The organism is Myxococcus sp. CA056 (assembly GCF_013336715.1).
Lineage (GTDB): Bacteria > Myxococcota > Myxococcia > Myxococcales > Myxococcaceae > Myxococcus > Myxococcus llanfairpwllgwyngyllgogerychwyrndrobwllllantysiliogogogochensis.
The window spans coordinates 1-115,343 of record NZ_JABUMT010000019.1; the positions used below are offsets into that span (position 1 = coordinate 1).

The 115,343-nt window shown below is 68.9% G+C and carries 66 protein-coding genes and 1 pseudogene (1 of these 67 running past the window's edge); 32 read left to right on the forward strand and 35 right to left on the reverse strand.

Going from position 1 to position 115,343, the window contains the following annotated elements; all coding sequences use genetic code 11:
* Nucleotides 1-34,971, forward strand: a 34,971-nt coding sequence (locus HUA76_RS40275) for a non-ribosomal peptide synthase/polyketide synthase (protein WP_174463885.1), incomplete at its 5' end; no start/stop codon positions are given.
* A 59-nt stretch (nt 34,972-35,030) separates the two neighbouring features.
* Here the strand turns inward: HUA76_RS40275 and HUA76_RS40280 are convergent.
* Entirely contained in the window at nt 35,031-36,257 is a 1,227-nt protein-coding gene (locus tag HUA76_RS40280; protein ID WP_174456263.1) for a M56 family metallopeptidase, read from the reverse strand.
* A 629-nt stretch (nt 36,258-36,886) separates the two neighbouring features.
* On the opposite strand from HUA76_RS40280, the gene HUA76_RS40285 reads away from it, so the two are divergent.
* The 4 genes from HUA76_RS40285 (at nt 36,887) to HUA76_RS40300 (ending at nt 40,540) form a co-directional block, all read left to right on the forward strand.
* Nucleotides 36,887-38,485 (forward strand): PKD domain-containing protein, encoded by a 1,599-nt coding sequence (locus HUA76_RS40285; RefSeq protein WP_141640286.1) that lies wholly within the window; start codon nt 36,887-36,889, stop codon nt 38,483-38,485.
* A gap of 94 nt (nt 38,486-38,579) precedes the next feature.
* Nucleotides 38,580-38,936 carry a MerR family transcriptional regulator gene (locus HUA76_RS40290; RefSeq protein WP_141640287.1) on the forward strand — a complete coding sequence of 119 codons (357 nt, stop codon included), beginning with the start codon at nt 38,580-38,582 and terminating at the stop codon, nt 38,934-38,936.
* Nucleotides 38,937-38,943: 7 nt separating this feature from the next.
* Nucleotides 38,944-39,879: an alpha/beta fold hydrolase gene (locus tag HUA76_RS40295; RefSeq protein ID WP_174463886.1), complete on the forward strand. Its 936-nt coding sequence runs from the start codon at nt 38,944-38,946 to the stop codon at nt 39,877-39,879.
* 106 nt (nt 39,880-39,985) lie between these two features.
* Entirely contained in the window at nt 39,986-40,540 is a 555-nt protein-coding gene (locus HUA76_RS40300; RefSeq protein ID WP_141640289.1) for a DUF1801 domain-containing protein, read from the forward strand.
* 291 nt (nt 40,541-40,831) lie between these two features.
* Here the strand turns inward: HUA76_RS40300 and HUA76_RS40305 are convergent.
* The 4 genes and pseudogenes from HUA76_RS40305 to HUA76_RS40320 all read right to left on the reverse strand — a co-directional run.
* Nucleotides 40,832-41,242: pseudogene (locus tag HUA76_RS40305) on the reverse strand (DUF1801 domain-containing protein); the annotation flags it as partial.
* Nucleotides 41,243-41,267: 25 nt separating this feature from the next.
* Nucleotides 41,268-41,666 (reverse strand): DoxX family protein, encoded by a 399-nt coding sequence (locus tag HUA76_RS40310; RefSeq protein WP_141640291.1) that lies wholly within the window; start codon nt 41,664-41,666, stop codon nt 41,268-41,270.
* Nucleotides 41,667-41,684: 18 nt separating this feature from the next.
* Nucleotides 41,685-42,230: an SRPBCC family protein gene (locus HUA76_RS40315; protein ID WP_174463887.1), complete on the reverse strand. Its 546-nt coding sequence runs from the start codon at nt 42,228-42,230 to the stop codon at nt 41,685-41,687.
* Entirely contained in the window at nt 42,217-42,564 is a 348-nt protein-coding gene (locus tag HUA76_RS40320; protein WP_141640293.1) for a helix-turn-helix transcriptional regulator, read from the reverse strand. The genes HUA76_RS40315 and HUA76_RS40320 overlap by 14 nt, the downstream gene beginning before the upstream one ends.
* Before the next feature lie 144 nt (nt 42,565-42,708).
* Here HUA76_RS40320 and HUA76_RS40325 point away from each other — a divergent pair, with 144 nt between their 5' ends.
* On the forward strand, nt 42,709-45,081 hold the full coding sequence (locus tag HUA76_RS40325) for an excinuclease ABC subunit UvrA (protein WP_174463888.1): 2,373 nt from the start codon (nt 42,709-42,711) through the stop codon (nt 45,079-45,081).
* 77 nt (nt 45,082-45,158) lie between these two features.
* On the opposite strand, the gene HUA76_RS40330 is transcribed toward HUA76_RS40325, so the two are convergent.
* The 3 genes from HUA76_RS40330 to HUA76_RS40340 form a co-directional block, all read right to left on the reverse strand.
* A complete protein-coding gene (locus HUA76_RS40330) occupies nt 45,159-48,224 on the reverse strand; it encodes a serine/threonine-protein kinase (RefSeq protein WP_174463889.1) in 3,066 nt (1,021 codons plus the stop codon).
* Entirely contained in the window at nt 48,221-49,117 is an 897-nt protein-coding gene (locus HUA76_RS40335) for a transcriptional regulator (protein ID WP_174463890.1), read from the reverse strand. The genes HUA76_RS40330 and HUA76_RS40335 overlap by 4 nt, the downstream gene beginning before the upstream one ends.
* Before the next feature lie 117 nt (nt 49,118-49,234).
* On the reverse strand, nt 49,235-50,935 hold the full coding sequence (locus tag HUA76_RS40340) for a hypothetical protein (RefSeq protein WP_174463891.1): 1,701 nt from the start codon (nt 50,933-50,935) through the stop codon (nt 49,235-49,237).
* A 213-nt stretch (nt 50,936-51,148) separates the two neighbouring features.
* On the opposite strand from HUA76_RS40340, the gene HUA76_RS40345 reads away from it, so the two are divergent.
* Nucleotides 51,149-51,832: a hypothetical protein gene (locus HUA76_RS40345; RefSeq protein WP_174463892.1), complete on the forward strand. Its 684-nt coding sequence runs from the start codon at nt 51,149-51,151 to the stop codon at nt 51,830-51,832.
* Nucleotides 51,833-52,222: 390 nt separating this feature from the next.
* On the opposite strand, the gene HUA76_RS40350 is transcribed toward HUA76_RS40345, so the two are convergent.
* Nucleotides 52,223-52,633 (reverse strand): VOC family protein, encoded by a 411-nt coding sequence (locus HUA76_RS40350; RefSeq protein ID WP_174456274.1) that lies wholly within the window; start codon nt 52,631-52,633, stop codon nt 52,223-52,225.
* Between the two features lie 76 nt (nt 52,634-52,709).
* Between HUA76_RS40350 and HUA76_RS40355 the strand changes: the two genes are divergently transcribed.
* Complete coding sequence (locus HUA76_RS40355) at nt 52,710-53,228, forward strand: MarR family winged helix-turn-helix transcriptional regulator (RefSeq protein ID WP_174463893.1); 519 nt, start codon at nt 52,710-52,712, stop codon at nt 53,226-53,228.
* A 79-nt stretch (nt 53,229-53,307) separates the two neighbouring features.
* Here HUA76_RS40355 and HUA76_RS40360 read toward each other — a convergent pair whose 3' ends face one another.
* Nucleotides 53,308-55,107 (reverse strand): invertase recombinase-like protein, encoded by a 1,800-nt coding sequence (locus HUA76_RS40360; protein ID WP_371823589.1) that lies wholly within the window; start codon nt 55,105-55,107, stop codon nt 53,308-53,310.
* Between the two features lie 385 nt (nt 55,108-55,492).
* Here HUA76_RS40360 and HUA76_RS40365 point away from each other — a divergent pair, with 385 nt between their 5' ends.
* The 3 genes from HUA76_RS40365 to HUA76_RS40375 all read left to right on the forward strand — a co-directional run bounded on the left by HUA76_RS40365 (nt 55,493) and on the right by HUA76_RS40375 (nt 60,325).
* On the forward strand, nt 55,493-57,991 hold the full coding sequence (locus HUA76_RS40365) for an ABC transporter permease (protein ID WP_371823590.1): 2,499 nt from the start codon (nt 55,493-55,495) through the stop codon (nt 57,989-57,991).
* A gap of 76 nt (nt 57,992-58,067) precedes the next feature.
* Nucleotides 58,068-59,351 (forward strand): radical SAM protein, encoded by a 1,284-nt coding sequence (locus HUA76_RS40370; protein WP_174463894.1) that lies wholly within the window; start codon nt 58,068-58,070, stop codon nt 59,349-59,351.
* Nucleotides 59,348-60,325: a hypothetical protein gene (locus HUA76_RS40375; protein WP_174463895.1), complete on the forward strand. Its 978-nt coding sequence runs from the start codon at nt 59,348-59,350 to the stop codon at nt 60,323-60,325. The genes HUA76_RS40370 and HUA76_RS40375 overlap by 4 nt, the downstream gene beginning before the upstream one ends.
* Before the next feature lie 57 nt (nt 60,326-60,382).
* Here HUA76_RS40375 and HUA76_RS40380 read toward each other — a convergent pair whose 3' ends face one another.
* Entirely contained in the window at nt 60,383-61,021 is a 639-nt protein-coding gene (locus HUA76_RS40380; RefSeq protein WP_174463896.1) for a TetR/AcrR family transcriptional regulator, read from the reverse strand.
* Nucleotides 61,022-61,106: 85 nt separating this feature from the next.
* Between HUA76_RS40380 and HUA76_RS40385 the strand changes: the two genes are divergently transcribed.
* Nucleotides 61,107-61,886 carry an acyl-CoA desaturase gene (locus tag HUA76_RS40385; RefSeq protein WP_174456280.1) on the forward strand — a complete coding sequence of 260 codons (780 nt, stop codon included), beginning with the start codon at nt 61,107-61,109 and terminating at the stop codon, nt 61,884-61,886.
* Nucleotides 61,887-62,018: 132 nt separating this feature from the next.
* Here the strand turns inward: HUA76_RS40385 and HUA76_RS40390 are convergent, their stop codons facing one another.
* Both HUA76_RS40390 and HUA76_RS40395 read right to left on the reverse strand, forming a co-directional pair.
* Nucleotides 62,019-64,082, reverse strand: coding sequence for a hypothetical protein (locus HUA76_RS40390; RefSeq protein ID WP_174463897.1), 2,064 nt, complete (start codon nt 64,080-64,082; stop codon nt 62,019-62,021).
* Between the two features lie 348 nt (nt 64,083-64,430).
* Nucleotides 64,431-65,444: an MBL fold metallo-hydrolase gene (locus HUA76_RS40395; RefSeq protein ID WP_174463898.1), complete on the reverse strand. Its 1,014-nt coding sequence runs from the start codon at nt 65,442-65,444 to the stop codon at nt 64,431-64,433.
* A 132-nt stretch (nt 65,445-65,576) separates the two neighbouring features.
* Here HUA76_RS40395 and HUA76_RS40400 point away from each other — a divergent pair, with 132 nt between their 5' ends.
* Complete coding sequence (locus HUA76_RS40400; RefSeq protein WP_141640308.1) at nt 65,577-66,500, forward strand: LysR family transcriptional regulator; 924 nt, start codon at nt 65,577-65,579, stop codon at nt 66,498-66,500.
* 18 nt (nt 66,501-66,518) lie between these two features.
* Here the strand turns inward: HUA76_RS40400 and HUA76_RS40405 are convergent, their stop codons facing one another.
* The gene (locus HUA76_RS40405; protein WP_254614796.1) at nt 66,519-67,586 is read right to left on the reverse strand and encodes a hypothetical protein; all 1,068 of its coding nucleotides are present in this window, start codon (nt 67,584-67,586) and stop codon (nt 66,519-66,521) included.
* A gap of 308 nt (nt 67,587-67,894) precedes the next feature.
* Here HUA76_RS40405 and HUA76_RS40410 point away from each other — a divergent pair, with 308 nt between their 5' ends.
* Nucleotides 67,895-68,467, forward strand: coding sequence for a DUF1801 domain-containing protein (locus tag HUA76_RS40410; protein ID WP_174463899.1), 573 nt, complete (start codon nt 67,895-67,897; stop codon nt 68,465-68,467).
* 111 nt (nt 68,468-68,578) lie between these two features.
* Here the strand turns inward: HUA76_RS40410 and HUA76_RS40415 are convergent, their stop codons facing one another.
* Nucleotides 68,579-69,520, reverse strand: coding sequence for a DUF808 domain-containing protein (locus tag HUA76_RS40415; protein WP_174456285.1), 942 nt, complete (start codon nt 69,518-69,520; stop codon nt 68,579-68,581).
* A gap of 179 nt (nt 69,521-69,699) precedes the next feature.
* Here HUA76_RS40415 and HUA76_RS40420 point away from each other — a divergent pair, with 179 nt between their 5' ends.
* Entirely contained in the window at nt 69,700-70,533 is an 834-nt protein-coding gene (locus HUA76_RS40420) for a TrmB family transcriptional regulator (RefSeq protein WP_141640312.1), read from the forward strand.
* Nucleotides 70,530-72,359 carry a retropepsin-like aspartic protease gene (locus HUA76_RS40425; protein WP_174463900.1) on the forward strand — a complete coding sequence of 610 codons (1,830 nt, stop codon included), beginning with the start codon at nt 70,530-70,532 and terminating at the stop codon, nt 72,357-72,359. Before HUA76_RS40420 ends, HUA76_RS40425 begins: the two co-directional genes overlap by 4 nt.
* Here HUA76_RS40425 and HUA76_RS40430 read toward each other — a convergent pair.
* The gene (locus HUA76_RS40430; RefSeq protein WP_141640314.1) at nt 72,356-72,751 is read right to left on the reverse strand and encodes a heme-binding protein; all 396 of its coding nucleotides are present in this window, start codon (nt 72,749-72,751) and stop codon (nt 72,356-72,358) included. The genes HUA76_RS40425 and HUA76_RS40430 overlap by 4 nt on opposite strands.
* 237 nt (nt 72,752-72,988) lie before the next feature.
* On the opposite strand from HUA76_RS40430, the gene HUA76_RS40435 reads away from it, so the two are divergent.
* The 5 genes from HUA76_RS40435 (at nt 72,989) to cml (ending at nt 80,490) form a co-directional block, all read left to right on the forward strand.
* Complete coding sequence (locus HUA76_RS40435; RefSeq protein ID WP_174456287.1) at nt 72,989-73,993, forward strand: serine/threonine-protein kinase; 1,005 nt, start codon at nt 72,989-72,991, stop codon at nt 73,991-73,993.
* A gap of 61 nt (nt 73,994-74,054) precedes the next feature.
* Nucleotides 74,055-75,395 carry a sigma 54-interacting transcriptional regulator gene (locus tag HUA76_RS40440; protein WP_174463901.1) on the forward strand — a complete coding sequence of 447 codons (1,341 nt, stop codon included), beginning with the start codon at nt 74,055-74,057 and terminating at the stop codon, nt 75,393-75,395.
* A gap of 124 nt (nt 75,396-75,519) precedes the next feature.
* Nucleotides 75,520-76,884, forward strand: coding sequence for a serine/threonine-protein kinase (locus tag HUA76_RS40445; RefSeq protein ID WP_217440863.1), 1,365 nt, complete (start codon nt 75,520-75,522; stop codon nt 76,882-76,884).
* Nucleotides 76,885-76,888: 4 nt separating this feature from the next.
* On the forward strand, nt 76,889-77,776 hold the full coding sequence (locus HUA76_RS40450; protein ID WP_174463903.1) for a tetratricopeptide repeat protein: 888 nt from the start codon (nt 76,889-76,891) through the stop codon (nt 77,774-77,776).
* Between the two features lie 1,451 nt (nt 77,777-79,227).
* Nucleotides 79,228-80,490, forward strand: coding sequence for a CmlA/FloR family chloramphenicol efflux MFS transporter (cml, locus tag HUA76_RS40455; RefSeq protein WP_174463904.1), 1,263 nt, complete (start codon nt 79,228-79,230; stop codon nt 80,488-80,490).
* Nucleotides 80,491-80,737: 247 nt separating this feature from the next.
* Here the strand turns inward: cml and HUA76_RS40460 are convergent, their stop codons facing one another.
* Together HUA76_RS40460 and HUA76_RS40465 are read right to left on the reverse strand one after the other, a co-directional pair.
* Entirely contained in the window at nt 80,738-81,466 is a 729-nt protein-coding gene (locus HUA76_RS40460; RefSeq protein ID WP_174463905.1) for a glutathione S-transferase family protein, read from the reverse strand.
* Between the two features lie 42 nt (nt 81,467-81,508).
* Nucleotides 81,509-82,297 carry an AraC family transcriptional regulator gene (locus HUA76_RS40465; RefSeq protein ID WP_174463906.1) on the reverse strand — a complete coding sequence of 263 codons (789 nt, stop codon included), beginning with the start codon at nt 82,295-82,297 and terminating at the stop codon, nt 81,509-81,511.
* A 77-nt stretch (nt 82,298-82,374) separates the two neighbouring features.
* On the opposite strand from HUA76_RS40465, the gene HUA76_RS40470 reads away from it, so the two are divergent.
* From HUA76_RS40470 to HUA76_RS40480, 3 genes are all read left to right on the forward strand, one after another.
* Nucleotides 82,375-82,866, forward strand: a complete 492-nt coding sequence (locus tag HUA76_RS40470) for a DUF1772 domain-containing protein (protein ID WP_174463907.1) — start codon at nt 82,375-82,377, stop codon at nt 82,864-82,866.
* 255 nt (nt 82,867-83,121) lie between these two features.
* Nucleotides 83,122-83,586 (forward strand): GNAT family N-acetyltransferase, encoded by a 465-nt coding sequence (locus HUA76_RS40475; protein WP_174463908.1) that lies wholly within the window; start codon nt 83,122-83,124, stop codon nt 83,584-83,586.
* Nucleotides 83,577-85,871, forward strand: coding sequence for a hypothetical protein (locus HUA76_RS40480; RefSeq protein WP_174463909.1), 2,295 nt, complete (start codon nt 83,577-83,579; stop codon nt 85,869-85,871). Before HUA76_RS40475 ends, HUA76_RS40480 begins: the two co-directional genes overlap by 10 nt.
* Before the next feature lie 30 nt (nt 85,872-85,901).
* On the opposite strand, the gene HUA76_RS40485 is transcribed toward HUA76_RS40480, so the two are convergent.
* The 3 genes from HUA76_RS40485 to HUA76_RS40495 are packed head-to-tail and all read right to left on the reverse strand — an operon-like array spanning nt 85,902 to nt 88,632.
* Nucleotides 85,902-87,494, reverse strand: coding sequence for a caspase family protein (locus HUA76_RS40485; protein ID WP_174463910.1), 1,593 nt, complete (start codon nt 87,492-87,494; stop codon nt 85,902-85,904).
* Nucleotides 87,491-88,156 carry a hypothetical protein gene (locus HUA76_RS40490; RefSeq protein ID WP_174463911.1) on the reverse strand — a complete coding sequence of 222 codons (666 nt, stop codon included), beginning with the start codon at nt 88,154-88,156 and terminating at the stop codon, nt 87,491-87,493. Before HUA76_RS40490 ends, HUA76_RS40485 begins: the two co-directional genes overlap by 4 nt.
* A complete protein-coding gene (locus HUA76_RS40495) occupies nt 88,153-88,632 on the reverse strand; it encodes an RNA polymerase sigma factor (protein WP_174463912.1) in 480 nt (159 codons plus the stop codon). Before HUA76_RS40495 ends, HUA76_RS40490 begins: the two co-directional genes overlap by 4 nt.
* 145 nt (nt 88,633-88,777) lie before the next feature.
* Between HUA76_RS40495 and HUA76_RS40500 the strand changes: the two genes are divergently transcribed.
* The 3 genes from HUA76_RS40500 (at nt 88,778) to HUA76_RS40510 (ending at nt 94,368) form a co-directional block, all read left to right on the forward strand.
* Nucleotides 88,778-91,180 (forward strand): TonB-dependent receptor, encoded by a 2,403-nt coding sequence (locus HUA76_RS40500; protein WP_254614797.1) that lies wholly within the window; start codon nt 88,778-88,780, stop codon nt 91,178-91,180.
* A gap of 1 nt (nt 91,181) precedes the next feature.
* Nucleotides 91,182-92,474, forward strand: coding sequence for a hypothetical protein (locus HUA76_RS40505; RefSeq protein WP_174463914.1), 1,293 nt, complete (start codon nt 91,182-91,184; stop codon nt 92,472-92,474).
* Between the two features lie 364 nt (nt 92,475-92,838).
* Nucleotides 92,839-94,368, forward strand: a complete 1,530-nt coding sequence (locus tag HUA76_RS40510) for a putative metal-binding motif-containing protein (RefSeq protein ID WP_371823595.1) — start codon at nt 92,839-92,841, stop codon at nt 94,366-94,368.
* A gap of 97 nt (nt 94,369-94,465) precedes the next feature.
* Here the strand turns inward: HUA76_RS40510 and HUA76_RS40515 are convergent, their stop codons facing one another.
* On the reverse strand, nt 94,466-95,359 hold the full coding sequence (locus HUA76_RS40515; RefSeq protein ID WP_174463916.1) for an SGNH/GDSL hydrolase family protein: 894 nt from the start codon (nt 95,357-95,359) through the stop codon (nt 94,466-94,468).
* 243 nt (nt 95,360-95,602) lie between these two features.
* Between HUA76_RS40515 and HUA76_RS40520 the strand changes: the two genes are divergently transcribed.
* Nucleotides 95,603-96,013 (forward strand): VOC family protein, encoded by a 411-nt coding sequence (locus tag HUA76_RS40520; RefSeq protein WP_174463917.1) that lies wholly within the window; start codon nt 95,603-95,605, stop codon nt 96,011-96,013.
* A 67-nt stretch (nt 96,014-96,080) separates the two neighbouring features.
* Here the strand turns inward: HUA76_RS40520 and HUA76_RS40525 are convergent, their stop codons facing one another.
* From HUA76_RS40525 to HUA76_RS40550, 6 genes are all read right to left on the reverse strand, one after another.
* Complete coding sequence (locus tag HUA76_RS40525; RefSeq protein WP_141640333.1) at nt 96,081-97,700, reverse strand: ATP-binding protein; 1,620 nt, start codon at nt 97,698-97,700, stop codon at nt 96,081-96,083.
* Nucleotides 97,697-99,166 (reverse strand): ATPase domain-containing protein, encoded by a 1,470-nt coding sequence (locus HUA76_RS40530; protein ID WP_141640334.1) that lies wholly within the window; start codon nt 99,164-99,166, stop codon nt 97,697-97,699. The genes HUA76_RS40525 and HUA76_RS40530 overlap by 4 nt, the downstream gene beginning before the upstream one ends.
* Nucleotides 99,163-99,558, reverse strand: coding sequence for a hypothetical protein (locus tag HUA76_RS40535; RefSeq protein ID WP_141640335.1), 396 nt, complete (start codon nt 99,556-99,558; stop codon nt 99,163-99,165). The genes HUA76_RS40530 and HUA76_RS40535 overlap by 4 nt, the downstream gene beginning before the upstream one ends.
* A 104-nt stretch (nt 99,559-99,662) precedes the next feature.
* On the reverse strand, nt 99,663-99,881 hold the full coding sequence (locus HUA76_RS40540) for a helix-turn-helix domain-containing protein (protein WP_217440864.1): 219 nt from the start codon (nt 99,879-99,881) through the stop codon (nt 99,663-99,665).
* A gap of 126 nt (nt 99,882-100,007) precedes the next feature.
* The gene (locus HUA76_RS40545; protein ID WP_174463918.1) at nt 100,008-101,141 is read right to left on the reverse strand and encodes an FAD-dependent monooxygenase; all 1,134 of its coding nucleotides are present in this window, start codon (nt 101,139-101,141) and stop codon (nt 100,008-100,010) included.
* Entirely contained in the window at nt 101,138-101,749 is a 612-nt protein-coding gene (locus HUA76_RS40550; RefSeq protein ID WP_217440865.1) for a TetR/AcrR family transcriptional regulator, read from the reverse strand. The genes HUA76_RS40545 and HUA76_RS40550 overlap by 4 nt, the downstream gene beginning before the upstream one ends.
* A 229-nt stretch (nt 101,750-101,978) precedes the next feature.
* Between HUA76_RS40550 and HUA76_RS40555 the strand changes: the two genes are divergently transcribed.
* Nucleotides 101,979-103,025 carry a hypothetical protein gene (locus HUA76_RS40555; RefSeq protein ID WP_174456309.1) on the forward strand — a complete coding sequence of 349 codons (1,047 nt, stop codon included), beginning with the start codon at nt 101,979-101,981 and terminating at the stop codon, nt 103,023-103,025.
* Between the two features lie 124 nt (nt 103,026-103,149).
* The gene (locus tag HUA76_RS40560; protein WP_371823591.1) at nt 103,150-104,235 is read left to right on the forward strand and encodes a peptidylprolyl isomerase; all 1,086 of its coding nucleotides are present in this window, start codon (nt 103,150-103,152) and stop codon (nt 104,233-104,235) included.
* Nucleotides 104,236-104,251: 16 nt separating this feature from the next.
* Here the strand turns inward: HUA76_RS40560 and HUA76_RS40565 are convergent, their stop codons facing one another.
* From HUA76_RS40565 to HUA76_RS46625, 7 genes are all read right to left on the reverse strand, one after another.
* On the reverse strand, nt 104,252-104,626 hold the full coding sequence (locus HUA76_RS40565) for a hypothetical protein (RefSeq protein ID WP_371746166.1): 375 nt from the start codon (nt 104,624-104,626) through the stop codon (nt 104,252-104,254).
* Nucleotides 104,627-104,706: 80 nt separating this feature from the next.
* Nucleotides 104,707-107,868 (reverse strand): efflux RND transporter permease subunit, encoded by a 3,162-nt coding sequence (locus tag HUA76_RS40570; protein ID WP_174463920.1) that lies wholly within the window; start codon nt 107,866-107,868, stop codon nt 104,707-104,709.
* 21 nt (nt 107,869-107,889) lie between these two features.
* Nucleotides 107,890-109,038: an efflux RND transporter periplasmic adaptor subunit gene (locus tag HUA76_RS40575; RefSeq protein WP_174463962.1), complete on the reverse strand. Its 1,149-nt coding sequence runs from the start codon at nt 109,036-109,038 to the stop codon at nt 107,890-107,892.
* Nucleotides 109,035-110,402 carry a TolC family protein gene (locus HUA76_RS40580; RefSeq protein WP_174463921.1) on the reverse strand — a complete coding sequence of 456 codons (1,368 nt, stop codon included), beginning with the start codon at nt 110,400-110,402 and terminating at the stop codon, nt 109,035-109,037. Before HUA76_RS40580 ends, HUA76_RS40575 begins: the two co-directional genes overlap by 4 nt.
* 92 nt (nt 110,403-110,494) lie before the next feature.
* A complete protein-coding gene (locus tag HUA76_RS40585) occupies nt 110,495-111,247 on the reverse strand; it encodes a hypothetical protein (protein WP_174463922.1) in 753 nt (250 codons plus the stop codon).
* A gap of 369 nt (nt 111,248-111,616) precedes the next feature.
* Nucleotides 111,617-112,423, reverse strand: coding sequence for a LytTR family DNA-binding domain-containing protein (locus HUA76_RS40590; protein ID WP_174463923.1), 807 nt, complete (start codon nt 112,421-112,423; stop codon nt 111,617-111,619).
* Nucleotides 112,420-113,610, reverse strand: a complete 1,191-nt coding sequence (locus HUA76_RS46625; RefSeq protein ID WP_174463924.1) for a histidine kinase — start codon at nt 113,608-113,610, stop codon at nt 112,420-112,422. The genes HUA76_RS40590 and HUA76_RS46625 overlap by 4 nt, the downstream gene beginning before the upstream one ends.
* A gap of 170 nt (nt 113,611-113,780) precedes the next feature.
* On the opposite strand from HUA76_RS46625, the gene HUA76_RS40600 reads away from it, so the two are divergent.
* Both HUA76_RS40600 and HUA76_RS40605 read left to right on the forward strand, forming a co-directional pair.
* Nucleotides 113,781-114,539, forward strand: a complete 759-nt coding sequence (locus HUA76_RS40600; protein WP_141640345.1) for a 2OG-Fe(II) oxygenase — start codon at nt 113,781-113,783, stop codon at nt 114,537-114,539.
* A 44-nt stretch (nt 114,540-114,583) separates the two neighbouring features.
* Nucleotides 114,584-115,343 carry the 5' portion of a nucleotidyltransferase domain-containing protein gene (locus HUA76_RS40605; protein ID WP_174463925.1) on the forward strand. It continues 95 nt past the right edge of the window, so the window shows 760 of its 855 coding nt (coding positions 1-760); its start codon is at nt 114,584-114,586; its stop codon lies off the right edge, out of view.

Consider the following 115,343-nt stretch of genomic DNA (forward strand, 5'->3'; position numbering starts at 1 on the left):
CTCGAACCGCACCACTTCGCCCAGGCCTTCATGCTCGCGTCGAGCGAGCCGGTGGACGTCCCGTGCCTGGAAGCGGCGCTGCGCGCGGTCGTCACCCACCACGACACGCTGCGGCTGCGCTTCACGCACCAGCAAGACGGCACCTGGCACCAGGAGTTCACCGGCCTGGAGTCCCTGGTCCGCCTGGAGCAGGTGGACCTCTCCTCCGTGCCCGAGGCGGAACTGCCTGCGGCCCTGGCGTCCGAAGCCTCCCGCATCCACGCCAGCCACAGGCTGGATGAGGGGCTGCTCCTGCGCGCCGCCCTCTTCCACCTCGGAGCCGAGCGAGGCTCACGTCTCCTGCTGTCGGTGCACCACCTGGGCGTGGATGGCGTCTCCTGGCGCACGCTGCTGGAGGACCTCGGCGCGGGTTATGTGCAATCGAGACAGGGCCGCCCGGTGGCGCTGTCGCCCAGGTCCACGTCCTTCAAGGCCTGGGCCTCGAAGCTGAGTGACTTCGCGCGCTCCGAGGAGGTCGTGCGTGAGCAGACGTACTGGCTGGAGGAGGGGCGACTCGAGGCTCCTGTCCTTCCCAGGGATGGCGCTGGCGGTGCCACTTCCGTGGCCTCCTCTCGCACGGTGGAAGTCTCCCTGGACGAAGCCCAGACGCGGCTCTTGTTGCAGGAGACACCGGCTGCGTGGCGGGCGCACATCAACGATGTGCTGCTGACGGCGGTGGCCGACAGCCTCACACAATGGATGGGCCAGCCGCGCCTGCGTGTGGAGCTGGAGGGCCATGGCCGCGAGCCGTTCTCCGACGACGTGGACCTGTCTCGCACGGTGGGCTGGCTCACCACGCTGTATCCCGTGACGCTGGACGTCTCGGGGACGACGAGCCTGGGCGACCGGTTGCGCGCGGTGCGGGACTCGCTGCGGCGCCTTCCCCGAAAGGGACTCGGCTACGGCCTGCTGCGCCACCTGTCGGACGATGAGCAGGCCCAGCACCTCCGCGCGCTGCCTCGTGCCCAGGTGCTCTTCAACTACCTGGGCCAGTTCCATCAGTCCGCCGGTGACGACTCGGCGCTGAATCCGTTCACCGCCACGCGGGAGCCCCTGGGTGCCCTGCGCGCTCCCAATGCCGCGCTCTCCCACCTGCTGGAGATAAACGGCTACGTCTTCGAGGGCCGACTGACCCTGGTGTGGACGTACAGCCAGGCGGCGCACCGGCCAGAGACCATCCAGTCCCTGGCCGACCATTGCCTGCACACGCTGCGGCGGCTCATCGACGACCGAGACTCCGACGACGCCCGTCGCTTCACGCCCACCGACTTCCCGCTGGCGAAGCTGTCCCAGTCGGTGCTCGACCGGGTGCTGCCCGCGGGGGCGCTGGCGGACGACCTCTATCCGCTGTCGCCCATGCAGCAGGGCATGCTCTTCCACACCCTCACGGCCCCGGGCTCCGGCGTCTACGTCACGCAGTTGGCGTGGACCTTCGGCGGCGCCGTGGACATGACCGCCTTCCGTCGCACCTGGGAAGCCGTCATCCAGCGGCAGCCCTCGCTGCGCACGTCCTTCGTCGCCGAGGGCGCCGACCAGCCCCTCCAGTGGGTCCACCCGGAGGCCACCCTCCCCTGGGAGGAACACGACTGGCGCGGCGTGGATGAGGCCGAGCAGCAGCGCCGCTTCGACACCCTCATCTCCGAGGACCGTGCTCGGGGCTTCGACCTGCGCACGCCACCACTGCTGCGGCTGACGGTCATCCGCACGGATGAGCGCGCGTGGCGCGTCCTCTGGACGCTGCACCACCTCATCGTGGATGGATGGAGCCTCGGACTCCTCTTCCAGGAACTCTTCACCACCTACGAGCAGGTCCGCTCCGGCCAACTCCCGGCGGAGAGTGAGTCGACGTCCTTCCGCGACTACATCGCCTGGCTTCAGCGCCAGTCCCTGGAGCCCGCGGAGCTCTACTGGCGCAAGACACTGCGGGGCTTCACCGCGCCCACGCCCTTGCCCGGTGCACTTCCCCGAAGCCCGGACTCGGTGCTCCGGCGTCAGCACCTGAATGTCTGGCTGCCCGCGCAACTCACCGCGGACCTCCAGGCCTTCGTGCGCCAGCACCACCTCACCCTCAATGCACTGGTCCAGGCCGCATGGACGCTGGTGCTCTCACGTCACACCGGTGAGCAGGACATCCTCTTCGGCGCCACGACGTCGGGTCGCTCCGCCGATGTCGCCGGCATCGAACACGCCGTCGGCCTCTTCATCAACACGCTGCCCGTTCGCATCTTCGTCGACGAAGACGCCACCGCGCTCTCCTGGCTCCAGCAGCTCCACACCCAGCAGCTCGAGCTGCGCCAGTTCGAGCACACGCCGCTGACCCATCTCCAGCGGTGGAGCGACGTGCCGCGTGGCACGCCCCTCTTCGAGTCCCTCTTCATCGTCGAGAACTTCCCCGTCGACGCCGCCGTCAACTCGGCCAGCGCCGAGCTGGGCATCCGCGACTTCAGCGCGCGTGAGCAGGCCGATACCCCGCTGGAGGCGTACGTCATCCCCGGGGACGCCCTGGAGCTGCGCCTGCTCTTCGACGCCGCACGCTTCGAGCCCTCCACCCCCGAGCGCCTCCTGCGCCACTGGAGCATCGCGCTCCAGGCCCTTGTCTCCAGTCCCGACTCACGCCTGGGGGCCCTCTCCCTGGTGACGGGAGAGGAGCGCGAGCAGGTCCTTCGCTCCTTCAACGCGTCCTCGCGCGAGTTCGACTCCTCGTGCCTCCACCTCCAGTTCGAGGCACAGGCCGCGCTCACCCCCGACGCCACCGCGCTGTCCTTCGGTGACGTCTCGCTCTCCTACCGCCACCTCCACCAGCGCGTCCTTCGTCTCTCCCACCGACTCCAGTCCCTCGGCCTCCGCCCGGACGCCCCCGTCGGTCTCTTCGTCCAGCGCTCCGCCGACATGGTTGCCGCCATGCTCGCCATCCTCCACGCGGGCGGCGCGTACGTTCCTCTCGACCCTGATTACCCCTCGGACCGCCTCTCCTGGATGCTCCAGGACTCTCGCGCGCCCTTCGTCCTCACCTCACGCCACCTCCTCGACTCACTGCCTGCATCGGAGGCCCAGGTCCTCCTTCTCGACGAGACGGGCGACGAGGAAGCGCGGACTCCCGGCAACGCGGACGCCGAAAACCTCGCGTATGTCATCTACACGTCGGGCTCCACCGGCCGGCCCAAGGGCGTCATGGTGCCTCACCGCACCGCCGCCAACTTCTTCGCGGCCATGGATGACCGCCTGGGCACCTCTCCCGGCACGTGGCTCGCCGTCACCTCCATCTCCTTCGACATCTCCGTCCTGGAGTTGCTCTGGACGCTCTGCCGAGGCTTCCACGTCGTCCTCCATGACGAGCGCGCCGCCTCTCGCCTCGGCACCGCGCTGACGCTGCCCGAGGTCCTCCGCCGCCACCCCGTCTCCCATCTCCAGTGCACTCCGTCCTTCGCTCGCGCCCGGGTGCTCGCGCACGAGTCACTCGGCGCGCTCGCGTCCCTCCGCTTCCTCCTCGTCGGCGGTGAGGCGCTTCCCGGCCCTCTCGCCTCCCAGCTTCGCGCCGCACTCCCCCACTCCTCCCTGCTCAACATGTATGGCCCGACGGAGACCACCGTCTGGTCCTCGTCTCACCCGTCCTCGCTCTCCGACGAAGGGGCTTCCACCCTTTCCATCGGGACGCCTCTCGCCAACAACCGTCTCTTCGTCCTCGACGCCTCCGGCCAGCCCTGCCCCATCGGCTCGCCCGGCGAGCTCTTCATCGCTGGTGAAGGTGTCGTGCGCGGCTACTTCGGCCGCCCCGACCTCACCGCTGAGCGCTTCCTCCCCGACGCCTTCTCCGGCATCCCTGGCGCGCGCCTCTACCGCACCGGTGACCTTGCTCGCTGGCGCCCTGACGGCTCCCTCGACTTCCTCGGCCGCGCCGACTTCCAGGTGAAGCTGCGCGGCTTCCGCATCGAACTGGGCGAAGTCGAAGCCGTCCTCTCACGCCACACCTCCGTCCTCCAGGCCGTCGCGGGCGTCCACCTCGATGCCTCTGGTGATGGACGCCTCGTCGCCTGGCTCGTCCCTCAGCCCGGCCTCGCGCTCGACTCCTCCGCGCTCCGCGACTTCGCCCAACGGCACCTGCCCGAGCACATGGTGCCGTCCCTCTTCGTCGCCCTGCCCGCGCTGCCACTCACGCCCAATGGCAAGGTCGACCGCAAGGCCCTCCCCGCGCCGCAGAGCCGGGGTCCACAGTCCGCCGTCGCCGACGACTCCGAGCCGAGGACACCTCAGGAGAAGGTCCTCGCCGCCATCTGGTCCGACGCCCTGCGCGTGCCGCGCGTCACGCGACATGACAACTTCTTCGCGCTGGGTGGCGACTCCATCCTCTCCATCCAGATTGTCTCCCGCGCACGCAACGCGGGCGTCCAGCTCACGACCCAGCAGCTCTTCCAACACCCGACGCTGGAAGCCCTGGCCCGAGTGGTACAGCTCCAGGGCGGCGCCTGGGCCGAGCAGTCGGACGCCGCGCTGCTCGCGCTCACCCTGCGCACGTCGACGGACTCGAAGTGGCACGAGTCCACGGACGTCGTCCTGAGCCGGTTGAAGCAGGCCATCGCCGACCGTCTCGTCACAGCAGGCACTCCGGTGGAGGACCTCTATCCGTTGTCGCCCTTGCAGCAGGGCATGCTCTTCCACACCCTCGCCGCGCCGGGCTCCGGCGTCTACGTCACCCAGTTGACGTGGACCTTCGGTGACGCCCTGGACCTGGGGGCGTTCCGGCGCACCTGGGAGGCTGTCATCCAGCGACAGCCCCTGCTGCGCACGTCCTTCCTCACGGGTGGCTCACAGGAGCCCCTTCAGCTCGTCCACCCCGGTGCTGCCCTGCCCTGGGAGGAACTCGACTGGCGCGGAGTGGAGGAAGCAGAGCAGCAGTCCCGCTTCCAGGCCCTCCTCTCCGAGGACCGCGCTCGTGGGTTCGACCTGCGCACGCCACCGCTGCTGCGACTGACGGTCATCCGCACCGATGAGCACGCCTGGCGCGCTCTCGGGACCATGCATCACATGCTGATGGATGGCTGGAGCATGGGCCTCCTCTTCCAGGACCTCTTCGCCACCTACGAGCAGGTTCGCGCGGGACTGGTGTGGATCCGGCGTGAAGCGACGACCTTCCGCGACTACATCACCTGGCTCGAACGCCAGCCGATGGAACCCGCGGAGCGCTACTGGCGCAAGACGCTGCGTGGCTTCACCGCGCCCACGCCCCTGCCGGGTGCGCTTCCCCGAAGCCCGGACTCGGTGCTCCAGCGTCAGCGACTCCAGCTCCACCTGCCCGCGCAGACCACCACCGACCTCCAGGCCTTCGTCCGCCAGCACCACCTCACCCTCAATGCACTGGTCCAGGCCGCTTGGACGCTGGTGCTCTCACGGCACACCGGTGAGAAGGACATCCTCTTCGGCGCCACCACCTCGGGTCGCTCCGCCGATGTCTCCGGCATCGACCGCGCCATCGGGCTCTTCATCAACACCGTGCCCGTCCGCGTCTTCGTCGACGATGACACCACCACGCTCTCCTGGCTCCAGCAGCTCCACACCCAGCAGCTGGAACTGCGCCAGTTCGAGCACACGTCCCTCGTGCGTCTACACGGGTGGAGCGACGTGCCGCGTGGCACGCCCCTCTTCGAATCCCTCTTCATCGTCGAGAACTTCCCCGTCGATGCCGCGGTGAATTCCGCCGGAGAAGCGCTGGGCATCCGCGACTTCACCATCCTCGACCAGACGGACACGCCGCTGGAGGCGTACGTCATTCCCGGGGACTCGCTGGAGCTGCGTCTCTTGTTCGACGCCGCGCGCTTCGCGCCATCCATCCCCGAGCGCCTCCTGCACCACTGGGGCGTGGCGCTCCAGGCGCTGATGGCTGCTCCGGAGGCACGCGTCGCCTCCATCTCCCTGCTGACGGGAGAGGAACTCGAGCAGGTCCTTCTCTCCTTCAACAGCAAGGCCCTCCCCACGCCGGCCCAGAGTGGTTCTGTCCTTCGTTACACCGCGCCGCGCTCACGGACGGAGGAGCAGCTCGCGCGGTTGTTCGAGCAGGTGCTGGACGTGGCGCACGTCGGGGTCGAGGACAGCTTCTTCGCGCTCGGCGGCCACTCCCTGCTCGCCACGCAGATCGTCTCACGCATCCACTCCGTGCTGGGGGTGGAGCTCCCGCTGCGCGTCCTCTTCGAGTCGCCCACCGTCGCGCAGCTCGCACGCCGGCTCGAGTCCTCGACTCATGCGGTGGAGCGCTACTCCCCGCCGCTTCAGCCTGTCTCTCGCTCGGGCGAGCTGCCCCTGTCCTTCGCCCAGCAACGCCTGTGGTTCCTCGACAAGCTGGAGCCGGACAGCCCGTTCTACAACATGCCCGTGGGCCTCCGGCTGGAAGGGACTCTCGACGTCCCCGCGCTGGAGCACGCCTTCACCGAGTTGGTGCGCCGCCACGAGGTGCTCCGCACCACCTTCCGCGAGGGTCCGGTTCAAGTCATCCATCCGGCGGCCCCTGTTCCGCTGCTTCGCGTGGACCTCTCCGCGCTCCCCGTCGATGAAGGTGAAGCGGAAGCCCGGCGCCTCGCTCGCGAAGAGGCGCGGCGTCCCTTCGACCTCACTCGCGGGCCGCTGCTGCGCGCCACGCTGCTGCGTCTTTCCGAGTCGCGGCACGTCCTGCTGCTGACCCTGCATCACATCGTCTCGGACGGCTGGTCCGTCGACGTGCTGGTTCGCGAGTCCGCCGCGCTCTATGCCGCGTTCCGCGCGGGACACGCCTCTCCGCTGCCCGAGCTGTCCATCCAGTACGCGGACTACGCTGCGTGGCAGCGCGGCTGGCTCCAGGGCGAGGCGCTCGACGCGCAGCTCTCCTGGTGGCGGGAGCACCTCCAGGGTGCGCCCCGCTTCCTCGAACTCCCCACGGACTTCCCCCGGCCCGCCATCCAGGGCTTCCAGGGCGCCACCCTCACCCGCACGCTGCCTCGCGCGCTGGCAACGGCGCTCAAGGCACTCTCCCGCCGTGAGGGCACCACCCTCTTCATGGCGCTGCTGGCCGGCTTCGACCTCGTCCTCTCGCGGTACTCGGGGCAGGCGGACATCGTCGTCGGCACGGACATCGCCAACCGCAACCGCGTGGAGACGGAGGGCCTCATCGGCTTCTTCGTGAACCAGCTCGCCCTGCGCGCGCGAACCACGCCGGGGATGACCTTCCGTGAGCTGCTCGCCCAGGTGCGCGACGTCACGCTGGGCGCCCACTCGCACCAGGACCTGCCGTTCGAGGAGCTGGTCAAGGCCCTCAACCCCGAGCGCAGCCTCGGCCATACGCCCCTGTTCCAGGTGAAGCTGGTGCTGCAGAACCAGCCTGCCGCGGCGCTGGAGGTGCCCGGCCTCACGCTGCGCCCCGAGTTCTCGGAGTCCGGCACCTCGCGCCTGGACCTCACCCTCGCCATCGTCGAGACGGAGGCCGGGCTGGAGTGCACCTGCGAGTACCGCACGGACCTCTTCGAGGCCGCCACCATCGATGGGCTCGTGCGTCACCTCGGCGTGGTGCTGGAGGCCGCGGCGGCGAACCCCGGCACGCCCATCTCCGACCTGCCCCTCATGGCCCAGGCGGAGCAGCGCCAGCTCCTGGTCGACTGGAACGCATCCGCGCGCGACTTCCCGCGTGACGTCGGCGCGCACCAGCTCTTCCAGGCGCAGGCCACTCGCACCCCGGACGCCATCGCCGTGCGCTTCGAGGGCCAGCAGCTGTCCTACGCGCGGCTCGACGCCCGCGCCAACCAGCTCGCGCACCACCTGCGGGGCCTCGGCGTCCGCGAGGATGTGCCCGTCGCCCTCTGCGTGGAGCGCTCGCTCGACACCGCCGTCGCCATCCTCGGCATCCTCAAGGCGGGCGGAGCCTACGTCCCGCTCGACCCCAGCTATCCCGTCGAGCGCCTCACGTTCATGCTGCGCGACTGCGCGGCGCCCGTCCTCGTCACGACCGAGGCCATCGCCGACGAACTCCCGGCGGGGAGCGAGCAGCTCGTCCTGCTCGACGCCGAGGCGGACCTCATCGCCGCACAGCCCACCCGCGCGCCCGAGCCGGCCACCACCGCCGACAACCTCGCGTACATCATCTACACCTCCGGCAGCACCGGCAGGCCCAAGGGCACGCTCCTGCAGCACCGGGGCCTGTGCAACACGGCCCTCCAGACAGGCCGTGCCATGGGGCTCGGCACTGGAAGCCGCGTCCTCCAGTTCTTCTCCGCTGGCTTCGATGCATCGGTCTGGGAGTTCTTCGGCGCGTTGCTCTCGGGTGCCACCCTCGTGCTGGCGCCGCGTGAGCGACTCCTGCCCGGAGCACCCCTGCGTGCGCTGGCCCGGGATGAGTCCATCACCGCGGTGACGCTCACCCCCTCGGTCCTCGCGCAACTGTCGCCCGAGGACTTCCCTTCGTTGGAGACGCTCGTCTCCGCGGGCGAGGCGTGCACGCCGGAGTTGGTGCGTCGCTGGGCACCACACGTGCGCTTCCTCAACGCGTACGGCCCCACCGAGACCACCGTCTGCGCGTCCATCACCGAGCCGCTGACGGCCGGACAGGTCCTCACCATCGGTCGCCCCTGGGCCAACCTCCAGGTGTACGTACTGGACGCTTCGCTGCGTCCACAGCCCGTCGGCGTGCCCGGCGAGCTGTGCGTGGGTGGCGTCGGTCTGGCGCGAGGCTACCTGGGACAGCCCTCGCTCACCGCCGAGCGCTTCATCCCGGATGCGCTCTCCGGAGTGCCCGGGGCGCGGCTCTACCGCACCGGAGACCGGGCGCGGTGGCGCACGGATGGAACGCTCGAATACCTGGGCCGCCTCGACTCACAGGTGAAGCTGCGCGGCTTCCGCATCGAGCTGGGTGAGGTGGAGTCCGTCCTCTCTCGGCTCCCCTCCGTGCGCGAGGCCGTCGCCGTCGTGCGCGAGGATGCTCCCGGCCTCACCCGGCTGGTGGCCTACGTCGTGGCCGAGGAGGACGAGTCGGTCGACCCGGCCTCGCTGCGCGCGGCGCTCAAGGAGCGGCTGCCCGAGCACATGGTGCCCTCCGCCATCGCCGTCCTGCCCGCGCTGCCGCTCACGGCCCACGGGAAGGTGGACCGCAACGCCCTGCCTCCGCCCGAAGGCACGGGCGAGACCGAGGTCCGGGAGTACGTCGCGCCCCGAGGTGAGACGGAGTCGCGGCTCGCCACGCTGTGGCAGGAGTTGCTGCACGTCGAGCGCGTCGGCGTGCATGACGACTTCTTCGAGCTGGGTGGCCACTCACTGCTGGCCACCCAGGCCCTTTCGCGCGTGCAGGTCGCCTTCGGAGTCGAGCTGCCCCTGCGCGAGCTCTTCGAGGCCCCCACCGTGGCGCGGCTGGCCCTGAGGCTGGACACGCTGGCCCAGGCCGGCGCGAGCACCCTGAAGGCCCCCGCGCTGACTCCCGCGCCGCGCACGGGAGACCTGCCGTTGTCCTTCGCCCAGCAGCGGCTGTGGTTCATCGACCAGCTCGAACCCGGCAGCTCGCTCTACAACATCCCCACGGCCCTGGAGCTGGAGGGGCCGCTGGAGGTCACCGCGCTGGAGCGCGCCTTCACCGAGCTGCAACGGCGCCACGAGTCCCTGCGCACCACCTTCGGCGCCGTGGACGGACAGGCCATCCAGCGCATCCACCCGGCCGCGCCGTTCCCGTTGCCCGTGGTGGGGCTGGAGTCGCTCGCGCCCGAGGAGCGGGACCGCGAGATGCGGCGGTTGACGTCGGAAGAGGCCCTGCGCCCGTTCGACCTCGCACGCGGCCCGTTGCTGCGCGCCACGCTGTTGCGGCGGGCCACGACTTCGCACGTGCTGCTCGTCACCTTGCACCACGGCGTCGCCGACGCGTGGTCCATGAGCGTCCTCGTGCGCGAGCTGGTCGCCCTGTACGCAGCCTTCCGCGAGGGCCTTCCGTCTCCTCTGTCGGAGCTGGCCGTGCAGTACGCGGACTTCGCCGTGTGGCAGCGCGGCTGGTTGCGAGACGCGGCCCTGGAGGAGCAACTCGCGTGGTGGCGTGACGCACTGGCCGGCGCGCCCCCCTTGTTGGAGCTGCCCACCGACAGGCCCCGTGCCGCGCTGTCCTCACGCGAGGCGGCGCTTCACCCTGTCTCCCTCGGAGCCGAGCTGTCCGAGTCCATCAAGACGCTCTCGCAGCGCCATGGCGCCACGCCCTTCATGACGCTGCTGACGGCGTTCCAGCTCCTGCTCGCGCGCTACTCCGGGCAGGACGATGTCGTCGTCGGCTCGCCCATCGCGGGACGCAACCGCGCCGAGACGGAGGACCTCATTGGCTTCTTCGTCAACACCCTGGTGCTGCGCGCCCGGGTGGCCCCGCGCGTGACGTTCTCCGAGCTGCTGACCCAGGTGAAGCACTCCACCCTCGGCGCGTTCGAGCACCAGGACGTGCCCTTCGAGAAGCTCGTGGAGGAGCTGCAGCCTCAGCGCAGCCTCGGCTTCTCTCCGCTCTTCCAGGTCACCTTCTCGCTGCTCAACGCGCCCACCGGCGACCTGGACCTTCCCGGACTGAGCCTGCGCCCGCTCGCGCCAACGGGGCTGCTCGCCAAGTTCGACCTGGACCTCACCCTCTCCGAGTCCCCCACGGGCTTCGAGGGCGCGCTCCAGTTCTCCACCGCGCTCTTCGACACGGCCACCGCCGCGCGGATGGCGACGCACTTCCTCACCCTGCTCCGCGCCGCCGTGGCCCAGCCGGAGGTGCCTGTCTCCTCCCTGCCGCTCATGGACGCCGCCGAGCGGCAGCGCCTCCTCGTCGAGTGGAACAACACCGGCATCGACTTCCCGCTCGACAGCCCCGTCCATCGACAGGTCTCCGTGTGGGCCGGGCTCATGCCGCACGCCACCGCGGTCATCTCGGATGATGGCACCCTCTCCTTCTCCCAGCTCGAGGCCCGCGCCAGCCGTCTCGCCGCCCGGCTCCTCCAGACAGGTGTCCGTCCGGGCTCCCTTGTCGCCGTCTTCATGGAGCGCTCACTCGAGCTGCCCGTCGCCCTGCTCGCCATCCTCAAGGCGGGCGCCGCGTGGCTCCCGTTGGACCCGGCCTATCCCCGTGAGCGACTGGCCGTCATGCTCCAGGACGCCGCGCCCCCGGTGCTCCTCACCCAGCCCCACCTCCGGGCGACATTGCCCGAGGGCCCCACCGTCATCTCCCTCGACCCGCAGTGGGGCGCGCAGGGGGATGACGGCGAGAGACGCTTCGACACCGAGGTGGCCGTGGCTCCCTCCAGCCCGGCGTACCTCATCTACACCTCTGGGTCCTCAGGCCAGCCCAAGGCCACGCTCGTCTCGCATCAGGCCCTCGCCAACCACATGGCGTGGTTGCTCTCCGCCTTCCCGCTCCTGCCCGGCGACAGGGTTCTCCTCAAGACGCCGCTCAGCTTCGACGCCTCCGTCTGGGAAATCTGGGCGCCGCTCCTCGCGGGACTCCCCCTGGTCATCGCTCCCACCGACGCTCACCGCGACCCGGCCGCGCTCCTGGCCAGCGTCCTGCGACACCGCGTCTCCGTCCTCCAGCTCGTCCCCTCCCTGCTGCGCTTCCTCCTCGACGAGGAAGGGCTTGCGAGCGCGGCTTCCCACCTCCGCTTCCTCTTCTGCGGCGGCGAAGCCCTGCCCTCCGAACTCGCGCGCCGCCTCCACGCCACGCTCCCCAGGGCCCTGCTCGTCAACCTCTACGGCCCCACCGAAGTCACCATCGACTCGACGTTCGCCCTCGCCTCACCGTCGGAGTCTCGCGCGGCCATTCCCATCGGCAGGCCGGTCTCCAACACGCGGGCCTACGTCCTCGACGCGCTCCTCGAGCCCGTCCCCACGGGGGTCCCGGGCGAGCTTTTCCTCGCCGGTGCCCAGCTTTCGCTCGGCTACCTCCACCGCCCGCACCTCACCGCGGAGCGGTTCATCCCGGACCCGTTCAGCATCGAGCCTGGCGCCCGCCTCTATCGCACCGGAGACAAGGCGCGCTGGCTCGCGGACGGCACCCTGGAGTACCTCGGCCGCCTCGACTTCCAGGTGAAGCTGCGCGGCCAGCGCATCGAGCTGGGTGAAGTCGAAGCCGCGCTCCTCGCGCACGCCGACGTTCGTGAAGCCGTCGCGCTGGTTCGAGAGGACTCGCCGGGCAACCAGCACCTGGTGGGCTACGTCGTCGCCAGCGAGACGGTGGACATCGCGGCCCTGCGCACGTTCCTCCTGGCGCGGCTGCCCGAGTACATGGTGCCCGCCGTCCTGGTACCGCTGGAGGCCCTGCCCCTCACGGCCAACGGCAAGCTCGACCGAAGCGCCCTGCCAGCCCCCGACGCTGTTCTCACCGACACCTACGTCGCGCCTCGCACCAACACCGAGCGCACGCTGGCCGCCCTCATGGCGGAGCTGCTGCGCATCGAGCGCGTCGGCGCCGAGGACTCCTTCTTCGCGCTCGGCGGCCATTCGCTCCTCGCCACCCAGCTCGCCTCGCGCATTCGCGCGGCCTTCCAGGTCGAGCTGCCCCTCCGAGCCCTCTTCGAGGCTCCCACTGTCGCGTCCCTCGCGGCGCGCATCGACGCGAGTTCGCGTGGAGGCATCTCGAAGGCACCTCCCCTGACGCCCATGCCTCGCACCGAGGCCTTGCCGCTGTCCTTCGCACAGCAGCGACTGTGGTTCATCGACCAGCTCGAACCGGGGAGCGCCCTCTACAACATCCCCATCGCCCTGCGCCTCGAAGGCACCCTGAACGTCGCCGCCCTCGAGCGCGCGGTCTCCGAGGTCGTCGCACGACATGAAGTGCTGCGCACCACCTTCACGGCCTCCGTCGACGGTCGGCCCCTTCAGCGAGTCCGCGCGGCTGCTCCCGTCACCATTCCGTGCATCGACCTCCGTCACCTCGACCCGACCTCCCGTTCCTTCGAGGAGCGGAGCCTTGCCCTGGAGGAGTCCGCTCGCCCGTTCGACCTGACCTCGGACTCCCTCTTCCGCCTCTGCCTCGTCCAACTGGAGGAGCACGCGCACCTGCTGCTCTTCACCGTCCACCACATCGTCTCGGATGGCTGGTCCACCGGGGTGCTGGTGCGCGAGCTGGGCGCGCTCTATGCGGCGCACCTGTCCGGCGTGCCTGCCGCACTGCCTCCTCTGCTCGTGCAGTACGCCGACTTCGCGGCCTGGCAGCGCGGCTGGCTGCGCGACGAGGCGCTGCGCACGGAGCTGGACTACTGGAAGAAGCACCTCCAGGGGGCTCCGGCGCTGCTGGAGCTGCCCACCGACAGGCCGCGTCCCGCGGTTCAATCGCGCACGGCCTCGTCCCATCCGCTCTCCCTCGGCGCGCGGCTCTCCGAGGCCGTCAAGGCGCTCTCCCAACGTGAAGGCGCCACACCCTTCATGACGTTGCTGGCGGCCTTCCAACTCCTGCTCTCGCGATACTCCGGGCAGGACGACCTCACCGTCGGCTCGCCCATCGCCGGCCGCAACCACGCGGAGACCGAGCCCCTCATCGGCTTCTTCGTCAACACGCTCGTGATCCGCGCGCGCATCGACTCGCGGGCCTCCTTCCGAGTGCTCCTCGCCCAGGTGCGCGCCTCCATGCTGGAGGCGTACGAGCACCAGGACGTGCCCTTCGAGAAGCTCGTCGAGGAGCTGCAGCCCGAGCGCAGCCTGGGCTTCTCTCCCCTGTTCCAGGTCTTCTTCTCGCTCCTGAACACACCCATGGGGGACCTGGAGCTGCCCGGCCTGCGCGTCCTTCCCGTCGACTTCGACAACGCCGTCGCGAAGTTCGACCTCGACCTCTCCCTCAGCGAGACGCCGGCGGGCTTCCAGGGCTCGCTCCAGTTCTCCACGGCCCTGTTCGACGCGGCCACCATCTCTCGACTGGCGTCCCACTTCCTCACGCTGCTCCGCGCGGCGGTGGAACAGCCGGATGCCCCCGTCGCGTCCCTTCCGCTCATGGACGAGGCCGAGCAGCACCGCGTCCTCGTGGAGTGGAACAACACACGCGCGGACTTCCCCGCTCACACCACCGTCCACGCCCTCTTCGAGGAGACCGTCGCTCGTTCTCCCGACGCGCTCGCCGTGTCCATGGGCGACGCTCAGCTCACCTTCCGTGAACTGGAGGCCCGCGCCAATCAGCTCGCCCACGCGCTGCGCGACCTGGGTGTGGGGCGAGGCTCACGGGTGGGCCTGTACTTCCGCCGCTCGCCGGAGATGGTCGTCGCCCTCTGGGCAACCCTCAAGGCCGGTGCCGCCTACCTGCCTCTCGACCCGGCCCTGCCTGACTCTCGCATCGCCTTCCTCCTGGACGACACCCACGTCTCCATCGTCCTCACCGAGTCGGTGCTCGCGGACGCGCTGCCCGCGAGCGCGCTCCATGTCCTCCGCGTCGACGACGACTGGGACGTCACGGCGGGCAAGCAGCCCACGACGGCGCCAGCACCCCTGGCCACCGCCGACGACCTCGCCTACCTCATCTACACCTCCGGCAGCACCGGTCTCCCCAAGGGCGTCATGGTGGAGCACCGGGGCGTCGTGAACTACCTCACCTGGGCCCTGCGCGCATACCGCATCGCCGAGGGCTCCGGCTCTCCGGTCCACTCGCCTCTCTCCTTCGACCTGACCGTCACCAGCCTCATCGCTCCGCTCATCGCGGGAAGACCCGTGGTGCTCGTTCCCGAGGAAGCCGGCGTGGAGGGGCTGGGTGAAGCCCTGCGCGAGGGCAGCGACTTCAGCCTCGTGAAGCTGACTCCCACCCACCTGCAACTGCTCTCCTACCAGCTCACACCGGGCGAGGCGGCCGGTCGCACCCGAGCCTTTGTCATCGGTGGCGAAGCCCTGACCGCCGAAGGCGTGGCCTTCTGGCGCAAGCACGCTCCGGACTCCCTGCTCATCAACGAGTACGGCCCCACCGAGACGGTGGTCGGTTGCAGCGTCCACACCGTGGCCCCTGGAGACGCGACGAGCGGTTCCATCTCCATCGGCCGTCCCATCGCCAACACCCGCCTGTACGTCCTGGATGCCCACCTGCGCCCCGTTCCAGTGGGAGTCGTGGGTGAGCTGTTCATCGGCGGCTCGGGCGTGGCGCGCGGCTACTGGCGGCGTCCCGCGTTGACCGCGGAGCGCTTCATCCCCGACGCCTTCAGCACGCAGCCCGGAGCCCGGATGTACCGGACGGGCGACCGCGTCCGCTGGGGCGCCGACGGCAGGCTGGAGTACCTGGGCCGCGCCGACTTCCAGGTGAAGGTGCGGGGCTACCGCATCGAACTGGGAGAGATTGAATCCGCGCTGCGGACACATGGCTCCGTCGGCGACGCGGTGGTGGTGGTGCGCGAGGACGGCCCGTCGGGTGCACGGCTCGTGGCCTATGTCGCGCCGCATGCCGGCGCTTCCCTCCCCGACATCGGCGTGCTGAGGACGCACCTGGGTGAGCGCCTCCCGGCGTACATGGTGCCCTCGGCCATCGTCGCGCTGGAGGCGCTGCCCTTGTCCTCCAACGGCAAGGTTGACCGCGCAGCGCTGCCTTCGCCGGACGCCCTGAGCACCGACTCCTACGTCGCGCCTCGCAACGAGATGGAGGAGGCCCTCGCCACGGTGTGGGCCCAGGTGCTGCGCGTCCCGCGCGTCGGCATCCACGACAACTTCTTCCAGTTGGGCGGCGACTCCATCATCAGCCTCCAGCTCGTCGCGCGCGCCCGTCGTGCCGGTCTGCACTTCGCGCCCCGGCAGCTCTTCCAGTCGCAGACCATCGCCACCCTGGCCCCCGAGGTCTCCCGGCTCCAGGCCACCACCGCTGAGCAAACGCCCGTCGTCGGCCCGGTGCTCCTCACGCCCATCCAGCGCGCGTTCCTCGAGGGCGCGAATCCCGAGCCGCACCACTACAACCAGGCGCTGATGCTGCGGCTGCGCGAGCCGGTGGAGCCCTCTGTCCTCGAAGCCGCCCTGCGCAAGCTGGCGGAGCACCACGACGCCCTGCGCATCCGCTTCGTCCAGGTGGACGGCCGGTGGAGCCAGCACGGCACGGGCCTGGAGCACACCCCGTCGCTGCGCCGGGAGGACGTGTCCTCGCTATCCACGGGTGAGCGGACCGCGCGGGTGGAAGCCATCGCCACCGAGGCGCAGAGGTCCTTCGACCTGGGCTCGGCGCCGCTCTTGCGCGCCGTCCACTTCGACTTCGGCCCAGGGGAGTCCGCGCGACTGCTGCTCGTGGCCCACCACCTCGTCGTCGACGCAGTCTCCTGGCGAATCCTCGTCGAAGACCTGGAGACACTCTGCCGTCAGGCCCTGCGTGGCGAGGCGCCCTCGCTCCCGGCAAAGACGACGTCCTTCAAGACGTGGTCCGAGCGCCTGCACACGCATGCCCGGTCCGAGGCGCTCGACGCCGAGCGCGCCTACTGGCTGGACGAGGCCCGCGCGCGCGTCCTCCCGCTGCCCCGAGACAGGGCGGAGGGGCTGAACACCGTCGCCTCCTCGCACACCGTCTCCACGAGTCTCGACGCCGGAGACACGGGCCTGCTGCTGCGTGAGGTGCCCGCGGCATACCGCGCGCGGCTCCAGGACGTGCTGCTGGCCGCGCTGGGCCGTGCCCTGGCCATGCGCACGGGCCAGTCGCGCTTCCTCGTCGAAGCCGAAGGCCACGGCCGCGAGGACCTCTTCACCGACGTGGACCTGTCACGCACCGTGGGCTGGTTCACCTCTCTCTACCCGGTCCTTCTCCAGGTGGGCGCCGGGGACAGTCCCGGTGACACCGTGCGCTCCACTCGGGACGCGCTGCGCACCCTGTCCGCCAACGGCCTGGGACACGGCCTGCTGCGCCACCTGCGCGAGGACGACACCCATGCGCGGCTGCGCGACCTGCCCGTCCCCGAGGTGTCTCTCAACTATCTGGGCCAGGTGGACTCCACCTCCAGCGACGCCTCGCTGTTCACGTTCGCGCCAGAGGCCCAGGGTCCATCCATCAGCCCGCGTGCGCCGCGCGCGCACCTGCTCGACGTGTCAGCCGTCGTCCAGGGGGGACAACTCCACCTCTCCCTCACGTACAGCCGCGACCTCCACGACGAGGCCACCGCGCTCGCGCTCGTGGAGTCCTTCAAGGATGCGCTGCGCCTGCTCGTCTCCGGCCGCGCCACGTCCGATGCCCTGCGCTACACCCCGGCCGACTTCCCGCTGGCGCGGCTGACGCAGGCGACGCAGGACAGGGTGCTCCCACCGGGCTTGCCCGTGGAGGACGTCTACCCGCTGTCCGCTCTCCAGCAGGGCATGCTGTTCCAGTCGCTGATGGCGCCGGGCTCGGGCGTGTACGTCACGCAGTTCGGTTGGACGTTCGGCGCGCGCATCGACCTGGGGCTCTTCCGCCGCGCATGGGAGACGGTGGTGGAGCGCCATGCGCCCCTGCGCACCGCGTTCGTCTGGGAAGGGCTGGATGAACCGCTTCAGGTGGTGAGCCCGCGCGTCGCGCTGCCCTGGGAGGAGCTGGACTGGCGCGGCCTGACTCCGGACGAGCAGAAGGCCCGCTTCGATGCCCTCATGGCCTCGGACCGCGTCCGGGGCTTCGACCTGCGCCAGTCGCCCCTGATGCGCCTGACGGTGGTGAAGCTGGATGATGGATTGCACCGCGTCCTCTGGTCCTCGCATCACCTGCTGATGGACGGCTGGAGCCTCGGCCTCGTCTTCAAGGAACTGTTCGCCTCGTACGACGCCGCCTCCAAGGGCCAGCGTCCCGCGCTGGGGGCCGCTCCCGCGTACCGGGACTTCATCTCCTGGCTGCGAGAGGACCCCACCGCGCACAGCGAGGCCCACTGGCGCGAAGCCCTCCAGGGCTTCACCGCGCCGACGCCACTCCCCGGCGCCAGGCTCCCCGACACCAAGGACGCACCGTACGCGCAGGGCGAGCGAGGGCTCCTCTTGAGCGCCGAGACGACCCAGGCGCTGCACGCGTACGCACGCCAGCACCAGCTCACGGCCAACACCGTGCTGCAGGGCGCCTGGGCGCTGGTGCTCGCCCGCTACTCCGGTGAGCGCGATGTCATCTTCGGCACCACCGTGTCCGGCCGCGCCGCCGACGTGCCGGGCATCGAGCACATGGTGGGCCTGTTCATCAATACGTTGCCCCTGCGCAGCCGGCTGGAGCCCGACATGCCGGTGGTGGCGTGGCTCGCTTCGCAACACGCCCAGATGCAGGCGCTGAACCAGCACGAGCACGCCTCACTGGCGCGCATCCAGGCCTGGAGCGACGTGCCTCGCGGCCAGCCGCTGTTCCAGAGCCTGTACGTCTTCGAGAACTACCCCGTCGACGACGCCGTCTACTCCGGCGGCAGCGACTTCCAGGTCCGCGACCTCGCCAGCGCCGAACAGTCCGACGTGCCCTTCGTGGCCATCGTCCTGCCCGGCCCTCGGCTGGAGCTGCGCCTCGTCTACGACACGCAGCGCTTCGAGACGCCGGCGCTGGAGCGGGTGCTGCGCCACTGGGCCACGGCCCTGGAGTCCATGCTGGCCCGGCCCCAGGCCCTGCTGTCCTCGCTCTCCCTGGTGACACAGGAGGAGCGCGAGCGAGTGCTGGTGGAGTGGAACCGGACACAGCGCGACTACCCGCGCGAAGCGGGAGTGCATCAGCTCTTCGCCGAGCAGGCGGCGCGCACACCGGACGCCATCGCCGTCGAGTCCACGACGGGCATGCTCACCTACCGGGAGCTCGACGAGCGCTCCAACCAGCTCGCGCACCATCTGCGCACCCTGGGCGTCACGCCGGGGACTCGCGTGGCCCTGTGCCTGGAGCGGAGCCTGGAGCTGCCCGTGGGCCTGCTGGGCATCCTCAAGGCGGGCGCGGCCTTCGTTCCGCTCGACCCCGCCTATCCGGCGGAGCGGCTGTCCGCCATGCTCGCGAGCACGGGCGCGTCCGTCCTCGTGACCCAGGAGCGGCTCGCCGATGAGCTGCCCGCCTACGTCCCGCTCCTCGTCTGCCTCGACTCCGACTGGGAGCAGGTAGCCCTCCAGCCTGTGTCGGCGCTCGACACTCGCGCTGACGCGGACAGCCTCGCGTACGTCATGTTCACCTCGGGCTCCACGGGGCAGCCCAAGGGCGTCGCCATCCCCCACCGAGGCATCACCCGACTGGTGATGAGCGGCGAGTTCATCCACTTTGGCCCCCAGGAGGTCTTCCTCCAGCTCGCGCCCATCTCCTTCGACGCCTCCACGTTGGAAGTCTGGGGCGCGCTGCTCCATGGCGCGCGCCTGGTCCTCTTCCCGCCTCACACGCCCACGCTGGAAGAGCTGGGCGCGGTGCTGGTGCGCCACCGCGTCACCACCCTGTGGTTGACGGCGGCCCTCTTCGAGCAGATGGCCATCCATCAACCCGAGGCCCTGGCCTCCGTGCGACAGGTGCTGGCGGGAGGCGATGTGCTGCCCGTGCGGCGCGTGCGCGAACACCTGTCGCGGATGGCTCCCGACGCCGTGCTCGTCAACGGCTACGGCCCCACGGAGAACACGACGTTCACCGCGTGCCACCGGATGGAAGCGGGCGACGTCATCGGAGCTTCCGTGCCCATTGGCCGCCCCATCTCCAACACCCGCGTCTACGTGTTGGATGAGCGGTTCGAGCCGGTGCTCCCTGGTGCGCCGGGCGAGCTGTTCACGGGAGGAGACGGACTGGCCTGGGGCTACCTGGGCCGTCCGGACCTCACGGCCGAGCGCTTCGTGCCCCATCCGTTCAATGCGGGCGAGCGCCTCTACCGCACGGGCGACAAGGTGCGCTGGAGCGACGACGGCACGCTGGAGTTCCTCGGCCGCACGGACTTCCAGGTCAAGGTGCGCGGCTTCCGAATCGAGCCGGGCGAGGTGGAGAGCGTCCTGCGGCTGCACGCCAGCGTGAGCGAGGCCGTCGTCGTGGTGCGCGAGGATGCGCCCGGCGACAAGCGACTGGTGGCCTATGTCGTGGCGCCCGACGCCGACATGGCGGGGCTGAAGGACTTCCTGCGCCAGAAGCTGCCCGAGTACATGGTGCCCTCGGCCCTGGTGTGCCTGGAGTCCCTGCCGCTGACTCCGAACGGCAAGGTGGACCGCAATGCCCTGCCGGCACCGGAGCTGGAGGGCTCGGGCGCTGACGCCTTCATGGTGCCTGTCGGTGCCACCGAAGTGGCGCTGGCCAGCATCTTCTCCGACGTGCTGGGCGTCCCGCGCGTGGGGAGGAATGACGACTTCTTCGAGCTGGGCGGACACTCGCTCCTCGCCACCCAGGTCGTCTCGCGCATCCGGGCGACGTTCGACCTGGAGCTGGCCCTGCGTGAGCTGTTCGAGTCCCCGACGCTCTCCGCGCTGGCCGGGCAGGTGGACGCCCTGCGCCTGGAACGGCGAGGCCTGGGCCTGCCCCCGCTCGTGCCCGTGCCGCGCACGGACGCGCTGCCGCTGTCCTTCGCTCAGCAGCGCCTGTGGTTCATCGACCAGTTGGAGCCGGCCAGCGCCCTGTACAACATGCCCTCCGCGCTCCGGCTGGTGGGCGACCTGGACGTGGCCGCGCTGGAGCACTCCATCTCCGACGTGGTGGAGCGCCACGAGGCGCTGCGCACCACCTTCGCCTCGCGCGAAGGGGAGCCCGTGCAGCACATCCATCCGGCCGCGCCCGTGACGCTGCCGGTGGTGGACCTGAGCACCCTGCCCTCGGCCGAGCGCGAGGCCGAGGTGCTCCGCCTCGCCCGCGAAGAGGCCCTGACCCCCTTCGACCTCGCCACGGGTCCGCTCTTCCGAGTCACACTGCTGCGAGTGGAAGCGCGGGAGCATGTGCTGCTCTCGACGATGCACCACATCGTCTCCGACGGCTGGTCCACGGGCGTGCTGGTGCGAGAGCTGGGCGCCCTCTATGCGGCGCACCTGTCAGGGACACAGGCGGAGCTGCCTCCGCTGCCCGTGCAGTACGCCGACTTCGCGGCCTGGCAGCGGGGCTGGCTGCGCGACGACGCGCTCCGCACGCGCCTGGGCTACTGGAAGCGACAGCTCGAAGGCGCTCCGGCGCTGCTGGAGCTGTCCACCGACAGACCCCGTCCGGCCGTCCAGACGCGCAACGCCGCTCAGCGCGCCGTCGTGCTGTCCACGGACCTCTCCGACGCCATCAAGACCCTGTCGCAGCAGCACGGCGCCACGCCCTTCATGACGTTGCTGGCCGCGTTCCAGGTGCTCCTCGCGCGCTACTCCGGCCAGGACGACATCGTCGTCGGCTCGCCCATCGCCGGGCGCAACCGGGGGGAGACCGAGGGCCTCATCGGCTTCTTCGTCAACACGCTGGCGCTGCGCGCGCGGCTGGAGCCACGCGCCTCCTTCGCCTCGCTGCTGAAGCAGGTGAAGCGCACCACGCTGGAGGCCTTCGACCACCAGGACGTGCCCTTCGAGAAGCTCGTCGAGGAGCTGCACCCCGAGCGCAGCCTCAGCTACTCGCCGCTGTTCCAGGTCATGTTCTCCGTGCTGAACACCCCCATGGGCGCGCTGGAGCTGCCCGGGTTGCGGCTGGAGGGACTGGGGGACCACGAGATGCCCCTCAAGTTCGACCTGAACCTCACCCTGACGGAGACGCCAGCGGGCTTCGTGGGCACGCTCGACTACAACGTCGACCTGTTCGACAACGCCACCATGGCGCGGATGGTGGAGCACCTGCTCACCCTGCTCCGCGCGGCCGTGGCGGACCCCGAGCAGTCACTCTCCGCCCTGCCGCTGATGGACGAGGCCGAGCTGCGACGCGTCCTCGGAGAGTGGAACGACACCCAGACCTATGTCCTGGACGCGGACCTGCGGCCGGTCCCCACGGGCGTGCCCGGCGAGCTGTATCTGGGCGACGAGGGTCTGGCGCGCGGCGCCCCGCACCAGCCCCACCTCATCGCCGAGCGGTTCATCCCAAACCCGTTCAGCACCGAGCCCGGTGCCCGCATCTACCGCACCGGCGACAGGGCGCGCTGGCTCGCGAACGGAACCCTCGAGCACCTCGGCCGCCTCGACTCCCAGGTGAAGCTGCGCGGCTTGCGCATCGAGCCAGGTGAAGTCGAAGCCGCGCTCCTGCGACAGCCGGGCGTCCAGGAGGCCGTCGTGCTGGTGCGCGACGACCTGCTGGTCGCCTACGTGGTGCCACGAGCAGAGAGCACGCTGGAGGCCACGGAGCTCCGGCGAGGACTGCTGACCGGACTGCCTGAGCACCTGGTACCCGCGGCCTTCGTGGTGCTGGATGCGCTGCCCCTCTCGCCGAACGGCAAGCTGGACCGCGAGGCGCTGCCCGCGCCAGACCTGCAGGCCGAAGTGGAGGCTGCGTGGATCGCCCCCCGCACGCCCACGGAGCAGACGCTGGCGGAGCTGATGGCCGCCATCCTCTGCGTCGAGCAGGTGGGAGCGCAGGACAGCTTCTTCACCCTGGGAGGCCACTCGCTGCTCGCCACCCAGCTCGCCTCTCGCATCCGGGCCGCGTTCCAGGTGGACCTCCCCCTGCGCGCCCTCTTCGAGGACCCCACCGTGGCGGGCCTCGCCGCGCGCATCGACGCCAGCCGGGGGGAGACGACTCCGGCGGTGCCGCCCCTGCTTCCCGTACCTCGTACGGAGGCGTTGCCGCTCTCCTTCTCCCAGCAGCGCCTGTGGTTCATCGACCAGCTCTCCCCGGGCACGCCGCTCTTCAACCTGCCCACGGCGCTGCGCGTGGAGGGTGCACTGGAGGTCGGAGCGCTGGAGCATGCCTTCAACGCCCTGGTGAACCGCCACGAGGTGCTGCGCACCACCTTCGCCATGCGTGACAGTGCGCCCGTGCAGCGCATCCGCCCCGCCTCGCACTTCAGCGTGCCCGTGGTGGACCTGAGCGCGCTGTCCGAAGAGGAGCGACAGGCGCGGACGCAAGCCCTCATCGCGGCGGACGCCCTCGCTTCGTTCGACCTCTCCACGGGGCCGCTCCTGCGCGCCTCGTTGCTGAAGCATGGCGCACAGGCCCATGTGCTCCTGGTGACGATGCACCACATCGTCTCCGACGCGTGGTCCACGGGCGTCCTCGTGCGCGAGCTGGCCACGCTGTACGTGGCTCGGACCACGGGCACTCCGGCCGCGCTGCCTCCGCTGCCCGTGCAGTACGCCGACTACGCGGCATGGCAGCGCACCTGGCTGCGCGGCGACATGCTCCAGCGTCAGCTCGACTTCTGGAAGGAACACCTCTCGGGCACCTCGGGTGTCCTCGAGCTGCCCACGGACAGGCCTCGTCCGGCCGTCCAGTCCCACAAGGGCACCCTGCTCCCTGTCGCGCTGACGGGCGAGCTGAGCGCCTCCGTGCGAGCGCTGGCCCAGCGCGAGGGCGCCACACCCTTCATGGTGCTGCTCGCGGCCTGGCAGCTCGTGCTCGCCCGCTACGCCGGCCAGGACGACGTCTCCGTGGGCTTCCCCATCGCCAACCGCCAGCAGGGGGAGACGGAGGGCCTCATCGGCTTCTTCGTCAACACGCTCGTCCTGCGCTCGCGCATCGACGCGCGCGGCTCCTTCCTCCAGCTCCTCGCCCACGTGCGGAGCGCCACGCTGGCCGCATACCAGCACCAGGACCTCCCCTTCGAGAAGCTCGTCGAGGAGCTCCAGCCCCAGCGCGACCTCGCTCGCAGCCCGCTCTTCCAGGCCACCCTCACCCTCCAGAACACCCCGGTCGAGGCCATCCAGCTCCCGGGGCTCTCCTTCGCTCCGCTCACCGCGAACATCACCACGTCGCAGTACGAGGTCAGCCTCCTGCTGGAGGAGGGGACGCAGGGCTTCTCCGGCGCCCTCAACTACAACACCGACCTCTTCGATGCGGACACGGTGAAGCGGCTGATGCGCCACTACGCCGTGCTGCTGGAGACGGTCACCGCCGCGCCGGAGCGCCCGCTCGGCCTCGTGTCGCTGCTGTCCTCCGAGGAGCGGCATCAGGTCCTGACGCGGTGGAACGCCGCTGCCGCGGAGTACCCGCGTGACGCAGCCATCCATCAACTCTTCGCCCGACAGGCCGCGCTCACTCCGGACGCCGTCGCCGTCGAGTCCGAGGACGCGAGCCTCACGTACGCGCAGCTCGACGCGCGCGCGAACCGGCTCGCCCATCATCTCCGCGGACTGGGCGTTCAGCCCGGCAGCCGCGTCGCCGTGCACCTGAAGCGCTCCGTGGACCTGGTGGTCGCGCTGCTCGGCACCCTCAAGGCGGGAGCCGCGTACGTCCCACTGGATGCCACCTGGCCGACCGAGCGCATGGCGTGGGTCCTGCGCCAGTCTTCCTCCGCCATCCTGTTGACGGAGTCGTCGGTGGCAGACGAGCTGCCGGAGCTGGGCGTCGTGCTCGTCGTCATGGACGAAGAGGCCGCGCATATCGCCCGCCAGCCAGACTCGGCCCCAGAGGTGCCCGCGAGCGCGGACTCCCTGGCCTACGTCATGTTCACCTCGGGGAGCACCGGCGAGCCCAAGGGCGTCTGCGTGCCGCACCGGGGCGTCGTCCGACTCGTGCAGCCTCACGGTGCCATCCGCTTCGGGCCCAACGAGGTCTGGCTCCAGGCGGCCCCCGTCGCCTTCGATGCCTCCACGCTCGAACTCTGGGGCGCGCTGCTTCACGGCGCCCGGCTCGTCCTCGCGCCTCCTGGAGCGCTGTCCCTTGAGGAGCTGGGAGCGCTGCTCGCGCGTCACCGCATCTCCTCGCTCTGGCTCACCGCTGCCCTCTACGAGCAGATGGTGACGTATCAGCCTCAGGCGCTGACCGGCGTCTCCCAGGTGCTCGCGGGTGGAGACGTGCTGCCCGCGCGGCGCGTGCGCGAACACCTCGCGCTGCTGCCTCCGAGCGGCGTCCTCATCAACGGCTACGGCCCCACCGAGAACACCACATTCTCCGCCACACATGCCCTGCGCGCGGGTGATGCGGTGGGCGACTCGGTCCCCATCGGCGGGCCGGTGCCTCACTCCTCCGCCTTCGTGTTGGACGGCTCATTCCAGCCGACGCCTCCCGGAGTGACGGGCGAGCTGTACGTCGGAGGCGACGGCCTCGCCTGGGGCTACCTCGGGCGGCCGGACCTCACAGCGGAGCGCTTCGTGCCCCATCCCTTCGGGGCGCCGGGCACGCGGCTCTACCGCACGGGTGACAAGGCCCGGTGGCGGATGGATGGAACCTTGGAGTTCCAGGGCCGCGCCGACTTCCAGGTCAAGGTGCGTGGCTTCCGCATCGAGCCCGGTGAAGTGGAGAGCACCCTGCGCCAGCACCCGGGTGTCGGCGAAGTCATCGTCGTCGTGCGCGAGGACGTGCCGGGCGACAAGCGACTCGTCGCCTACGTGGTGCCCTCGGAGCATGGACTGGACACGGGCGCCGTGCGCGGCTTCCTCGAGGAGCGGCTCCCCGCGTACATGGTGCCGTCGGCCATCGTCACGCTGACGGAGCTGCCGCTGACAGCGAACGGCAAGGTCGACCGCAAGGCCCTCCCTCCGCCCGGAGTCAGCACTCAGCCTCAAGAGACGCCCGAGATGCCACGCACCGCCACGGAGGAGGTGCTCGCGGGCATCTACGCCGAGGTGCTCGGTGTCTCGCGAGTGGGCCCGCGGGACGACTTCTTCGAGCTGGGAGGCCACTCCCTCCTCGCGACCCAGGTCGTCTCCCGCATCCGCTCCGCCTTCAACGTCGAACTCCCGCTGCGGGAGCTCTTCGAGGCCCCCACCGTCGCCGGACTGGCCCGGTACCTGGATGCCTCTCGACAGGAGCAGCAGGGGCTGGAGGTTCCGGCGCTGACGCCCGTACCGCGCACAGGCGCCCTGCCGCTGTCCTTCGCGCAGCAGCGACTGTGGTTCATCGACCAGCTCGATCCCGGCAGCGCCCTCTACAACATCCTCACGGCGCTCCGCCTCGAGGGGACACTCGACATCGCCGCCTTGGAGCGAGCGGTCTCCGACGTCGTCTCACGCCACGAGGCGCTCCGCACCACGTTCACCTCCATCGACGGGCAACCGTCCCAGGTCATCCACCCCGCGGCGCCCGTCTCCATCGCGCTCATCGACCTGAGGCACCTGGATGATGACCACCGTCAGGCCGAGGCCCGACGACTGACGGTGGAGGAAGGAGAGCGCCCCTTCGACCTCACCTCCGGACCGTTGTTCCGCCTCTGCCTCGTCAAGCTGGCGGAGCGCGAGCACCTGCTCCTCGCCAACATCCACCACATCGTCTCCGACGGTTGGTCTTCCGGCGTGCTGGTGCGCGAGCTGGGCACGCTCTACGCGGCGCACCTCTCCGGCGAGCCGGCCGTGCTTCCTCCGCTGTCCGTGCAATACGCCGACTTCGCGGCGTGGCAGCGCGGCTGGCTGCGTGACGAGGCGCTGCGGACGCGGCTGGCCTACTGGAAGCAGCAACTCCAAGGAGCCCCCGCGCTGCTGGAGCTGCCCACCGACAGGCCCCGCGCCGCCCACGCGTCGCGCGAGGCCGTCATCCTCCCCATCGCGCTGGGAGCCGAGCTGTCCAACGCCATCAAGGCGCTCTCACAGCGCCAGGGCGCCACGCCCTTCATGACGCTGCTGGCCGTCTTCCAGCTCCTGCTCTCCCGCTACTCGGGCCAGGACGACATCTCCGTCGGCTCCCCCATCGCCGGCCGCAACCGCGAGGAGACCGAGGGCCTCATCGGCTTCTTCGTCAACACGCTGGTGCTCCGTGCGCGCGTCGACCCACGAGCCTCGTTCCACGCGCTGTTGGAGCGCGTCCGCGCCACCACCCTGGGGGCCTTCGAGCACCAGGACGTGCCCTTCGAGAAGCTCGTCGAAGAGCTGCAGCCCGAGCGGGTCCTCGATGTCCCCCCGCTCTTCCAGGTCATGTTCTCCCTGCTGAACACGCCCATGGGAGGCCTGGAGCTGCCCGGCCTGCGAGTGCATTCCGTCGACCAGGGTGACGCGCTCGCCAAGTTCGACCTCAACCTCACCTTCGTCGAAGCACCTTCTGGATACGAAGGCGCCCTCCAGGTCGCCGCCGCGCTGTTCGATGCCTCCACGGCCGCGCGCATGGTGGCGCACTTCCTCACGCTGCTCCGCGCGGCGGTGGAACAGCCGGATGCCCCCGTCGCGTCCCTTCCACTCATGGACGAGGCCGAGCAGCACCGCGTCCTGGTGGAGTGGAACGACACGCACGCCGACTTCCCCGCGCACACCACCGTCCACGCCCTCTTCGAGGAAACCGTCGCTCGCACTCCCGACGCGCTCGCCGTCTCCATGGGCGACGCTCAGCTCACCTTCCGTGAGCTGGACGCACGCGCCAATCAGCTCGCCCACGCGCTGCGCGACCTGGGTGTCGGGCGAGGCTCACGAGTGGGCCTGTACTTCCGCCGCGCACCCGACATGGTCGTGGCCCTCTGGGCAACCCTCAAGGCCGGTGCCGCCTACCTCCCTCTCGACCCGGCCCTGCCCGACTCTCGCATCGCCTTCCTCCTGCAAGACACCGACGTCGCCGTTGTCCTCACCCAGGCCGCGCTCGCGGACGCACTGCTCACGAACACAGTCTCCGTCCTCCGAGTCGACAAGGACTGGGACGTCACGGCGGGCAAGCAGCCCACGACTGCTCCGGCCCCCCTGGCCACCGCCGACGACCTCGCCTACCTCATCTACACCTCTGGCAGCACCGGCCTCCCCAAGGGCGTCATGGTGGAACACCGGGGCGTCGTGAACTACCTCACCTGGGCCCTGCACGCGTACCGCATCGCCGAGGGCTCGGGCTCACCGGTCCACTCGCCGCTCTCCTTCGACCTGACCGTCACCAGCCTCATCGCTCCGCTCATCGCAGGGAGACCCGTGGTGCTCGTGCCCGAGGAGGCAGGCGTGGAGGGGCTGGGTGAAGCCCTGCGCGAGGGCAGCGACTTCAGCCTCGTGAAGCTGACGCCGACGCACCTGCAACTGCTCTCCTACCAGCTCACGCAGGGTGAGGCGGCCGGTCGCACCCGAGCCTTTGTCATCGGCGGCGAGGCCCTGACCGCCGAAGGCGTGGCCTTCTGGCGCAAGCACGCTCCGGACACCCTGCTCATCAACGAGTACGGCCCCACCGAGACGGTGGTCGGTTGCAGCGTCCACACCGTGGCCCCTGGAGACGCGACGAGCGGTTCCATCTCCATCGGCCGTCCCATCGCCAATACCCGCCTGTACGTCCTGGATGCCCACCTGCGCCCGGTGCCGGTAGGCGTCGTGGGTGAGCTGTTCATCGGCGGCTCGGGCGTGGCGCGCGGCTACTGGCGGCGTCCCGCGCTGACCGCGGAGCGCTTCATCCCCGATGCCTTCAGCGCGCTGCCTGGAGCCCGGATGTACCGGACGGGCGACCGCGTCCGCTGGGGCGCCGACGGACGGCTGGAGTACCTGGGCCGCGCCGACTTCCAGGTGAAGGTGCGTGGCTACCGCATCGAACTGGGAGAGATTGAATCCGCGCTGCGGACGCATGCCTCCGTCGGCGACGCGGTGGTGGTGGTGCGCGAGGAGGGCCCTTTGGGCGCACGGCTCGTGGCCTACGTCGCGCCGCATTCAGGCGCCCCCCTCCCCGACGCCAACGCCCTGCGGGGACATCTGGGTGAACGCCTCCCGGCGTACATGGTGCCCTCGGCCATCGTCTCGCTGGAGGCACTGCCCCTGTCCTCCAACGGCAAGGTCGACCGCGCCGCGCTGCCTTCGCCGGACGCCGTGAGCACCGACTCCTACGTCGCACCTCTCAACGCCACCGAGCGCACGCTGGCAACCCTCATGGCGGAGTTGCTGCGCATCGAGCACGTCGGCGCCGAGGACTCCTTCTTCGCGCTCGGCGGCCACTCCATCCTCGCCACCCAGCTCGCCTCGCGCATCCGCACGGTCTTCCAGGTCGAGCTGCCCCTCCGAGCCCTCTTCGAGGCGCCCACCGTCTCGTCCCTCGCCGCACGCATCGACGCGAACGCTCGCGGGGGCAGCTCTGCGTTGCCTCCCCTGATTCCCGTATCCCGCACCCAGGCACTGCCGCTGTCCTTCGCGCAGCAGCGCCTGTGGTTCATCGACCAGCTCGAGCCCGGCAGCGCGCTCTACAACATGCCCGCGGCGCTGCGCCTGGAAGGGGCGCTGGACGCGGACGCGCTCGAGGCCAGCTTCGACGCCCTGGTGCGACGCCATGAAGCCCTCCGCACCACCTTCCCGTCTCATGACGGCGAGCCCGTGCAGGTCATCCACCCGGCCGCGGCCTTCTCACTTCCGCTCGTGGACCTGAGCCGCGAGCACGGGGACGAGCGCGCTGCTCGGGCTCAGCGGCTCATCAACGAGGAGGCGCTCAAGCCCTTCCACCTGGCCACCGGCCCGCTTCTGCGCGCTTCGCTGCTCCGGATGGACGCGAAGGAGCACATGCTGCTGGTGACGATGCATCACATCGTCTCCGACGGCTGGTCCATGGACGTGCTGGTGCGCGAGTTGGTCACGCTCTACGCGGCCATCGCCACGAACACGTCGCCAGACCTCGCGCCACTGCCTGTGCAGTACGCCGACTTCTCCGCGTGGCAGCGCGCGTGGCTGCGCGGCGAGGTGCTCCAGCGACAGCTCGACTACTGGAGGAACCAGCTCGCGGATGCGCCCGCCGTGCTGGAGCTGCCCACCGACAGGTCCCGCCCGGCGGTCCAGTCCTCCCAGGGCGGAGCGGTGCCATTCCACCTGCCCGAGGAGCTGACCCAGGCCCTGGAGTCTTTCACCCAAGCCGAAGGGGCGACGCTCTTCATGGGCGTGCTGGCCACCTTCCAGCTCCTGCTCTCGCGCTACTCCGGACAGGACGACATCTCCGTGGGCTCGCCCATCGCGGGACGCAACCGGGCGGAGACCGAGGGCCTCATCGGCTTCTTCGTCAACACCCTCGTCCTGCGCTCCCGCATCACCCCACGCTCCACCTTCCGCGAGCTGCTCTCCCAGGTCCGTGCATCCACGCTCGCGGCCTATGAGCACCAGGACGTCCCGTTCGAGAAGCTCGTCGAGGAACTCCATCCCCGGCGCAGCCTGAGCCACTCGCCGCTCTTCCAGGTGATGCTCGCGCTCCAGAACACGCCTCGACAGGCGCCGTCGCTCCGCTCCGGACAGAGCGAGCTGGAAGCACTGAAGCTCACGCCGATGGGCGTGGAGGGGCTGGAGGCGAAGTTCGACCTCTCGCTCTCGCTCGCCCGGACATCCCAGGGACTCGGAGGAGCGCTCGATTTCCGCGTGGAGCTGTTCGACGAGCGGACCGTCGCGCGCATGGCGGGGCACCTCATCACCCTGCTGAAGGCCGTGGTCACCACGCCCGATGCGGACCTGGGTTCGCTGTCCCTCCTCTCCGATGCGGAGCGGGAGCAGCTCCTCGTGACGTGGAACGACACGCACCGCGAGCTGCCGTGGGGAGGAGCGCTGCACGAGCGAATCGAAGCTCAAGTCGCTCGCACACCCGATGCGCTGGCGGTCCTCGACGACACGACGTCGCTCACCTTCGACCAGCTCGACCGTCGGGCCAACAGGCTCGCCCACTGGCTGCGTGCTCACGGCGTCAGGCCCGAGTCCCGCGTCGCCATCTGCATGGAGCGCGGCGTCGACATGATTGTCGCCGTCCTCGGCGTCCTCAAGGCGGGCGGCGCGTACGTCCCCCTGGACCCCTCCCATCCTCGCGAGCGGCTCGCCTTCGTGCGCCGCGACTCCGGCGTCACGCTCGTCCTCACGCAGCAACTCCTGGCCGAGCGACTGGAGACGCCGTCCGTCAAGGTCCTCCGCATGGATGACCCGGACGTGGCCCAGATGCTCGCCAGTGAAGCGGACACCGCGCCACTCCGTGTCTCCGCGCCCCAGCACCTCGCCTACGTCATCTACACGTCGGGCAGCACCGGGCATCCGAAGGGCGTCATGATTCAGCACGCCTCCGTGATGAATCTGCATGCGGCCCTCGCGTCCACGGCGCTCGCCGGCCTGCAAGGCCCGCTGCGAGTCAGCCTCAACGCGCCGCTGGCCTTCGATGCGTCTGTCCAGCAGCTCATCCAGCTCTCCGATGGCCACACCCTGTGCGTGGTGCCCCAGGCCGTTCGCCAGGACGCGCCCCGACTGGTGAACTGGGTGGAGCAACACCACATCGACGTGCTCGACTGCGCGCCGTCCCACCTGCGTCTGCTGCTCGATGAGGGGCTGGCCTCCAATCGAGCCCTGCGAGTCCTCGTCGGAGGCGAGGCGGTGGACGACGCCCTCTGGGAGCGGCTCGCCACCCATCCACGCATCACCGCCTTCAACGTCTACGGGCCCACCGAGTGCACGGTGGACTCGACGGCGCGCGCGGTACGCGGAGCGCCGCGTCCTTCGCTCGGCTCACCGCTGACGAATGTGCGGGCCTACGTCCTGGATTCCCACCTCCAGCCTGTCCCCGTGGGTGTCTCCGGAGAGCTGTTCCTGGCCGGAGATGGCCTCGCGCGTGGCTATCTCGCGCGCCCGTCCCTCACCGCGGAGCGCTTCGTCCCCAATCCGTTCAGCTCCGTCCCCGGCGCGCGCATGTACCGCACGGGAGACAAGGTGCGCTGGCTCCCTGATGGAGAGCTCGCGTTCCTCGGCCGCCTCGACTTCCAGGTGAAGCTGCGCGGCTTCCGCATCGAGCTGGGCGAAATCGAAGCCACCCTCGCCCGCCACCCCGACGTCCGTGAAGCCCTGGTCCTCCTCCGCGAGGATGTCCCAGGAGACCAGCGCCTCGTCGCCTACTACACCGCTCACTCACGCCCGCCCGAGCCCGCGGCCCTCCGCGCCTACCTCACCAAGAGACTCCCGGCCTACGAGGTCCCCGGTGCGCTCATGGCCCTGGAGTCCTTCCCTCTGACGACCAACGGCAAGGTGGACCGCAAGGCCCTGCCTTCTCCCGAAGCGCCCCCCGGCGCCGACGCCTTCGTCGCTCCGCTCACACCCACCGAGGTGCGCCTCGCCGCCCTCTGGGCCGATGTCCTCCGCCTCCCGGTTGTCGGCCGTCATGACCACTTCTTCGAGCGCGGCGGCCATTCGCTGTTGGCCACCCAGTTGATGTCGCGCATCCGCTCCATCTTCGCCCTGGAGCTCCCCCTGCGCGCTCTCTTCGAGGCGCCCACCCTGGAGTTGCTCGCCCTCCGCGTCGAGCGCGCCACCGAGGCGTCCGCGCTCCCGCCGCTGCTCCCCGCACCGCGAGACGACGCACCGTTGCCTCTCTCCTTCGCGCAGCAGCGCCTCTGGTTCCTCGAGCAGCTCCAGCCCGGCACTCCCACGTACAACATGCCCACGGCCCTCCGCCTCGAGGGCGCGCTCGACGTCCCGTCCCTCCAGCGCGCCTTCTCGGAGCTGCTCCGCCGCCACGAAGCCCTCCGCACGTCCTTCGCCGAGGACAACGGCGCTCCCTTCCAGCACATCTCCCCCCCGGCTCCCTTCGCGCTCCTCGTGGAGGACCTCTCCTCCGTCGAGGAGCGTGAGGCCCTCGCTCGCGAGCGGGCGCATCAGGACGCCGTCCGCCCGTTCGACTTGAGTCGCGGCCCCCTGCTTCGCGCCTCCCTGCTGCGCCTCGCACCCCAGCAGCACGTGCTGCTCCTCAACCTCCACCACGCCGTCACCGACGGCTGGTCCATGGGCCTGCTCGTCCGAGAAGTGGTCACCCTCTACGAAGCCTTCCGCCAGGGACTCCACTCCCCCCTTCCCGAGCTGCCGCTCCAGTACGCCGACTACGCCCTCTGGCAGCGCCAGTGGCTCAAGGACGATGTCCTCTCCCGGCAGGTGGCCTGGTGGAAGAACCAGCTCGCGGGAGCCCCCGCGCTTCTCGAGCTGCCCACCGACTTCCCTCGCCCACCGCTCCAGTCCTTCCACGGTCGCACCGTCGACTTCCAGATTCCCGGGGCCCTCGCTCGCGCCGTGGAAGCCTTCTGCAAGCAGGAGGGCGCCACCCTCTTCATGGGCGTGCTGGCCACCTTCCAGCTCCTGCTCTCGCGCTACTCCGGGCAGGACGACATCTCCATCGGCTCCCCCATCGCCGGCCGCAGGGCTTCCGAGTTGGAGGGCCTCATCGGCTTCTTCGTCAACACCCTCGTCCTGCGCTCCCGCGTCGAGCCGCGCGCCTCCTTCCGTCAGCTCCTCTCCCAGGTGCGAGCCTCCACGCTCGCCGCCTATGAACATCAGGACGTCCCCTTCGAGAAGCTCGTCGAGGAGCTCAAGCCCCAGCGCAGCCTCAGCTACTCGCCACTCTTCCAGGTGATGTTCACCCTCCAGAACACCCCCACGGACACGCTGGAGGCCGGCGAAGGCACCGCGATGCTGAGCGTCCAGTCCGTCGCGCCCGACGTGCGTTCCACCCACTTCGACCTGACGCTGTCGCTCGCCGAAACGCCGGAGGGCTTCTCCGGCGCACTGACCTATCGGACCGACCTGTTCGAGGAGTCCACCATCACTCACATGGCGGGACATTTCGCCACGCTGCTGGAAGCCGCCATCCACGCTCCCGAGACACATGTGGGCGAGCTTCCGCTGATGCCCGTCGCCGAGCGCGAGCAGATGCTGACTCGCTGGAACGACACCCATCGCGAGCGGCCCTGGGAGGGCGCCATCCACGGAGAGGCCATTGACGAGTCCTACTGGGAGAAGCTCTCCGCCCCCCGGCCCGTCGGCACCCCGCTGGCCAACGTGCAGGCCCACGTCCTCGATGCACGCATGCAGCCCGTTCCCCTGGGGGTTCCCGGCGAGCTCTTCCTCGCAGGCGCGGGCGTCAGCCGGGGCTCTCTCAGCGGGCCTGGCCTCACCGCCGAGCGGTTCCTCCCAGACCCGTTCTCGTCCACGCCTGGCGCCCGCCTCTACCGCACGGGCGACAAGGTGCGCAGACGGGACAACGGCGAGCTGGTCTACCTCGGCCGCTTCGACGACACGGTGGACCCGAAGGCCCAGCCCGCTCCGGACATGTCCTCCACGAGCAGCGAGTACGTCGCTCCGCGCAACCCTGGCGAGGAGACCATCGCGGCGCTCTGGCGCGAGCTCCTCGGCAGGCAGAAGGTGAGCGCCACCGACGACTTCTTCGCCCTCGGCGGCCACTCCCTGCTGGCCGTCCGCCTCATGTCGCTGCTGCGCGAGCGGCTGGGTGTCTCGCTGCCGGTGTCAGCCCTCTTCCAGGCCTCCACCGTGGAGCGCCTGGCTCGACGGGTGGAGCAACGCGAGCAGGCTCCACGGCCCACTCCCAACCTCGTGCGCCTGGACACCGGCACGTCGACAGAGCGGCCCCTCTTCCTCGTCCACGGCGGCGGAGGCGCGGCGCTGGGCTACACCGAGCTCGTTCGTGAGCTCGGTACCCAGCGGCCCATCTACGGCCTGTCCGCGTCCGGCATGGAGGGCGGCGAGCTTCCCGAGTCCTCCGTGAAGGCGCTGGCGCGCGACTACCTCGCACAGCTCCGCACGGTGCAGCCTCGGGGGCCGTACCTCCTCGGCGGCTGGTCCTTCGGCGGCGTCGTGGCACACGAGATGGCGCGGTTGCTCGAGGCCACGGGAGAGAAGGTGGACCTGCTGGTGCTGCTCGACAGCCGCGCGCCTACGCGGCAGCCGATGCCCAAGCCCGACACGCTCACGCTGCTCGCCGGCTTCGGTCAGATGCTCGGCGTGTCCTGGGAAGACGCCTCACTGGAGGTGGGGCGGCTGGAGCGCCTGGGAGCGCGAGAGGTGCTGGCCCAGGTGCTGCCACGGCTGCGACTCGCCGCTCCGGCCTTGCACACGCTGGAACTCGACACGGCTGAGCGGCTCTTCAACGTCTACCAGCGACTCACCGAGGCCCAGCGTCGCCATGTGCCAGACGGTGTCTACACGGGTCGGACCGTGCTCTTCCGCGCCACCCGGTCTCCCGACGAGGCCCCGTTGCGCGAGGACCGCGGCTGGCGCGAGTGGCTCACCGGGGTGCTCTCGGTGCACGACGTCGCGGGCGACCACTTCACGATGTTGAGCGCGCCGCGAGTCTCCGAGTTGGTGGAGCAGCTCGCGCGAGACCTGGAGGACGCAGCCTCGTGATGTGATTCACACCAGGCCCGGGCCTCGAGCCCGGGCCCATTCCCCTCAAGGGAGGTCCTTCAGCATCTATCGGGTCCATCGGGTGACCACAGCGCGTCGTCGGGTGACCAGGGAAGGCTGGGCGCAGAGGGAACCGGGGCGGGATTGAGGCTCGGTGCGGCAGGCGGGGCGGAAGGGATGGGAGCCGCCGACACCTTCGTGGCGACGACAGCCGGAGTCGCGACCTCTGGCGCGGCCGAGTCCGAGCGAGCCCGCGGCGACGCTGTCTGCTCGCGTGCGACCAGTTGGACCGGCAAGAGGACCGCGAGGCCAAGGAGTAGCAGCGCCACTCGCAACGAAGTACGGCGTCGCGGAGTGGAGACATCGACGTGTTCCAGCATGGACAACCTCCTGTGCAGCGTGTGGATGTGAGTTGAGGCACCGAGCACAGCGGCGGTGCCGTGGGTGCGGGTGACGCCAAAGGTGAGGAGGAGCTGGCCATAATCACCGGGCGCGGCCCCCGTGAGGCGGAGGGCTTCGGCGTCACAGGCCTCCTCTCGTGCCAGCGCATACTCCTGGGCTGTCTTGCGTACGAGCGGGTGGAAGAAGAGGACGCTCTCCGCGAGTGCCGGAACCCAGCCAAACCACAGGTCGCGGCGCTGGAAATGGGCCAACTCATGAGCCACTGCCATCCGCACTGATTCCAGGTCCAGGCACCGGACCGCCTGCGCGGGCAGAACAATCACCGGGGAGATCAGCCCCGTGGCCAGAGGGCTCGCCATCTCATCGGACATCAGGAGACAGGGCACTCGGCGCAGTCCCGCGGCGGAGGCGAGCTCGCTGATGGCCTTCTCGATGTCCGGTTGGCGAAGGGGCATCGCGCGAAGGCGCAGGCGACGCATGCGACTCCAGGCTCGCACATGCCCCTTGAGCTGCCAGGCGATTCCCAATCCCCACGCAACGAGCAGCACCGCCGCGCCCCCATGTCGCCAGGGCACTCCATCGCCCATGAGAGCCATGGTGTCCGGAGTGGCCACGTTCTCCTCCGGCCCCATCGACTCCACTCGTCCCGGAATCAGCGTGGGCAGGAGAGGAAGCTGCACCGGGCTCAACGCCCCCAGGGACAGCACGAACTTGAGGGAAACCAGCCACCACAGTCCCGCGCGCAGGGCGGAGGGCATGCGCGGCACTGCGTGGGACAGCCCCCAGACCAGCGCGGCCCACGGCGCACCCTGCCAGGAAGCCCGCCACAGACACTCCAGTGTGGAAAACCCCCAGCTGAAGTCCGTCAGCCATTCAGCACCCATGGGCGCACTCCTTCCCCTGCTTCCGAGAGTTCAGCCGGGCCACGACGTCCTGGAGCTTCCGAGAACCGGGTGAGGTGCCCCTTCGTCCGCGGCCACTCCATCACCCGCTCTCCCACGGTCGCCATGACTACATCTGTAGTCAGAACGTACGCGTGACTACAGCCGTAGTCAAGTCATCTCCGGAGCCGAGCTGCTTGCGCGACTGAGCTCCTCCCAGCGCCACCTCGCCCTTGTCAGTCCATTCAGAATGCCCCTTGCGGTGCGCAAGCGAATCAACGCGATGGTCGCGGTATCGCGCATCGAGGAACTCAACAGAGTGGGATCGACTCACGCAGATGGCGAGCCGCTCTCATCGCCTGAAACGTTTGGTGACCCGCGGTCCGGAACTCCATCGTCGTGACTCGATTGTTCGGGGAAAACCCTACCAACGCCCATGCTTCAACGTTCTTGCCTGACTTGAATCGCTCCAAAGATTGACATGGCGAAATCGCCGCTCCCAAGGTTGGCCTGTCGCCGACGCTGGCGACCCGGAGCGCCTGCTGGTGTGAGCGAGCGCAATGGCTCTCACAGGCAGACGCGCATCGCCGTCCATTGCGTCGTTCGCGACGCTCAATGCCGAGGAGCCATCCATGTCGAAACCAAGCCAGTCAGCGCCACCCCTCTCCCGCCGCCTGTTGCCAGCACTCGCCGCCCTCGCCCTGGCCGTCGCCGCACCGGACGCCAGCGCGGCCTCCGCGGTCTACGGCGGTGGCCCGTTCTACTCCGGCGGCACCGCGGTGATGGACGACCTGCGCGCCTCGGGCTTCACCACCATCATCCTGTGGAGCTTCCACATCGAGGACAACGGCGACCTCGTCTACAACGACATCCCCGTGGTCAGGAACGGCGCATACATGGGTGATGCCGCGTGGCCGACACGCCTGGCAACGCTCAAGACCGCGCCGACCTCGGTGAATCGCATCGAGGTGTCCATCGGCGCATGGAGCGTTCCGGACTTCGAGCGCATGGCCAGACTGGTCAATGGCACCGCCGCCGGCTGCGGCACCACCCTCGTCTGCGGCACCGGCAGCAACAGCATCCTGTACAGGAACTTCCAGGCGCTGAAGGCCGCCACCGGCGCCGACGCGGTGAACTTCGACGACGAGAGCGCCTACGCCCTGGCTCCGACGACGACCTTCGGGCAGATGCTCATCGGCCAGGGTTACAAAATCACCTTCGCGCCTTACACCCAGCAGACGTTCTGGCGGAGCCTCAAGGACAACCTGGGCAGTGCCGTCGATAGAATCTACCTTCAGGTGTACGACGGCGGCGCCGGCAACAACCCGGCGAGCTGGAACACCGCGATGGGCATGACGGTCGACCCGGGCCTGTGGTCCAGGCATGGCACTGGCTGCACTTCGGGCGACAGCCCGGCCTCGGTGCAGAGCCGGATGAGCGGCTGGAAGACCAGCGCTGGCATTCGCGGCGGCTTCATGTGGTTGTACGACGACATCCAGCGGTGCTCCGCGCAGGGCACGAGCGCGCAGTACGCGGCGGCCATCAACACCGCGGTCAGCGGCAACACCCCGCCGGTGGCGAACTTCGGCGTCACCGTCAGCAGCCTCACCGCGACCTTCAGCGACTCGTCCACCGACGCCGACGGCACCATCACCTCGCGCAGTTGGAACTTCGGCGACGGCGGCACCTCCACCGCGACGAACCCCTCGCGCACCTATGCGAGTGCCGGCAACTACAACGTCACCCTCACCGTCACCGACAACGGCGGCGCGAGCAATACCAAGAGCCAGACGGTCTCGGTCGGCGCGGGCGTCGCCAATCTGGCGTTGAACAAGCCCACCACCAGCTCGGCCGCCTGCAACAGCAACGAGTCCGCGGCCAAGGCGGTCAACGGCAGCGTCTCGGGCGGCACCACCGACAAGTTCTGCTCGCTGGTCTCGCCGGCGTGGATGCAGGTGGACCTGGGCTCGGCGCAGACGGTCAGCAGCTTCACCCTCAAGCACGCGGGGGCCGGGGGCGAGAACACGAGCTGGAACACCCAGGCGTTCACCATCCAGACGTCGAGCAACGGGACCACCTGGAGCACGCCCGTCACGGTGAGCACCAACACCGCCAGCAGCTCCACGCACGCCATCACCTCGACGTCGGCGCGCTACATCAAGCTCAACGTGACGACGCCCACCCAGAATGGAGACCCGGCGACGCGAATCTACGAGTTCGAGGTTCGCTAAGCTCTCGAAGAGGAAGCCGACCCGCGACGCACCGTCGCGGGTCTTGACCTTGACACTGGTGTCAGGGGCTAGCGTTCGTTTCCAAGAGAGCCGGATGAACATCGGAGAACTCGCCAGGCGCACGGGCTGCAGTGCGCGCTCCATCCGTCACTATGAGAAGACGGGGCTCCTCAGGTCGAATCGACGCGCGAATGGCTACCGGGATTTCGATGGGGAGTCGGTGCCCCGGGTGATGCAGGTGGCCCACCTCATCCGGCTGGGCTTCTCCCTGGGGGACATCGCCACCTTTCCCCCCTGCATGCTCCGCGACGTCACGCATGCCATCTGCCCACAGGCGCTCGCGCTCCACCGCAAGCGACTGGCGGAGTTCGACCAACAGCTCCTGGAGCTCGCGGGCCGTCGAGACCGGCTCGCTCGCGCGCTGGGCGCGAATGCCCGCTCCACGAAATGAGGACCTCATGCATCGTCGCGACCTGATGAAGACCGCCCTCCTGGGCGCGGGCATGCTCCCGATGCAAGGCGCCCTCGCCGCCGCGTCCGAGCGGGGCAAGCAACCCCGTCGCTCGTTCCTCCTGGTGCATGGCGCCTGGCACAACGCCCTCCACTGGGCGCGCCTCACGGAGGCACTCTCCGCGCGAGGCCACCAGGTGGTGGCCATCAACCTGCCCGGACACGGCCTCAATGCGCGGTTTCCCTCGGCCTACGTGACGGGCGACGCGGCGAAGCTCCTCGAGGAGCGCTCACCGCAGGCGGACCTCACCTTGGAGGACTGCGCCGTCGCCGTGGTCACCGCGCTGGAGAAGCTGCGACAGGGGGCGGGCGGGACGAAGCCCGTCCTCGTGGGCCACAGCGTGGGCGGCGCCGTCATCACCCGGGCGGGAGAGCTGGCGCCACAGCACATCGGCCGGCTCGTCTACCTGAGCGCGTACTGCCCCCTGCGACTGGGAAGCCCCAGTGGCTACAACGAACTGCCCGAGGCGCGCACCGGCTACGGGGAGACGCTGTTCCTCGGGGACCCGGGGAAGCTGGGCGCGGTGCGCATCAACCCTCGCGGAGGCACGGACTATCTGGAGGCCCTTCGCGAGGCGTACTACCAGGACGTGCCCCTGGCGGACTTCCTGCCCTTCGCGCTCTCCCTGACGCCGGACCTCCCCTTGTCGCTCTGGACCACCAAGGTGGGAGCCACCCCGGCGCGCTGGGGCCGGATTCCTCGCAGCTATCTTCGCTGCACCCAGGACCGCGCACTGGCACCGGCGCTCCAGGAGTTGATGATTCGCGAGGCCAACGCCTTCACGCCCGGCAATGCCTTCACCGTCGAGTCCTTGGAGGCCTCTCACTCACCGTTCGCGTCGCAGCCCGAGGCGCTCGCCGCGCTCCTGGACGGTCTGCGCTGAGCTGAGCTGAAGTGAAGGTTGCCCTCGGCAGCCTGGGCCGCGAGGCTTATCCTCCAGTCGTTGGAATGACGTGCGTCAAAGCCACCGAGGTCCAGGAGGGAGCACAATGGCCGGCAAGACACCCCGGAAGTCGGCGAAGGTCGCCAAGAAGACCGCCGCCAAAGCCAGCAAGCCCAAGCCCACGAAGGCCCCGGCGAAGAAATCACCGGCGCGCCGTGCGGCGCCCAAAGCCACCCCGGCCCCGCGCAAGAGCGCCAAGGAGCCTCGTCTCCTCTCCGGCGGCAATCCTCAAATCGCGAAGGGCTACGGCGACGCCCCCGTGCAGGCCTACATCGCGGCCATGCCGGGGTGGAAACGCGACGTCGGGCACCGCCTCGACGCGCTCATCTCGCGCACCGTCCCCGGCGTGAGCAAGGCGGTCAAATGGAACTCGCCGATGTACGGAGTCGAAGACCAGGGCTGGTTCCTCGGCGTCCATTGCTTCGCGAAGTACGTCAAGGTGGCTTTCTTCCGCGGCACCTCGCTGCGTCCTCTCCCCCCGGGCGAATCCAAGAGCCAGGACACGCGCTACCTCGACATCCGCGAGGACACTCCGCTCGACGAAGCTCAGTTCGCCAGGTGGGTGAAGCAAGCCAGCAAATTGCCTGGCGAACGGATGTGAGCGGCCACCCGCGCCGCTCCTGAAATCAGCGCGAACGCCGCCGCCTCTTTCATCAGCGGCGGCGTGTCCGACCTCATCCGCTCAGCCTCTTCTCCAGACCCGAAATGAGGCGCCCCGTGCGGAACCACGCAGGGGCGGAATCCCTCAGGACTTCGCCTTCTTCGAGGGCCTGGCCTTCACCGCCGGCTTCGCCTTCGCCTTCGAGGGCTTCGCCTTCACCACCGCCTTCGCCTTCGCGGGCTTCGCCTTCACTACCGGCTTCGCCTTCGCGGGACTGGCCTTCACCACTGGCTTCGCCTTCGACGGCTTCGCCTTGCCCTCGCTGTTGAGGTCGATCGCCTGGCGAATGAGCATCTTGAACGCGGCCGCATCCACCTTCTCTCCTTCGCGGATGTCGATGGCGCGGCGCGTATTCCCTTCGAGGCTCGAATTGAAGAGCCCGCCCGGGTCCATCAGGGAGGCGCCCTTGATGAAGGTCAGCTTCACGACCTCCTTGTAGGACTCGCCCGTGCAGATGATGCCGTCGTGCGACCAGACCGGAGTGCCCATCCACTTCCACTCCTCGACGACGTCCGGGTCCGCATCCTTGATGAGCTTGCGCATCCTGGCGAGGGTCTCCCCACGCCAGCCCCCAAGGTCGACGATTCTCTGCGAGATGAGCTCCGATGCCGACGGGCCTTCACTCGCGACGGGCTTTTTCATGGTCTCCTCCTAGAAATTCCAGCGCTCAGGCGGTCGCCGGGCGGAGCCCAACGGACGGGGCCTGCAGGCGGCGCCAGAAGAAGTACGAGAGCCCCCAGAGTACGCCGGTGACCACCGCGTAGATCCACGACTCCGGGCCGTGTCCCATCGCGAGGTGGGCGATGAGCGCCGAGACGAGGGTGTAGGCGAAGCCCGCATAGGCCCACTCCTTGAGCCGCGCCGGCACCGGCGCGAGCAACAGCACCACGCCGAGCAACTTGGCCCACGCGAGCTCCTTGCGGAAGTAGTGAGGGAAGCCGAGCTGGGCGATCGCCTCCGCCACCTCCGGCATGCTCAGCTGCGCGTAGGCGGTGAAGCCCATCTGCAGGCAGAGCAGCGCGGTGACGACCCAGAAGCCAATGACGATACCTTTTGAGCGGTGCATGTTCATGTCCAACGGGGGTTAGAAGGAGGGAGCTTCAACGCCGAACTGCTTGGCGTACTCGACATGCAAGCGCTGCCAGCCGTCGAACCGCATGGCGTCAGGGCCGACGAGGCGTCCGATGGGCTGACCTGCGAGCAGCCGATCCATCACATCGAAGCAGATGTGCCATCCGGCGGCGCCCATGGCGATGAAGCCACGGTTGATGTTGTGCCAGAGCGTGAGCCGGGTGCCGGCGCCCTGCGGCTCCAATTCCCAGCGGAGGTCCTGTCCTCCCCAGCTGTATTCGAGCAGCCGGGGCTCGTCGGCCCGCTTGATCTGCGTCTCGGCGACCATCTGCGTCGGAGCGCCCACGGTCGACAGCTTCGCGGTGCCCACGCTCCCCAGGTTCCGGTCAGAGTCGAACGGCGCCCATTCGCGCAGATGCTCGGGCTGGGTGATGGCCCGCCAGACCTTCTCGGGAGGATGGGAGAGGTCGCGCACGACCACGAGCGTCCACTTCTCTCCCTCTTTCTGAATCCTGGCACCAGAAGCGGCACCCGGCATGTAGTGCTCACGGCTGCTCATGTTTCTTCTTTCCTTTCACAGGAGGAACCTTGTCCATCTTGTCCAGGTGCTGCTCCAGCGCATCCAGGTGCTTCGACCAGAAGCGCCTGAAGGGAATCAGCCATTCGTCGAGTTCCATGAGCGGCTCCGGTCTCAGTCGATAGAGGCGACGCTGCGCTTCGATACGTGATTCCACGAACCCGGCGTCCCGCAGCACCCGCAGGTGCTTGGAGACGGACGGCTGCGACAGTCGAAGCTCGCGCTCGATGTCGCCCACGGAGCGCTCTGACGAGAGCAGCAGGCTCAGGATGGCCCGTCTGTGCGGCTCCGCGATGATGGCGAACGATGATTCCACGCCCCATACATACCCATTGAGGCATATACTCGTCAAGGCATATTACTCGCCGTCGGCCGCCGGTCGACGTAGAAGCTGAGCGGCCGGACGGCCGGGCCGTTCGGATGTCCCACACCCCACCCCACTGCCGTTGGTTCCCAAGCCATGACTGAGCGCAAGCCCTCCCCCAGCCAGCCTCCCGCGGACCGCCACGACCTGATTCGCGTCCGAGGGGCCCGTGAGAACAACTTGAAGGACGTGAGCGTCGAGCTCCCCAAGCGACGGCTGACGGTGTTCACCGGCGTGTCGGGCTCGGGCAAGTCGTCGCTGGTGTTCGGCACCATCGCCGCGGAGTCGCAGCGGCTCATCAATGAGACCTACAGCGCGTTCGTGCAGGGGTTCATGCCGAGCCTGGGCCGGCCGGAGGTCGACGTCCTGGAGGGGCTGACGCCGGCCATCATCGTCGACCAGGAGCGGATGGGCGCCAACTCCCGCTCGACGGTCGGCACGGCGACCGACGCCAACGCGATGCTGCGGGTGCTGTTCAGCCGCCTCGGCAAGCCGTACATCGGCTCGTCCAACGCCTTCTCCTTCAACATCCCGTCGGTCCGAGGGGTCGGAGAGGTTTCAGTCGAGAAGGGCGACGGGAAGACCGAGAAGCGCGAGTTCACGGCCGCCGGCGGCATGTGCCCGCGCTGCGAGGGCATGGGCTCGGTGACGGATATCGACCTGGCGCAGTTGTACGACGACACGAAGTCGCTCGCCGAGGGCGCGCTCACGATTCCTGGGTACACCCCCGACGGCTGGCAGGTGCGCATCTTCGCGGCCTCGGGCTTCGTCGACCCGAACAAGCCCATTCGAAAGTACACGAAGAAGGAGCTGCACGACTTCCTCCATCACGAGCCCATCAAGGTGAAGTTCGAGAGCATCAACCTGACCTACGAGGGCCTGATTCCGCGAATCCAGAAGTCGTTCCTGACCAAGGACAAGGAGGCGATGCAGCCGCACATCCGTGCGTTCGTGGAGCGGGCGGTGACGTTCACCCCCTGTCCCGAGTGTGGCGGCACCCGGCTCAATGCGGCCGCCCGGTCCTCCAAAATCAAGAAGATCAACATCGCGGACGCCTGCGCGATGCAGATCAGCGACCTGGCCGAGTGGATTCGCGGGCTGAACGAGCCGTCCGTCGCGCCGTTGCTGGCGACGCTGCGGCAGACGCTCGACTCGTTCGTGGAGATTGGCCTGGGCTACCTGAGCCTGGACCGGCCGTCGGGGACGCTGTCGGGCGGTGAAGCCCAGCGCACGCAGATGATTCGTCACCTCGGGTCCGCGCTCACGGACGTGACGTACGTGTTCGACGAGCCGACGGTCGGCCTGCACCCGCACGACATCCAGCGGATGAACAACCTGCTGCTGCGGCTGCGCGACAAGGGCAACACCGTGCTCGTCGTGGAGCACAAGCCGGAGGTCATCGAGATCGCCGACCACGTCGTCGACCTGGGCCCTGGGGCTGGAACCGCCGGTGGTGAGGTGGTGTTCGAGGGCACCGTCGCCGCGCTGCGGGCCAGCAAGACGCTGACCGGACGGCACCTGGACGACCGGGCTGCGTTGAAGCCGTCGGTGCGCAAGTCGTCGGGGGCGCTGAAAATCCGCGGCGCCAGCTCCCACAACCTGAAGAAGGTCGACGTCGACATCCCGCTCGGTGTGCTGGTGGTGGTGACGGGCGTGGCCGGGTCGGGAAAGAGTTCCCTGATTCACGGCTCGGTGTCGGGCAGGGACGGAGTGGTGTCGGTCGACCAGGCCCCGATTCGGGGCTCGCGGCGGAGCAACCCCGCGACGTACACGGACATGCTGGAGCCCATTCGCAAGGCGTTCGCGAAGGCCAACGGCGTGAAGCCCGCCTTGTTCAGCGCCAACTCCGAGGGCGCCTGCCCCACGTGCAACGGCGCCGGAGTCATCTACACCGACCTGGCGATGATGGCCGGCATCAGCACGCCCTGCGAGGACTGCGAGGGCCGACGGTTCCAGGCGGCGGTGCTGAAATACAAGCTCGGCGGGCTCAACATCGCCGAGGTGCTCGACCTGCCCGTCAAGGACGCGGTCGCATTCTTCGGTTCCGGCGCGGCGAAGACGCCGGCCGCGCATGAGATTCTCACGCACATGGCCGACGTCGGGCTCGGCTACCTGCGGCTCGGCCAGCCGCTCACGACGCTGTCGGGTGGCGAGCGGCAGCGGCTGAAGCTCGCGACGCACATGGGCACCGACGGAGGCATCTACGTGCTGGACGAGCCGACCACCGGCCTGCACCTGGCCGACGTCGAGCAGATGCTCGGGCTGTTGGACCGGCTGGTCGACTCCGGCAAGTCAGTCATCGTCATCGAGCACCACCAGGCGGTCATGGCGCACGCCGATTGGATCATCGACCTGGGACCGGGCGCGGGCCACGAGGGCGGGAAGATTGTCTTCGAGGGCACCCCGGCCGACCTGGTCGCGGCGCGCTCGACGCTGACCGCTGAGCACCTCGCGACGTACATCCGCTGACCAGAGGGGTCGTGAACCACGGGGGCGCGGGTGATGGCCGCGCCCCCTCGCCGTTGATGTCGCTCCCCTTGAAGCGGCTACCCGCGACAGCGCCCCAGCTCGGCCCGCGCCTCCGCCGTCTCCTGAGCGTAGGCCTTGCTCCAGACGGACAGCTCCTCCCAGGCGCGCCGAGCCTCCACGCAGGCCTCCTCCACCGCACCCGTCAGCCGGAGCGCCCGCGCGAGCCGACGACGCACTCTCGGGACACGCGCGGAGACCACCTGCCGCGCCGTGAGCACCTCCAGCGCGGTGCGCAGCGGCACCAGAGCCTCGGAGGGCTGGCCCCGCGCGAGGTGGACGTCCCCCAGGAGGAGCAACGCCTCGATGCGTTCGGACGACGAAGGCCCCAAGTCACTCTCCATGCTCGCGAGCGCCCGCTCCACATGCCCCCGGGCCTCGTCCACCCGCCCCAGGAAGAGGAGGGCATCCGCCAGGGCTCGCAGCCCCGCGCCATCCACCTCGCCCTTGGCGACCAGGGGCGCTTGGAGCAGGACGCCGCGCGCATGAAAACCTCGCGCCTCGTCCGGACGCCCCAGCAGACGCAGCAGCCTGCCCACCTCGTGGACATCCAGGGCCACCTCCGGGTGTGAGGCGCCGTAGACGCGCTCGCGATGCGCCAGGACGCGTCGCACGTGCGCCAGCTCCAGCGGACGCTCGCCCTGCTCTCCCAGGACGCCGAGCCGGTTCGACTCCATCCCCATCAGCACCGGGCTGTCCGCGGCCACGCTCGCGCGCGCCACCGCCCAGCTCTCCTCCGCGGCCTTGCGCGCCTGGGCCCCATGTCCCCACTCGAAGTAGACGAGGGCCAGGTTGGACAACGTCCGGGCCACCGACAGGTTCTCCTCGCCCAGCGTCCGGCGAAGGATTCCGAGCGCCCGTTGGAGGACCGCCTCGGCCCTCGTCAACTCACCCAGCAGGGCCAGGGTGCCACCCAGGTTCGCCAGGGCCCGTCCCGTGTCCCGGTGCACCGGACCAAAGTGCTCCTCATGGAGCCGCAGCGCCTCCTCCTGCCAACGCTTCGCCTCCAGCAGGCGCCCCTGTTGCCGGGCCAGCAGGCCCAGCCGACCACTCAGCTCCGCGCGCGCGTGCGTCTGTCCGCGCGTGGTGACGGTCTCCAGCGAAGCACGCAAGAGCGGCTCCGCCTCCGAGAAGCGGCCCTCCTGCTCCAGCAGCTCCGCCTGCACGTTGTCCAACATCGTGTCCAACTCGGCGTCTCGCAGCGTCTCCGCCACGGCACGGGCGCGCTGGAGGAAGGGCCACGCCTCCGGGGTGCGCCCCAGGCCATATCCATGCAGCCAGGCCTGCGACTTCAGCACCCGCGCGAGCACACCCAGGTGTCGCCCCGCCTCGGCCGCCAGCGAGCCCTGGGCCAGCGACGCTCGCGCGTCCTCGAACGCTCCCGCATCCTCCTGCAACAGCGCGCAGAGCTGATGCGCCTCCGCTTCCAGGGGGCGATGCCGGGTGGCGAGCGCGCGCTCCCGGGCAGGCAGCGCGATTCGCAGCGCCTCCGGTGTATGCCCCGCGAGCAGCTCCGCGTTCGCCCGCGCCAGCTCCGTGCGCACCGCGTCCACCTCCGCGCGCACCCTCGGGTCTTCCGGTGGAGACACGGCCTCCTGCAACGTGCGCACGTCCGCGCAGCGGCCCACGCCGCCAATCGAGGCACCCAGCCCGAAGCCCCGCTCCACCGTCCGCGCGTCCGCGCCCTGCAGCGCCACCGTCAGCCGGGACAGCTCTCCCAGCCGCTGGTCCAGACACGTCATCCGAAGCCCGAGCACTGCCTCCGACTGCTCACCGAAGACACGAGTCGCCTCGCACGCGGACTGATGCGCGTGCATCCAGTCCCGGGTCCACCGCTCCAGCGAGGAGGCCACGGCCTGGAACGAGGCCTCGGCCGAAGGGTCCTCCGTCCGCAGGAAGGCCAGATGCGTGGACTCACGCACGGACACATCCCAGATGCCCGCGAGGTGCCGCTCACTGCCCTGACAGAGTTCGCTCGGTGTCGCCGCGGAAGGCCCCAGCACGACGAACCCCAGGCCCACCACGCCTCCCGCGAGCACCGCCGTAGCGGCGATGCGATTCCAGGCCACCACCTCCCGTGAGAGCTGGGCCCGCAGCACCTGCATGGACTCGAAACGCCGCGACGGGTCCACCGAGAGTCCACGCCGGACCACGGCCTTGAGCCACGAGGGCACGCCCCGCGTCTCGGGACGAACCTCCTGGCGATGCATGGACGACAGGAGTTCCTCGCGCGTGGCGCCCTCGAAGGGCCGCTGCCCGTTGAGCGCCTCGTAGAGCGCGACGCAGAAGGCGAACTGGTCCGAGCGAGCATCCCCCCGCTCTCCGCGGAGCTGCTCCGGCGCGCCATACGCGAGCGTCCCCAGGAACGCCCCGGTGACAGTGAGTGACTCTCCGCCAGGGACTGGAGCCTCGTCTTCTCGAAGAGGCTCCAGGGCACCCGCCGCGTTGGCCAGGCCGAAGTCGGTGATGCGCACCTGACCATCGCGCGTCAGCAGGACGTTGTCGGGCTTGAAGTCGCGGTGGATGATGCCCAGCGCGTGCGTCGCCGCGAGCCCATCCGCCGCCTGGATGAAGCGCGCGAGGATTTCCCGGCGCGTGCGCGGCTTCTCCGCCAACCACCGCCGGAGCGTGCCGCCCTCGACCAACTCCATGACCAGGAAGAGCTGCCCCTGGAACTCGCCCACGTCGTGCAAGTGGGCAACATGGGGATGCGACAGCCGGGCCATCGTGCGGGCCTCGCGCTCCAGTCGCTGACGCGCCTGGGCCAGGGAGTCCACCCCCAGCCTCGCGAGGTTCAGCAGCTTGAGCGCCACCTTGCGGTCCAGCTCCGGGTCATAGGCAGCATGGACGCGCCCCATGCCTCCTTCGCCGAGCAGACCGAGCACCATGTACCGCCCCACGCGCGCGCCGGAGACGAGCAGTCCCGTGTCGACCAGCGGTGGAGGCGCCTCGAGTCCGCCCAGCGCGGCGAGCACGCTCCGGCACTCCGAGCAGCCCGCGACATGCTGGCGCACGACGGCCGTGCCCTCCGAGTCCAACGCGCCATTCGCGTAACCGGAGAGCGTGTTCTCGTCCGGGCAGCTCATTCGCGCACCGCCAGCAGACCCGAGAGGCTCAGGTCCAACCGGCCATGGATGGCGCGCATCAGGCTGTCGACTTCCGGCTCGGGCAGAGACAGACGCTCGGCGAGCGCGCGCCGCGTGCGCTTCTCCAGCAGCGTCTGCACCGCGGAGAGCCTGCGTGAGAGCGTGGACTTGTGCAGGTCGAACAGCGCGCCCATTCGCTCCAGGGAGAGGCGCTCGACGAAGTGCAGTCGCAGCAGCTCCCGGTCCTCGTCGTCCAGCGAGGCCACCGCCCGGATGAAGGCCGCGCGCACATGCCCCCGAGCCTCCTCCCGGACGAAGCCCAGCTCCAACCCACCCGGGGCGGGATGTGCGGCGAGCACCTCCGCTTCGACGTGTGACTCTTCACCCTGCGCCTTGCGCATCCGCAGCGCGAGCCGCACCGCGGAGATGCTCACCCAGTGCAGCAGCGGGCCCATACCCGAGTAGCCAAGCAACCGTGAGGGTGCCTCCTCGCGAGGCATCAGGAGGTTGGCCCGGAGCACTTGCAGTACCTCGTCCGCGAACGCCGGTGAGGGATGGATGCGCGATAGGGGGACGCGCAGCTTGAGGAGGACCTCCTGCTCCAGGAGAGCGCAGGCCGCCGGCAACCCCTGCGCGCAGGAGAGCGCGAGCGCGAGGTCCCGGGCATGCAGTCGCTCCAGCGCGCGCATCGGGTCCGGCGCCCGTGAAAGCTGGGCCCCGAGGTGACGCGCGAAGGTGCTCGGCTGGGGCGCGGCGGAGCGGAGGGCGGCGGCCTGGGAGACGGCTCGCGCCACTGCGGCTCGGGCTCCCGGAGCCTCTCGAAGACGGAGGGAGGACTGCTCGCCGGCGGACTGCACCACCAGCTCGAAGGACTCGGCGTCAGCCCCATGCATCCCAGGCACTCCTGACATCAAGCCCACGATTCGACGGAACCGGGGCCCACACCCAGGAGGCTACCACCGACACCCACGACGGTTCAGCGCTTCTGGAGCGCCCCGCCGCCCGACAGCTCACGGCAGGCGCAGGGTGAAACTCCAGGACCTGGCAACACCCACGAAAGGATCGGGAGAGGTGGCCACGACGCCATAAGTCCCCGACGATTGGGCGGTGAAGCGCCGGGTCGCCGTTGGCGCATCGAACAGCAGGGGAACCTCCGCGCCATTCGGGTCCAGAATCCGGAGACCCACCGCCCTGGACTCCACGACATAGGTCCGGCTCGCCTCCGACTCGAAGGCGAATACGTCGATGTCCGTCCCCAGTTCGAAGGAGCCGTCCACTGTCGCAGGGAGCGTCAACGGCGTGGCATGGGCCGCGTCATCGCCGTGGTCGTCCGTGCCCACCCGCGCCATCTTGAACGTGAAGAAGAGAGGAGCAGTCTGCGAGCTGATCGTGAAGGTGACGTCCCCCGAGGACAGCAGGTGGATGTTCCAGGTGCCACCCCCGGACGCACGATGCACGCGGAAGGACGCGACAGGAGCGCTCGTCGACAGCGTGCAGCCGGGCGTGCAGGTGAGCCGGTACACGCCATCCGCCTCGAGAGGAATGGTGAAGGCATCCAGGTCCGCCACGTTGTGGATGAGCCCGGTGACAGTCTCTTCCACCGCGACGCGAGTGGCCGTTTCGGAAGTGCCACCATGGTCATCCGGTCCCAGGTTCTCCACTCCCACCTGGAAGTCCGTCCCCCAGGCTGAGTCCTTCTGGACATGCACGTAATACGTCCCCGTCGTGGGTGCGCCCTGGACGATTCGGCTGGAGGTGGTCGCCGCCAGCGTCGTGCCGTCCGCGTCCGTGAGCTTGACGTTCGCCACACGCGAGGGCGTCAGCCTGACGTCATGGATTTCCCCCGCGGTGGCGAAGAAGGAGAAGACATCCACGTCGTTGGTGCCCTGAAGCCGTGCCGTCACGGGGACACCGTCCGTCAGTCGGGTCGCGGCGGGAATCGCATCCGCGTGTTCATCCACCCCCAGGTCGTCCAACTGGCAGTGGGTGGCCGGCAGGCTGCCGTTCGAGGTGGAGACGCGGACGAACCACGTGGTCGGGTCCGGGCTCTTGTGGCCCACGCTGCCACCCACTCCCCCTCCTGACGCTCCGCTCTCCAACACTGCGCCCGCGCCATTCATCAGAGTCAGGGAGGTTCGCTCGGACTCACAAGAGAATCGGAAGCCCTGGCCCGCCTCGGTGCGGAAGGTAAAGACATCCTCGTCATCGTCGAACTCGAGCGTGACAGGGAATGGTGCACTCGCCAGCTCCACCGGCGTCGCCGTGGCGGGTGTGTCACCGTTCGCATCCTTGCCCATGTCTTCCAAACGGTAGAGATACGTCCCCGAAGCGCCGTCCTCATCCGCGGCCACCGTGATGAACCGGGGAGACGCCTCCGTGGAAGTGAACTCCAGGTGGGCGCCGCCTCGAGCCACGACAACCAGCGAACTCATTACCTGCCCCGAGGCACCCAGCAGGCGCACGGCCACCTTGGCCAAGGTGCCGGGCCGGACGATGAAGCGAAGGCCATGGCCCGGCAGGGTGGGCATGGCGAAGACATCCTGATCCTTCCACACCCGGAAGGGAGGCTGGATGGCAGCGTCGTGGAAATCCACCGAGGGTGCCAGCGTCGTGGCGGCCGCCACGGCGTCACCGTGGTCGTCCGGCTGCCGGTAGGCGGAGATGAAACAGCTGAGGCCCGAGGCCTCCTCCCATGCGCTGCAGTGACACATGGGGGCGCCATCGTCGGAGACGCAGCGTCCCGCGCTGCATTCCACATCGGCGCAAACGCGCGCGTCTTCTTCGGCGGAAGGGAAACCACAGGCGACCCAGAGGCCGCAGGCCACCAGCGCGAACAGGCGCGGGCTGAAAAATGAGCGAATGAGGGACACCGGAGACCTTGGGTTGACGACCGTCGATTGACCGTAATAACCAAACACCCGCGCATGCAAACGCTCTCTCGTCCCGCCGCGCAGGCGCTGGTCCTGCTGTCACTCCTGGTGTCTTCTCCAACCTTGGCGGAGGAACACGCGGGGCTCGAAGGGGGCTTTCCGCGCTGGCTCGCCATCTCCGCGCGCGGGGGCTACCTCATGCCCGGCGGGCGCATGGATGGCTCCGCCGAGCCGTTCTACCTGTACGAGGTCTACAAGGGGCTCTTCGCCGCCATCCTGGAACCCACCGTCCGAATCGGCCCGAACGTCGAGTTGGGGCCCTGGCTTCAGCTCGCCTACGCGCAGATGCGGATCCGCTGCTCCGCCGACCAGGCGTGTCCAGGCAGCAACCTGCGCTTCGGACTCCAAGGCAACTACCACTGGAATCCAGCCGGCCCCTACTCACCCTGGGCGGGGGTGGCGCTCGGCCACGAAACAACGTCGTTTTCGATTGGAGACGTCGACATCACGTACTCCGGGCCGGAAATCACGCTCCAGGCAGGGTTCGACAGGAACTTCGGCGGAGCCTTCTGGGCGGGGCTCTTCGTCAATGTCACGGGCGGCCGATACAGCACGCTGGATGTGGACCTGAGCACCGGCTCTGGAAGCGAGAGCCTCCGCGAGCGGACCCTCCACCTGTGGGTCGGCTTCGGCTTCCGCGTGAGGCTGGCCGCGCCCCTCGCAGCGGCTCCTCGCTGACGCCCGGACAGTCCTCATCGAGCCTGATGACAGCGGTCATCACCCTCGATGGCTCCAGTCACCGGCCACAGGGCTCCAGCGCCCGTCCCGGCTGAAGCGCTTCAGAGGGGAAACGGCACACTGGGGGGACCGCGAGAGGCTGGCACACGCCGTGCCTTAGGGGAGGTCACGTCACGGGCTGGACGACGTCTGGCCCCATCCCCCACCGCATCCCCGGAGCACTCCCATGCGCGTCTCCAACCGCCCCGCGTCCACTCCCGCCACGACACCGGCTTCGTCCTCCAGCGCGGCGTCCCCCGACAAGAAGGACGGCGTCTCGAACCTCTTCGGGTTCTGACGCGGCAGCGCTCCAGAGGGCCGGGCGCGGCGTCGAGCGAGCATCCGCGACGCCTATGCGCCCTTCAACTCGATGGTGTTGCCCTCCGGGTCCTGGATGTAGAACGAGAAGCCTTCACCCGTCGCACCGTACCGCTCCCCAGGAGCGAACACGGCGACCCCCTGCTCGGCCAGGTGGGCGCGAATCGCCGCCTCGTCGAACGGCTGCACGGTGATGCAGAAGTGGTCGACGTTGCGACCCTCACGCCCCGGTGCCGCGCCTCCCGCGCGCCCCAGCTTTCCATCCAGGGACACCAGGTCAATCATCGCCGTCCCCACCCGCAGGTGCGTCAAGCCGAGGTGCGGCACCTCCCGGTCGACGGTGCAGCCAATCACGTCCCGATAGAAGGAGGCCATGCGCGCCGCGTCGGCGACACGCAGGACCAGGTGGTCGACCGTGGCTGGTTGGAAGGGTCGCTGACTCATCGCTGGAACTCCATTATCTTGATGTCGAGACAATGCAGCCGAATTATCTCGACGTCAAGATATCTGGAGTTCGCGAATGAGCAGGAGCACCCAGGACCATGTCGACCGCTTGCGGGGCCAGTGGGAGCGGGAGCTTCCGGACGTCGACACCCAAGGGATGGAAATCCTCGGGCGGGCCCGTCGCATCACCCTGCGAGTGCGGCCCCCCATCGAAGCGGTGTTCGAGGAGCACGGCCTGGACACGGGCGAGTTCGACGTCGTGTCAGCGCTGCTGCGCTCGGGCCCGCCCTACCGGATGCGCCCGACGGAGCTCTACAAGTCGCTGATGATTTCCTCCGGGGGGCTGACCGACCGACTGGCCCGACTGACCCGTGCGGGCTTGATTCGCCGCCCCGCGACGGAGGGAGACGCGCGCAGCCTTCCGGTGGAGTTGACCCGGGAGGGCCGTGAGCGCACCGAGGCGGCGTTCCGCGCCGACATGGCCGTCGAGGCCCGGTTGCTCGCGGGCCTGTCACGCAACGAGCGGGCGACGCTGACCTCGCTCCTGCGGAAGCTGACGCTGAGCCTGGAGACAACGGAGACCGAGGACGGGTGACTCACGACGAAAAGAGGGTCGAGCGCTGTCGGGTTCATCCACCCCGGCCGGCGCTCGACCCCCTCATGCGACAGCGGCGCTAGTCCTTCGTGCAGACGACGTCGTCGACCTGGAGGTGGTCGCGGTCGGCTTCACTCCGGCTCGGATAGAGGAACAGGCGCCAGTCGCGCACGTTGCCGGTGAAGCGGAAGAACACCGGCTGCCACTCGTCACTGTCGACGACGAGGAAGTCCGTCTGCGGGCTCCAGCCTCCGCTCGAGTAGATTCGATGACGGATGCTGCCGTGGCCTCGCACCCGGTACGAGCAGGAGTAGTTGCCGCTCGGGACGTTGAACTTCTCCGTGGAGAAGCGCTCGGCGACCTGGATGGGGACGACGAACTGCAGCGCCGTCGAACCGCCGTGCACCGCGTTGAGGTAGCGCACGAGACGCGTGGGCTTGATCTCCGTGCCCGGGTCCGCGACGCCGTTGTCGATGCCGTACCAGTAGTCAGGGATGAGATGGTTCCCCTGGTAGGGGATGGAATAGATGTTCCAGGACTCGAAGCCACCGTTGCGGACGATGTTCGCGGGGTGCTCCGCGGGGACGCAGCTGCGGGTCGCCGGGTCACAAGCCGGCAGGGCGCCGACGCAGTCGAGGGTCGTGAAGCAGGCGCCTTCGGCCAGCTCACACACGCCCGTCGTGGGATTGCAGGTGGTCGCCGGGCTGCTGCACACGACTCCAGCGCAAGGGTCTCCGGCGACGCAGAGGTGCGTGCTCGTTTCGCAGACCGGCGTCTGCGGAGTCTCCGCGCAATCGGCGTGGCGGACGCAGCGGTCCTCGGCGACCACGCACGTGTTGGTGTCATCACAGGCCTCCCACGCGGCGCAGTCCCCGCCGATGTTGCAGCGACCCGAGAGCGGCTCGCAGGTCGCGGAGGCATTCACGCACCGCTCCCAGGACTCGCAGCTGACCACGTCACACGGTTCGGCCGCCCGCATGCAGCGCACGTCGTCGAGGAGCAGGTTCTCTCCGCTCGTATTCCGAACGCTGAAGATGAGTTCGAACGTGTCGAAGACGTCGCTCGCCAGGTTGAAGTTGTACGTCACCTGGGTCCACGCCGTGGTGTCGACGGAGGTGTAGGACGAGTACGAGGAGTAGTCGTCGTCGAAGAAGGCATTCCGGACGTCGCCGGTGCCCCGCGCCTGGAAGGTGCAGGAGTAGCGACCGGCGGGCATCGACTTCGCCAGCGTCGTGAACCGCCGATGCGTGGAAGAGGCGTTGGTCAGCCGGACCGCGTTCACGCCTTCGAAGGCATTCGTCGTCACCTTCTGCACGGCGCCGGAATCGATATTCGACTTGCTGCCGAACCACTGCGCCGGAAGCGCATCGGGCCACACCTCGAAGCCCCAGTTGTCGATGACGCTCACGACGGGAGGCTCACCGGCGTCCGGAGTCCCACCACCCGCGTCAGGCGTCCCACCACCCGCATCGGGGAGCTCACCACCCGCGTCCTGCGTCTCACCTCCAGCATCAGGGAGCTCACCGCCTGCGTCGGGAAGCTCTCCGCCCGCGTCCGGCGTCACCTCGCCTGCGTCGGGAAGCTCTCCGCCCGCGTCCGGCGTCACCTCGCCCGCGTCCGGAATCTCTCCCCCCGCATCCGGCGTCACCTCACCCGCGTCCGGAAGCTCTCCGCCCGCGTCCGGCGTCACCTCACCCGCATCCGGAAGCTCTCCGCCCGCGTCCGGAAGCTCTCCGCCCGCGTCCGGCGTCACCTCGCCCGCATCCGGAGTCCCACCACCCGCATCGGGCGTCCCACCACCCGCGTCCGGCGTCCCACCACCCGCGTCCGGCGTCCCATTTCCCGCGTCAGTCCGGGTCTCCCCCGCATCGGGAATCACCCCAGGATCTGAATCACCACAGGAAACAACCAAGACCAGCAACGCGGTCAGACACCCTCGAAACAACGTCAAAGCAAGCCTCCGGGTCCCAGCAAAGTTCCTTTCGTACCACAATTTTCAAGTAGCGCGGGTGGCGCCGGGGTCACAAGAGGACCGCACCGGGGAGGGTTCACGACTCGGGAGATTCGCCAGGACGGTCGGTGCTGCTGGCCTCGGACACAGCGCGGCGCAACGGAGCAAGCCCGCTCCAACCGCGCCCCCATGCGGTTCCGAGCCGCTCATTCCCATCTGGAATCAGCTCAAGGACAAGCCTGGCAGGAATTGGCGACGCCCTCGACCCGAGGCCTGATTGACGCAGCGGCCGGGTTTCAGTCTCCCCCACCCCGTGCGGCAATCGTTCGACGGCCAGGACGTAGCCTCCCGCGTGGACACCTTCTTTGTTGGATTGCGTCAGGCACTGCGCTCGCTGCGCCGGAGCCCCGGTTTCACGCTCAGTTGCGTCCTGATGCTGGCGGTAGGCATCGGAGCGAGCACCGCGCTCTTCAGCGTGGTGGAGGGGGTGCTGCTGCGCCCCCTGCCCTATCCAAGCCCCGAGCGCCTCGTGCACCTGTCGCAGCGGACGGCCGTCGGCCGCTCGATTCCGTTCTCGGACCCCAACTTCGAGGATGTGCGGACACAGAGCCGCACCGTCTCGGCACTGGCCCAGGTATCGGGAGCGGCGAGCGTCGCCGTCACCGGCACGGACGAGCCGACCTTCGCCATGATGGCGCTCGCCTCGCGCGACTTCTTCCGCGCCTTCGCGGTGCAGCCCGTACAGGGCCGCCTGTTCGCCGAGGATGAGCAGCAGCAGGGAGGCGCCCCGGTGGTGGTCGTGAGCCAGACCTTCTGGAAGCGGCACCTGGGCGCACGGCCGCTGCCGCTGTCGGACACCCTCACCTTCGAGGGGCGCGCCTATACCGTGGTGGGTGTGATGCCCAAGTCCTTCGACTACCCGGTGGGCACACAGCTGTGGATTCCGCGCGAGTTGAAGGCGCCCCTGCCCAGCCGGACCGCGCACAACTGGTGGGTGGTGGGACGGCTGGCGGAGGGCGTCAACCCCCAAGCCGCGCAAGCGGAGCTCACGGGCATCGCACGGGAGCTCGAGGCGCGGTACGGCCGGGAAATCTCGATGCAAGACATCGCCATGGTGCCCCTGCACGAGAGCCTGGTGGGGAGTGCCCAGTCCACGCTCTACGTGCTGCTGGGCGCCGCGGCCTTCCTGTTGCTGGTGGCGGGAGCCAACGTCACCAACCTGCTGCTGGCCCGCGCGGCGACCCACAGGCGCGAGCTCGCCGTCCGAGTGGCGCTGGGCGCCGGGCCCGGCGCGTTGGCGCGGCGGTTCCTCACCGAGTCGCTGCTGCTGTCGCTGGCCGGCGGTGCGCTGGGCACCCTGCTCGCAGCATGGAGCGTGCGCGCACTGCTCGCGTTCGAGCCGGGCCGCCTGCCACGCGTGGACGAGGTGGAGGTGAACGCCACCGCGCTCCTCTTCGCGCTCGGGCTCTCGCTGCTCCTCGCGTTGGGGCTCGGGCTGGTGACGGCGTTGCGCGCGGCGCGCCAGAACCCCTGGGCCACGCTGGTGCAGGCGGGGCGCACCCAGGCCGGAGGAGTCGGAGCGGAGCGCACGCGCCGTGCCCTCGTGGTCGGACAGCTCGCGCTCGCACTGGTGCTGCTGCTGGGCGCGGCGCTGCTCGGGCGCAGCCTGATGCGCCTGCTCTCGCTGGACCCGGGATATCGCACCGAGGACGTCGCGGTGCTCAGCCTCGTGCTCCCTCCCGTCGAGGACGAGGCGGGGTGGCGGCGCAACCTTCAACTGCAGGAGCAACTCCTCGCGCGGCTGGGCGCACTGCCCGGAGTGCGCGCGGTGGGCGCCGTGAGCAACTTCCCGCTCGAGGGGAGCCCCTCGGGCTACGGCACCTTCCTCGTGCTCAACCGTCCCGACGAGGTGAAGAGCATCGAGGACTTCGGGCGGCTGGCGCATGAGCGCGAGCGCACGGGCTCCGCCGAGTACCGCGTGGCGAGCGAGGGCTACTTCCAGGCGCTCGACATTCCGCTCGTGCGCGGGCGCCACTTCGATGCACGCGACACCGCCGAGACGCCTCATGTCGCCGTCATCAGCGAGTCGCTCGCGAAGACCCGCTGGCCCCAAGAAGACCCGCTGGGCAAGACCATCCAGTTCGGCAACATGGACGGCGACCTGCGTCCCTTCACCATCGTCGGCGTGGTGGCGGACGTGCGCGAGCGGGGGTTGGATGAGGCGCCGAAGCCCATGTTCTATGGCTGCTCCCGCCAACGGGCGCGCGCCTCCTCCCGCTTCCACCTCGCCGTGTACGGCCCGGTGGGCTCCGCGGCCCTCGTCACCGCGGTCCGGCCGGTGCTGCGTGAGCTCGCCCCCGAGCTGCCCTCGCGCCTGCACACCGTGGAGAGCCTGCTCACGGACTCACTCGCCCCCAGGCGCTTCAGCCTCCTGCTGCTGGGGGCCTTCGGTGTCGTGGCGCTGCTGCTCTCTGTCGCGGGGCTCGCGGCCGTCGTGTCCTATGCGGTGGCGCAGCGCACCCAGGAGTTCGGCATCCGCTTCGCCCTGGGAGCGACGGCGGGGGACGTCCTGAAGCTGGTGCTCCGGCAGGCGGCGCTGCTCTCGGGGCTGGGCGTGGCGCTCGGCGTGCTGGGCGCCATCGGGCTCAGTCAGGTGCTCGCGGGGCTCGTCTACGGAGTGAGCACCACCGACCCGCTCGTCTTCGCCGCGGTGGCGCTCCTCCTGCTCGGCGTGGCGCTGCTCGCAAGCTGGTTGCCGGCCCGGCGAGCCTCGCGGGTGGACCCGATGACGGCGCTGCGCTCGGAGGCCTGAACCGCGCCCCACGGGCCCTTCACATATAAGTGTACTATTGACACGAAGCCTGTGGCGCTGCGAGAGTGCAGCCACCATGGACACCGCCTTCGTCGCCTTCATTCCGCTGTCGAACTGGCTGCGCGGATTTGATCGCTACCGAATGCGGTACTCGAAGGCGTCCATCGCCGAGTCGACCTTCCCCGACGCGTTCTACATGTTGAAGGAAGACGAGCCCTGGGCCCCCGGGCTCGAGAAGGCTCGGCGGCTGGTGGCGAAACTCGGTCGCGCGAAGGACCGCGTCGTCGCGTTGCGCGCGCGGCTGCCGACGTCGGGGGCGCCAGCGATGCGCCCCAATGACACCACGGGCACCGGCATCGGCTGGCGCTGGCCCGCACCCGAAGTGCCCCTGAGCGGAGTGGCCTGGGTCGACGACGCTGGTGCGCTGCGGCCCACGCTTCATGAGGAGGTCACCGCGCAGGCCTTCCTGCTCGAAGACACGGGGCTCGCGCCCTGGGCCGACTGTCGGCCTCGCTCCTTCTCGGTGCTGCCCGTGGCGAAGGCCTGCCAGGCGAAATGCGCGTTCTGCTTCTCCAAGGCCAGTGTCTCGGACCTCGCGCGGCAGCGGAGTGTCTCGCTCGAAGAGCAACTGCACTGGGCGGACCTCGCGCGCTCACGCGGGGCGGAGCGCGCCGTCATCACCGGCGGCGGCGAGCCGACCCTGCTGGCGCCTGGCCAGTTGCGTTCGCTGGTCCGTGGCCTCGCCGAGCGATTCCCGAAGACGCTGTTGATCACCAATGGCGCGCGGCTCGACGCCGAGCAACTGCACGCCCTGCGTGACGAGGGACTCACCACGCTGGCCGTCAGTCGTCACGGCGTCACCCGCGAGGACGACGCGCGCATCATGGGCCTGTCCGTCGACTCGGGTGCGCTCGCGCGGGCCTTTGGCCTCCGCAGCCGGGCCATCTGCGTGCTTCAGCGCGGAGGAGTCGATGACGTGGCCCGGGTCCACGCGTACCTGGAGCGCAGCGCGCGCGAAGGGTTCCACGAGGTCTGCTTCAAGGAGCTCTATGTCTCCAGCCTCTCCGAGAACGCCTGGGCGCCGAGCGCCGTGAATCGCTACTGCGAGGCGAACCAGGTGCCGCTCGAAGTGGTGCTCCGCGCGATGGACGCGTGGGGCTTCACGAAGGTCACCGAACTGCCGTGGGGCAGCCCGGTGTTCGAGGGAGAGGTCGCAGGGCGCGTGCTGCGCGTCGCGGCCTACACGGAGCCCTCGGTCGGTTGGGAGCGAACACATCGGTTGGTGCGCTCGTGGAACCTCATGAGCGATGGAAGCTGCCTGGCCTCGCTGGAAGACCCGGCCTCGGAGCTGCGCCGATGAAACACGACGCCTTTCTCTCCCTGGCTGACGCGTGGCGTGGCAAACGCCCCGAGCTCGTCGACCTGGCGGAGCTCAACGTCTATCGCAGCCTCGCGCCGACCTTCGCCGCCATCGCTCCGTCGACGCATCCCGAGGCGCCGTATCGGTGTCACCTCGCCGAACGCTTTCTCGCGCACCTCGAACTCGACGCGGAACTCAAGTCCAGGACCCAGGTCAGTCACGGTGTGCGCCGCTCCCTGCGAGCGCTGTTCGGCTGGCTCGCGTCACGCAACGCCCGCGTCGGAGTTCCCGCCGACGTGTATCCGGTCTACCTCCAGCTCGCCGGGGAAGCAGGCGTCGAGGTTGTTCCATTCTCCGCGCGGGAGGGGCTGCCCGAACTCGAGGCCTGCGACGCGCTGCTCCTCTGCGAGCCGCTCAAGCCCTGGGGACGCTCCCCACGGAGCGAAGAGGCCGAGCGCGTGGAGCGCTGGGTCCGCGCCGAGCCGGGAAAGCGGGTGCTCATCATCGACTCCGCGTACGCGACCCCTCCCACCCCGTGGACACTCCGGCTGCTGCGAGAGGAACTCGCGTTCATCCTCGTCTCGCTCTCGAAGAGCTGGCTCATCCCCGACCACGTGGGGTTGTGCATCACACCTTCGCGGTGGCGGCAGGACGCGCGCGCCGTCTTCGCGCCGCTGCCGAAAGACGAACAGAAGCTGCGCATCGGCTACGCGGCCCTCACGGAGCACGCGTCCCGTCCTCGCCAGGTCGGAGCGCTGCTGGCCGAGCGAGCCCGCGCCCTGGACGCGTTCACCGCCACCCGGCCCGAGCTCCGGACCTCACCGTGCGTGGGCTACTTCGCCACCTCCCAGTGCTCCTTCGATGAACTCCTGGAGCAAGGGGTCCTCGGAGTGCCCGCCTCGGTCTTCGGCGGCCCCGCGCAGGTGACCATTCTTTCGAGCCTGCCCGCCGCCGTGAGACCTTCGGCGTCCTGAGCGGGCGGGCGACTCCCCGCGAAATCGCCAGACGGAAACCCGCGCGACACAGCGCACTCAGCCCTTGGCCTTACCCTTGGTCCGGAGGCCACTGGCCGAGGGGTCGCGCGGCAGGTGCCGCAGGCCCATCCAGCCCAGCGCCGACACGTGCCGCACCACGTGCTCCAGGGGGATGGGACGGCCCTCCGCCGCCCACCACACCCCCACCTGCGTCACCATGCCGACGAGCGCGTTGGCGTACACCGGGGCGACCTTGGGGTTGAAGCCCGCTCGGCTGAACTCCGCCTGGAAGATGTCTCCCACCCTCTGCGCCAGGTCGTCGATGACGCGCGTGAGGCCGCGCCGGGCGCTGGACGTGGGGGAGTCGCGCGTGAGGACGGCGAAGCCCGCCGGCTCCTCCTTCGCGTAGGTGAGGAAGACCAGCACCGCGGCCTCGAAGCGCTCGCGGGCGCTGCCCTGGGCGATGGCATCCGACATGCCCTGCACCAGCCCGTCCATCTCCCGCTCCACGATGGCCGCGTAGAGGCCCTCCTTCGCCCCGAAGTGCTCGTAGACGATGGGCTTTGAGACGCCGGCCTTCGCCGCCACCTCCTCGATGGACGTCGCCTCGTAGCCGCGCGAGGCGAAGAGCTCGCGGCCCACCTCCAGCAACTGGGCGCGCCGCTGCGGGCCCGTCAAACGCTGTTTCTTGGCCACCTTGACCTCTGGGCTACCCGAGCGTAGGTTACTTAAACGTAACTTACCGGTGAGTAGGCTACCTGCCGGTTTTCAGGAGACCTCCGTGTACCTCATCCTCTGCGGCCTCGTCTTCACTGGCGCCTACCTGCTCAACATCCTCACCATCTCCGTGGGCTATCACCGCGCGCTCGCGCACAAGGCGGTGCGGCTGCACCCGGCGCTGCGGCGCCTGCTCGTGGTGGGCGGCAACTGGTTCACCGGGCTGGACCCCAAGGCGTGGGTGGTGATGCACCGGCTGCACCACGAGCACTCGGACACGCCGCTCGACCCGCACTCCCCCGTGAATGTGGGGCTGCTGGGCATCGCGAACGAGCAACTGCGCAACTACAAGCGCATCATCGTGGGGCTCATGCGAGAGAAGCCCGAGTACACGAAGTACGCAAAGGACCTCGACTTCCCGCTCAACGCCCTCAACCGCAAGAACCTCTGGTGGCTGCCCTATGCGCTGCACGCAGGCGTGGGACTGGCGCTGGCGCTGAGCGTGGGCTGGGTGCTGGGCGCGGCGTACTTCCTCGGGATGATGAGCCACCCGGTGCAGGGCGGCATCGTCAACGCGCTGGGGCACGCGGTGGGCGGGCGCAACTTCGACACCCGGGACAACTCGCGCAACAACCACCTGGCCGCCTGGCTCATCCTGGGCGAGGGCTTCCAGAACAACCACCACGCCTACCCGGGCTCGGCGTCCTTCTCGCACCACCGCCACGAGGTGGACCTGGGCTTCGTGGCCTGCCTCGCGCTCGAGCGGCTGGGGCTTCTCACCATCGACCGCGCCTACCTCATCCCCAGGCCCGAGCAGCTCGACACGGCGCGGGCACGGGCGTAATCGCCCTGCCCCGCCCGTGCTCGCCAACACGACGAGCACGGGCGGTTGGAGAGCGACCTGAGCCTCCCGCCGCGACGGGCCTCGGCGGAAGTCGAGGTCGTCGAAGCAGGCGGCCCGATGACGACTCCGGGGCTACAGCGTCTTGAGGTACTCGATGAGCGCCAGACGCTCCGGGTCCGTGAGGACGGCGTTGAACTCATGTCCGCCGTTGTCCTGGCCGAACGCGTGGGTGTTGTAGATTTTCCGGTCCTCGAGCTGCTGCCGCGTGCGCGTCGGTGGGAAGAGGATGTTCCATGAAGCGCTCAGGTTGCTGAAGAGCACGGCCATGATTTCCTGCGCGAGGGGCGTGCGGAACTCGTCACCTGGGTCGCAGTTGATGTACGGCGACACCGCCGGATTCCAGGGCGTGCGCCACTGGCAGGCGATGGTGTCGTACTTCCAACCGACCTTTGTGGAGTCGTAGGCGCGCTGCAAACTGGTGTCGAAGCCCATGATGACGAGCGGCTGGTCCCAGCGCGGTGGAGCGGAGACGCGGCGCCAGATGGGCTTGCGGTCAGCGGGCTTGAGCACCTCCCATACATTGGGAACCGAGCCGTTGTGGAAGTACGGCGCGGTGGCCCAGACCCCGTAGAGCGGCGGCGCGAGATAGCCGTGCTCGCGGTCTCCACGAAGGTGGGGCTGATTCTGCGGGCCGCAGTCCTGCGCGGTGCCGGCCGTCTGCGGATAGCCGAAGAAGTTCTTGGCGCCAGCGGACTGCACCGCGGCGTTGTTGGTGTTCACCCGGACCGGGTCGGTGCCGATGATGCGCAGCGGCGCGATGTAGCTCGCCATGCCCGCCAACGCGGGTGTCGCGAGGAACGCCGGGTCATTGACGTAGCGGGGTGAGTAGGCCCCATGGCAGCTCGCACAGGACCCATTGCCTTGAGGCCGTGGCACGGCGTTGTTGCGCCCCGGAGCCCACATGTCGAGGGTGTGGAACAGCACCGCGCCCTGCTCGGCCAGCGACGTGTTGACGGGCAGCGGATAGGGCGGTGACTTGAGCGACTCCACCCAGGTGTTGAGCGCCGGGCCGTTGGCGCGCATCCAGTCCTGCCCCGCTTCGCTCACCGGCCCGCCGAGGCCGCCGAACAGTCCGAGGAACGGCGTGTAGAACACCATGTCCACGCGGGGTGCATCCATCGGGAACACGCCGTCGATGAACTTCACCGGCCGGTGCCCCATGTTCCACCAGGCGGGCGTATCCATTCCGGCGGTCGAGCCGGAGTTGATGAGGCCAATCACCTCCGAGGGCGTCAGCGGCTCCTCGTCCGGGAACAGGAAGGCGAGGTTGATGTCGCTGGCGTTGTTGGTGCCCCGAGTGCGGTTGAGGTTCAGGAACGTGGCCAGCGACGCCGGATACCCCAGGGGCAAGAGGTCGCTCAGGAACAGGTCCAGGTCCGCCAGGCTGCTGCCGCCGCCCATCAACACCCCAAGGCCCGGGCCGTCCGAAGGAGTGCCCACCACGCCGCTGTGGCAGGCGTGACAGGTGACTCCCATGCGTCCGCTCCAGCTCCCGTCCGGGTTGCGCAGCTGCGTGAGCATCTGCGGCAGCTGGCCGCTTCCTCCGTTGGTGCGATTGGGCAGCTGCAAGGGCAGCGGATAGGGATTGCGCTCGGTGCTCAGCCCCGACCCGTAGCGCTGGGCCACCAGGGCATCGAAGTTGTCGGGACGAAATGGAAAGCCCCAGACACGCCACAGCTCGTTGTACTGCGCCGCGGAGAAGGTGGCGATGCCGAAGCCCGCCTCGGGGCGAGTGGCGTCGGTGCCGGTGAACAGCGCACCCACGCCTGGATGGCCGTTCGTCAGCAGCCCCTCCCCGCGACTGAAGCGTCCACGCAGCTCGCCGCAAGTCCTGGCCGCGCCCTCCTCCTGCACCGCCTCTGGATTGACATGACAGTTCTTCCAGAAGGCATTGAAGTGCACCGCCCGGCCATTGCTGATGCCGGGCTGCACCAGGGTTCGTGGGTCCGCCGGTAGGACGGCTCCGTCCGGCTTGCCGTAACAGAAGTCCCACTGCGCCGAGCCGCCTCGGCTGCTGCCCAGCAAATCACTGGCGACGGAGACACCGGGCATCGCCAGTGTCCCCATGGCCAGCAACACTCGAATGAATGGAACAGCGGTGCCGCGCGCTGCGAACGCCTTCCTGACTGCGCTCATGGGTCCCTCCTCCTTCGCTGCGTGTTCCCACTTCCCGGTCGGCGGGGCGGACGTCCGCGGGGAGGAGAATCGGCGAGCGCAGCTCGGAGTTCGTCCGCCAGGCCATGGTCAACGTGCAGCCGTTGCGCGCCTCCGGAGGGTGGAGTTCGACAGTGGCGGCCTGCGCGGCAACCGACGACCGGCTGCGGTGACAGGCCATGAGAGCGATTCGTGAGAGGGATGATGGGCCGCTATTGGCACAACGTCAATAGTACCACCCCGGACTTGCCCAGAACCCGGTCGCCACGGCCCGCCGAGGTGTCCCTTACCCAGACAACCTGCACACCAGTGAACAGTGCCGGGAGCGAATCACTCCGCGAGGACCTTCGCGTCCGGCCACCGCTGGCCTGAGCTGTAATTGGCCGGAATCCACCGGTAGCTCCTCCCCTCCGCGCCCAGGCGGCCCAGTCCAGGGAAGGGCATGTGCGAAAGGCCGAGCAGGTCGCCGCGCTGCGCCGCCTCAGCGAACGTGCGTGCTCGCTGGGCCGCGGCCGCACGGTCGTCCACGTCGTAGGCGACCATCACCGACGGCTCGCGCAGTTGCACCGAGCCGAAGTGCATCAGGTCGCCAAACAGGACCAGCCGCTGCCTCCGGCTCTCGATGATGTAGCTGCTGTGCCCCGGCGTGTGTCCCGCGGTCGGCATGACCCGGATGCCCGGGACGACGGAGTCCCCGCCTCCGAACGTCTTCAGCTTCCCCGCGACCCGGTAGGGCTCCACCATCGCCCGCGCCTCCTCGAAGTACTTCGGGTCCACCTGTCCCCGCGCCTTCTCACGCCCCAGCCAGAAGTCCGCTTCGCGTGCGTGGACCTGGAGGATGGCGTTGGGGAACGCCCGGCGCGTGCCAGACATGAGCCCGCCGGAGTGGTCGGAATGGATGTGCGTGAGCAGCACCACGTCAATCTGCTCGGGTTGGTAGCCCGCGGCCTGGAGGCTCTGCTGGAGTTGGCCTCCCACGCCGGGGCCGAAGAAGCCACCCACGCCCGTATCCACGAGCACCAACGCCGTGCCGGTGTTGATGAGGAACGCGTTGATGGACAGCTCGACGGGGTCCTCGAGGTGGTCGCGCGCGAGCAGGTCCTTCACCCGCTCCGGCGTCGTGTGCGTCGCCACGTCGCGCACCGTCTGGGGGACGGTTCCGTCGGACAGCGCGGTGACCTCGAAGTCTCCGAGCATCATCCGGTAGAAGCCAGGTGCCTGCGTTCGCACCTGGGGCGCGGCCGCGTGGGCAGCGGCCGGAAGCAGTGAAGCCGTGGCCATCACCAGCAAGGTCAGGGCGCGTGAGACAGCGAGAAAGACACCGCGAGGAAGAGGTCTTGTCATGGGTGACGAAGTAGCGCCCGACCTCGCCTCGGATAAACGGGCGCGCGTCACACACACTGTTTCACCCCAGAAACAATCAGGAGCCCCGCGGCCCCCGGGCTGAACGCGATATGCCGTCAGCGGAGGTGGAAGATGGACAGGTTCACGGCGATGGAGGCCTTCGTCCGCGTGGTGGAGAGCGGCACCTTCACCAAGGCGGCAGACGCGCTGGGCCGCCCGAAGACAGCGGTGACCCGGCTCATCCAACAACTGGAGGCGCAGCTGCGCGTGAAGCTGCTGCACCGCACCACGCGCCGCGTGACTGTCACGCCGGAGGGCATGACCTACTACCACCAGGCCTTGCGCCTGCTCGGGGAGGTGCGGGAGCTCGAAGCCACGCTGTCCCAGTCACGGCGCGGCCCCCGGGGACGCCTGCGCGTGGAGTCGAGCGGAACCATTTCCCGGCTGCTGCTCGTCCCCGCGCTGCCGTCGTTCTACGCGCGCTACCCGCAGATGCACATCGAACTGGGGGTGAGCGACCGCGTCGTGGACCTGCTCGCGGACAATGTCGACTGCGCCATTCGCGGAGGGGGCGTGAAGGATGAGTCCCTGGTGGCGCGACACCTGGGAGACCTCTGCTATTGGCTGTGCGCGTCCCCCAGATATGTGGAGCGTCACGGTGCGCCAGGCCACCCGCGAGAGCTGGCGGGCCCGACGCACGCGGTGGTCAGCTACTTCTCGTCGCTGAGTGGCAAGGAGCTCCCCTTCGTCTTCCTCCGCGACGGGGAGCGGCTGGAGGTCCAGGGCCGCAGCCTGCTCACACTCAACGAAACCAACGCGTACCTGGCCGCCGGACTGGCCGGCCTCGGTGTCATGTTCGCGCCCCGCTTCGTGGTGGAGCCGTACGTCGCCACCGGGGAGCTGGTGCAGGTGCTGGAGGATTGGCGGCCCGAAGCCCGGCCCCTGTTCCTGGTCTACCCACCCGCACGCCCGCGGGGCGCCGGCCCGCGGGTCTTCATCGAATGGACGATGGAGCTGTTCGCGAGCCGGCCGGACCTGTGGCGCCATGAAGGGTAGCCGTCCGCGAGCGCGTCGCTACTCGAAGACGGAGAGCTGTCCCAGCGAGCGAAGCTCTCCCGTCGTATCCCTCGGGGTGGCTCGCACGCGGACGTGCGACACGGACGTCGTGCCCGTGAGGTCCACTTCCATGAAGAGCCGCACGCCAGCGCCGCCGAGCAGGTTGGCCAGGGGCAGCCACTGGGTGCCGTCGGCGCTGCCCTCCAGCAACAGCTCGGTCATGGTGCCGGACACCTCGAAGTTGCGCAGCACGGCCTTGCGCGGAACCACGGGCCGCGAGAGCTGCACGGCGACCTCCCGGACTCCCTGCTGGAAGAGCACGAGCCCGCTGAGGTCGCCGTTGGTGATGCGGCAGGGCGTCTCCGCGTTCAGGTAGGTACACGCCGCGCCACGGCTCACCGGGACGAGCGCGCGGCGAGGCAGCGCCACGAAGTTGCTGGAGTAGGAGAGGCCGACCGTCACGCCCCCCGCATTCGCCTCGCGCTCGACGCTGATGGAGGCCTTGAGTCCTTGGACGTCCTCGAGGACGGAGTCACTCAGGTGGACCGGCGAGGTGACCTTGGGGACCTGCCAGGCCGCCCTGAGGGAGGTGGTGTGAACGGAGAGCACGTGGTCGTCGTCCCCCGCGCCGTGGGTGGCGGACAGGGGCCGGAAGCCCACACCCACGCCCTGCGCTTCCCCGGTGGCCGTCAGCGTGCCGGTCCACTCCTGGAGGGTGGGCAGCGCCACCCCTGACTGCTGGATGAGGAAGAAGGCCGAGAGGCTCCTTCCCTGGGACTGCTCGGGCGAGCGGGCGACGAAGCAGCGCGCGATGCTCCCGTTGCGGGTGTCCGCGCCCAGCAGGTCGAGTTCGAAGGTGCCATCAGCCCGGGTCTTCACCGACTTCCAGCTCGACGTGAAGCCCGCGAACGCGCACGAGGAGTTCTCGCTGCGGTAGAGCTTCAACAGCGCTTCCGGGAGCGGTGCGCCGGCCTCGTCGATGAATCGCCCACTCAGGGCGATCTCCTGGTCCGCATCCACCTTGCTCTCGGTACAGCCCCCCAGCATCACCAGCACACCGAGGGACAACGTGCGCGTCCATCGCATGAGAACCTCCTTCACTTGTGAGCCGCGCTGCCAGTGCAAGACTGGTGCACGGCCCGGCTCCCTCTGAGGGCGCGAGCCCGGGCCTGTCCTTTCCGGACAAGGCCGTCGTGGCGCGACCCTTACGCGGGTGCCACCGCCACTTCGCAGTGCCCTCGAATCCGCCACGGCGACGGGCGTCAGGGTGGCTCGGGAACTCCAGCCGATTGGAGGGGCACGACAAGAAAAGCAGGGGTGTGTCGATCTCCCAGTGGGTCATTCGTCGCCAGGGTGAAGCAGCGAACCGAACCCAATAGGGAGGGCACCACCCGATGGCTACCGCGAAGAAGTCCGCGCCCCGAAAGGCGGCGATGAAGAACTCCACCTCGAAGACCGCCACGTCGAAGAAGAACGAAGCGCCCAAGAAGGTCGCGCCCCCGAAGAAGGCCCCCACGGCGCGCAAGTCCTCGTCGAAGGACAGGTCCGAGCGCCCCGTACCGAAGCTCGCGCCGGCGCAGGTCACCCCCCAGACGTCATCGGCGCAGGGGTCGGCGGTGGACGCCTTTGTCGCCAGGATGGAGGGCTGGCAGCAGGACATCGTGCGCCCGCTCGCGGCGCTCATCGCGAAGGAGGCGCCCGGCGCATCGGCCTACATCAAGTGGGGGCACCCCGTGTGGGACCATGCGGGCCCCTTCGCGCTGGTGAAGGCGGCCAAGGCGCATGTCACCCTCGGGTTCTGGCGTGGCGGGCAGATGCGCGATGCGGACGGCATCCTGGAGGGTGACAGCGACGGGATGCGGTACGTGAGAATCCAGTCGGGCCAGCGGCTCCCGGCCTCGCTCGCGGCGCTGGTGCGCGAGGCCGTGGCGCTCAACCAGAAGCACGGCGACCCGCTGAAGCGCTGAGCGCCGGAATGACGGTCCATCCAGTCGCCTCGACAGCTCCCTCCTGGGCACCTTCAAGAGGCGCTGGCCAGGAGGGAGGAATCGAGGCGGGGGTCCCGCGCTCGCTCCGCGCTACTTCTTCGCGGCCTTCCCCTTCATCACCTTCTTGCCCAGGACGACGAGCAGGACCAGCACGGCTCCGGCGCCCAGACCCACCGCGGCATTGAGCAGCATGGGGGCAAGCCCCCCCAGGATGCGGCCCACACCCGGCACGGTGGTGACCCAATCGGTGAAGGACGTCTCCGCGTGGTGCAGGAGGGAGACGCCGTGCACGAGGATGCCGCCGCCCACCAGGAACATGGCCGCCGTCCCCGCCACGGAGAGGAACTTCATCAACCACGGCGCGGCACGGAGGATGCCCGCGCCCAGGCCGCGCTGGAAGGCCCCGGACTGGCGGCTGAGATACAGCCCCGCGTCGTCCAGCTTCACGATTCCCGCCACGAGCCCGTACACGCCCACGGTCATGATGAGGGCGATGCCCACCAGGACCGAGACGCGGGTGGCGAAGCTCACCGTCGCCACGGTGCCCAGCGTGATGGCGATGATTTCCGCAGAGAGGATGAAGTCGGTGCGCACCGCGCCCTTGATTTTGTCCTTCTCCAGCGCCACCAGGTCCACGCTCGGGTTCACCAGTGCCTCGCGCAGCTCGGCGCGGTGCGCGGTGTCCTCCTCCTCGCTGTGGAGGAACTTGTGCGCGAGCTTCTCGAAGCCCTCGAAGCAGAGGAAGGCGCCGCCCACCATCAGCAGGGGGGTCACCAGCCAGGGCGCCAGCGCGCTGATGGCCAGCGCCGCGGGGACCAGGATGGCCTTGTTGACCAGCGAGCCCTTCGCCACCGCCCACACCACCGGCAGCTCGCGGTCCGCGTTCACGCCCGTCACCTGCTGAGCGTTGAGCGCCAGGTCGTCTCCGAGCACACCCGCCGTCTTCTTCGCCGCCACCTTCGTCAGGATGGAGACGTCATCCAGGATGGTCGCGATATCGTCGATGAGCGCAATCAGACTGCTGCCTGCCATGGAGTTCTTTCGGGCTGGAGGGTGAAAAGTCGCTGTGCGGTCAGCGCGGATTAGCACAGGGCGGCGCTCGGGGCACGGCCTCGGACGGTCGCCTGCCCCCTGGAGCCCTCCGGAGGTCGGGGCACCGGTTCACGGCACTTCGGCTTGACTATTATTATTCGCGAGTAATAACAGCGTCCATGAACGCGGATGAAGGGCTCGTGGCCCTTGGGTTCACCGAGGTCGAGGCGCGGGTGTATTGCGAGCTGCTCAAGGGAGCGCCCGCCACCGGGTACCGGCTCGCGCAGGCGCTGGGGAAGGCGCCTCCGAGCATCTACCAGGCGCTCGCCTCGCTCGAACACAAGGGGGCCGTGCTCGTCGAGGAGGGTGAGCCCCGCTCCTTCCGGCCCGTGCCTCCAGACGAGGTGCTCGCGGCGCTCCAGCGGGGCTTCGAGACGCGCAGCCGCGAAGCCGCGAACGCGCTGCGCAAGCTCCACGCCCCGGTGCAGGACGACCGCATCTACCACCTCAAGAGCACCGCGCAGGTGATGGAGCGCGCACGGACGATGATCGCCGGCGCCACCGAGCGGCTGCTCTTCGACCTCTTCCCTCCCCCCTTCGCGTCCCTCACCCAGGCGCTCACCGAAGCGAGCTCCCGGCGCGTGGCCATCGCGGGGCTCGTCTACGACGAGACTCCCAAGGTGCCCTTCGACTGCGTGCGCTCGTCCGAGGCGGACTTCGTGCGGGAGCGCTGGCCGGGCGCGCAGCTCACGCTCGTGGTCGATGCCCGTGAGTTCCTGGTGGCGCTGCTCACTCCGGATGGCACCGGCGTCAAGCAGGCCATCTGGAGCGACAGCGGCTATCTCTCCTGCCTGCAGCACAGCGGGCTGTCCGCGGAGGTCCGGCTGAACGCGCCCCAGTCCGCGCGCGCACGGCTGGCGCGGTCCTTCTCCCTCATCGCCTCGAGCCCGCCCGGCCTGCGCCAGCTCGTGGGCCAGACCTCTTCCACTTCCAAGCGCGGAGACACTCCATGAGATTCCTCCTCCCGGGCCTGATGGCCTTGACCCTCGTGCTCACTCCCGCCGCATCCAGGGCGGACGCGCTGCGGTCGCTCGTCGACAAGCACCTCGCATGGCGTGGCGGGGACGCCTTCACACGACTGGAGAGCATCCACGCCCAGGGGAAGACGGCGACGGGCGGGCTCCAGGGCCCGATGGAGTCCTGGCGCCATCGGGACGGACGCGTCCGCATGAACGCGGATTATGGCGTGGTGCGCGAAGCGATGGCCGTCACCCCCAAGGGCGGCTGGAAGGTGAACACCAGCGGCCAGGTCGAAGACGCGTCACCCACCGACGCGCGCGATGCGCTGCACCGGGTGGCGCTCGACTTCGGAACGGCGCTGCGGGGCGGTGCCGGAGCAAAGCTCGCCCTGCAACCCGACGCGCAGCGCGACGGCCGCACCTGGAAGGTGGTGCGCGTCACGTTCGGCGACGAAGACCTCTATGACCTGTTCCTCCATGACGCCGACGGGGCCCTCCACGGCGTGCTCATCCGCGAGGACAACGTCACCCGCTTCGTGCGGCTGGGAGACTGGCGTCAGGTGCAGGGCGTGCGCATGCCCTTCCTGGAGGAGGAGCTCACCGACAACCCGGACTCCGACTCGCGGACGGTGGTGGAGACGCTGGAGCTGAACGTGCCCATTCCGCCCGCCGTCCTCGAACGGCCCGAGGACGTGCGCAAGGCGACCTTCGCGAACGGCCGACACAGCACGGGCTTCATCCCCTTCGAGTTCTTCAACGAGAACCGCGTCTACATTCCGGCCCAGGTGAACGGCCGCGCGACGCAGGTGCTGCTGGACAGCGGCGCGGAGATGACGGTGGTCGACACGGCGTATGCCCGCGAGCTGGGGCTGAAGACGCAGGGGCAGCTCGCGGCGGTCGGCAGCGGCGGACAGGCGCAGGCCCAGTTCGCCGGCGGCGTGGACATCACCGTGGGCAACCTGCGACTGACGGGGCTGACCGTCGCCGTCATCGACCTGGCGGAGGTCGCGCGGCATCTCGGTCACTCGCTTCCCGTCATCCTGGGCAAGGAGGCCTTCAACCAGCTCGTCGTGGACGTGGACTTCCCCAACCGGCGCGTCGCCTTCCACGAGCCGCGAAGCTTCAAGGCTCCGCCGCGAGCGGTGCGCATCCCCCTGGTCGAGTCCGCGGGCGGCCAGCGCGCGGTCCAGCTCTCCATCGAGGACCGGCCCGCCATCGAGGTGCTGTTCGACGTGGGCAATGGAGGGGCGCTCTCGCTCTTCCCCGCCTACTGGCAGCAGGCGGGGCTGCTCACGGGACGGCGCAGCTCCAAGACGCTGTCCGGCGCGGTGGGCGGCATGCGGGAGCGAGACGTGGCGACGCTGAAGCACATCCAGTTCGCGGGCGTCACCCTGAAGAACGTGCCCACGGTGTTCGACGACGCGGGCAAGAGCATGTCCGCCTCGGACCGGGTCATGGGCAACGTGGGGCTCGACGTCCTCGGACGCTTCCGGATGATTACGGACTATTCGACCGACACGCTGATGCTGGTCCCCGACGCCCGCGCGCTGCGGCAGCCGTTCCGCAAGGACCGGTCCGGACTGATTGCCCTCCCCTCGGAGGGTCGGCTCGTGGTGAAGCTGGTCGCCCCCGGGAGCCCCGCCGCGGCCGCGGGCTGGAAGCCCGGCGAGGAGATTGTCGCCATCGATGGACAGGCCATCGGGCCCGACTACTCCAGCACGCAGCTGTCGCGCTGGAGGTATCGCGCCGCGGGCCAGACGGTGGTGCTCACGATGAAGGACGGCGGCAAGCGCAAGCTCGCCCTGAGCGACTATTTCTAGAAGGCGGACGCGCCCGCGGTGGCGACGGCATGGTCCTGGTCGCCGGAGCCACCGCTGACGCCGACGGCGCCCACGACCTTGCCGTTCTTCTTCAGCGGGACACCGCCCGCGAAGATCATCACCTTGCCGTCGTTGGACGCGTGGATGCCATAAAACGGCCCCCCGGGCTGGGAGTGCTTCGCCAGCTCCTGCGTGGTGATGTCGAAGGCCCGCGAGGTGAAGGCCTTCTTGATGGAGATGTCCACGCTGCCCAGCCACGCCCCATCCATGCGCACATGCGCGACCAGATTGCCGCCTTCGTCGGCGACGGCGATGTTCATGGGTTGACCCAGCTCCTGGGCCTTCTTCTCGGCTGCGGCGATGATGCGACGAGCATCTTCCAGACGGACCATGGGGAACTCCTGTGCCCCCGTCTCCAATGGAAGACAAGGCCACGCTCGCGCGCGCTCGTGGGAGTGTTCTGGACGCAATGAGGGTGGACGGAAGTTGTTCCGCCAGGCGACGAAAGTGGGAGTCCGCGAATCCCCCGGGTATGCTGCGGGCGTGGCAAAGCCTGGAGAGCAACGGGACATGTGTGGGACGAGCCTCCCGGACCGCCGGCGCCCGCGTTCAAAAGCAGGTCCGGTGCCATGACGCTCGCGACTGAGTTGGGGATGCTCGGCCGGTACCGGCTGCGCTCGCGGCTGGCGAGTGGAGGGATGGCGGAGCTGTTCCTCGCGGTGCTCCCCGGGGCCGAGGGCTTCGAGAAGCCCGTGGTCATCAAGCGCATGTTGCCGAGGCTCGCCGCGCAGGAGACCTACCGGCAGATGTTCGCTCAGGAGGCCCGGCTCATGGCCACCTTCGGGCACGCCCATGTCGTCTCCGCGCTGGACTTCGGCGTGGAGCAGGACAGCCCCTACCTGGTGCTGGAGTACGTGGATGGCGTGGACCTGGGGCGCGTCCTGGGCGCCAGGCGCACGTTGCCGCCGCCTCTGGTGCGCTATGTGGGACTGAGCCTGCTGCATGCGTTGGAGCACGTGCATGGCTTGCGAGACGCGCGGGGCGAGCTGCTCGGCATCGTCCATCGGGACATCAGCCCGGCCAACGTGCTGCTCGGCCGCACCGGGGATGTGAAGCTGACGGACTTCGGTATCGCCAAGGGGCTGCGGACGCCCTCGCACACCGCGCCGGGCAGCACGCGAGGCAGGCTCCGCTACATGTCCCCCGAGCAGGTCCAGGGAGGACCGCTGGATGGCCGCGCGGACCTCTTCTCGCTCGCGGTGCTCCTCTACGAGGCGGTGGTGGGACAGGGTCCGTTCTCCGCCACCAATGACGCGCAGCTGCTGCTCGCCGTGCGTGACGCGCGCCTGGCGCCCACCGAGGACCTGCGGCGCACGGCCGGCCCCGCCCTGGCGGACGTGCTGCTTCGAGCCCTGCGACGTCACCCCTCGGAGCGCTATGCCACCGCGGGAGAGATGGCGCGGGCGCTGGCGGCCGTGGACGGCACGGGGGAGAGCGAGCAGCCCTGGCGCGTGGCGGAGGTGGTGGCGGAGACGCTCACCTCGGAGGGCACGGCGCCCGCCGCCTCTCGGGGGGCTGGAAACCGCGGTCCGTTCTCGGCGGCCCTGCTCGAGCTGCGCGAGGACGATTCATGAAGCGACGGGTCCATCGGGCGTCGGACAGGCTCCGCGCCATGACGAGGGGATGAGCGCGAGCATGTCAGAGCATACCGAGGTCATCTCCCCCCAGGACACGCCAGGTGGGCTGTCTGTCCGCCGAGTGCGACTCCAGGTCTCCACGGGCCCGGACACGAACATCGAGGTGTCCTCTTCCTCGGAGAGGCTCACCATCGGCAGCGCGCCCGGAAACGATTTGGTGCTGAGCGACCCCACCGTGTCCCGCTTCCACGCCGAGCTCCAGAGGAAGCCTGGGGGCTACCGGTTGCGCGACCTGGAGAGCACCAACGGCACGCGGGTGGACCACGTCCGGGTGACGGACGCCTTCGTGGTGGATGGCTCCACGCTGGCCTTCGGCAACACCACGGTGCGCTTCACGTGGGTGGCCGAGCAGGACGTGGTGCCGCTCCACTCCGAGCCGCACTTTGGCAAGCTGGTCGGCGAGGGCGCGGTGATGCGGGCCTTGTTCGCGCGGCTCGCGCGGCTGGCCGTCACGGATGCCACCGTGCTCATCGAAGGAGAGAGCGGCACGGGAAAGGAGCTCGTGGCGGAGGCGCTCCATCAACGGAGCCCCCGCGCCTCCGGCCCCTTCGTGGTGGTGGACTGCGGCTCCATTCCGCCGGAACTGGTGGAGAGCGAGCTGTTCGGCCATGAGAAGGGCTCCTTCACCGGCGCCACCCATGAGCGGCGCGGGGCCTTCGAGGCCGCCCATGGAGGGACGCTCTTCCTCGACGAGATTGGCGAGCTCCCCCTGGCGGTGCAGCCCCGGCTGCTGCGCGCCCTGGAGCGCCGGCAGGTCAAGCGCGTGGGCGCGGATGCCTTCCGGCCCGTGGACGTGCGCTTCGTGGCCGCCACCCATCGGGACCTGCGCGCGGGAGTCAACCGGGGGGAGTTTCGGGAGGACCTCTACTTCCGCCTCGCGGTGGGCATGGTGAGCGTGCCCCCGCTGCGGGCCCACCTGGAGGACCTCTCGCTGCTGCTCCGACATCTGTGGGAGGAGACCTTCCGCTCGCTCGGGCTGCCGCCGCGCCCGTACACGCCCCCGGGCGCGGAGACGCTTCGCCAGCTCATGTCGCTTCCCTGGCGAGGCAATGTGCGCGAGCTGCGCAACTTCGTGGAGCGCAGCGTGGCCATGTCCGGAGCGCTGGACGCGGCGTTCGTCCAGGGCACTCCCACGCCGGGCTCCATGCCGAGCCTTCCCTCGGTGCGCGTGGATCTTTCGTACAAGGATGCAAAGGAAGCCTGGCTGGACCACTTCGAGGAGACCTACCTGCGCCAGCGTTTGAACTCCGCGGGCGGCAATGTGAGTCAGATGGCGCGCGAAGCCGAGGTGGACCGGGCCCACGTCATCAAGCTCTTGCGCAAACACGCGGTGCGCTGAGGCACATGCCAGGAATGTCCGCGTGCTAACCTCTCGCCCCACGATGCCGCGGTGCTCGAGGTGCCAGAGCGAGTATGCAGAGGGAGTTGTCTACTGCGCCCAGGATGGCGAGGCATTGCTGCCCATGGTACTCGAGGGGCGCTACCGGCTCCTGTCTCTCCTGGGCGAAGGGGCCATGGGAGTGGTCTACCTGGCCGAGCACATGGGGCTGGGCAAGCGCGTGGCGGTGAAGGTGCTGCGGGGTGAGCTGTCGCGCGATGCGACCTTCTGTCGTCGCTTCGAGCTGGAAGCCATTGCCGCCAGCCAGATTGGCCACGAGAACATCGTCGACGTGACGGACCTGGGGCGCACCGCCCACGGCGAGCTGTTCTACGTGATGGAGTTGTTGGACGGCCAGAGCCTGGGCACGCTGCTGCGGCGTGAGCGCGTCCTGCCGCTGGCGCGGGCCGTTCCTATTCTCGTGCAGGTGTGCAGGGCGCTGGAGGCGGCGCATGCGCGCGGAATCATCCACCGCGATGTGAAGTCGCAGAACGTGATGCTGGTGTCGCGCGGGGGGAGGCCGGACTTCGTCAAGGTGGTGGACTTCGGCATCTCCAAGATGAACCACCTGGAGGGCGAGAAGCTCACGCAGACGGGCGCCATCCTCGGCACCGCGGACTACATGGCCCCCGAGCAGGTGTCGGGCGGCGCGGTGGACGCGAACGCGGACGTCTACGCGGTGGGCGCGCTCACCTACAAGCTGCTCACCGGCACGCCGCCCTTCCATGGGGAGAACTCCTTCGCCACCATGCTTCAGCACCTGGAAGCGACGGTGGAGCCCCCCGGCCAGCGGCGCCCGGAGCTGGGCCTGCCCGCCGAACTGGATGCGCTGGTGGTGCGGGCGCTCGCCAAGGAGCCGCATGCGCGTCCCTCCATGGCGCGATTCCGCGAGGAGTTGGAGGCGCTCGCCTCGGGGCACCTGCCGGGCGGGTTGGTGACGGCACGGACCACGACCCCCTTCCCCACTCCCATCGCCAGGTCGGCACCGGTCTCCGTGAGCCCGGCGGTGACGCCCCCTCGCGCCTCGCCCTCGAAGCGAGGCATGCGGTGGGGGGTGGCGGGTGGAGCGCTGACCTTGCTCATCGTCCTGGCCGGACTGCTCTCTCAACGCGAGCCTCCGGCGACAGACCAGGTGGCCGCGTCCCCTGCCCCCGTGCGGGCGCCGACTCCAGCGCCCCGGCTTCGCGTGTCCATCGTCTCCGAGCCCTCGGGCGCCACGGTGAGCGCGAAGGGGCAGGTCCTCGGGACGACGCCGCTGGAGCTTGACCGTTCGGATGACGGAGGACCGTGGGTTCTCTCGCTCGCGGGGCATGCCCCGGCCTCCGTGGAATACCTGCCGTCAAGCGGGCGGGTGGAAGTGACTTTGACGAAGCTGCCCGCGCCGCGTGCCCCGAAACCGCCCGCCTCCGAGTTGAAGAAGGTGCGGGAGCTCAAGCCCAACCCCTTTTGAGACGATGATGATCCGTCCCCCTCGAGCCACGTCTCCCCTCCTCCTCGCGCTGGTGCTCACCCTGACGGGCACGACGGCGGTCGCAGCCAACGCCGCCGCTCGGACCGAGGCGCGGCGCGCCTTCGAGCGAGGAACCCGCCTCTACGATCAGGCCCGCTACGCAGAGGCAGCGACCGCCTTCGAGCAGGCGTATCGCCAGGTGCCCAACGGCGTGGTCCTCTACAACCTGGGCCAGTGCTACGAGAAGCTCGGTGAGCTGGACAAGGCGCTGACCTCCTATCGCGAGTACCTGCGGCTCGTGCCCAAGGCGAAGGACCGCCAGGGCGTCCAGAACCGCATCACCAACCTGGAGACCCGGCTCGAGGCGGCGCGTCGGCCTCGGGTGACAGTGGACAGCGAGCCCTCGGGAGCCCAGGTGCTCCTGAATGGTCAGGCCCGCGGGCAGACCCCGTGGAGCGAGCCGGTGGAGGTGGGCGCGCATGAGCTGGAGCTGACCCTTCCGGACCACCTGTCCCTGAAGCGAAGCCTGGAAGTGCGCGTGGGCGAGCCCATCCAGCTTCGACTGGTGCTCGCGCCAACGCCGGTGATGGCCGCCGACCCCGTGCCCGACATCGTGCCCGTCGTGACGGAGGAAGCTCCTTCGCGAGGACGGACCTGGACCTGGGTGGCCGCCGGGGCCACGGGGGCCGCGACGGTGGGGGCGGTGCTGCTCGGGAGCATCGCGCGCGCCGATGCCCGGGAGCTGACCACCCGTCCGCACGACGGGGCCGACGTCCGGCGGCTGCGAGACTCGGCGCAAGGCAAGTCACGCGCGGCGAACATCCTCTATGGTGTGGCGGGCGTGGCCGCGGCCACGAGCGTCACCCTCTTCTTCATCGAAGGGAGCTTCTGACATGCGCGCGACCTGGATGCTGCTGGGTGTGTTGTGGCTGGGCTGCTCCGTGACGCTCACGCCGGTGCCCTGTCAGGACGACCTCCACTGCCTCGAATCGCAGCACTGCGGGGCAGAGGCAGTGTGCGTGGAGGGCGCGCGGACAGCGCAGATGCTCGGGGAGTCCTGCCTCGCGGCGATACAGAGCATCGCGGTCCACGCGAGCGAGTGCCTCGGCGGGTCCGTGGAGGACTTTGAGCGGATGTTGGGCCCGACAGACGTGTGCAAGTCGGTCGAGGCGAGCGTGGCGGCGGGGCGACAGGTGTTCCGGCCCGAGAAGTTTGGCGCCTGCGTGCGCGCCCTTCGGACGAGGTCTTGTGGGGAGGTGAACCCCGAGGGGCTGCGTAACGACGAGGGGAAGCGGAACCTTGAGGCATTCGCGCAGGGAACGTTGCTGGAGGGATGCCAGGCATTCGAGCCCCAAGTGACCGCGGGAGGCTCGTGTGCCAACACCGCAGACTGCCAGGGCGGGTGGTGCAGAATCACGGAGGCGTGTCCCGGCGTGTGCCAGGCGTTCATCCCCCTCAGCGGGGCGTGTACGGGCCTGGACCGGTGTCAGAAGGGCTCATCCTGCTTGGGAGGAATCTGTGTCAGCGACGTGGGGCTGGACCAACGCTGCGGCGCGGTGGCGCGGTGCTCGCCGGACTCGGAAACACAGTGCGAGAATGGCCTGTGTATCAAGCGCAGGGAGGCGGGCCCGTGCGAGAACGACGAGCAGTGCGCACTGCGATTTAAATGCGTGAAGACCGTACCGATCCAGGGCGACCGCTCGCCGAAGGAGTGCAGGGCCGCGAAGGCACCGAATGAGGCCTGTGAGCCTGGCGCAGGGGACTGCGGTCCGCTCTCCTATTGCGACGCAGGCTCAGGGACCTGTCGCTCATTGCCAATTTTGGACGAGCGGTGTGGCGACTCCAACGGCACAGGGGACTTCGCCGACTGTCTGGAATCAAGCTGCGAGCTGGTCTTCAGCATCCCCCCTAGGTGCGTATCCGTCGCCTCGATGAAAGGTGTCTGTGGGACTAAGAGCTTGGAGTGTGGTCCGTCCGCAGTTTGCCGGAACAGAAAATGCTTTCCTCAGTGGTGTGGCTGAGCCCCTGGAGCACCGCGCTCGCGAGCCGCACTATCTAGACCAACAGCCACGACTCTCACGTTTAGCTGATTGCTGAGCCTGTCTACCCCTCCGAGAGAGCTCCAGGAAGCAGCCGTCCGACCACTGCCGGAGGATTGAGCGACACCGGCGCGGTTGCTATACCCACCCGTGGCCTTCGTGCGCAGACACGACGCCCGCAGGAGCCGGCCGGATGAGCACCACCAAATCCGCAGATGAGTGAGCCGCGGCGACACGTCAACCGTTGCCGCGGCCCTCTGTCCCAGCTCATCCCGGTACCCGTGGAGAGGCAGAGCGCCGCCAGATGTTCCTCATTTGTGCGGATGCAATCGTGCCTGACCCTAAAACCCTGTCGTGGAAGCACTCGGTGCCAGCAGCGCTGTGGCTGATGGCCCCGTTCGACCTCCTGGCCTCACTGGCCATGGACATCTACCTCCCCGTGGTTCCGGCGATGACCGGAATCCTCAACACCTCCCCCGCCATCATCCAGCTCACGCTGAGCCTCTACATGGCCGTGCTCGGGCTCGGGCAGGTGGTGTTCGGCCCGGTCTCGGACCGCATCGGCCGGCGTCCAGTCCTGCTGGGAGGCGCGCTGTTGTTCGCGACCGCCTCGTTCCTGCTCGCGGGCACGTCCGATGCCGCGATGTTCGTCGGCCTGCGGCTCCTGCAAGCCGTGGGGGCGTCGGCGGCCCTCGTCGCCACGTTCGCGACGGTCCGTGATGTCTATGCGGACCGCCCCGAGAGCGCGGTCATCTACAGCCTGTTCAGCGCCATGCTGGCCTTCGTGCCCGCGCTCGGTCCCATCGCCGGGGCCTTGCTCGCCAGACAACTGGGATGGCGAGCCATCTTCACCACGCTCGGCATCCTGGCGGCGGCGGCCTTGCTGAACGCCGTTCCGAGATGGCACGAGACGCGCCCATCCGGCGGGACACACCACCGCGTGGCGTTCCGGCCCATCCTGCGCAGCGCCGCGTTCTGGACGTACACGCTGGGCTTCAGCGCGGCCATGGGCGCATTCTTCGTGTTCTTCTCCACGGCGCCTCGGGTCCTCATCGGACAGGCAGGCTTCTCGGAGCTCGGTTTCAGCCTGGCCTTCGCCACCGCCGCGCTCGCGATGATTCTCACGACACGCTTCGCGAAGCGCTTCGTGGCGACCTGGGGGCTCGAAGGAAGTCTCACCCGCGGCATGCTCCTGTTGTTGCTCGGCGCGGCGTTGCTGACAGCCGGGCAGTTGCTCGCGGCCCCGTCCTTCTGGACGTTCGTCGTGCCGATGTGGGTCATCGCGGCCGGTATCGTGTTCGCCGCGTCCGTCACCGCCAATGGCGCACTCCAGGCCTTTGGCGCCATGGCGGGAACAGCGGTCGCGCTCTACTTCTGCATCCAGAGCCTCATCGTCGGCGTCCTCGGAACGCTGATGGTTGTCCTGCTCGACGGCGACACCGCGTGGCCACTGGTGGGGTACGCCTCGGTCATGTCCGTGGTGACGTTGACCGCCCTGCGGAACCTCCGACAGCGGCAGCACACCCAGGAGGAGCAGGTGTCTGCGACGAGGCTCGACACGCCCTGAGCAGGGAGCCCAGGGTTCCCCAACAAACTCAGGGGCCACCTCTGTCAGGCGAGTCCCTGATTCGTTCATGAACCTCTGACCCGGGCTGGCCGCGCCGCGAAGGCACTCCCCTTCCGGCGCGGCTGGCTTCCGTCCTGCCCGCGCGGGACGGAAGCCGCGCGGAGAGCGGCCATGGGCAGAGTGGTTCTGTCAGTCGGCGCGGAGACTGAGCGCCGAGCCGCCGCGGCAGCAGCGAGCGACCTTGCGCCTACCGAGCCGAGTGTGTCGCCACCAGACGTGCGCGCCACTTCAGCAAGTCGTCGAACTCTCCCGCCAGGGCCTCGTCACTCCAGCAGCGACGTGTCGCGGGGCCCAAGGGCGGCTCTATCCGCGCGGCCGGGGCAATGCCCTCCAGCACCACGGCCATGGTGACATCCGCATAGCTGAAGCGCCCGAGCAGGTACTCACCGCCCGACGCGCGCAACCCGGCGCGGGTTCGCTCCAGCGCCTGTCGCAGCGAGCCCGGGACCACCAGCTGCCGATACTTGCGGTCGAGTCGACGCGCGGCATCGCGTGCGACAAAACGCAGGGGGCGGCGCAGCGGCCGGGGCAGCACCGAGGCGGCGGCTTCGTCGAGCGCCTCCGGGTCGGCCAACACGGAGCGCACCACGCGCGTCCGCGCCTCGGCGAGCGCCGCTTCACTCAATTCGTTCCAGGGAGCAATCACCTCGAAGTCACCCAGCCGCCCGTCACCGGCCCATTGCGCCGCATAACGGGCGATGTCCCAGGAACCGCGCACGACCTGCGCACCAGCCAGCAGCACCGGCACCGACACCTTGCCCGACCATTGCCGCATGCGCCAACGCAGCGCCGGCTCGCTCAGCGTCGGCGTGTACTCCCGATACACGAACGCAACGCCGCAATGCTCCAGGGCCCAGCGCGCCTTCTGGGTCCAGGGCGAGAACGCTTCGCCGAACAGCATGGTCGATTGCGACATGGCAGGGCTCCGTCTACGCAGGCACTCCAGCGCCGGAGAGTCTCACCCGCCTCCGCGCCGGATGACAGCGGGAGTCAGCCCCGTGAGTCGGCGGAAGACGGTGGTGAAGTGGCTCTGCGAGCTGAAGCCCACCTCCAGCGCGATGTCCCCGAGGGAGCGGGAAGTGCGAATCAACAACTCGCGGGCCCGCTCCACCCGCCGCTGCTGCACGAAGGCGTGCGGCGTCATCCCCGTGGACTGCCGGAAGGCGCGGGTGAAGTAGAAGACGCTCAACCCGGAGCGCTGGGCCAGCTCCTCCACGCGAATCGTCCGCGCGAGGTGCGCCTCGATGAACAGCTGCACGCGATGGAGCGCGGCGGCGGAGAGGCCTCCACGCCGCCGCGCCGCCCTGGAGCCTCCGGGGGCCTGGAGCAGCTTCGCCACACGGGACGCATGGCGGTCCTGGACCGCCCGTGCCGAGGTCAGGAAGCCCGCGATGACCTTCAGGTCCGCATCCGGCAGGGACGACATCAGCTGGAACCCCTCCGTGCGAAAGGGTCCCCAGAGGGTCTCAATCCATTCGCGCGCGTGTCCCGTGAGCACCAGTCGCGTGCCACTTCCCGCCGACTCCCGTCGCACATAGCCCGCGAGCTCCAGCCGCGCCACATCTGTTCCCCGGGCGACGGCGCTCAAGGGCGTGGGCCCGCCGAAGTGCAATTGCGCCAGACACACCAGCTCCGCGCGGCCGAGCGCGAGCACTTCCCCGACGGCCGCGTCGAACTCAGCGGTGGCCTCCTGGAAGCGGACGATGTCGGCGCCAATCTGCTCGAGGAGGGAGTGTCGGGGACCCATGAGGAACACCGCAGGAATCAGAAAAACAGCACAAGGGCACGAAAGACGCTCGCGGGCCCCGGACGCATCCTGCCCGCATGATGAACCTGAAGCCTTCGGCGGCGGAAATCTTCCTGTGGCTCTTCGTGCTCAACCTGGGCGTCTCCCTCGGCGCGGGGCTCTATGAGCACCGCATCGTGCTTCCCAGATGGCTCGACGCCACCGGCGCGCACTGGTTCGCGGAGGCGGCGCGCCAGGACAACGTGGGGCTGCGCTTCTGGGCCTTCGTCAGCACGGGACCGCTGACGCTGCTCACCCTGGCGAGCCTCTTCTTCGCCACGCGCGCCACGGGGCCGCTGCGCACCTGGTGGCTCGCGGCCGCCGTGGTGGCGCTCGTGGACAGGCTCCTCACCTTCTCTTACTTCATCCCCACGATGATGCGGCTGATGCAGGCGTCAGACACGCCGGCGTCCGTGGAGAGCGCGATGCTCTGGGCCCGGTTGAACCACCTGCGCCACCTCCTGGTCGCGGGCGCCTGGCTCGCCTCGCTCCAGGCCCTGTCATGGCTCAGGCTGCAAGGAGGGAGGTGACAGCCATCAACGTGCGGGCAACGAACCCATGGGGGACTCGTTCCTCCAGAACGCAGCCGCGTTCCGCTGGCACGCGGGAGCCGCCGCGCACTGGCACCCCCACACAACCCAAGCGAGAGGCCCGCCGGCCCGGCGCCTGCCTTGCAATAGGCATACGGCATGGTGCCGCGCCCCGCATCGCTCCCTGATACTCCTTCCCTACCCCGGGCCATCAAACCGCACATCCGCCGGGCGGAACCCAGGGATGGAGACGCGATGTACCGGTTGGAGCTGGCCTCCATCCACTCCGCCTGGCGTGAGTATTACGACGGCACCCAGATACAGGCCTGGTGCCAGGCGCTCCATCCGACATACCGCCGCGACGCGCAGTCCGTCCGCGAGTTGCTTGTCGCGGAGCATGAGGGCCGGGTGGTTGCCTTTGGCCAGCTCCATCCCCGCAGGGCCCGTATCGAGGCGCTGTATGCCGCGCCCGGCCACATGCGGCGAGGCCTGGGGCAGAGCCTCTTGCGAAGCCTGGAACGCACCGCCTGGGATTTGGGCATGGAGGCCCTGGACGTCACCGCGTCCCTGTGCGCCGTCCCCTTCTACCGAGCCGCGGGATATGTCGAACAGGGCCCCTGGGACTTCGAGTTCGGCGAGGTCCGGGTTCCCGCCCTCCTGATGAAGAAGCACAGGCCGTCTCCCCACCCTCTCCCCTTCAGGAGGAGCCCATGGACCTGACGCATTACTGCGTGCTCTGCAAGCGCAACGTCGTCGACTTCCGGGGCGACCCATGCGCGCCCTGCAAGCGAAACCTCTGCATCTCGTGCCACTCGTTCCGTCGAGAATCCGAGGACGGGCTCTGCATGGGTTGTGGGAAGAAGTCGAACAGCTCTCGTGTCGAGTTGAGCCAGGGGGGCCCGCAGTCGAACCTGCTGATCTTCGGTCAGGCGCCGTCGCGCTGTTCCAACTGCAAGGGGCCCGTTTCGTTCGATGACGGCTGGTGTCCTGATTGCGGATTCAAGCTGCATCAGCCCAAACCCAAGAACACCAGGCAAGGCCCCGGCACGCTCTCGCTGGAGCTCGTCCTCTCGCTGATTGACCGATGGATCAACACCTATGACTTCTGGAAGGGTTACGAGCTCCAGTCATTCGAGTTGACGAAGAAATACCTCGAGTCGAACTCCTGCGACCTCGTCGTGGTGGTCGACTGTCTGTTGAAAACGCTCGCGCGTCCCATCCCCTTCAGCAACAAGCAGGGCGAGCTGGATATATTCCATCAGGCGCTTCGCAAGGTCACCCTCCTCGCGCAGACGCAGGGGCTCCTGAGCGTCAACCCGAATGACTTCGACCTGCTGTTCCGGCGAATCTTCCTGGACCGCCTGCACACGCTGAAGTACCTGCTCCACCTCCACGAACGAGGGGAGTCCCCCTCGTCGTCCTCGACGACTCAATCCATCAGCCTGATGGACAAGTGGCGCGTCGAGCAGCGCAAGGTGTGGACGAATACAATCCAGGAGAAAATCTACCAGGAGTACATCCACAAGCACGGAAAAGCCTACACGCTCGCCATGGAGAGACTGAAGCAGCAGCACGTGCTGGCGGTGTCGTGCGGTTCGCTGCCGGCGACCCTCATCGAGCTGAGCGAGTGCAACCTCTGCTTCGTCATTCAAGAGTTGAATACGAAGCTCCCGCCCAAGGAGGGGGCCTGCGTCACCAAGGAGAAGTTCTATCAATTGCTGTACAGCGGGGAGATCTACGCGGAGTCAGGGTACTCGGCCTGGAAGATCGACCCCATCGAGGTCAAGAAGACCTATACCCGCCTGTCCGTGGAGGAGGACACACGGGAAATCGTCCTGACGTGCGCGGAGTGGATGCTCTACGAGCACTTCATCAAGCTGCCGATGTACTTCAAGCACGGCACCGAGACCGAGGCCATCAAGAGCAGTCACTCGTTGATGTCACCGACGGTCGGCAACCAGAGCGCGAAGTACACCAGCAAGACGATGGACGCCAAGTTCGGCCACATCGACTACGTGTTCGGCCGACTGGAGTTCACGTACAACGCCATGACGGGCGGCTCTCGCTACGGCGACATCGTCCTGTGCATGAACTTCGATGAAATCGGGCCGGAGCTGTGCATCTCCCTTCATGACCAGGGCATCCCCTTCGACAACGAGAACACCCACAAGAGCGTCCTGTACGATGAACTGGTCAGGGTGATCGACTTCAAGGAGAAACACTGCAGCGAGTGGACCCAGGTCTACGGCAAGACCAAACACTACAACTGCTTCCTCTTCGAGGTGTTCTACGGGAACTGGGGCTGCCGGGCGGCGCTCGCGCTCTCCCTCATTCGCGAGCTGCGCCGCTATCAAGGCAAGGTCGACCTGCTCGGGAAGCTCATCAAGGACCTGTCAGTCGCTTCCGCCACGCTCGAGAGTCCGGAGGATGCCTCCGTGCTCACCCTCCTCCACAAGACCCTCAAGACGTTCTTCCGCACCGAAATCCGGGTGCCGTGCATCCTCAGCCTCGAGGAGCCGACGATCGTGACGATCTTCGACCAGACGGTCGATACGAACTCCCAAGAGCGAATCGCGCAAAGCAAATGGGCGAAAGCCAGGGCGCTCCCGTACGTGGATTACGGCCCCGTGATGTCAGTCGAACGCCTCACCTTCTGCATCCTGCGAATCTCGCAGATCAACCTCGAGGACGCGGGCTTCGACTTCGCGAAGCATGTCCAGCCCAAGTTCAACCTATTGGAGGAGCTCTGCGCGAGGGCGGCGAAAGGCGAGAACGTCCCATTGCGCGACGTGCAGGACTACTTCAAACCCTACAAGGGGAAGCTGGACAAGCTGGACAGCAAGAAGAAGGTCAAGAAGACCAAGAAGCAGACCTTCATCATGAATTGCGACACCCTGTGCGGGGTGATTCATCGGATGTTGCAGACCATGGCGGAAATCGCAAACACGGGACACAGCAACCTGCTCGCGCCTCCGGAGTTGCGCTCGAAGTTCTCCTTCCAGTGAGGCGTGTCCCAGGCTCGGGGAGCAGCGGCGTCAGAACGCGACGCCGACAGCGACCCGATAGTCCGCGGAGAGCCCCAGTTGAGGCCTGCGCGGGCCCATGTCGATGACGATGGGGTGCCACATTCCGTCTTCATTGACGTCCCGCGCCGTCGAGAAGGCGTTGCCCACGCCCACGCCCAGGGACAGCACGAGCCGGTTCCAGAGGAGGAGCGAGTAGCCCACCTCGAGCGCCTGGTGCAGCGTGAAGATGGTCCTGTTGGCCCCATCATCCTTGACCCCCAGGATGCTGATACCCAGCTTCCCTCCGACGAAGAGCCCCTCCGGAGCATTGCCGAAGAGATGGTAGCGGGCGCCCGCGTCGAACCCGCCCATCGTGTAGCTCGTGACGCTGGTCTCCTGCCAGTACGAGGGCTCGAGCGTGAACGCCCAGAACGGGGTGAGGGCGTGGGCGTACTCCATCCGGAATGTCACCGCGAACGCGAGTGACAAGGGGTGGAGCAACACCATCCGGTGTGGCGTGACCTGGGCCCAGGTCGTGGCGGGGTCCTCGGCCCCCTTGGTCACGATGGGGGCGAAGCTCGCCGGCACCATGTCCTCCTCGTCGAGTTGGAGCGACTGCGCCGCCTGGATGCTGAACTCGCGCACGGCCGGGCGGTCCGGGCCCTTGCGCACCAGCAGGTAGCGCCCCGGGCGCAGGGCCACCTTCATCTGCCGCTCGCCAGCGGGGGTCTCGATGACGCTTTGCCCCGTCGACGTGAGCACCACCTCCAGCGGTCCCCGGCGCTGGACGAGCACGACGACACTGTCCCCTGAGTCCACGCGGGTGAGGGCCAGGTCATCGCGCCCCCGGAGGTTCATGTCGAAGCTGGGGTGCTGCAGGCGCTCCACGAACACCGACGTGTCGCGGATGGTGAGCTGCTTCGCATAGGTGAAGGCCTCGACGAGCGACACCTCGCCATCTCCAGCGATGTCGGCGGCGCCGCGCAGCCCCGCCACCAGATGATGGGTGAAGAACGAGCCCTCCAGGGCCTGCGTCTCGTGCGCGTTCTCCAGGCCGGAGCTGGAGGCGATGAGCACCGAGCCCGTGCTCTGCACATGGAGGGGCACCTCCAGCGCGAACGGCGCCTCCGCGTGAAGCCCCTTGGCCTGCGTCCACCCTCCGCCCCGGCACGCGTCGATGATGCCCACCCGCACCGTGGCATCCGAGCTCTCGATGCGCTGCTTCAGCGCGGCGAGTTGGAGCGGTGCGCCCTGGGGATACAGGGCCTGCTGGTCCGCATGCCCCGAGTAGTAGAACAGCAACATCGTGTCCCCGGGCGTCGAGCGCAGGCGCGCAAGCTGCCCGTCGAGCGCCGCGAGCACCGCCGCGGGGGTGGGGTCCAGGAGCAGCGCGACATCCTCCGCGCGGACCTCTCCCACCTGCACGAGGACGTCCGCCACCCGCCTCGCATCATCGTGCGCATAGCGCAGGGCGGCCCGGCCGGGCACCGCCGCGTTGGAGCCCACGATGACGGCCATCCGCCTCGACGCGGGGGGCGTGGCACGCGCCTCCTCGGCCCGGGCCGTGGCGGCCATCAGCCACGAGAGCAGGACGACGAGGCACGCGCGGGTGAATCCATTCATGGCGGAGGACCCTTGGGCAGACGCAGCTCGGTGGTCCACAGCTTCTCAGTCCTGGGCGCGTCGGAGAAGAGCGCCTCGGTCTGGGACGTGGGCAGCGGCTCGCGGCTGAAGAGGACGCGCAGGACCTCTTCGCCCCCCGCCTCATCCACCCGCCAGCTCGCGGGCAGCGCCATGTCTGGACCCTCGGAGAGCGGCCCCGCGAAGAGCACCGCCCACCCCGACGGCGCGCGCGCGGCCACGGCGACGTACCGGTACGACTCCGAGGACACCTGCAACCGGATGCGGTCCTCGGGCACGAGCGGCGTCTGCCCATCCCAGAGGAAGACCTGCTCGCCACGCTTGAGATGGACCGCGACAGCGGGCGCGCCCTTGGGGGCCACGTACGGCGTCCCCGGGACGACCACGAACACCAGACAGGCCAGCGCGGCGGTGGCGACGAGGGGCAAACCCCATCGCCTCCACTCCAGACGCCACGTCCCACGGGGCGGCGCTGTCCCAAGCGACCGCGCCCACACGGGCACGGACTCGGGCTGCTTCACGCGCTGGAGGTAGGCACCACATTCGGCGCAGGTCTCCAGGTGCCGCGCGAGCGACGGGCCCGGGAGGCCCAGCGCCACGCGGTCCAGTTCGAGGAAGGAAGGGTGCCGTGGGGTCGTCGTCATGGTCCGAGCGTCCTCCTCAGGTGCTCCACCTGCTCATCGAGCCGCTGGAGGAGTCGCCGCACGGTGCGCTCCGACACCTGGAGCACCTCGGCGATCTCCTGCTGCGTCAATCCATCCAGCCGGCTCAGCAAGGCGGCCTCCAGCGCATCCGCGGGCAGGTGCCGCGCATAGGCTTCCAACTCCTGACGCCGCCACAAAGTCGCCTCGGCGGAGCGTTCATCCGACAGCTCCTCCGAACGATGGGCGGATGCGCTGCTCGGGCGCTGGCGGAGCCGGTCCACGGCCAGGTTCGTGCTGGTCCGGTAGATCCACGCGGTCGCATGGCGGGCGTCCTTGGGGAGCCCCGTCCGCCACAGCCGGATGAAGGTCTCCTGCGCGACGTCCTGCGCCTCGTCGGAGTCCCCCAGCATCCGGCGGCACTTCTCCCGGATGAGCGGGAAGTAGCGCAGGTAGGCGCTCTGGATGTCGGTGTCCAAGGCTCTGGGAGGCTCCGGAGGGATTCTCCGAGGGAAACGAACAGGGGCCAGAAAAGCGGACAGGAAATCTCGCGGCGAATCTCCGGACGAAGGGCTGGCCGGTTCCGGGCCCCCGCCCCGTTGTTCTGGCGGACCGGAGGGATTCATGTCTCGACTGCCGTTGTACCTGACCAGGTGGGCCTTCACCCTGGGGCTCCTGCTCGCGCCCCACGCCCCGCTGGCGCAGGAGCCTCCCGAGGCGCCGCGAGAGGGACAGGTGCGGGGCACGGTGCGCGCCCGGGGCACGCGCCGCCCCCTGGCCGATGCCGCCCTCCAGGTGTCGGGAGTGTCGGACGTGGTGCGGCCCGACGCGGAAGGCCGCTTCATGCTCCAACTCCCAGCCGGCACCCACTCCATCGAGGTGCGTGCCCCCGGCCACAAGCCCACCACCTTCCTGGAGACTGTCAGCCAGGGCCAGCAGGTCGAGGTCATCTACCGGCTCGACCCCTTGAAGGTGAGCCCCTACGAGACGGTGGTGAGGGAGGACCGACCGCGCACCGAGGTGACTCGCATCCGACTGCACGCGCAGGAGGTTCGCGAGGTGCCCGGGACGCAGGGAGACCCCTTCCGCGTCATCATGGTGATGCCGGGCGTGGCGAGCCTCGCCTCCGGCCTCGGCTATCCCGTGGTGCGAGGCAGTCAGCCGGCCTCCACGGGCTTCTTCGTCGATGGGGTCCGCCTCCCCATGCTCTACCACCTGATGCTCGGGCCGGCCGTGGTGCAGCCCGAGTTCATCGACGCCATCGACTTCTTCCCCGGGACACCGCCCGTCCAATACGGGCGACTGCTCGGCGGCATCGTCGAGGGCCGCGTCTCCCGCCCGCGCGAGGACCGGGTCCACGCCTCGGCCACCCTGGACCTCATCAACAGCGCCGCCTTCCTGGAGGTGCCGTTCGCGTCCACCGGCACCAGCATCAGCGTGGGCGGCCGGATGAGCTACACGGGCCTGCTGAGCTCGCTCCTGGTCAACAGTCTCTCCAAGCCAGGCTCGAACGCCGTCGGCGCCGAGTTCTGGGACTACCAGGCCCGCGTCGACCAGAAGGTGGGGCAAGGGCGGCTGCGCCTCCTGGCCCTCGGGAGCTCCGATGTCCTGGCGTCCTACGCTCCCGAGGAGGAAGGGCAGATACCTGGCATGCCTGGCATGCCCAAGGACCCCACGAATGGCGGCGGCGGAATCACGCGCTTTCACCGGGTGGACCTCCGCGGCCTCCACCCTCTCGCCGACGGGGAGCTGGAGGTGGGCCTCACGGCGGGCGCCGACACGGTGGGCATCTTCTCCGAGCGAGGCCCTCCCCGCGTCCGAATCGGTGAGTTCGCCCTGCGGCAGAAGAGCCTCGCGGGGCGCCTGCGCTGGAAGCGGGAGCTTGGGTCGACGATGCAGCTCACCGTGGGCGCGGACGTGGAGCAGCGCCAGGGAACGGTCGTCGCCACCGGGAGCGAGGCCCCCGCCGGCTCCCAGTACTTCTCCGAGGACGATCCGCTCACCCGCCCCACGTCGGACGCCCGCACGAGCGGCGCCTACGCCGAGCTGCAGTGGAGCCCCTCACCGCGCTGGAGGGTCGTCCCTGGCGTGCGCGCGGACGTCTATCAACTGCTCGGGGAAATCACTCGCACGGCGCTCGAACCCCGGCTGACGGTGCGCCACGCCCTCACGGAGGCCGTCGTCCTCAAGGGGGGCGCGGGCCTGTTCCACCAGCCCCCCACCGTGATGCTCCAGCTCCCGGTGATGGAGGCGTCCGGCCTGCGCTACGGGCTGCAGGAAGGCCTGCAGTTCGACCTGGGCGCCGAGTGGAGGCCCCATCCCGCATGGGAGCTGAGCGCCGACGCCTTCTACAATCCCTTGCGTCGCACGGTGGAGTTCAGCCTCCAGCAGCTCCTCGACCTGCGGCGGCGGGGCGGCATCGCGGCGTCGGACCCGGCCGGCAGCGGCCACGCGTATGGCCTCGAGCTGATGGCCCGCCACGCGCTCGGCGGAGACTGGTTCGGATGGGCGTCCTACAGCTTCCTCCAGAGCCGGCGCCGGGTGCGCATCGAGCGCTACGATGACCAGAACCAGTTGCTGGGCACCGACCTGGCCACCGTGCCCTTCGCCTTCGAGCAGGAGCACGTCTTCAACGCGGCCCTCAGCCGCAAGCTCGGCAATGGCTACACCGTGGGGGCCGTCGTCCACTTCAACACGGGCCGCCCTGAAACAGGGGAGCTCACGCCGCAGCCCATGCGCGCCTCCGAGGACAGCGAGGGCAATCCCCGGTGGGTGCGGCAGGAGCGGAGCCAGGCGGGGCGCCTGCCCTCCTTCTGGCGCGTGGACCTGCGCGCCGCCAAGGCGTGGGCCCTGGATGACCTCGTGCTCGAGGCCTCCCTCGACCTGCTGAACGCCTCCTTCCAGACGGAGGTCCTCTTCTACGAATACACCTCGGAGCCAGCGGGCACGGACAAGACCTCCCTCGTGCGCAAGGCACGGGGCTTCCCCATCGTCCTCCCCATGCTGGGGCTGAAAGGAACGTACTGACATGCGCCTCACCCTTCTCGCGGGCGTCCTCTTGGTGAGCCTGGGTAGCGCGGGCTGCGAGCCCTTTCCCGACTCCCCCATCTTCTTCTACGGCATGGCCCTGAGGGCTGACGGCTCCCCTTTCCACTCGACAGCGCTGCCACTGGACGGGGGACGACACAGCAAGATCTACCGCGACCCGCTCGACTTCTCGCCGTATGGCATGACCACCACGCGCGACAATGGCGCCTTCGTGCTGGAAATCCTCTCGGGGGACATCGGGCCCTTCGTGACGGGAGGAGGCTCCTCGCCAAGACCGAACGCCCGCGCCCGCTTCCGGGTGGCGACGCCCCTGGAGGACGGCCCCGCGGCGTTCGTCTCGTTCACCCAGGTCAACGGAGGAGGAGACTCCGAGCTGCCGGTGCTGCGTGTCTGGGATGCGGACCTCGCCTGGAGCGATGCCCCGACCGGAAGGTGGCTGACCTTCGCACCGCCACCGTCCGCGCCCGAGGCGCCCCGAGGCGTGGTGGTCGATATCGACGACACCACACCGCAACCCGGAAGCCCGGAGGGTGACCTGGAGGACCCCTCGATTCCGCGGCCCGTGTTCCAGCTCCACACGAAGGAGGGCCTCGTCTGGAACGAAGAGGCCGTCACCTCGCCCAGGCTCCTGCCGCCCTGGCTGCTCGAGGACTTCGCCACACTGGAGGCCCAGGTGCGAGTGGTGAGCGCGGGCGCCTGGCGCCGCGATGCCCTCACCAGCGACGAGGCCTGGCTCCACTTCCGACTCGAATGGCGCAGCGAGCGACTGCCATTGCCGGCGGGTGCGTTGCGCCCACTCAGCCGGGGGGCCCGGTGCCATCCGGTGACTGACGTGCCCTGCCCGTTCACGGATGGGCTGCTCGCCGAACAGCGCATCTCCGAGCTGTGGCCGAGGGGGGAGCCCTCTTCCAGCCCACGGCGCGTGGGCGTGCAACTGGAGACGCCAGCCCAGCTCTCGCGCGTGGTCATCCGCGGACTGAGGACGTATGGACAGGAGGTGGTCATCGAAGGCAGCGAGGACGGAGTGCAGTGGTCCGAGCTCGCCAGGCGACCGCTCGCCGAATCACCCACGACAGGGAACAGCCGGCTTTTTCGCAACGTGAGCGACGCGGACAGTCCATGGGACCCACCGATCCCAGGGTACGAGTACGCCTTCCTCGACATCTCCCTGCCCGGAGGCCCCCCGGTCCGGTATGTCCGCCTGCTGTCCATGTGGCCCTCGCCCCAGGAGATAGAGGTGACCTCCATCGCGGAGCTGTCCCTCTTCGAGTGAGACAACCCGGCTCCCAAACTCCTTGCCAGATGGGCGGCCGGACTTGGTGGGTGGAGGGAAATCGATAAGCTCGTGGCCTGCCCAAGCCCATGCCAATTTCCAACTGGGAGCAGGACGGGTCGAGGGAGGGACGATGAGGTATCTGACCCCGTGGCTCGGAGTGTGGCTGTCTGTCCTCGCGGGCTGCAGCGTGCCAGGACTGGAAGAACTCAAACGAGGGCGCGCCCTCCCTGTTTCCATCCATTACACGGCGAGCTTCAGGACGGGCTGTATCCGTGTGGTGGCGCAGGGGGCACAGGACGCCACGACAAGGATGGAGGAGACAGCCTCGAACCTGGCCTCCATTTCCCCCCCATTGAAGTGGGTGCTTCTGCGCAAGCCCCATTGGGGCGGGGACGTAAGTCTTACCGTCACCGCGCACGAGCAGACCTGTAATGGGCCGGAGGTGGACCGTCAGGTGGTCGTCTTCGCGGCGGGAGTCGAGGACGAGCAGTCAGTGATGCTGGAGACGCCGGACATGGACGCGGATGGCTACGTCCCCCTCGCGAACGGCGGCACGGACTGCGACGACAGCATCGAAACGGGCGCGAGTGCCTTTCCTGGCCACACCGAAGTGTGTGACGCCGTGGACAATGACTGCGACCAGGTACTCAACGAGGGATTCACCGTCCTCTATCCCGACGGAGATGGTGATGGAGAGGGTGATTCGTCCAAGCCGTCCTGCGAAGGCGCCTTACCGCCCCCGGAGTTCGTGGCGAACGGCCGGGACTGCGATGACTCGGACCCTGGAGTGAAGACGACGGCGGCGGAGGTGTGCGACGCCATCGACAACAACTGCAAGGGAGGGGTGGACGAGGTGGGGGACTGCGGGGGCACGCTGCGAGAGGTCGCCGACTTTCATCTGCGAGGTCCGGGTGGCGACGCCCCCTGGAGGACGGTGGCGATGTCCCCAGCGAATGGCGGGTATCCCGTGTGGATCGCCGGCCTCGGGGGACAACTGGTCGTGCGCAAGGCGGCGAACGAGCGGTTCGAGAGCTTCAGCTTTGGAGCTTCGACGACGACGCCGCCTCCAGATGGGAGTCCGCCGGCCAGTCCGAACCATTGCGGCAACTACGGTTGGTATGCCTCGTGGGTTGATTCCGAGGGGGCTGTCTACCTGGGCGGAGCGTCCGGCCGGGTGGCGATCCATGACGGGGAGACGTGCGCCTTCGCGTCGCAACTTCCCGTCAATGACACGGTGGTGGGAATGGTGGGCTTCGAGAATGGCTTCGACACCATCGTGTACATGGCCACCGACGCGGGCCAGCTCTTCTACTGGAGGACCTTTGAATGGAACCTCGGGAGGCCTCCCCAATCAACCCCCAACAGCTCTCGGGAGGGTCACCGCTACACAGGGCTGCACGGCTTCTCCGAGAACCTCACTCAAGACGATAATGAAAAACTGTGGGTGTCGGCGGTCACCGGAGGCAAGCAAGCGGTCTTGACCTATTTCACGGGGGACGACAGCTTGAATGTGCAGTCTCTGGACAATCCTGGCGACATCAGCGGAGCCATGAATGCGGTGTGGGCAAGGTCCTCCACCACGGCATGCGCGGTCGGTGACCAGGGAGGCGTCTGGCGGAAGAGTGGAGTGGCCCAATGGACACAGCAATCGGTTCCCCCTAGGGGGGCGGTCGACTTCAGCAGTGTGGTGATGTTGTCGAACGGCGACTGCTACATCGTGGACAAGAGCAACAATGGCAGGCTGCATCGGCTGACCGGGAAGGGCTGGGCCAAGGGGCCAAGCCTTCCCGCGCACCTGACGGACAAGCCCTTGCACGACCTCGCGATGGAGACGGCGGCGAACTTCTGGATTGTCGGAGACGGTCGCGTGCTCCACTACCCGGAGCCGTAGCCTCCGGTTCGCGGTGTCTTCGAGCCGACGGGTCACGACAGCCCGTGCCATTCCGCCGCGCAGCTCCGCGGAATGGCACGAGCAGCGAACACGAGGTCTACAAGGTGCTCTCGGGTGCCATCACGGACGGGTCCACCGGGAATGGCGCACCGAAGCCGGGGATGTCGGAGACCAGGTCATAGACGAGGTCCGCGAAGATGCTGTGCCCGTAGCTGGTCGGGTGTGCGAGGTCCCAGAACAGGTACTTGTCCGGGTTGACTGACTTGCCTTCGCACGAGTCCTTCACATTCGTCAGCCCATACGTCGAGGGCGACGCGATGATGAGATTGAGGTGCTTGTGAGCATCCACGCCATAGAAGGTCACGGTCGGGTGGTCGGTGCGCAGCCGCTTCAGCGCCTGAACCCACAGGCTGTTGAAATGTGTCACGGGAGGCGCGAACACGTACGTCCCCAAGCCGCCCGGAATGATTCGCGCCTTCGGCGTCTTCTCCAAGGGGGGAAGGTTCACCCAGACAATCTTCTTGGCGCCCGCGGCGACCAACTTACGAATCTGCGCCTCGACGTTCGAAGCCGCCTGGGCCGCCGCGGCCTTGATGGCCGTCGAGTTCAGCGGGTTCTCCTCCACCTTCCGGCTGATGTCGTTGGCGCCGCCCCACAACGTAAACAGCGTCGTGGAGGTGATTTGAGGAGCCTTGTTCAGGTAGGAGTTCACCTGGGTCGTCATTCCGCTCGTGAGCGCCCCTCCTCGTGCGTAGTTCGTCCCGCCGTCGTCGGAGGCCGTGAGCGGCAACCCGAGCGCGGTGGCGAGCTGTTTGACCCACACCCCGTAAATCTGACTGGCCGGTTGAGTGTTCGGACCGCTGGTGGAGACTCCGTTGTTTCCGTTGTCGCTCAGGCTGTCGCCGAACGCGACGATGGCACTCTGCGCGCTGGCATGCAGGGGCGCGAGCACGGCCAGGGTCATCCACCCTGTCAAAAATGACTTCTTCATCCAGAGACTCCGAGTCGAGGGGTACCCAAGCGAACCTATCCCTGGATTCTCTGCTTATCAACATTTGCCAGTTTTCTAGCCTGCACTCGCGGGGAGGGCGCGCGCGGACGGACGGTCCGACCTGGCGCCTCCTCGCCGCCGCCCTCGGGCAAAAATAAATCCCGTGTCGATCTCCCCAAAATACGTTCGTCGTGAGGATGAAGGCGACGCTCACCTCATCCACCCCTCTGAAGGAGACGCACCATGGGCACCAAGATCTTCGTCAACCTCCCCGTCGAGTCGCTGGACCGCGCCGTCGGTTTCTTCACGAAGCTGGGCTACACGTTCAACCCCCAGTTCACCGACGCCAACGCGACGTGCATGGTCATCAGCGAGGACATCTACGCGATGCTGCTGGTGAAGCCCTACTTCAAGGGCTTCATCAAGAAGGAGGTCGCGGATGCCACGAAGACGACCCAGGTCATCATCGCCCTGACCGTGGACAGCCGGGCCGCCGTCGACTCGCTGCTGGAGAAGGCGCTCGCGGCGGGCGCCAAGGAGTCCAAGGAGAAGATGGACCAGGGCTTCATGTACCAGCGCAGCTTCGAGGACCTGGACGGGCACCAGTGGGAGAGCTTCTGGATGGACCCCTCCGCCGTCCAGCCGCAGCAGTAGGCACCTGGGAGGAGCGTGCCGCCCTTCGAGAGAGCCTCGAAGGGCGCACGCCCCCTCCTCGCGACAGCTATTGAGAGAAGGTCTCGATGGCGCGGAGCAGGGTTTCCGGCTGGACGGGCTTGGCCAGAAAGCCCGAGGCCCCACCTCGAGTCAGCTTCACCGCGGTGGCGGCATCCGCGGAGAGAATCAACAGCGGAATCGAGGAGAGCGCGGGGTCTTCACGACAGGCATTGTAGAACGTCTCGCCATCCATGACGGGCATCCGGATGTCCAGGAGGATGAGACCAGGACGCAGGCCCTGTCGGAGCAGCTCGAGCGCCACCTGGCCATTCGACGCGGGAACCACCTTGTAGTCCCTGCCCTCCAGAATCTCCGAGATACCGAGCCGGACCTCGTCCTCGTCCTCGACAACCATCACCGTGGTTGAACCGGCGTTCCCACGCTCCATGGACGCAAGCTCCTGCCCATGACTCGCGCTCCGCGCGGGAGCATCCTCACTCGCACGCTGACTCGTCATCGACCGGGGGAGCACCACCGTGAAGGTCGTCCCCTCTGCTTCAGAAGAACGCACGGAGACCGTTCCTCCGTGGCTTCGAACGATTTGCTCGACGATATAGAGCCCGAGGCCCAACCCTCCGCCCGCCACGCGCCGCTGCGCGTGCTGGCCCTGCCGGAAGGGATTGAACAACACCGGCACCAGGTCATCCGGAATCACGGGGCCCCGGTTGTGCACCGCGAAGACGACCTCGTCAGCCTCCGCCCGGAGTGTGACGCGGACGGGCGCACGCTCCGCTCCGTACTGCAGGGCGTTGGTGATGAGGTTGGTGGCCACCTGCGTGAGGCGGCCAGGGTCCCAGTCGCCGAGGACGACCACCTCCGTCGCCACCAACTGAATCTCCCGCCCGGGATGGGACAGACCCAGGTCGTCGAGGGCCTCCTTGAGGAGCGCCAGGAGGTCGATGCGCTGCCGGGACACGGGCAGGTGACTGGTCACTCGAGCATGGGTGACATCCAGGAGGTCGTTGATGATGAGGTTGGCTCTCTCCGCGCTCCGCAGGGCTCGCTCGATGGCCTTCGCCCGCTGGGGGTCTTCCGTCTTGCGCAGGAGGTGGGAGGCAACGGTGGTGATGACCGAGAGCGGATTGCGCAGGTCGTGGCTGACGACCCCCACGAGGATCTGCTGGAAGTCATGGGCCGCGGCGAGCTCCCGTGTCCGCTGCGCGTCCTCGTCGCGAAGCTTGATCATGGTCAGGTAGGCGCCGAGCTGCGCCGTGATGACCGAGAGCAGCCGGAGATGCTGCACGTCGTAGGAGATGTCCTCGGAGGGCTCCATGCGAACCAGTCCGATGACCTCGTCCAATCCCATCAAGGGCAAGGTCAGGTGCGGATGCGCATCGGACGAGCGGCCAATCTCGTCGGCGTGCGCGATGAGGCGGAAGAGCCGGGTGAGGGTCGACAGGAGCGCCCCCCGCTCCGAGGCGGGCGGCTCCGGCACCACGACCAGCGTGTACGAAGTGCCTGAGAACGCCTTCAAGAGCGCACATCGCCGGTAGGGAATGAGCACCCGCGTCAGCTCCAGCGTGCGCTGGACCCGCTCATCCGCCCTGTCGGCCGATTCGAGCGTGCGCGCAATCTCGGAGAGGGTCCGCGCGATGCGACCAAGCTCGGCGTCGTACTCCGCGCTCATGGGCTCTCCCTCGGCTCCCGGGTGGGAAGGCCGGTGAGAACACCGCGAAGGTCCTTGAAGCGCCCCGAGGTCACCTTCAAGCCGTCCGAGCCCACGGTCATCGACCGAAGCTCGGAGTTGTGCTTGATGCCGCGCGCCTTGAGCACCGAGATGGCCCGCTCCAGCTTGTTGCCTATCTCCACGTAGCGCAGCTGGATGAGGTTGTCGGCGATGAAGGAGACCCCGTGCCCCGAGATGACCGCGGTGCCCAGCAGCTGCTCGGATTCGACCGTCATCAGGAGCGTGACGCCGGCGCCGCGCATGTGCTTCGCGATGGCGTAGACCATCTCCTTGTAGCGACGGTCCGAGGGCACCCCCAGGGACATGGTGGTCAGGCTGTCGAACACCGCTCGGGTGGCCCCCAGCGCGCTCACCTCCTTGCGAGCCTCATAGAGGAAGCGGTCCGTCGACAGCTCCACGGGTGACGTGTACTTGATGACCAGCTTCCCCTGTTCCTCGAGCGCGGCCAGATCCCAACCCACGCTGCGCGCAATCGAGCGAAGCTGGTCGGGAGTCTCCTCGAGCGTGAAGAGGACGCCTTTCTCACCCCGCTGAGCCCCCTCGATGAGGAACTGGAGACTGAGCAGCGTCTTTCCGCTGCCCGTTCCGCCCTGAATCACCGTCGCGCTCCCGCTCGGGAGTCCGCCACCCAGCAGGTCATCCAGGCCCTCGACGCCCATGGTGGCGCGCGCCCCCGGGTCCGCGCTGGGCTGGACCTGGGTGTCCGAAGGAGTGCTCACGCGAGGGTAGAACGAGACGCCCGCCTTGCTGATGTCGAAGAAGTGCCGGCCCGACGTGTAGCCCGCGCCCCGCAGCTTGAGCACCTCCAGCTCGCGCACCGAGGTGAGTTCCTGCCGCTCGCTGCCCAGACGGATGATGCCATCGGCCACCGCGAACTCGGCGAAGACGGGGAACTCCTCCCGCGTGTATTCGCCGACGAGCAGCGTCGTCGCGCCCCAGCTCGCCGTCTGGACCGCGAGGTCATAGATGAACGGACGCGCCCCCCCACCCTGGTTCTGGAGGAGCTCGCCGATGGCGCGAAAGCTGTCGATGGCCACGAAGTCCGGCTCATGCTTCTCGACGCGCGCCTCTATCTCCGCGAGCGTCCGCTCCGCGCCCTGGCGCACGCACGCACCGAGGTCGACGAAGATGACCTGCTTGTCGAGCAGCTCGACATCGAAGAAGTCGAACAACTGCATGTAGCGGATGACCTTGAGGGCCGGCTCGGAGAGCGTGGTGAAGTAGAGGCACTTCTTTCCCTGACGCGCCGCATGGAAGAGCATCTGGAGCGTCAGGACCGTCTTTCCGGACCCCGGCTCGCCGGCGATGACCACCATGGAGCGGGCGGGAATCCCGCCTCCGAGAATCCGGTCCAGCGCCACGTCACCCGTGGTCTCGGACTCGAGAGAGGTCTTCTTGGCGATCATGACTCATCCTCTGGAGGAAACAGACGACAGCGCTCGATTTCGGGAATCCCGCGGAGCCTGCGAAGGACCACGGGGCCCGTGAGCTCCCGCAGGAGCGGCTGCAGCTCGCGTGCGACTTCGCGCAGGCCGTCCAGCGTTCCGGCGGTGCCGGCCTTCCATTCGGGGGGAAGGAACAGGTGGTACTCGAAGCGCTCCCGGCTGACGGAGATGCCTTGGAGTTCGGGCACGGTTCTCGCGGCGTGCTTCAAGCTGCGACGGATGAGGGTCGCCGTGGCCGGCGTTCCCAGCAGGTCGGCCAACGCCGACCAGAGGACCTCGAAGAGCACCGCGGCCTCACAGTCGGGCGGATGGACGGTCTCGGTTCTCTGAGGCTGCTCACGCTTCTCGGTCACGGGCCATCCAGTCCGGGCGCATGCGAGCAGCCCCAAGCCAATCCGCTGTCACTCGCTTCGGCGTCCTCGTCCCGCCATCCCATGAGGTGACGAGAAGCAGGGCGTCACACTTCGCGGCCCCGAGCCTTGGGCCGCGCATTGCGCTGACGCTCTTCCGCCAGACGCTCGACGTCGCCTCGGCGCACGAGCCGTCGCCCGCTCATGGTGCGCAGCGCCGGCAGGCGGCCCTTGTCGCAGAGCACACGCACCGTGTCGGGCGAAAGGCCCAGGACATGCCCGGCTTCGCTCGGCGTCAGAAGCTCTTCGGGGTCGCGATTCGACAAAAATGCCTCCCGCTCACGGTACGAAGATCCAGGTTCCTGGATCGCCGGAGGGAGTTAGGCATTGAACTGCGGTCCTGCAAGGGTGGGCGTGAAACACCACGGCCGCGGAAGGGCCCACGCCACGCCTCAGCCGACGGGCACGCCAGGCATGTCGCGGACGACCTTCTCGAGCTCCGCGCGGGCCACCGACTCCGGCGTCCACGCCATCGCCACGTCGCGCAGGCTTCGCGCGAGGCCGCTCTCCCACTGGGCGACCTTCCCGAGCATCCACGAGCGGTCGCGGATCCGCTCCGCGCGCGGGCGACGGAAGCTCTCGTAGCGGGCCAGCGCCGCGTCCGTGGGGCCCTGCGTCACGAGGAGGTGCGCGAGCGCGGCGGCGTCCTCGATGGCGAGCCCCGCACCCTGCCCCAGGTTGGGCGTCACGGCGTGGGCGGCATCGCCGAGCAGCACGACGCCGGGACTCCACCAGCGCGGCGCGGAGCAATCCTCGATGTCGTTGTGCCGCAGCCCCTCCAGCCGCTCGAACGCCGCCAGCGCGGAGCGGGCCGGGTCCGCGAACTCGGCGTACAGGGCCCGGAAGCCAGCGAGGTCCTTCCACGGCGGAGGCGCGCGACGCGGAGCATTGAGCGTGAGGAACACGTACGACTTCCCTGCTCCCAGCGGCACCACGCCCGCGCGCTTTCCCCGGCCCCACATCTCGACCACGCCGTCCCCGAAGTGCCCGTCGACCACGAGGCGCCAGCACGTGTAGCCGGAGTAGCGCGAGGGCACGTCGGCGCCGGGGACATGGGCCCGCACGGTGGAGCGGATGCCGTCCGCGCCGACCACGACGTCATAGCGACCCGCCGTGCCGTCGGAGAACACCACGTCCACGCCGTCCGCGCCGCGCTCCAGGCTCGCGACCGTCACGCCGTGTCGCGGCGCGGGGGACGCGGCACGCAGGACCCGAAGCAGCTCGTTGCGGTGGATGGCCGTGGCCGGGAGCGGCATGTCCGGCATCGCGTACGCCGTCTGCTGGAGCACGCGGCCAGAGGCGTCCGTGATTCGGGCCAGGCCCACCGGATGCCCGGCGGCGACGACCGCCTCGTGCAACGCGAGCCCCTTCATCACCGACATCACATTGGGGCCGAGCACGATGCCCGCGCCCTCGTCCTCGTAGGAGGGCCGCCGCTCGATGAGGTCGGCCTCCACGTCACGACGCGCCAGGGCCGCGCCCAGCGCGAGCCCACCGATTCCACCGCCGACAATCAGCACCTTCACGACGACCTCCTGGAACCCAGTCCGACGAGCAGCGTGGCCAGGGTGCGGCGCAGGACGTCCCTCGCTTCGGCCCCCGTCGAGTGCGTCAGCGGCGAGAGCATGCGCAGCACCGCCGCGTGGTACACGGAGAAGACAAGCTCCGCCGCCAGTTGGAGCTCCACGTCCGCGCGCAGCTCTCCGCTCGCCTTCGCCTCGTCCACGATTCGCGCCAGCGCGCCGACCAACCTCGCCAGCGCGGGCCGGTGCAGCGACTCGGCGGCGCCCGTGAGCCACGGCAGCTCCTTCACCACGGCGCGGGCCAGCTCGGGGTGCGAGGCGTAGTGCGCCAGGAGCGGTGTGAACAGGTGCATGCACCGGTCCACGAAGGCGCCGTCCGGCAGGGACGACACCGCCTGCTCGACCAGCGGCATCGCCTCCGCGCGCCACAGCTCGTGCAGGAGCGCGTCCTTCGTCTCGCCGTACACCAGCACCGTGCCCGTCGCGACGCCCGCCTCCTCGGCGATGGCTCGCACCGTCGTGCCCGCGTACCCGCGCTCCACGAACAGCCGCTTCGCCGCGGCGCGGATCCGCTCCCACTTGTCGCTCTTGGCTCGCTCACGCAGGGACATATTGAACCCGTTCAAATTTGAACGCGTTCAATATTCGCCGGGTCTTTTCTCGTCAATGGGGTGATGTCCACCCCCCGCGGCTTGCTCAAGAGCCCAATGATTCCAAGGGCCTGCGGACTCCGGCTCGCCGTGTTCGCGGGGTTCGCGATGAAGGCCCGACCGACGCAACTCTTGCCCGGTGATCCCGATAATCCCTGCAGGTTCCATCCAATTTATCGTGAGGCCCCCCATGGGTTTCGACATCCGCAAGACGCTCAACACCGTCCGCACCAACGTCCAGAAGACCGTCCAGGACGTGCAGAAGACCGTCCAGGAGAACAAGGAGCTCATCAAGGGCGGGACCGCGGTCGCGACCCAGAGCGCGAAGGCCTTCGGCTTCGGCAAGGACGCCTTCCAGCAGATCAAGAACATCAAGAAGGGCGCCGAGGGCCTGCTGACGGGCAAGAACCTCGACTTCGTCAGCAACCCCACCTACGCCAAGGGCGAGTTCAAGGGCCTGACCAAGCTGGGCGCGAACATGAAGGCCTTCGCGCGCCACGCGGGCATCCCCGGCGCGCTCTTGTCGGGCGCCACGGCCGTCAAGGACATCCGCCAGGCCATCCGCACCGGTAGCAAGGACGACATCATCAGCGCCACGCGCTCGACGCTGGACGCGACCAAGGCCGGCCTCACCGCCGCGACGGGCGGCATCGTCGGCGGCAAGGTGATGGGCGGCGTGCTCGGCGGCACCGTCTTCAAGGACAAGCTGGAGGCCGGCAAGAAGGCCGTCGACGCCTTCAAGAGCAAGCTCCCCAACGCCAGCGACGACGTGCTCAAGGCCGTCAAGAACGTCGCCACCAAGGGCGTCTTCGAGGGCGCCACGGCGAGCGGCATCACCAAGGCCGCCAAGAACGTCGCCGCGGACGTGGCGAAGACGGGCGGCACGCTGGCCGAGGGCATCCTGGGCAGCGGCACGCGCCAGGCCGCCAAGGCCGCGCTGAAGGAGGTTGGCACGGAGGTCGGTGAGGCCGCCCTCAAGCAGGGCGCGAAGGCCGCTGGCACCACCGCCGCCAAGGCGCTGGGCCGGTTCGCTCCGGGCGTCAACGTGGCCATCGCGGCGGTCGACGTGGCCAACGCGGGCGCGACGCTGATGGACAAGAACGCGAGCACGGGCAAGAAGGTGACGTCCGTCATCACCGCCGTGGGCTCCATCGCCGCGGCCACCAACATCCCGATTGTCAGCCAGGTCGGCGCCGCGGTCTCCACGGTGTCCAGCATCGTGGGCGCCTTCTTCTAATCAGCGCCCCTCCCTTCGGGGTTTGTCAGAGCGGCTCGGCTGGACTATGCCCTGGTCCATGCCGAGCCGTCGCTTTTCCCCCCATTGGCGCGGACGCTGGCACGCCTATCTTCCGGGAGCATTCGTGAGCAGCAAGCAACGGACTCAAGGACCTGGTCGGGGAGTCGAGCGCCTCCTCAAGATGAGCCCGGTGGTGAGCACCGTCTCCGAGGAGGCCCTCACCCTTCCCAGCGTGGCGGCCCCCTCCCTGGAGGGAATCTCGGTGCTCGTCCCCACCCCGGACGACCTGACGCAAGAAGACCTCCTGCGCGCCTTCCACGAGAAGCGCCGCGCCCTGGCCACCACGCGCGAGCGTCAACCGGGCGAGTCGCTGGAGATGGGCGACGAGGTGCAGCTCAACATCGTGGGGTACTGCGATGGGCACCTCATCCCCTTCTCCGCGCGCTTCGGCATGAAGACGGAGCTGGCGCCCATCGAGGCGCTGCCCGGGTTCTGCGAGGCCGTGGAGGAGGGTGGGAAGGTGGGCGAGTCCATGCAGATCGCCCTGGAGCTGTCGGACACCTATCCAGTGGAGTCCCTGCGCGGCAAGCCCGCGCGCTTCCTCGTGGACGTCGGCGGCGCGCATCAGGTGACGATGCCGCCGGAGAGCAGCCCGGAGTTCCTCGAGCAGCTCGGGATGGGCGGCACCCTGGAAGAGGTGCTGCTCCACCTCCGTGACACGCTGGAGGACGAGGGCGCGGCGGAGCTCTGGGTGCGGGCCCGGGACATGGTGCTGGACGAGGTGGCCCGGCGTGCGCCGGTGGAGCTGCCCCGCGCGCTGGTGGACGAGGAGCTGCGCCGCCGCTGGGCCCAGGCCGAGGGACAGTCCCTGGTCGAGCACCAGTTCGACGTCGACGAGCAGCGGGAGGCGCTCCAGGGCTGGCTGACGGACCCCACCACGCGCGCGGACGCCGAGCGCCGGCTGCACATTGGCATCGTGCTGAAGGCCGTCACCGAGGCGGAGAAGCTTCAGCTCACGCCGGAGAAGCTGGAGCAGTTGATCCGCGACCACACGGCGCCCTTCGGGCTCACCGCGGAGGACACCCACGCCGCCCTGCGCGAGTCGCCGGAGACGACGAAGCGACTGACCGAGCTGGCCTGGTATCTGCTCGCGGTGGAGCACGTGATGAACAAAGCGAAGCTCACCTTCGAGGGCGCGGAGCAGGGCTGAGGCGCCTCGCGCGCCCTCAGCTCTCGCTGAACCAGAGGCCCACGCCGCCGAGCAGGCCCAGGCCCAGGAACAGCGCCGCGAGCCCCCACGTCTGGCCGCGCGACCACCGGAGCGACTCGCCATACCGGTGGCCGCACACCAGGATGAGAAGGGCCAGACCCAGGCAGATGGATGCGGGCCCCAGGGCCACCAGCATCTTGCGGGGCGTGCCGCTCACGTCGAGGACCGCCAGCAGCAGCAGCGGCCAGAAGCCGATGATGAGCAGGCCGACCACGAGCCCCAGTCCCCACCGCCCCTCGGGCGAGTCCAGCTCCATGAAGTCCAGGAACCGCGACCACCATGAGCGGTGCGGCTCCAGCGGCTCTCGACGTCGGGGGGCAGTGGGCTGCACGCGTGGGGACTCCTGGGAGTCGTGACGTTCTAGTGCAGCGCGACGCTGATTTGAAGAAGGCGCGGGCGATGCGTGAACGGTCAGCCCTGGCCCTCGGCCAACCTCGTCTCCCGCCGAGCCCCGTCACCGGGAGCCCCGACGGGACGCCGCGCCTCGCCGCGCAGCTTCTGCATCAGCACATAGAGGCCGGGGATGAAGGCGAAGTTCACCACCGTGGACACGAGCATGCCTCCGAACACGGCCGTCCCCAGCGAGTTGCGCGAGGCGGCGCCCGCGCCCTCGGCGGTCATCAGCGGCACCACGCCCAGCAGGAAGGCCAACGACGTCATCAGGATGGGGCGCAGGCGGACCTCCGCAGCCTCCACCACCGCGTCGACGGCGCTCTTGCCGCTCTCGCGCAGTTGCTCCGCGAACTCCACGATGAGGATGGCGTTCTTGCTCGCCAGGCCCACCAGCATGACGAGCCCCAACTGACAGAACACGTCGTTGGCGAACCCTCGCATCCACTGCAACCCCAGCGCCCCCAGGATGGCCAATGGCACGGAGAGGATGATGACCAGCGGAAGGGTGAAGCTCTCGTATTGCGCCGCGAGCACGAGGAACACGAACAGCAGCCCCAGTCCGAACATGACCAGCGTCTCCCCACCGCTCTGCCGCTGCTCCAGGCTGATGCCCGTCCACTCCGCGCTCATCCCCTGCGGAAGGACCTGCGCGGCCAGTGACTCCATCGCATCCATGGCCTGACCGGAGGACACCCCCGGCGCGGCCTGACCGCTCAGCTCCACCGCGCGGAAGAGGTTGTAGTGGCGGATGCCCTGCGCGGAGACCGTGGGCGCCACCTTCACCAGTGACTCCAGCGGAATCATGTCTCCGCTGTCGCTGCGCACGTAGAAGGCGCCAATGTCATTCGGGCTGTCGCGGAACTGTTGCTCGGCCTGGACATAGACGCGGTACGAGCGGTTCGCGTAGTTGAAGTCGTTGACGTACTGGCTGCCCATGTAGACCTGCATCGTGCTGAAAATCTGCTCGATGGGGACCCCCAGCGCCTTGGCCATCTGCCGGTCCACCTCCACGTCCAGCAGCGGTGTGTCCGCGTTGAAGCCTGTGAAGACGCCGCGCAACCGGCCCTCCTCGTTGCCCTTCGCCATCAACTCCTGGACCGTGGCGGCGAGCTGGTCCAGCGAGGAGGTGCCGGCGACGTCCTCGACCATGAACTGGAAGCCGCCGACGCTGCCCACGCCCCGGATGGCCGGAGGCTGGAAGGGCATCACCCGCGCGCCGTCGATGCGCCCGAACGGCCCGCGCAGCCGCTCCACCAGCGCGGCCACGGACTGGTCCTTCCCCGGCCGCTCGTCCCACGGCTTCAGCGGGACGAAGATGCTGGCCATGTTGGGGCCCGTGCCCTGAGAGGAGAAACCACCGTTGGCGAAGATGGCGCGCACCTCGGGCTGCGCCTTCAGCACCGCCTCCACCTGCTCCATCACCTTCTCCGTCTCGGCCAGCGACGTCCCCTCCGGCCCCTGCACGGAGACCAGGAGGTAGCCCTGGTCCTCGTCGGGAATGAAGCCCTTGGGCGTGGCTCGCACGAGCGCCAACGTGGCGCCGAGGCACAGGAAGAACGCCACCAGGATGATGACCGGGCGCTTCAGCAGCCTTCGCAGGTTCCGGCCATAGGCGACTCGAATCCCGTCGAGCACCGTGTCCACCTGCCGGAAGAGCCACCACTTCTCCCCTGTGTGGTGCACGAGCATCCGCGCGCTCAAGGCGGGGGTGAGCGTGCAGGCGCAGAAGGTGGAGAGCGCCACCGAGGCGGCGATGGTCAGCGCGAACTGGCGGTAGATGGCGCCCGTGGTGCCAGGAAAGAGCGCCACCGGGACGAACACCGCCACCAGCACGATGGAGATGGCGATGACCGCGCCCGACACCTCCTTCATGCCCTCGCGAGCGGCCTCCGCGGCCGACAGCTTCCGCTCCACCATGAGCCGCTCGATGTTCTCGATGACCACGATGGCGTCATCGACGACGAGGCCCGTGGCCAGGGTGAGGCCGAACAAGGTGAGGGTGTTGATGGAGAAGTCCATCAACCGCACGAAGGCGAAGGTGCCCACCAGCGAGACGGGGAGCGTGAGGGCGGTGATGAGCACGCTGCGCCAGCCATGCAGGAACAGGAAGATGACGAGGATGACGAGGACAATCGCCTCCACCAAGGTCCGGAGCACCTCATGGACGGTGGCGCGCACCGCGAGCGTGGTGTCCGTGCCCGTCCGGTACGTCATGCCCGGAGGGAACTGCGTGGACAACCGCTCCAGTTCCTTGAAGACGGCGTCACGCACGTCCAGGGCATTGGCGGTGGGCAACTGGAAGGTGACGATTCCCACCGCCTGCTTCCCGTCGAAGCGCAAGAGCGTGCTGTAGTTCTCCGCGCCCATCTCCACGCGGCCCACGTCCTTCACCCGGACGCTCTTGCCGTCATGCTGGCGCAGCAGGACGATGTCACCGAACTCCTCCGGCTCCACCAGTCGTCCTCGGGCCCGCACAGAGAGCTGGTAGGGCTGGTCCGCCGCGGACGGAGGCTGGCCCACCTGGCCCGCGGCCACCTGGAGGTTCTGCTCCTGCAACGCACGCGTCACGTCCTGCGGGGTGAGCTTGCGCCGCGCCAGCTCCGTGGGGTCCAACCACAGGCGCATGGAGAACTTGCGCTCGCCGAAGATGCGGACTTCACCGACGCCTCGCACGCGCTTGATGGCGTCCTTGAGATTCACGTCGGCGTAGTTGCTGAGGAACTTCACGTCGTAGCGGTCGTCCGGGCTGAAGAGCGCCACGGACAGCAGAATCTGGCTGGAGGCCTTGTTGACGACGATGCCCGTCTGGTTCACCTGCGAGGGCAGGCGCGAGGCCGCGCGGCTGACCCGGTTCTGCACGTCGACGGCGGCCACCTCGATGTCGCGCGTGGACTCGAAGGTGATGACGATCTGGCTGGAGCCGTCGTTGCTGCTGGTGGAGGTGATGTAGCGCATGCCCTCCACGCCGTTGAGCTCCTGCTCCAGCGGGATGGTGACGGCGCTCTCCACGACCTCGGCGCTGGCGCCGACATAGTTGGCCGTCACCGTCACCTGCGGGGGTGCCAGGTCCGGGTATTGAGCGATGGGCAGCGTCGGGATGGCGATGGCACCCACCAGCGTCAGCAGGATGGAGCAGACGATGGCGAAGACGGGCCTGCGGATGAAGAAGTCGATGAACATGGTGCGCTGGGTCCCCTGGGTTCAGCGACGGCTCTCGCGAAGGTCGTTCTTCACGGCCTCCGCGCGCGGTGCGGATGCGGTGGCCTTCACCGTCACGGGCATGCCGTCGCGCAGGGCCTGGATGGCCGAGACGGCCACGAGGTCTCCCGCCTTGAGGCCTCCTTCCACGACGTAGGTCCTGTCCCCCAGCGCACCGAGGGTGATGGGTCGGCGCGCCACCACCGTCCGGCCCTCCTGCTCCTGAACCACCAGCGCGAAGGGCTGGCCGCTCTGGCGCACCACCGCGAGCGCCGGAATCTGCAGGGCGTCACGGTGGGAGTAGACGATGCGCGTGCGCACCAACTCGCTGGGGCGCAGGCCGACGGTGTTGCGGAAGGCGGCCTTCACCTCCACCAGTTGGGTGCGCGGGTCGGCCTGGGGCGCGATGAAGAAGACGGAGCTGGTGAGCACCACCCTGCCCTGGGCGTCGAGGACCTCCAGCACCGTGTCCAGCTTCATCGAGCGCGCGCGGGATGACGGCACGGAGACGCTCACTTCGAGGACGTCCGCCTGCGCCACGCTGGTCAACTCCGTGGAGGCGCTGACGAAGTCTCCCACGCGCACCAGCACGTCACCCACGGTGCCGGCGAAGGGGGCACGCACCACGTTGAGCTGGAGCTGCACCTGACGCTGCGTCACCTGCGCGACGGAGGAGCGCGCGGCGGCCTCGGCGGCCTGCACCTGGGCCCGGGCGCCCTCCAGCTCCTGCACACTCGCGAGGCCCTCCCCATGGAGCGCCTCCGTACGGGCCAGCGTGCGGCGCGACAGCTCCAGGTTCACCTGTGACGCGCTGAGCTGGGCCTGGGCGCTGTCGAGCGCCGCCGACTCCTCTCTCGCGTCCACCTCCACCAGTGGCGCGCCTTCCGCGACCTGCTGTCCGGGGCGCACGGGGATGCGGCGCACAGAGCCCGCCACCTGCGGCAGCACCGTCACGCTTCGCCGCGACAGCAGTGAGCCCAGGTACTCGCTGGTGTCCCGCACCTCCTGGGGCGCCAGCACCACCACCGCCACCTCGCGAGGCGGAGGCGCCGCCGGAGCCGCCTTCTGACCCGAGCAGCCCGCCACCGCCGACAGCACCACCACACGCCACACCGACTTCTTCAGCGCCTTGAGGGGACGCACCCACTTCACCAGTCGCACCGGGCCTCCGTCAGGAATGCGGCCAGGCGTGCCTGGACTCGCTCGAATTCACGCAGCACCAGGTTCAGCTCCGCCTGGCGGAGGGCCGCTCCGCTCTGCACCAGCTCGAGGCTGCTGCCACGGCCCACTTCAAAAGAACGGCGGGTGAGCGTGTCGGTCCGCTCCGCGAGCGCTCTCGACTCGACAGCCGTCTTCACCAGCGCCTCGGCGACCTCCACACCGCGCCGTGCCTGGGCCACTTCCAGGGCCACGTCGCGGTGCGCGCCCTCCAGCGCCGCGGCGGACTGCTCCTCTATGCCCGTGCGCTCACGCACCAGGCCCTCGCGTCCGCCTCCCTCCCAGAGGGGCACCGACAGCACGGCGGCGACATTCCAGGTAGCGAACCGACCGAAGCCCGGGTCCGTGGTGAGACCGAAGAGGGTGCTGGAGACGCCCAGCGTGGGCAGGTAGCCCGTGGAGGCCTGACGCCGGCTGTCGCGCGCGGACTCCACCTGTGCCCGCGCCGCCAACACATCCGCGCGCGCGTCCAGGCGCTCCAGTGGGGCGCAGTCCTGGCGTGTCTGCTCCACCAACCCCTGGAGGTTGAAGGTCGGGTCGACCCCCACCGCGTGGCCGAAGCCCAGTGAGAGCCCCAGCGACTCGCGAGCCTGTCGCAGCTGCTCGTCACCGGCGATGAGCACGCTCCTCGCCACCGCCACGTCCTGACTCACGCGCACCACGTCCAAGGGAGTGCCCGCGCCCAGTTCGAAGATGCGCTGGGTGAGGGCCTCGCTCTCCAGGGCCCGCCGCAGGCCCACTCGGTTGATTTCGGCGGCGCGCTCGGCGGCGACGGTGGCCACCAGCGCCTGGGCCAGGCCCAGCGTGAGGCGACGCCGGACGTCCTGGAGGCTCGCCACCGCGCCCGCCTCCGAGGCCCGGGCCGACGACAGCCCTCGCCACGCGCTCAGGTCCACCAGCGACTGCGTCAGCGTCGCGGAGACGGTCCCCAGTGGCACCGTGGGCGTGCGCCCGCTCACGCCAGCCCCCGTCCCCTGTCCCGGGTTCACCGCGGGAGTGTCGGGGTTGAGCACGTCCAGGGCCACGCTGGCCTGGACGCGTGCATTGGGCAGCAGCACCGACAGCGCCTGGCGCCACCGGCCACTCGCACGCCGCACCCCTGCCTCCACGCCGCGCAGGTCCGTGGACCGCTCACGCACCAGGGCCAGCGCTTCGTCCCAGGTCTTCACCTGCTGCGCGGCGGGTGGAACAGGGGCGAGCATCGCGTCCTCCACCCTGGATGGCGCGGCGACAGGAGGGAGCTCGGACTGAACGGACGTGGCGATGAGCGCGAGAAGGAGGACGGAAGAAGTGGCCATACGCCAGACATGGATGAGGGAGGTGGAGTGCCCAGACCGGGCACTCCCGAGGGTGCGCTGAGCACCCTCGGGAGCACGGGCATGGGGAACAGCTAGCTGCGCGGGGGCGACAGCTTGAAGACGGAGGCTTCGATGGGCGCGTCATAGCGAGCGCCCTGGATGACCTTCTCGCCCTGCTGGCCGTCGCCCTCCCACTTCACGCGGTGGCTCACCATGATGCCGTCCACGCCGCGGAAGTCGGAGAAGGTGATGGCCTTGTTGTACGCCTTGCCCGCATGGATTCCGGCGTAGGTGCGGCGCACTTCCAGGAAGGACTTCTGGTCGATGAAGCGAACCTGGGTGGTGGTGCCACGGGTGAGGACCAGCTTGAACGTGGGAGTGCCGTTCACGTCGTCCGCGCCGTCCATCGCCAGCGAGACGCCCTGGGCCTTCGGGTCCAGCAGCGCGTCATCGAAGTGCGCGCCCTCGGCCAGCGCCGTGTTCTTCTCCTTGTCCAGCCGCTGTGGCGCGGCAGAGCCCTCCACCGTCCAGCCCTGATTGCCGTCGAACATCTTGGTGAAGGATGTGCCGTTCTTGTCCGTGTCGTGGCGCATGAGGTTGGGGCGGGCACGCCGCACGTTCGTGGTCGTGACGGTGCTGCCCTCCGTGGCGACGACGGTGAACTGGTAGGTCTTCGCGGCCTTGAGGCGCGCCTTGCCGCCCATGGCCTGGAGGTGCTTGTCGACGACGGACTGGAGCGACAGCTTGCCCTGGGCGCATTCGGCACCTTCGCCAGCGCTTGCGAGGGCAGGAGCGAACGTCAGACCAAGGGCGAGCAACGAGGAAACAAAGGACCTGCGCGGCATGGGGTGCCTCCGTGGGTGACTGGGTGACGGAAGGCACAGTGCCCGTGCGAGCGCCGCGTGGCCGGAGTGTTCAGCCGGTGGGGACGGACATGCGGCGAACCGGCACCACCGTGCGGCGAACGGGCCACGTGCGGGGCGCAACGACGCCCCGGTGAGTCACGACACTTGATGGAGTTGCGGTGAACGGGCCACGTGTCGGGCGACTACGCACCGACGAGTCGCGACTCATGACGGCAGGCGGCGAACGGGCAACGCGGCTCTCGCGCAGGGCGACGACGCATCGACGAGTCGCGACACATGACGGCGGGCGGCGAACGAGCCATGCGGCTCTCGCGAAGGTCGAGGGGGCCATACCGCGAGCAGCGTGGCTCAGCGCAGGTGTTGGAACTTCTCGCGGTGACTGCGAGCGACGCGCAACTCCGTGCCGCCGGTGAGCACCACAACCAGGTCCCTGCGCCCCTCGCTGCGCAGCTCACGGATGCGACTCGAGTTGACGATGGCCGAGCGGTGGATGCGCATGAAGCGCTCCGGGTCCAGGCGAGCCTCCAGGCCCTGCATCGTCTCGCGATGGAGGTAGGCCTTCCCGCCCGCGTGAATCTGCACGTAGTAGTCGGCGGCCTCGATGTATTCGATTTCGTCCACGTCGAGGAACACCACGCGTCCCGAGTCGCGGATGGCGAGTCGGCGCACCCACCGCTCGGGGGGTGCGGGCGTGGGCGCCGGGACGGGAGTGCCCTCACGCTCGCCGTAGGTGGAGAGCACGGACATCAGCCGCTGACTGAGGTCGGACATCCGCGTCAGGCGAATCTGGGCCTTGGCGCGGCCAATGGCGTCGTGGAAGCGGTCGTCGCGGAAGGGCTTGAGGAGGTAGTCGAGCGCGTGGATGTCGAACGCGCGCAGGGCATAACGGTCATACGCGGTGACGAAGATGACCGCGGGAACCTCGCCAGGCCCCAGGTGGGAGAGCACCTCGAAGCCATTGAGCTCCGGCATCTGCACATCGAGCAGGACCAGGTCCGGCCGCTGCTCGCGGATGAGACGCACGGCCTCCGGGCCGTTACCGGCCTCGCCCACCACGCTGACGTCGGGGTCCGTTGCCAGCAACAGGCGCAGGCCCTCGCGAGCCAGGGGCTCGTCATCCACGACGAGCGTGCGAATGGCGGCGGCCGCGTTCATGACGCGAGCGCCTCTGACGAAGCGGCCTGGAAGGGCAGCTCCAGACGGGCGCGCACGCCGCCTCCGGAGCGGTTCTCCAGCGTGAAGACCTGTCCTTCGCCGTAGAGCTGGTGCAGGCGAGCGCGCACATTGGCGACCCCGATGCATCCGTCATGCTGGTCCCAGCCAGGAGCCAGCCCGGGGCCGTCATCAAGCACCTCCAGCACCAGCCGCGAACCCTCGCGCGAGGCACGCAGCTCCACGCGTCCCGCGCCGGAGCGGGTGGCGAGTCCATGCTTGATGGCGTTCTCCACCAGTGGCTGGAGGATGAGGCTGGGCACGAGCGCACTGAGCGTGGCGGGGTCGATGGCGCGCACCACCTGGAGCCGGTCCTGGAAGCGCGTCTGCTCGATGTCGAGATAACGCTCCAGGAAGTCGACGTCCTCGTGGAAGGGAACGAGCTGGCGGCCCGTGCTGTTGAGCGCCATGCGCAGCAGCTCGCTGACGCCGGTGAGCATGCGGATGGAGCCCGTGGTGTCCTGCTTGCGCACGAGGACGGAGATGGCGTTGAGCGTGTTGAAGAGAAAGTGCGGATGGAGCTGGGCGCGCAACGCGTCGAGCTGCGCATGGACCAGTCGCGTCTCGAGCTGGGACTGGGCCAGTTCGCCCTCGCGGTAGCGGCGGTGGTACTCGACGGCGGAGCCGATGGCGACGATGCCTCCATAAATGAGCAGGCTCGTGACGACGTACTTGGCCATCAGCAGTGGCAGCAGCTGGCCCAGTGTGCCGTCGCTGATCAACCTCTCTCCCACGGCCCGGGAGAGGAAGTAGATGAGCGTCGCGTAGGGAACCATGACCGCGGCGAGGGAAGTCAGATGGACCGCGAGACTCCGGTGCCAGACGCCGCGCTCCAGGCGAAACCGCCGTCCGAGCGCGAGGATGAGCGGAGTGACGAACGCCCAGTACTGCCAGGGCGGCACCTGCATCACCAGCGCCCGGGTAAATGGGTACGTGGGGTCCTTGGCCTGAGCGTAGAACCACGTGTGGCTGGCGGTGATGATGCCCGGCACGGCGAAGATGAGCATCAACCACGGCAGGCTGCGAACCAACTCGCGCAGCGCGGGCAGCGCGGACGCGGAGGGAGCCGGCCGGCGTGTCGCGGCGGAGGACAACAGGACGGGACTCGCGACGGGAGAGGTGGATTCCACGGCCAGTGGATTCTACGCTCGAACCGGGACCACGTCCGAGCGGGAGCAGCCAACGGGCTCCGGCGTGCAGCGAACGGGCGCGCTCGCATCCTTGCCTGGAGAGCGGGAATCCTGGTCGCCTGGCAGGTGGCGCGTCGGCGCTCAAGGCCTGTGGTAGTGGAGGAGCATCCGTGAGCGTCGCGACCCTCGATGAAGGCCCCCTGCGGGGGCCCAGCTTCTTTCTCAGCCGGACAGCCCTCCGAGCGCTCGCGCTGGCCCATCGTGACCGCTACGGCGGTGCTCGACCCCATCCCCACGTCGTCATCGATGGCTTCCTCGGAGAGCCGCTGGCGACCGGACTGGCCGACGTCTTCCCGGGAGCGACCGAGGCCACATGGAAGCGTCGGGACCACCCGGAACAGGCGGCTCGCCTGGGACAGCTTCAGCGCAAGGCGTTCGAGGACGTGCCCGGAGCGCTCCGGCACCTGCTCTCGGAGTTCTCCAGCATGTCGTTCATCGACTTCCTGGAGACCCTCACCGGCGTGCAGGGGCTCATCGCGGACCCACACTTCCGGGGCGCCGGGCTGCACCTCACGTTGCGCGGGGGCCACCTCGCGCTGCATGCCGACTTCAACCGCGACCGCTTCCGCGCGCTCTCACGGCGACTCACCGTCCTCTACTACTTGAACCCCGGCTGGGAGTCCGCGTGGGGCGGCGACCTCGAGTTGTGGAGTGCCGACCTCTCCCGATGCGAGACGCGCATCGCGCCGCTCCTGGACCGCCTGGTCGTGATGGCCCATGGCGACACGCACTGGCATGGCCACCCCGCCCCACTGGAGTGTCCCGAGGGCCGGGGGCGCGCCGCGGTCGCCGCCTACTTCTACACCGCGCAGGAATCCCCCGACGCACCAGAGGCCCACAGCGCCATCTGGGCACCGCCTCGTCCCTAGCTCGCCAAGACATCCTCCGCATGCACGGAAGGAGAGTAGGCCTCATGCAGGACCCGCAAGAACTCGCACGTGAAGTCGCGGAGCGTCTTGGGCGAATCAACGGTGTCCTCGCCGTTGTGCTCGGAGGTTCCCAGGCACGGGGTGACGCGGACGCGACGTCCGACATCGACCTGGGCATCTACTACCACCCGGAGCGTCCTCCCTCACTGCTCGAGCTGCGTGCGCTCGCCCTGGAAGTGGACGACCACCACCGTGCTGATGCCGTCACCGACCTGGGTGGCTGGGGTCCGTGGATCAATGGGGGCGCCTGGCTCGACATCCGAGGCGTTCGCGTGGACTGGCTCTACCGGGATGTGTCGAAGGTGGAGCAGGTCATCGCGGACTGCCGGCAAGGCATCTGGAGCTCGCACTATCAGCCGGGCCATCCCCATGCCTTCCACAGCCACATCTACATGGGAGAGGCGCACCTCGCGCGGCCCCTTTGTGACTCTCACGGAACCTTCGCCAGACTCCAAGCGCTGACGACGCCGTATCCCGAGGCGCTGATGAAATCCATCCTCCAGCGCGCTGTCTGGGAAGCTGGCTTCGCGCTGGAGACGAGCCACAAGGCCATCGGGCGCGGTGACGTCTTCTACGTCTCCGGATGCTTCTTTCGCTCCGTCGCCATGATGGTCCAGGCGTTGTTTGCCCTCAACGCCCGCTACTGCATCAACGAGAAGCGCTCGGTCCCGTTGGTTGCTGACTTCCCCGTCGCTCCCGCGCGCTTCTCAGCCATCGTCACCGAAGTCCTCGCGTCCCTTGGGG

What these genes read in the sequence shown, in the direction of transcription:
- HUA76_RS40280 (WP_174456263.1), bottom strand. Translation starts at nt 36,257, where the DNA reads ATGGGTGCTGAATGGCTGACGGACTTCAGCTGGGGGTTTTCCACACTG.
- HUA76_RS40285 (WP_141640286.1), top strand. Translation starts at nt 36,887, where the DNA reads ATGTCGAAACCAAGCCAGTCAGCGCCACCCCTCTCCCGCCGCCTGTTG.
- HUA76_RS40290 (WP_141640287.1), top strand. Translation starts at nt 38,580, where the DNA reads ATGAACATCGGAGAACTCGCCAGGCGCACGGGCTGCAGTGCGCGCTCC.
- HUA76_RS40295 (WP_174463886.1), top strand. Translation starts at nt 38,944, where the DNA reads ATGCATCGTCGCGACCTGATGAAGACCGCCCTCCTGGGCGCGGGCATG.
- HUA76_RS40300 (WP_141640289.1), top strand. Translation starts at nt 39,986, where the DNA reads ATGGCCGGCAAGACACCCCGGAAGTCGGCGAAGGTCGCCAAGAAGACC.
- HUA76_RS40310 (WP_141640291.1), bottom strand. Translation starts at nt 41,666, where the DNA reads ATGCACCGCTCAAAAGGTATCGTCATTGGCTTCTGGGTCGTCACCGCG.
- HUA76_RS40315 (WP_174463887.1), bottom strand. Translation starts at nt 42,230, where the DNA reads ATGAGCAGCCGTGAGCACTACATGCCGGGTGCCGCTTCTGGTGCCAGG.
- HUA76_RS40325 (WP_174463888.1), top strand. Translation starts at nt 42,709, where the DNA reads ATGACTGAGCGCAAGCCCTCCCCCAGCCAGCCTCCCGCGGACCGCCAC.
- HUA76_RS40330 (WP_174463889.1), bottom strand. Translation starts at nt 48,224, where the DNA reads ATGAGCTGCCCGGACGAGAACACGCTCTCCGGTTACGCGAATGGCGCG.
- HUA76_RS40335 (WP_174463890.1), bottom strand. Translation starts at nt 49,117, where the DNA reads ATGCATGGGGCTGACGCCGAGTCCTTCGAGCTGGTGGTGCAGTCCGCC.
- HUA76_RS40340 (WP_174463891.1), bottom strand. Translation starts at nt 50,935, where the DNA reads ATGTGTCACTGCAGCGCATGGGAGGAGGCCTCGGGCCTCAGCTGTTTC.
- HUA76_RS40345 (WP_174463892.1), top strand. Translation starts at nt 51,149, where the DNA reads ATGCAAACGCTCTCTCGTCCCGCCGCGCAGGCGCTGGTCCTGCTGTCA.
- HUA76_RS40350 (WP_174456274.1), bottom strand. Translation starts at nt 52,633, where the DNA reads ATGAGTCAGCGACCCTTCCAACCAGCCACGGTCGACCACCTGGTCCTG.
- HUA76_RS40355 (WP_174463893.1), top strand. Translation starts at nt 52,710, where the DNA reads ATGAGCAGGAGCACCCAGGACCATGTCGACCGCTTGCGGGGCCAGTGG.
- HUA76_RS40370 (WP_174463894.1), top strand. Translation starts at nt 58,068, where the DNA reads ATGGACACCGCCTTCGTCGCCTTCATTCCGCTGTCGAACTGGCTGCGC.
- HUA76_RS40375 (WP_174463895.1), top strand. Translation starts at nt 59,348, where the DNA reads ATGAAACACGACGCCTTTCTCTCCCTGGCTGACGCGTGGCGTGGCAAA.
- HUA76_RS40390 (WP_174463897.1), bottom strand. Translation starts at nt 64,082, where the DNA reads ATGAGCGCAGTCAGGAAGGCGTTCGCAGCGCGCGGCACCGCTGTTCCA.
- HUA76_RS40395 (WP_174463898.1), bottom strand. Translation starts at nt 65,444, where the DNA reads ATGACAAGACCTCTTCCTCGCGGTGTCTTTCTCGCTGTCTCACGCGCC.
- HUA76_RS40400 (WP_141640308.1), top strand. Translation starts at nt 65,577, where the DNA reads ATGGACAGGTTCACGGCGATGGAGGCCTTCGTCCGCGTGGTGGAGAGC.
- HUA76_RS40405 (WP_254614796.1), bottom strand. Translation starts at nt 67,586, where the DNA reads ATGCGATGGACGCGCACGTTGTCCCTCGGTGTGCTGGTGATGCTGGGG.
- HUA76_RS40410 (WP_174463899.1), top strand. Translation starts at nt 67,895, where the DNA reads ATGGCTACCGCGAAGAAGTCCGCGCCCCGAAAGGCGGCGATGAAGAAC.
- HUA76_RS40415 (WP_174456285.1), bottom strand. Translation starts at nt 69,520, where the DNA reads ATGGCAGGCAGCAGTCTGATTGCGCTCATCGACGATATCGCGACCATC.
- HUA76_RS40420 (WP_141640312.1), top strand. Translation starts at nt 69,700, where the DNA reads ATGAACGCGGATGAAGGGCTCGTGGCCCTTGGGTTCACCGAGGTCGAG.
- HUA76_RS40425 (WP_174463900.1), top strand. Translation starts at nt 70,530, where the DNA reads ATGAGATTCCTCCTCCCGGGCCTGATGGCCTTGACCCTCGTGCTCACT.
- HUA76_RS40430 (WP_141640314.1), bottom strand. Translation starts at nt 72,751, where the DNA reads ATGGTCCGTCTGGAAGATGCTCGTCGCATCATCGCCGCAGCCGAGAAG.
- HUA76_RS40435 (WP_174456287.1), top strand. Translation starts at nt 72,989, where the DNA reads ATGACGCTCGCGACTGAGTTGGGGATGCTCGGCCGGTACCGGCTGCGC.
- HUA76_RS40440 (WP_174463901.1), top strand. Translation starts at nt 74,055, where the DNA reads ATGTCAGAGCATACCGAGGTCATCTCCCCCCAGGACACGCCAGGTGGG.
- HUA76_RS40445 (WP_217440863.1), top strand. Translation starts at nt 75,520, where the DNA reads ATGGTACTCGAGGGGCGCTACCGGCTCCTGTCTCTCCTGGGCGAAGGG.
- HUA76_RS40450 (WP_174463903.1), top strand. Translation starts at nt 76,889, where the DNA reads ATGATGATCCGTCCCCCTCGAGCCACGTCTCCCCTCCTCCTCGCGCTG.
- cml (WP_174463904.1), top strand. Translation starts at nt 79,228, where the DNA reads ATGTTCCTCATTTGTGCGGATGCAATCGTGCCTGACCCTAAAACCCTG.
- HUA76_RS40460 (WP_174463905.1), bottom strand. Translation starts at nt 81,466, where the DNA reads ATGTCGCAATCGACCATGCTGTTCGGCGAAGCGTTCTCGCCCTGGACC.
- HUA76_RS40465 (WP_174463906.1), bottom strand. Translation starts at nt 82,297, where the DNA reads ATGGGTCCCCGACACTCCCTCCTCGAGCAGATTGGCGCCGACATCGTC.
- HUA76_RS40470 (WP_174463907.1), top strand. Translation starts at nt 82,375, where the DNA reads ATGATGAACCTGAAGCCTTCGGCGGCGGAAATCTTCCTGTGGCTCTTC.
- HUA76_RS40475 (WP_174463908.1), top strand. Translation starts at nt 83,122, where the DNA reads ATGTACCGGTTGGAGCTGGCCTCCATCCACTCCGCCTGGCGTGAGTAT.
- HUA76_RS40480 (WP_174463909.1), top strand. Translation starts at nt 83,577, where the DNA reads ATGGACCTGACGCATTACTGCGTGCTCTGCAAGCGCAACGTCGTCGAC.
- HUA76_RS40485 (WP_174463910.1), bottom strand. Translation starts at nt 87,494, where the DNA reads ATGAATGGATTCACCCGCGCGTGCCTCGTCGTCCTGCTCTCGTGGCTG.
- HUA76_RS40490 (WP_174463911.1), bottom strand. Translation starts at nt 88,156, where the DNA reads ATGACGACGACCCCACGGCACCCTTCCTTCCTCGAACTGGACCGCGTG.
- HUA76_RS40500 (WP_254614797.1), top strand. Translation starts at nt 88,778, where the DNA reads ATGTCTCGACTGCCGTTGTACCTGACCAGGTGGGCCTTCACCCTGGGG.
- HUA76_RS40505 (WP_174463914.1), top strand. Translation starts at nt 91,182, where the DNA reads ATGCGCCTCACCCTTCTCGCGGGCGTCCTCTTGGTGAGCCTGGGTAGC.
- HUA76_RS40515 (WP_174463916.1), bottom strand. Translation starts at nt 95,359, where the DNA reads ATGAAGAAGTCATTTTTGACAGGGTGGATGACCCTGGCCGTGCTCGCG.
- HUA76_RS40520 (WP_174463917.1), top strand. Translation starts at nt 95,603, where the DNA reads ATGGGCACCAAGATCTTCGTCAACCTCCCCGTCGAGTCGCTGGACCGC.
- HUA76_RS40525 (WP_141640333.1), bottom strand. Translation starts at nt 97,700, where the DNA reads ATGAGCGCGGAGTACGACGCCGAGCTTGGTCGCATCGCGCGGACCCTC.
- HUA76_RS40530 (WP_141640334.1), bottom strand. Translation starts at nt 99,166, where the DNA reads ATGATCGCCAAGAAGACCTCTCTCGAGTCCGAGACCACGGGTGACGTG.
- HUA76_RS40550 (WP_217440865.1), bottom strand. Translation starts at nt 101,749, where the DNA reads ATGTCCCTGCGTGAGCGAGCCAAGAGCGACAAGTGGGAGCGGATCCGC.
- HUA76_RS40555 (WP_174456309.1), top strand. Translation starts at nt 101,979, where the DNA reads ATGGGTTTCGACATCCGCAAGACGCTCAACACCGTCCGCACCAACGTC.
- HUA76_RS40570 (WP_174463920.1), bottom strand. Translation starts at nt 107,868, where the DNA reads ATGTTCATCGACTTCTTCATCCGCAGGCCCGTCTTCGCCATCGTCTGC.
- HUA76_RS40580 (WP_174463921.1), bottom strand. Translation starts at nt 110,402, where the DNA reads ATGGCCACTTCTTCCGTCCTCCTTCTCGCGCTCATCGCCACGTCCGTT.
- HUA76_RS40585 (WP_174463922.1), bottom strand. Translation starts at nt 111,247, where the DNA reads ATGCCGCGCAGGTCCTTTGTTTCCTCGTTGCTCGCCCTTGGTCTGACG.
- HUA76_RS40590 (WP_174463923.1), bottom strand. Translation starts at nt 112,423, where the DNA reads ATGAACGCGGCCGCCGCCATTCGCACGCTCGTCGTGGATGACGAGCCC.